Origin of the sequence: Pseudoduganella dura (assembly GCF_009727155.1) — a bacterium.
GTDB lineage: Bacteria > Pseudomonadota > Gammaproteobacteria > Burkholderiales > Burkholderiaceae_D > Rugamonas > Rugamonas dura.
Window position 1 is genome coordinate 3,159,784 of sequence record NZ_WNWM01000002.1, and the last position, 113,168, is coordinate 3,272,951.

The following is a 113,168-nucleotide window of genomic DNA, read 5'->3' on the forward strand; positions in this document are numbered from 1 at the left end:
AGGACGGCATCAGCCAGGCCGACATCGACGAATACAACCAGCAGGCCGACTACGAGATCAAGCACATCCGCGATTTCATCATCCTGCACTACAACGTGACGAACCGCCGCGATACGCCGTACTGGCGCGACGCCGCCACGATGAAGCTGCCGCCATCGCTGCAGCACCGCATCGACCTGTTCCGCGACACCGGCCGCGTGTTCCGCGTGCCGAACGAACTGTTCGCCGAGAACTCGTGGATCCAGGTGATGCTGGGCCAGGGCATCCACCCGGCCTCGCACCACCAGACCGCCGACCTGATGGGCGACGAGGAACTCGCCCATTTCCTCGGCAACATCAGCGGCGCCATCGACCGCACCGTGGCCCAGCTGCCGTCGCACCAGCGCTACGTCGAACAATACTGCTCCGGCACCGGGTGGTAAAACAACAACACTTCAAACCGGGGACAGTCCCCGAATTTTTACAACACTTTCCTCTCGGGCTACAAATCTGTTCGGATTCCGCCATGAGTATTCGCGCCTGACCTGTTCCGGTAATTCCGGTATCAGGATGCGATGTAAAAACCACAAAATTGTTGTTAAAAATCGGGGACTGTCCCCGATTTCTGGAAATTAGTTGCATTGTGACAATGGGTGAGTTTTCGACGGGGGGCGATGCGCTATAACCGTCGCATTGCCACTGCGGAGTTCATCTTGCGATTTGCCCCTGCCCTCGGCGCCTTGCTGGCGCTGTCGACCTGCCTGGCCCATGGCCAGGATTACCGGATGAAGGAAGAGGATGCGCGCACCGGCACGCTGCTCAAGCGCGACAACGCGCGTCTCAGCCTGCCGCCGGAGAAAACCTATGCCGAGCTGTCCGAGACCGACAAGGCCCGCCTGCGCGGCATGTACGAAAACATGGCGCCGGACGACGAGCCGCCGTTCCCCGCCCGCGGCTACCGCAGCCTGATGCGCGCGATGTCGACCGTGCAGGAGAAGCTGCAGGTGGCGGGCACGGTCGACATGGGGGTGATCGTCGGCCCGGACGGCCGGGCCAGCGAGATCAAGGTGTACGGATCGTCCGACCCGCAGCTGACAACGGTCATCGCCAACGTGCTGGTACTTGAAAAGTACAAGCCGGCCCTCTGTCATGGCACGCCCTGTACCCAGGAATTCCCGTTCCGCATGAATTTCACGCTGAGGCACTGAACCTGGCCGCGGCCGGCCGCGATACACTCACCGTACCTCAATTCATGGAGAACAAGCATGGCAACCGCCGACGAAGCAGCCCTCACCATCCGCCGCGTATTCGACGCGCCGCGCGACCTGGTGTTCGCGACGATGACCGACCCCGATCACTTGAAGCACTGGTGGGGGCCGAAGGAATGCACGATCACGGTGGCGCGCGCGGAAGTGCGCCCCGGCGGCGTGTTCCACTACTGCATGCACCCGCGCGGCGGCATGGCCGGCATGGAAATGTGGGGCCGCTTCGATTTCAAGGAGATCGAGCCGCCGCACCGCGTGGTGTTCGTCAACGGCTTCGCGGACGAGCAGGGCAACCGCATCGCGCTGATACCGGGATGGCCGCTGGAAGTACTGAACACGGTCACGCTGGAGGAAGACGGCGGCAAGACGGTCTTCGCGCTGCATTCGGTGCCCGTCGACGCCAGCGCCGCGGAAAGCGCCACGTTCCTGGCGGCCCATGCGTCGATGCAGGGCGGTTTCGGCGGCATGTACGACGTCTACGAGCAATACCTGAAGACGCTCGACAGCGGCGGCGCGTAGCCCTCAGTCGCCGAGGCGCGCCGCGTTTTCCCGCGCCATGCGCTGGCGGTGGCCATCCTCGACGCCGGTGCCTTCCGGCATCGCCCTGTGCAGCGAGCCGTGCGTGAGCATTGCCGGCGGCGCGGTCTTGAACTGGTAGTAGTGCATCACGTTGCCCGCCAGGCGTTCCGCCAGGCCGGGCGACAGCCGCGCACCCGCATACGCGGCCTTGGCCTTCCACCCCACGGCCAGCTCTTCCCGGGGGTGCACGGATACCCAAACGATCGCATCCACCACCTTGCCCGGTTCGTCCATCAGTGGCATGCGCGGCGTGCCGCCACTGTAGTTGGCGGCGTGCGTGAAGAACGGCGTATCGGCCGCCCACGGCAGCACGGTGGCCACCTTGATGCTGGCGGCACCGGTCAGCCGCAATTCCTCGTTCAGTGCGCGCCCCAGCGCCAACGTGGCCGCCTTGGTCACCGAATACGAGGCGTGGAACGCCTGCGGAATCATGCTCTCGACGGAACCCATGTTGACCAGCGTGCCCGCGCCCTGCTTGCGGAACTGCCGCAGCGCCACGTGGCTGCCGTACATCAGGCCTTTCAGGTTGACGTCCACCACGCGGGCGTGATCCTCGACGGGAACCGTGTCGAATACGCCGATGGCGCCGACCGCCGCGTTGTTGATCCACACGTCGACGCGGCCAAACCGCGCCACGGCCGCATCGAGCAGGCGCTGAACGTCTTCCTGGCGGCTGACGTCCGTCGTCACCACCAGGGCATTGCCGCCTTTCGCCGTCGCCTCGGCCGCCACGGCGTCCAGCGCATCGGTGCGGCGCGCGGCGAGCACCACGTTGGCGCGCATCGCCGCCAGTTCCAGCGCGACACCCTTGCCGAAACCGCTGGAGGCGCCGGTGATCACGTAGGTCTTGCCCGCCACGGCGGCGCGTTCGTCGGCGGACAGCGCGGCGGCGCGGCCGGCCGGCTGCGCCACCGGCGGCGGCAGGATCGAAAACTTCATGTGTTCTCCCATTGAGGTCGCTCATGATAGGGAGACAGGCCGCGGTGGCCCCGCACGATACTGACCGGCACTAACGCAGTCGGCAAAGACTGCTCAGCGGTTCGTCAGCGTTACCCCCGCCGCCACCAGCACGCCGCCCGCCACCATCGATGCCAGCACCTGCTCGCCCAGCAGCAGCGAAGCAAGCGCGATGCCGAACACGGGAACGAGGTTGTTGAACACGGCGGTGCGCGAGGCGCCGATCGCCTTCACGCCTTCGTAGTACCAGACAAAGCCGAGCACCGTGCCGAACGCGCCCAGGTAGCACAGGCTGGCCCATACCTGCCAGCCGATGGCGCTCCACTGCAGCGCCGCCAGGTCGCGCCCGGCGCCGACCAGCAGGAACAGCAGGCCCCACAGCGCCGCATAGGTGGTGGCGGCCACCGGCGTCAGGCCCTTCAGGGCGGCGCGGCCCACCAGCGTGTAGGCGGCCCAGCTGCTGATCGCGCACAGCATCAGCAGTTCGCCCTTGCCCAGCGACTGGCCGATGTCGTGCAGTGCCGCCACCGGATCGCCGCGCGTGATGACGATCGCCGCGCCTGCGAACGCCAGGGCGATGCCGGCCCATTTCACGGCATGCAGCCGCTCGCGCAGCAACGCCGCCGCGGCCAGCGCGGTGACGACCGGATTGAGCGCGATGAACAGCGCCGCGCGACCGGCCGGCATCGAACCCAGCGCGCCGAAGAAGCACAGGTTGTACAGGAAGATGCCGGTCAGGCCGAGCGCCGCGGTGGCCGCCACCTGCCTGCCCGACAGGCGCGGCAGGCCGCCTTCCTTCCTCCACGCCACCAGCAGCAGCAATACCGCGGCCACGGCGAACCGCAATGCGGCGGCGGTCATCGCCGGCAGCGCATGCGCGACGATGCGGCCGGCGATGAACGTGCCGCCCCAGAACACGGTGACCAGTACCAGCTTGCCGTACACGAGGTTGTTGTTGACGGGATCGTTGTTCATGTTGTGCTTGCATCCAGGGTTGCGGAAGCCATACATTATTGCTTATCCAAACTCATAGGCAAATGAGCGAAAGCTCATGAGAGAAATCGTCATGACCTTCACCCAGCTGGAAATCTTCGTGATGGTGGCCGAGATGCGCGGCTTCACGTCCGCCGCGCTGCGCCTCGGCATCAGCCAGTCGGCCGTGTCGCATGCGATCCGTTCGCTCGAACAGGAGCTGGACGTGCAGCTGGTCGAGCGCCAGCAGGCCGCCGTCGAGGTGACGGACCTGGGCCGCCGCCTGCTGCTGCGCGCCCGCGAGATCCTCGGCCTGCAGGAAGCGATGCGGCAGGATGCGGCCGTCACGCGCGGCCTGAACCAGGGGCTGATCCGCATCGGCTCGTTCGGCCCCACGTCGTCGCTGAAGCTGCTGCCGGCGATCCTGAAGGCATTTCGTGCGCGCTATCCCGGCATCGAGGTGCAGATCGACGAGGGCCCCGATGCCGCCGTGATCCAGTGGGTGGCGGACCGCCGCGTCGATGTCGGCTTCGCCGTGCTGCCGGACGACCGCTTCGATACCGTGCCGCTGGTCGAGGACCAGCTGGTGGCGCTGCTGCAGCACGATCATCCGCTGGCGGCGAAACGATCGGTCACGCTGGACGAGCTGGCCGGGCTGCCGTTCATCATGCCGGAACAGGGCTGCTCGGCGCTGGTCGAGCCGCTGTTCGCCAACGCCGGCCTGGCGCCGCAGGTGCGCTACCGGATGTCGCAGATGATCACCGTGCTGGGCCTGGTCGACAACGGCGACGGCATCGCCGTGATGCCCGAGCTGGCGCTGCCGCATGCGATGGCCGAAACGCACCCGCGCATCGTTACCCGGCCGCTGCGGCCGATGGCGCGGCGGCGCGTGGGGCTGATCCTGCGCAACCTGTCGCGCGCGGCGCCCGCCGTGCAAGCCTTCGCCGACATTGCCCGCACCGCGGCGAAGGATGTCCGCTGACCGGGCGCCCGTGATATCGCATTAAAATGGCGGGACAACCGATGGAGGCCACCATGGACAAGGACGGCGTGGACAAGGACGGCGTGGAAGAGCGCGGCATCAAGGAGCGCGGCAAGGACGAGTGCAGCATGGACGAGTGTGACATCGTGACGACCCGCGTGCTGGACGCGCCCCGCGAACGGGTCTTCCGCGCCTTCAGCGATCCGGCGCAGCTGGCGCGGTGGTGGGGGCCGGATGGCTTCACCAGCACCTTCCAGGGTTTCAGTTTCGAACCGGGCGGCGCGTGGACGTTCGTGATGCACGGCCCCGATGGAACCGCTTACCCGAACGAATCGCATTTCGTGGAGATCGTGCCTTTGGAAAGGATCGTGTTCGACCACGTATCCGGCCACGCCTTCCGTGCCACGTTCGTATTTACGGACGCCGGCAACAGGGACGCAAAGGACAGGGACGCGGAGGACAGGACCCTCCTGCACTGGACAATGCACTTCGGTAATCCGGCCGAGTGCGCGAAGGTGGCCCGTTTCGTCGCCGGCGCCAACGAGCAGAACCTGGACCGGCTGGCCGCCCTGCTGGGGCAGGACGCATGAGAAGAAGCGCCCGGAGTCTCCCCGGGCGCTTCGCGATCAGTGCCCTTCCGAGGCGTTGAACATCGACTTCGCGTAGATCAGGCCCAGGCCGTAGGCGCCGCCGTGCTGGACGGAAGTCTTCACCGTCTGGTTGTAGGTCTCGCCGCGGGCCCAGTCGCGCTGCAGTTCCAGCAGGTATTGCAGCGACGTGATCGGGCGGGCGCCGGCCTGCACCATCCGCTGCACGGCGCGTTCATGCGCTTCCTCGGTGATGTCGCCGGAGGCATCGGTGATCACGTACACCTCGAAACCCTGGTCCAGCGCGGACAGTGCCGGGCCCACGATGCACACCGACGTCCACAGCCCGGCCAGCACGATGCGGCCCTTGCCGATTTCATTGACGCGGTCGGCGATGCGCTGGTCTTCCCACGTGTTCATCGACGTGCGGTCGATCGGTTTCTGGTCCGGGAACACGGACTGGATCTCGTCGTAGATCGGGCCCGAGAACGATTCGGCGGCCACCGTGGTCAGGATGGTCGGCACCTTGAATTCGGCCGCCGCTTTCGACACCAGCGCGGCGTTGTTGCGCAGCACCGTGGCATCGATGGATTTCGTCGCAAACGACATCTGCGACTGGTGGTCGATCATGATCAGCGTGTGGTCGTTACCGTTCAGCAGGGTTTTACCGGGTTGGGCTTTGGCGACTGGCATGATGTTTTCTCCTGAGTTTTTCAATGGGTTTGTCGATATTTTCGAACCTTTGACATCGCGCTGTTTTGTTTGCGCTGTGTCGATGGAATGAAGTATGAACAAAACCGGAAGAAAACAAAAACGGAAAGATTACCTGTCTATTATCGAAATTTTCGAACGGTGTTTGTCAGGCTACAGGGGCTTGGCCACCATCAGCCAGAACACGGCCAGGAACGCGAAGAACGCCGGGATGCCCAGCACGACCCACACCTTGAAGCAGCGCCAGAACAGCGGCGGCAACGGCGTGTTCGCCGCGGCGGCGGCGGCCGACAGGTCGCGCAGGCGCATCTGCAGCCACACCACGGGCAGCCAGCACAGTCCGGCGACGACGAACAGGATCACGGACCACACGATCCATCGGCTGTGCAGCGGATAGCCGGCAATGTGGACCAGGTAGAACCCCGTGAGCGGCTGGACGACCATCGTCGTGGCCGTGAAAGTCCAGTCGGCGACGACGACGATGCGCGACACCACCGCGATGGCGGCCACGTTGCGGCTGATGACGGCGAACAGCAGGTACCACGCCGAACCGATGCCGGTGCCGAACAGGAAGGTGGCGCTCAGGATATGCAGCCATTTCACCGCCAGGTATTCCATCACCGGTCCCCCTTTTCCACTTCGTACAGCAGCCAGATGGCGGCCAGCATCGGCAGGTTCTTGCTGAGCGGGCCATACGGGTGCCACAGGAATTCCGGCAGGCGCAGCGCGATCAGCACCGTGTAGAAACCGATCAGCCCGATCTGCGCCAGCCACAGCCAGCGCCGCCGGCGCGGCGACAGCGCCAGCGTGCCGATGCCGAATGCCAGGTCGAGCGCGCTGGCGCCATACAGCATCAGCGGCGCCAGCAATGCCGGAATGCCGGTGCGTTCGAGCAACTGATAGCTGTCCGCCACCGGCCAGACGAATGCGGATACGAACGCGGTCCAGATCCACACGATCGCCAGCGCGATGCGCAGCAGCGGCAGCAGCCAGTCCAGCTGGGCGGCGCGGCGCTCCGCCTGTGGATGGGTAATGAACTTGTCCACAGGGCGCGGCGGGCGGCCCAGCAGCCGCACCGTTGCCGCGGGATCGGCGGTGTTGCCGCGCGTGAGCATGCGCAGCGTGTCCGGCGTCAACGGGCTGCCCGGCACGAAGCCGCCCAGCCACGCGGCGGCGCGCGCTGCGGGGTACGGCAGCCGCAGCATGCGCAGCCGCCCAAGGCCCAACGCCCGCCGCAACGTGGCCAGGTAGCCCATGAACGGCAGCGGCGTCGGGCCAACCAGCGGAACCCGGGCGCTGCGTGGCCCGCCTTTCTCGTCCAGCAGCGCGACGATGGCGGCGCACACGTCTTCCACGTGCACCGGTTGCACCGGCTGCGGTGCGCTGCCGAAGCGCACCGCGAACGGCATCGTCGCCAGCATGCGGAACATGCGCGCGCTGGCGCCTTCGGGACCGTACACCAGCGATGGTTGCACGATACGGGAACGGATCGGCAGCGTGGCCAGGAAATCGTCCGCCGCCTTCTTGCTCAGGTGGTAGGGCGTGGTGGCTGCCTCGTCGGCCCCCAGCGCGGATACCTGGATCACCTGGCGCACGCCGGCCTGCGCGCAGGCGGCGAACAGCGCGCGGGGCGTCTCCGCATGCAGGCGGGCGAATGTCTGCCCGCCCGACTCGCGGATGATACCCACCGTGTTGATGACCGCCTCCACGCCGGACAGGCGCGCCACCCAGTCCGATTTTTCGCTATCGTGGGCGAAATCGGCCCGAATGAAGTCGCACCCCGGCTGCGCCCGGCGGCCCGCGCACAACACGCGATGGCCCCTGGCGCGCAGCAGCGGCAACAAACGGGAACCCAGGAAACCGGTCGCACCGGTGAGCAGGATCAGCATTGCATGCCCTTGTTGTCACGGAAGGGCCAGTATAGGAAAAATCTCAAACATTCGGAGAACATCATGGATAACTGGAAGCAGGTCATCATCAAGGGCATGTTGCCCGGCACGCTGGCAAGCCTGGCATCGACCGGTGCGCTGGCGCTGCGCTCGAAGGAGGAAACCGGCAGCCTTTACGCGGGCGCCAACGCCATCAGCCACGTGATCTGGGGCGACAGGGCATTCGTGCATGACGAACCCACGTGGAAATACACGCTCACCGGCTATGCGATCCACCATGCCAGCTCGCACTTCTGGGCCAGCCTGTTCGAGCAGGCGGCCGGCAAGGTGTTCGACAAGGACGGGGTGGTGCCGAAGCTTGCGGCGGCGGCGGGGGCATCGGCGGTGGCCTGCTTCGTCGACTACAAGCTCACGCCGCAGCGGCTGCAGCCGGGCTTCGACGTGCGCGTGTCGAAACGTTCGCTGGCGCTGGTGTATGGCGCGTTCGCCGTCGGCCTGGCGGCCGGCGCGCTGTTCAACCACCGGAATCGCCCGTAGACGGCCAAAGGCCTGTCACAGGCCCGCCTGGTGCGCCGGATCGCTATTGGACGGGTACATCCTCGTCCAGCCAGGCGCGGCCCGCCTCCAGCACCAGGGCCAGCTCATGACGCACCGCGGCGAAGTGCGGCGCGAGCCGTCCGGCGGGCAGTTCCGCGATCGCCCGTTCGGCCTCCATCGTGGCCCTGATCAGCCGCTTCGCGCCCAGCACGCCGATGGCGCCGCGCAGCGCATGGAAGATATGGGCGGCGGCCTCCAGGTTGCCGACCGCGAGCGCGTGGTCCGCTTCGTCCGCCGGCGCCATGCCGCCTTCCAGGGCGCCTTCCACCATCCTGCGCATCAGTGCCCGGCCTTTCGGGTCGCGGCCCATCACGCGGCCCAGGCTGTCCATGCTGAACACCGGTTCGCCATCCTGCGCCCCCGGCACGTCCTGCCGGTCCACGTCCTGCCGGTCCACGTCCCGCGGCACCGGAGGATTCATTTCCTGCAGTGAGCGCGGTTCCTGCACGGGCGGCCGGCGCTGCGCAGGCACGTACCGGTCGATGACCGTCATCATTTCGTCGACGACGACCGGCTTGGCGATGAAGTCGGTGATGCCGGCGGCCACGCAGCGGTCGCGTTCGGAGGCCAGCACGCCGGCCGTCATCGCGACCACCGGCAGGCCCAGGAGCAGCTCGTTGCGGATCGCGGCGGTGGCCGAGAAGCCGTCCAGCACCGGCATCTGCATGTCCATCAGCACGATGTCGTAGCGCTGCGCATCGGCACGCAGCATGTCGATGGCCTGCTGGCCATCGCCGGCCACGTCGAGCGTAGCGCCGGCATGTTCCAGCAGGCCGCGCGCCACCGCCTGGTTCAGCGCATTGTCTTCGACCAGCAGAAAATGCACGCCCTGCAGCCGGCCGGCATGGCTGTCCGCGGCGGGGGCCGCGTCGTCGGCGCCGGCCTTGGCCGCCAGCGCCTGGTGCAGCGCATCGAACAGCGTCGAACTGGTGATCGGCTTGACCAGCACGGCGTCCGCCTCGGCGCTCTTCGAGATCTCCTCCAGGCGCTCGCGGGCAAAGGCATTGAGCATCACCACGATCGGCTGCGCCCGGCCATCGGCCTCGCGGCGGATCGCCACGGCGGGCGCATGGCCGTCCGGGCCGGACATGTGCCAGTCCGCCAGTACCACATCGTATGGCCGGCCGTTGCGCATGCGGAAGGCGTACATCGCCAGCGCGGCGCTGCCCGAATCGACGACGTCCGCTTCCCAGCCCCAGGCCCGGATCAGCCGGCCGATCAGGTTGCGGCTGGTGGCGTTGTCGTCCGCCACCAGCACGGCGAAGTGGCCGACTGCCGGCTGGCGCGGCGTTTCCTGCCGCTGCACCACGCCGAACGGCAGCTCGAACCAGAACCGGCTGCCCTGCCCCGGTTCGCTGTCGACGTGGATCTCGCCGCCCATCAGCTCGATCAGCCGGCGCGAGATCGCCAGCCCCAGGCCGGTGCCGCCGAAGCGCCGCGTGATGCTTTCGTCCGCCTGGGTAAACGCCTGGAACAGGTGCGACAGCTGCTCCGGGTTCATGCCCATGCCCGTATCGCGCACTTCGAAGCACAGCACCGCGCCGCTGCCGCTTTCCTGCGCGCTGCCGCTGCCGCTGCCCAGCCGCACTTCCACCACCACTTCGCCCTGCGCGGTGAACTTGATCGCATTGCCGGCCAGGTTCACGAGTATCTGCTGCAGCCGCAGCGCATCGCCGCGCAGCAGCCGCGGCACGTCCGGCTCGACGACGATGGCCAGCTCCAGTTCCTTGTCGCCGGCGCTCATCGTCATCGTCGTGGCCAGCGTGGCCATCGAGTCGTCCAGGTTGAACTCGACGGGCGACAGTTCCATCCGCTGCGCTTCGATTTTCGAATAGTCCAGCACGTCGTTCAGGATGCCCAGCAGCGAATCGCCGGCGGTGCGGATCATGCGCAGGTACTTGCGCTGCTGGGTCGTGAGCGCGGTGTTCTGCAGCAGTTGCGCCATGCCCAGCACCGCGTTCATCGGCGTGCGGATCTCGTGGCTCATGTTGGCCACGAAGTCGCTCTTGGCGCGGTTGGCCGCCTCGGCACGGTCGCGCGCCCGCTCCAGCTCGACGGCGCGGGTTTCCACTTCGTCCATCAGCTCGCGGGCGCGGCCGTCCGCCGCGGAGCGCTCGCGCATCAGGTCGTTGAAGGCCCCGGTCAGTTCGCCGATCTCGTCGCGGGATGTCACCGGCACTGGCTTGAAATGCTGCGGATCGCCGCGCAGTTCGCGGATGCTGTCGCGCAGCCGCACCAGCGGCGACATCAGCCGCAGCGTGATCCACGTGATGACGGCGGCCGCCATCAGCGAGGCCAGCGTGCCCCACAGGGCGAGCCGCGACAGCAGGTCTTCGAAGGGTTCGAACGCCTCGCTGGCGGGCAGCGAGGCAATCAGGATCCACGGCACCGTCTTCAGCCGCCTGTAGCTCTGCAGTGCGCGCATGCCGCGGGCGTCGGTGCTGATCACGGTACCCTCGAATCCTTCGCGGATTGCCCGCAACGTCGACGGATAGCCTTGTGGATTACGCGGCTGCATGAGGCGCGCCGGGTCGGGGTGCACCACGTAGATCGACGGTTCGTAGCCCGTGACGATGTAGTAGTAGCCGGTACGGCCCACCCTGGCGGTGCGCAGGTGGCCCAGCAGGTTATCCCGGTAGAGCCGCAGCACGCCGATCAGCACGCAGGCCACCTCGCCATCCTCGCTGAGCACGGGCGCCACCATCTGCACGATCGGCTGTTTGTTCGCCCTGCCGATCAGCGGCTCGGTGACCAGCGCCGTCCGTTCCTTCAGCACCCGCTGGAAGTAGGCGCGGTCCGCCACGCTCACGCCGGGGCGGCCCGGCAGCGCCGGCACGTCCGCCACCACGATGCCGGCCGGGTTGACGACGAGGATGTCGTCGAACAGCCGGAGCACGGCGCGATAGTCGTAATGGGCGCGCAGGGCCGGCGCGTCGTTGCAGATCTCGTCCGGTTGCCAGCGTGCCGATTCGGCCACGATGTCGCGCAGCAGTATCACTTTTTCATCGAGTTCGTGGGCGGTGCGCGTGATCAGCGCATCCTGCTGGGCAAACAGCACGCGCGAAAAATCCGCCTGCATGCGCTGGGCCTGCAGTGCGGTGACCAGCGCGATCGTCACGATGGTCGTGACGGTCGTCGCCAGCGCGACTTTTGCCTTGATACCGAGCGGACGCACTGTTTCCCCCTTCGCCGCGATGTTATCGGGGAACTATGCGCCGCCCGGCCGGCAGCGCACTGTGCGGGAAGACACGCTGCATGAAAGTTTCCCCACGGTTTTCCTCGCGGGGCGGATCAAGTACACTGTGGCTCACCCTTGACCGGACGATGACAATGATGCAAGAGCTGCCTTCCCTGACGCTGCCCGGCGTGACGATCGAAAGCCTGAAGGCGCGCTGCTCGACCTGCAGCATGCACCAGCTGTGCCTGCCGATGGGCCTCGACGTGGGCGACATGGACAAGCTGGACAAGATCATCGGCCGCCGCCGCAAGGTGCAGAAAGGCGAGAACCTGTTCCGCATCGGCGACCCGTTCACGAACCTGTATGCGATCCGGCTCGGCCATTTCAAGACATACCAGATCAACGCCAATGGCGAGGAACAGGTGACGGGCTTCCAGATGGGCGGCGAACTGCTGGGCATGGACGCGATCAGCACCGACCGGCACTATTGCAGCGCGATGGCGCTGGAAGACAGCGAAGTGTGCGAGATCCCGTTCGCCAGCCTGGAGCGGCTGCTGGTGGACATGCCCACGCTGCTGCGCCACTTCCACCGGATGATGAGCCAGGAAATCACGCGCGAGCAGAGCGTGATGCTGCTGCTCGGGAACATGCAGGCCACGCAGCGCTTCGCCGCGTTCCTCGTCAACCTGGGTTCGCGCTACGCGGCGCGCGGCTATTCGGACACCGCGTTCCAGCTGCGCATGTCGCGCGAGGATATCGGCAACTACCTGGGGCTGACGATCGAGAGCATCAGCAGGCTGCTGAACAAGTTCAAGAAGCAGGAGCTGCTGCGCGTGTCGAACCGCGAGGTCGAAGTGCTCGACCTGCCGCGGCTGAAGGCGATCACGGCGGGGACGGAGACCTGCAGCTGATTTTCAGGTGTCTGACACCATTTCCACGGGAAATGGTGTCAGACACCTGTTTTCCATGCCCGTCGCGGCATTACCGATCAAGTCGCGCCGCCAGCACCACTTCCCGCTCCACCGGCCACCGCCACTGCCCTTCCAGCCGCCATGTGCGCCGGTCGTCTTCCACCAGCACCACCCAGCGGCTGCGTTCGAGCCGCGGCAACGGCACGGCGAAGCTGCCGCCCGCATCGGGGCGCAGCAGCAGGCGCAGGTCCTTGCCCGGTTGCGTGGCATGGGCCAGGTGCAGCAGCAGCGTGCCGCGCGGCGGCGCATTCGCCGAGAGCCGTCCTTGCAGCACGCCGTGCACGGCGTCGTAGCGCAGCGCCACCCGTGCATCCATGGCGGCGGCGGCCCGGTCGCGCCGCAGGTCCTGGTTGATCGCCTTGCCCCGCCTGTAGTAATCGCCCACCACCAGCGCATCCTGCTGCGAGAAGGCCAGCCAGCCGGTCCATGCGCCGGCGGCGAGCACTGCGGCCGGGCCGGCCATCAGCAGCCACGGCCAGCGCTCGCGGTACCACGGCGTGGAAGACATCGTCATCGGGTGCATCGTTGCTCCTTCAGCGCGGTACGATGAATACGGCGCGTTCGTCGACCGACAGGCGCGCGTCGTCCAGCGCCGTCAGCCTGAACCGGATCTCGTTGGATCCGGCATGGCCGGCGCCGTGGGGAGCGCGCAGCCGGACCGGCACGGCACGCGTTTCGGTAGCGGCCAGCGTTACGACATCCTCCGTGGCGAGGGCCAGGCCGGGCAGGCCCGCGGCCGCGATCCGGTAGCGGTGCGCCCGCTCGGAAGTGTTCATGATCTGCAGCCGGTACACGTTCTCGATCGCGCCGCCGTCGACTTCGCGGCCCATCGAGCCGCGGTCGCGGATCACGTCCATTTTCAACGGCATGCGCGTGGCCAGCGCATGGCCCAGCGCGAGCGTCGCCGCCAGCAGCGCGGCGCCATAGGCCAGCACGCGCGGGCGCAGCGCCCGTTGCAGGGGCCGCGCCGGCGCCAGGTTCGCCGCCATGGCGCGGTCGGTGCTGTAGCGGATCAGGCCGCGCGGCTGGCCGGTCCTGTCCATCACGTTGTCGCAGGCATCCACGCAGGCCGCGCAGCCGATGCACTCGTACTGCAAACCGTTGCGGATGTCGATGCCGGCCGGGCACACCTGCACGCACAGCGTGCAGTCGATGCAGGCGCCGTTCGCCGCCTTCTTGCCGCGCGGCTCGCCGCGTTGCGTGTCGTAGGTGATGATCAGCGTATCGCGGTCGAACATCGCGCTCTGGAAACGCGCATACGGGCACATGTACCTGCACACCTGCTCGCGCAGCCAGCCGGCGTTGCCGTAGGTGGCCAGGCTGTAGAACAGCACCCAGAACCATTCCCACGGCCCGAGGGACAGCGTGGCGATGCCGTTGCCCAGATCACGCACCGGCGTGAAGTAGCCGACGAACGTGAAACCCGTCCACAGCGCCACGGCGCCCCATGCAAGATGCTTCGCGGTGCGCTTGCCGAGCTTGCGCGGGGAGGCGCCCTGCCTGTCGAGCGCGATGCGGGCCGCGCGCGAACCTTCGATCCTGCGCTCGATCCACAGGAAGATCGACGTGTACACCGTCTGCGGGCAGGCGAAGCCGCACCACACGCGGCCGGCCACCGCCGTCACCAGGAACAGCCCCCAGGCGCAGATCACCAGCAGCGCGGCAAGGTAGATGAAATCCTGCGGCCACAGCACCAGGCCGAACAGGTAGAACTTGCGCGCGCCCAGGTCGAACAGCACGGCCTGGCGACCGTTCCACGCGAGCCACGGCGTGCCGTAGTAGGCCAGCTGCGTGAGCCACACGCACAGCCAGCGCAGGCGCGCGAAGCGGCCATCCGTTTCGCGCGGATGGATCGGCTGGCGCTTTTCGTACATGCGGATCACGTGCCCGGGTCCTGGAGCGTTCATGATGCTCACTTCGCCTCGTTGGACAGGCCCCACACGTAGGCGGCCAGCACATGCACCTTGCCTTCGCCGAGGAAGTCGCCGAACGCGGGCATGGTGCTGTCGCGGCCGTTGCGGATGGTTTCCATGATCGTGTCGGCGCTGCCGCCGTACAGCCAGGTCTTGTCCGCCAGGTTCGGCGCGCCGAGCGCCGGGTTGCCGGTGCCGCCGGCGCCGTGGCAGGCCAGGCAGGCGGCGAACTTGCGCTTGCCGAGCACGCTCTTGATCGGATCGGCGGCGGCGCTGCCGGAAAGGCTCAGCACATGATGCGCCACGTTCTCGACATCCTTGTCGGTACCCACCGCGGCGCCCATCGGCGGCATCACGCCGTGGCGGCCGTTCATGATCGTCTGCTTGATCGTGGCCGGGTCGCCGCCGTGCAGCCAGTCCCTGTCCGCCAGGTTCGGAAAACCCTTGTTGCCTCGCGCATCCGAGCCGTGGCATTGCGCGCAGTAGTTCAGGAACAGGCGCTCGCCCATCGCGCGCGCCTGCGGATCGGCGGCCACCGCCTTCAGGTCCTGCCGGCGGTATCGGTCGAACAGGGGGCCATACCGGCTGTCGGCGCCGGCCAGTTCTTCCTGGTAGGCAGCGGCGGACCGCCATCCGAGCCTGCCGGCATACGTGCCCAGGCCCGGGTACAGGAACAGGTAAGCCGCGGCGAACACGATCGTGATGTAGAACAGCCACATCCACCAGCGCGGCATCGGCGTGTTCAGTTCGGTCAGATCCTCGTCCCACACATGGCCTGTCGTTTCGATACCCTTGCCGGTTGGTCCGGGCGCCGCTTCGGCGGCGGTCACCCCGTGGCTCGATTGCGCCCACAGCAGCAGCGCGCAGCCGGCGATGCCCAGCACCGTCAGCAGCACGATGTAGTAATTCCAGAAACCGCTGGTGAAGTCAGACATCGTGCCGCTCCCCGTTCCCGTCGCCGTCGAAAGGCAGTTGCGCCGCCTGCGCGAAATCGTCCCGCTTGCGCGTGGACCAGGCCCACGCCCAGATGCCGGCGAACGTGGCGAACGAGATCACCGTCATCACGCTGCTGGCGCTGTCGAAAATGTGTTCGAGTGTCATGTCGGTTCCTCTCAATTCCTCGACCTGATCAGCGTGCCCAGGCCCTGCAGATAGGCGACCAGGGCGTCTTCTTCCGTCTTGTCCACGAGCCCGGCCGGCGCCGCGGCGATTTCGGCATCCGTGTAGCCGTCGCCGAGGCGCTGCAGCGCGCGCAGCTTCGGCGCGATGTCCTGCGGTACCAGCTTCGTCCGCGCCAGCCACGGGTAACCCGGCATGTTCGATTCGGGCACCACGTCGCGCGGGTTGCGCAGGTGAGTGCGGTGCCATTCGTCGCTGTAGCGGGCGCCCACGCGTGCCAGGTCCGGGCCGGTGCGCTTCGAGCCCCACTGGAACGGCCGGTCGAACACGAATTCGCCGGCCACCGAGTAGTGGCCGTAGCGCTCCGTCTCGGCGCGGAAAGGGCGCACCATCTGCGAGTGGCAGGCGTAGCAGCCTTCGCGCACGTAGATGTCGCGGCCCGCCAGGCGCAGCGGCGAATAGCGTGTGAGCCCGGCCACCGGCTCGGTCGTCGATTTCTGGAAGAACAGCGGCACGATCTCCACGGCGCCGCCGACGGACACCACCAGCGTCACCAGCGCGATCAGCAGCCAGGGGTTTTTTTCGATCCACTCGTGTGTGAATTTCATGTGCTCCTCCTCAGGCGGCCCGCAATTGCGGGATGGCAGCCACCGGCACGTCGCGGCCGCGCAGGGTCATCCAGGTGTTGAACGCCATGATCGCCATGCCGCCCAGGTACAGCGTGCCGCCGGCGAAGCGCACCACGTAGTACGGATAGGTGGCCTTCACGCTTTCGACGAAGGTGTAGGTCAGCGTGCCGTCCGGGTTCACGGCGCGCCACATCAGGCCCTGCATCACGCCGGCGATCCACATCGCCGCGATGTACAGCACCACGCCGATGGTGGCCACCCAGAAGTGCAGGTCGACCAGCTGCGTGCTGTACATCCTCGTGCGGCCCGCCAGGCGTGGCAGCAGGTAGTAGATCGAACCCATCGTGATGAAGCCCACCCAGCCCAGCGCGCCGCCGTGCACGTGGGCGATGCCCCAGTCCGTGTAGTGCGACAGCGCGTTGATCGTCTTGATCGACATCATCGGGCCCTCGAACGTCGCCATGCCATAGAACGACAGCGAGACGATCATGAACTTCAGGATCGGGTCGGTGCGCAGCTTGTGCCACGCGCCGGCCAGCGTCATGATCCCGTTGATCATGCCGCCCCATGAAGGCGCCAGCAGGATCAGCGAGAACACCATGCCAAGCGACTGGGTCCAGTCGGGCAGCGCGGTGTAGTGCAGGTGGTGCGGGCCGGCCCACATGTAGGTGAAGATCAGCGCCCAGAAGTGCACGATCGACAGGCGGTACGAGTACACCGGGCGACCGGCCTGCTTCGGGATGAAGTAGTACACCATGCCCAGGTAGCCGGCGGTGAGGATGAAACCCACCGCGTTATGGCCGTACCACCACTGGATCATCGCGTCCTGCACGCCGGTGTACATCGAATACGATTTCGTCGGCGATGCCGGCATCGCCATGCCGTTCACCACGTGCAGCAGCGTGACGGCCAGGATGTAGCCGCCGAAGAACCAGTTGGCCACGTAGATGTGCCTGACTTTCCGCTTGACGATGGTGCCGAAGAACACCACGGCGTAGGCGACCCACACCACCGCGATGAGGATCGCGATCGGCCATTCCAGTTCCGCGTATTCCTTGCCGCGGGTGAGACCCATCGGCAGCGTGACCACGGCCGAGACGATCACCGCCTGCCAGCCCCAGAACGTGAACGCGGCCAGCCGGTCGGAGAACAGCCGCACCTGGCAGGTACGCTGCACCACGTAGTACGACGTGGCGAACAGGCCCGAGATACCGAACGCGAAGATCACGCCGTTCGTGTGCAGCGGACGCAGGCGGCCATACGTCAGCCACGGCACATCGAAATTCAGCGCGGGCCAGGCCAGCTGCGCGGCGATGATCACACCCACCAGCATGCCGACGACGCCCCACACCACCGTCGCGATCGCGAACTGCTTCACGACCTTGTCGTTATAGTTTTGTTCCAATTGAACACCCCCGGGTAGTGGTCTTGATATGCCCGAGAGGTTACGCAGCGGAGGTCTTAAAAACTTTGACCTAAGTCAAAATTGACCAAACGCACTATCCAGCGTTGCAGGGTCTCCCCGACCGCCAAACGGCGCGGTGGAACAGTTGCCAAAAATCGGGGACTGGAAGGAGTAATGGCATGCATGCCATCACCGCTTGGCAGGCGCGGAGCATGCTCCGCGAAATCCCTGCCGCGCCCCCGGTGTTGCCCGGTGTCGTTTTGCGACCAGCTCAGCAGTCGTTGGGGCGAGGTGGTTCAGTCGTCGTCCTGCAGGATGCGCAGGGCGGGGCCTTCGAGGTCGTCGAACTGGCCGTCGTCGGCGGCCTTGAAGAACAGCCACAGCGCGCCGAACACGAGCGCGACGCTGAGCGGGACCAGCAGGTAAAGGGATTCCATCGCCGTGCCTAGTGCCGGCGCAGCCGCAGCGCGTTGAGGATCACCAGCGCGGAGCTGGCGGCCATGCCGGCGCCGGAGAGCATCGGGCCCAGCAGCCCGAAGGCGGCGGCGGGGATCGCGACCGCGTTGTACACGGTGGCCCAGGCGAGATTCTGCCGGATCACGCGCATCGTCGCGCCCGCGGCGATGGCGGCGTCGGCCACGAGGGCGAGCCGGCCGTGCAGCAGTACCGTGTCCGCGTGCACCTGCGCCAGCGCGGCGCCGGTGCCCATCGCGAACGACACGTCGGCGGCGGACAGAACCGCCGCGTCGTTGATGCCGTCGCCGACCATGGCGACGATGGCGCCCTTCTGCTGCAGCCGCTGCACGTATTCGAGCTTGCGTGCCGGCAGGCAGTCGCCGATCGCCTTGACGATGCCGAGTTGCGCGGCCACCGCGTCGGCCAGCACCTGCCGGTCGCCGGACAGCAGCAGCACCTGTTTGCCCAGCGCGCGGAAGTGGTCGACCGTTGCCTGCGCATCGGGGCGCAGCGCATCGGTGACGGTGAAGCACGCCAGCCACCGGCCTGCGGTGCCGAGATAAACGGCCGTGCCGTCGGGCAGCGCGGGCGGCGCGTCGGTGCCCGCCAGGCCGGCGACGAACGCGGCGTTGCCGAGGCGGTAGCACCGTCCCTGCACCGTGCCTTCGAGCCCCTGTCCGGCATGTTCCGACACGTCCGCCGCATGCCAGCCGTGCAGCTGCGGCTGTTCCTCGTTCAGCGCCGCGATCGCACGGCCCAGCGGATGCAGGCTGCCATGCTCGAGTGCCGCGGCGATGGCGATGCAGGCTTCGCGGTGGGCTTCGCCATGCACCTGCACCGACTGCACCGTGGGGCGCCCGGCGGTCAGCGTGCCGGTCTTGTCGAACACCACGTGCGTGGCGCGGTGCAGCGTCTCCAGCACGTGCGGCTGCATCACCAGCACGCCCCTGCCCAACAGCGCATCGGTGGCCGCGGCCAGTGCCGACGGCGTGGCCAGCGACAGCGCGCACGGGCACGACACGACCAGCACCGCGATCGCCACCGGCCATGCACGGGCCGGGTCGACGACATGCCACGCGGCGAACGCCAGCAAGGCGAACAGCAGCAGCGCCACCGTGAAACGCGAGGCAACGCGGTCGGCCCATTGCGCGATGCGGGGTTTTGCACTGCCTGCCGCCTCGACAAGTTTCAGCAGGCCGGACAGCGTGCTCTCCGCCACCGGTTTCGCCACGCGCAGCACGACGGCGGGGCCGGCGTTGACCGCGCCGCCCGGCACCGGTTCGCCCGGTCCGCGCGGCTGCGGTGCCGATTCGCCGGTCAGCAAGGCCAGGTCGATGCACGTGCGACCCTCGGCAATGACGCCATCGGCCGCGAACGCTTCGCCGGTGCGCACGAACACGTGGTCGCCCGGCACCAGCGTGGCGGCACTGACGACGGCGGTCTTGCCGCTGGCCGGCCAGTTGGGGAAGCGCGTGGCCGAAGCGGGCAAGGCATGGCGCATCCGCTCCAGCGCGCCGGCCGCCTTGCGCCGCGCATGCAGTTCCAGCCAGCGGCTTGCCAGCAGCAGGAACACGAACATCGTCACGGAATCGAAGTACACGTCGCCGCTGCCGCGTACCGTGGCCGCCACGCTGCCGCCGAATGCCGCGGCGATGCCGAGCGCCACCGGCACATCCATGCCGGGTGCGCGGGCGCGCAGGCTCGTCCATGCGCCCCTGAAGAACGGCTGGGCGGAATAGACCACGGCGGGAATCGTCAGCAGCAGGCTCGCCCAGCGCATCAGCGCGGCCATGTCCGCATCGAGCGTGCCGTCGCCGGCCAGGTAGGCGGGGGCGACATACATCATCACCTGCATCATCGACAGGCCGGCCACGAACAGCTGGCGGCCCAGCGTGCGGCCGGCCTTGCTCAACTGTTCCTCGTGACGCGCGGCGTCGTATGGCCAGGCGGTGTAGCCGATCGTGCGCATTGCCTGCAGGATGGCGGAGATCTGCACATCGCCGGAATGCCAGCGCACCGTCAGCCGCTCGGTCGCGACGTTCAGGCTGGCGATGGCAACGCCGGGCAACGCGAGCAGGCGCCGCTCGATCAGCCACACGCATGCCGCGCAGCGGATGTCCTCGACCAGCAGCACCGCTTCCTTCTCGCTACCGTCTCCGATGAAACGCGGGTCGGCGTCGTACAGCCGCAGTTCGGGCGGCACGAGGTCCGCATCGTCCGCCGTGGCGGCGAAACCGGTACGTCCGGTGTAGTAGCTTTCCTGGCCGATGTCGACGATCGTTTGCGCCACGGCCGCGCAGCCGGGGCAGCACAGGTCGCGCGGCGCGCCGCCGATCGTCACGTGCCATGCGAAGCCGTCGGGTACGGGCAGCCCGCAATGGAAACACTGCGGTTTCGGCACGGCGCTCATGGCGGCACCGCCAGGCACAGCGCATCGAGCCAGCCGTGCGACAGGCCGGATGCGTGGCGAACCAGGCCCAGCACGCCGAAGCACAGTACCAGCACGCCGCAACCGGCACGCACCGCCGGCCGCTGCATCGCCTGGCGCAGCCGTGCCCCGGCCACGCCGAGCGCCAGCAGCATCGGCAGCGTGCCCGCGCCGAAGGCCAGCATGGTCGCCGCGCCGCCGGCCGCGGAGCCGGACAGCAGCGCCGCCAGCAGCACGCTGTACACCATGCCGCACGGTACCCAGCCCCACAGCGCACCCAGTGCGAACGACTTCGCCGGCGAATCGGCCGGCAGCAGGTAGCGCATGGCCGGCAGCAGCCGGCGCCACAGCAGGTTGCCGGCCGCTTCCACGCGCGCGAGGCCATGCCAGGCATCCATCAGGTACAGGCCCAGTGCGACCAGCATCGTATTGGCCAGCAGGTACGCCACGCCTTGCCAGTGCGATGCGAGCGCCAGCGTGCCGGCACCGTCCGCCAGTCCGCCGGCCAGCGCGCCGGCCAGCATGTAGCTGCCGATGCGGCCGGCGTTATGGATTGCCAGATGTGGCAACTGCCGCGGCAACATGGCCGTCCACGCGCGCATCGCGCCGCCGGACGCGGTGCCCGCCGCCGGCGTCGGCGTGGCCTGAGCGATCGGAATCGTGCGCCGCGGCGCGGCCGCAGCCGGCACGCCGCTCAGCGCACCGGCGATACCGCCGCACATGCCGACGCAGTGCACGCTGCCGGCCAGGCCCACGGCGAACACGGGCAGCAGGTTCAAACCGTCCATGGCGGTCTTTCCGGATTCATCGTTCAGATGGTGCGCGAGTAGCGCAGCGGTTGCATGGCCGCCGGTGCGGCCGGGGCCTGCAGCCGTGCCTGGCGCAGATGACGGTCGAACACCATGCAGATGTTCCGGATCAGCAGGCGGCCCTTCGGCGTGACCGAGATCCAGTCATCCTCGAACGTCACGAGGCCGTCCGCCACGAAACCCTGCAGCTCCCGCAGCTCGGGCGCGAAATACTCGCGGAACGGCACCGCCATGCCCTGCGCGACGGAGGCCACCGACAATTCGAAATTGCACATCAGCCGCCCGATCACGAGGCGCCGCAGCAGGTCGTCGCTGTCGAGGCGGTGGCCGCGCGCGATCGGCAGCTTGCCGGCATCGAGCCGGGCGTAGTAGCCGTCCAGCGTCTTTTCGTTCTGGCTGTAGGTGCCGTTGACGGCGCTGATGGCCGAGACGCCGCAGGCCACCAGGTCCATCTCCGCATGGGTCGAATAGCCCTGGAAATTGCGGTGCAGGCGGCCATGGCGCTGGGCCACGGCGAGATCGTCTTCCGGCTTGGCGAAATGGTCCATGCCGATGTAGAGGTAGCCGGCGGCGGCCAGGCGGCTGATGCACAGGGCCAGCATGTCGAGCCTGGCGGCCGGCGCGGGCAGGTCGTCGTCGGCGATCCTGCGCTGCGGCTTGAACAGGTGCGGCATGTGCGCGTAGTTGTACAGCGCGATGCGGTCCGGGTTTGCCAGGATGACCTTCGACAGCGTGGCCTCCATGGTCTGCATCGACTGCTTCGGCAGGCCGTAGATCAGGTCCACGCCGATCGAGCGGAAGCCGGCATCGCGGGCGGCGTTCATCACCGCCATCGTCTCGCCGTAGGGCTGGATGCGGTTGACGGCCTTTTGCACGTCCGGATCGAAATCCTGCACGCCCAGGCTGGCGCGGTTGAAGCCCTGGCTGCGCAGCGACCGCATGCGTTGCGGATCGACCGTGCGCGGATCGATCTCGATCGAGTATTCGCCCTCGTGGTCCGGCGCGAACTCGAAGTGGCGGCGCAGGTGCGCCATCAGCTCCGCCATCTGCCGGTCGGAGAAATACGTGGGCGTGCCGCCGCCGAAGTGCAGCTGCTCCACGCGGTTCATGCCGGCGAACAGCTTGCCCTGCATGGCCGTTTCCTGCTTCAGGTAGCCGAGATAGGTGGCCGCCTTCGAACGGTCCTTCGTGACGATCTTGTTGCAGGCGCAGTAGTAGCACAGCCGGTCGCAGAACGGCACGTGCAGGTACAGCGACAGTGGCCGGCGGCCGCCGCGCAGCGTCAGTCCGGCCAGCGCTTCGAGGAAATCGCCGTAGCCGAAAGCGGGCGTGAAGCGGTCGGCGGTGGGATAGGAAGTGTAGCGCGGGCCGGACATCGACAGCTTGCCGATGATGTCCCCATCGAACTGCACGGACGGCATGGTGTTCATGATGTTTTCCCGTAAGGTCAGGCGGCCAGGCGCTGCACGTTGCGCGCGGGAGTGCGGCCGGGGCCCTTCCGCGTGTTGACCGCCTTGCCGAACTTGAACAGGCTCACGGCCTGCGTGAGGCCGTGCGCTTCGTCGGCGAGGCTGCCGGCGGCGGCGGCCGCTTCCTCGACCAGCGCGGCGTTCCGCTGCGTCACTTCATCCATGTGGGCGATGGCGCTGTTGACCTGGTCAACGCCCAGGCTCTGCTCGTGCGAGGCGGTCGAGATCTCCTGCATGATCGCGGTCACCTGCTGGACCGAAGCGACGACCTGGCCCATCGTGGCGCCGGCGCGGTGGGCGCGCTCCATGCCGGTGCCCACCTTGCGCACCGACACGTCGATCAGCTGCTTGATGTCCTTCGCCGCCAGCGACGAGCGCTGCGCCAGGTTGCGCACTTCGCCCGCCACCACGGCGAAGCCGCGGCCCTGTTCGCCGGCACGCGCCGCTTCCACGGCGGCGTTCAGCGCCAGGATATTGGTCTGGAAGGCGATGCCTTCGATCAGGCCGATGATGTCGACGATCTGCTTCGACGACGCGTTGATCTCGTCCATCGTGGCGATCACCTCGGCGACGATGACGCCGCCCTCTTCCGCCACCTGCGACGCGGCCACCGCCAGCGTGCTGGCCTGCCGCGAGTTGTCGGCATTGGCTTTCACGGTGGACGAGAATTCGTCGATCGACGACGCCGTTTCTTCCAGGCTGGCGGCCTGCGCTTCGGTGCGGCCGGACAGGTCCGCGTTGCCGGCGGCGATCTGGCGCGTGGCCACGGCCATCGTTTCGACATTGACGCGCACGTCGCGGATCGTGGCGATCAGGTTGCTGTTCATCTGCTGCAGCGCGCGCAGCAGCTGGCCGACCTCATCGGTGCTGCGCGTGTCGAACGAACCGGACAGGTCGCCGGCGGCGATCGAGCGGGCGCCGTCGAGCGCGCGGGCCAGCGGCTGCAGCATGCCGGTGCGCAGCGTATGCCACAGGAAGACGTTGATCAGCAGGCCCGCGAGCGTGGCGGCAACGATGCCGTAGCGCACGCCGCTGCCGGCTTCGTCGGCCAGCAGGCTGGCCATGCAGACGCCCAGCAGCAGCACGTTGACCACGCTGGTGGACAGCCAGATGCGCATGCCGAGCGATACATGCGACAGGCGCGCCAGCAGGTGCGGCAGGCCGTGGCGCACGACCTGGCCGTTGCGGATGTGCAGCTCGCGCGTGCCGGTCCGCAGCGCGGCATAGGCGGCGGATGCCTCGGCGATCTGTTCGCGGGTGGCGCGGGTGCGCACCGACATGTAGCCGATCGTGCGGCCCTGTTCGCGGATCGGCGTGATGTTGGCCTTGACCCAGTAATAATCGCCGTTCCGGCAGCGGTTCTTGACGATGCCGGTCCACGGCATGCCGGAGCGGATCGACGCCCACAGGTCGGCGAACGCCTCGGCCGGCATGTCCGGGTGGCGCACGATGTTTTGCGGCGCGCCGATCAGCTCCGCTTCGGCGAACCCACTGACCTGGATGAAATACGGGTTGACGTAGACGATGTTGCCATCGAGGTCGGTTTTCGACACGATCGCGTGGTTGTCGTCGAGTTCGACTTCGCGGTTCGTGACGGGCAAATTCTTGCGCATCTGGGGTAACTCCTGGGCCTGGAAATGATTTTTACATGGACCTTTTGCATGATCCTTTGTATTTCTTCGCAGCAATTTCGCCACGGTTTCCAGTTTAGGTACGGCAACACTTCAAAACCTTGATGTAGATCAAAAATCGGCCAGCCATGAAAAAACAGCCTCCTGTTTCCGGGCAATACCCGGAAGCAGGAGGCTGTTTCGATAAAGCGGTGTTGCGTTAGATGAAGCAGTGTTGCGTCAAAGGGTATCGCCCGAAGGTTCGGCCAGATCGGCACTGTCGCGCACGTTCTTTTGCACGGCGACCGCCGCGAACAGGCTCAGCGCGAACGACATCGCATAAAACCCCTTCTCGCTCGGTGCCAGCGTGGCGTTCCACAAGCCCACGCCCAGCAGCACCAGCGCGGCCAGCACCGATACCCAGCACAAGCCGAAATACAGCGACGTGACGCGGATGCCTTCCATCCGGTCGCGCACGGATTTTTGCAGCGACACGGCGGCGAACAGGCCATACAGCAGCAGCGTGAAGTAATACCCCTTCTCGTTGAGCTGCATCGACGCGTTCCACAGGCCGACGAGGTAAGTGATCACCCCGACCAGCAGCGCCAGCCAGGATGCGCCGACGAAGGCGGAAGTGGGACGTTGAGCGATTGCCATGAAAGCTCCTTGGTGATGGTGACAATGGACGGCGGCGCGACCGCACCGCCGCCCACGGATCAGACCAGAACTACGTGGTCTTGCGCTTGAGGCCGCGCAGCAGCTTGCTGACAAGCATCACGCCAGCCAGCACGATCGCGCCGGTGATGACGCCGACCACGATATCGGCCGCGTGCGTGGTGATCGCGCCCAGGATCGGGCCGGCCGATGCCGCCGCCTGCTCGATCGTGTGGTGCAGGAACGGCGCGCCGTGCGTGATGATGCTGCCGCCCACCATGAACATCGCCACGGTACCGAGCACCGACAGCAGTTTCATCAGCTTTGGCGCGGCGGCCAGCAGCAGGCGGCCGATGGCGCGGGGCACGGCCATGCCGCCGCCGGTGCGCTGCGTCAGGTACAGGCCGGCATCGTCCATCTTCACGATGGCCGCCACCAGGCCGTACACGCCGACCGTCATCGCCAGCGCGATGGCCACCAGCACCGCCACCTGCTGGCTGAACGGCACGCCGGCCACGGTACCCAGCGCGATGACGATGATCTCGGCGGACAGGATGAAGTCGGTGCGCACCGCGCCCTTGATCTTTTCCTTCTCCAGCGCCACCAGGTCGATTTCCGGGTTGGCGACCGCCGAGGCCAGCTCGGCATGGTGCGCCTCGTCTTCTTCCTTGCTGTGCAGGAACTTGTGAGCCAGTTTTTCGAAGCCCTCGAAGCACAGGTAGGCGCCGCCGATCATCAGCAGCGGGGTGACGGCCCATGGCGCGAACGCGCTGATCGCCAGCGCGGCGGGCACCAGGATGGCCTTGTTTTTCATCGAGCCGACAGCCACCGCCCACACCACGGGCAATTCGCGATCCGCTTTCACGCCCGCTACCTGCTGCGCGTTCAGCGCCAGGTCGTCGCCCAGCACGCCGGCGGTTTTCTTGGCGGCGACCTTGCTCATCGCGGCAACGTCGTCAAGGATGGTGGCAATATCGTCGATCAGTGCAAGCAGGCTGGTTCCGGCCATCGGGAATTCTCTCAATAGTAATAATGCGGCAATCTTACCTCACCGCTTCCCGCACGCCGGCGCGCTACAATCGGCTTATTTGCACAGGATGTTTTCATGAGCTTCGCCACCTGGCTGGGATTCGCCATTTCCGCGGTCATCATCGCACTGTCTCCCGGCTCCGGCGCCGTGTTGTCGATGTCGCACGGGCTGTCGTATGGCGTGAAAAAAGCCAGCGCCACGGTAATGGGGTTGCAGCTGGGCCTGCTGCTGGTGCTGTTCATCGCCGGGGCGGGCGTCGGTTCGCTGCTGCTGGCTTCCGAAGTGGCATTCAACATCGTCAAGACGGTGGGGGCGATGTACCTGATCTGGCTGGGGCTGGCGCAATGGCGCGCCCGGGTCACGCAAGGCACGGAGGTCGGGGTGGCGTCACGCGCCGCGCTGCCCTCGGTGAAGCGCCGCATCATGACGGGATTCTTCACCAACGCCACCAACCCGAAAGGCATCATCTTCATGGTGGCGGTGCTGCCGCAGTTCATTACCCAGGGCGAACCGGTGCTGCCCCAGCTGCTGATTCTGGCCGCGACGATGGTGACGATCGACATGACAGTCATGCATGGCTACGCCTTCCTGGCGTCGACGATGCAGGGCTACTTCCGCGACCCGCGGGCAATGCGCGTGCAGAACCGCATCTTCGGCGGCCTGCTGATGGCGGTGGGCGCGGCGCTGTTCTTCGTCAAACGTAACGCCTGACCCTTGATTCGAAAATATTTGTAACGGACGTCTTCCCCGGCCTTATTCGGACGTTATATGAGAGCTTGACTACAGAGGTAGCCGAAGCACATAACGATTCCGGAGATACCGATGTCCCGCAAATTCCTGCACTTTGTACTGCTGGCGGCCTTCGTGGCCGTTTCGTCGCTGGCGCTGGCCGCCGATCCGCCCACGCTGGTCGGCCGGATTTCCGCGGCCGAAGGCCAGGTCACGGTGCAGACCGATGACGGCGACGAGACCGGCTCCCTGCTGAACTGGCCAGTCAAGGGCGGCGACCGAATCACCACGGCCAGGGGGGCGCGCACGGAATTCCGTGTGGGCCCGGTGGCCGTGCGCCTCGACGGCGACAGCGCGCTCGACATCGAGGAACTGGATGAAGACGTGATGCGCCTGCGCCTGGAGCACGGCGCCGCCAGCGTGCGCGTGCGCGATCCGCAGGCGTTGTCCGGCTTCGAGCTGGCCACGCCGCACGGCCGGGTGCTGCTGACGGAACCCGGCACCGTGCGTGTCGATACCGGCCGCGAGCCCGATACCACCACGGTCGCCGTGCTGATGGGGATCGCCCGCCTGGAAGCGGCCGGCACGGCGCTGACGCTGCGCACCGGCAAGCGCGCCGAGATCCGCGGCGACGATGTCCGCACCGGGCAGGCACTGCAGGATTCGTTCGATTCGTGGGCGTTCGCGCGCGACCGCCGCGACGATGCCGCGATCGCCACCCGCTACATCCCGAATTACGTGACCGGCTACGAAGAGCTGGACCAGTACGGCAGCTGGACGGTCAACGACGAATACGGCCCGCTGTGGGCGCCCCGCTCGGTTTCCTCCGGCTGGTCGCCGTACAGCGATGGCCGCTGGGCCTGGGTGGCGCCGTGGGGCTGGACCTGGGTCGACAACGCGCCGTGGGGCTATGCGCCCTTCCATTACGGCCGCTGGGTGATGGTCGACCGCCGCTGGTGCTGGGCGCCGGGCCGCATCGTCGGCCGGCCGGTCTGGGCGCCGGCGCTGGTGGGCTGGGTGGGCGGCGCCGGCTGGTCCGTGGCGTTCAACGACCGGCGCCATCGCCCGGGCCTGGGCTGGTATCCGCTGACGCCGCGCGACCGCTACGTGCCGCATTACCAGGTATCGCCGGATCACGAACGGCGGCTGGGCTGGCAATACCGCGGCGGCAACGAACGGTGGAAGAGCGTGCAGGTGCGCCGCGAGGGCGTGACGATCGTGCCGCGCGACCAGTTCGAAGGGCGCCGCAGCGTGCGGGTGAACAACCTGCCGCGCGCGAGCGTGGCGGCCAATCCCGGCAGCCTGCCGTCCGCCGCGCCGGTGGTGCCGGGCTTCGCACGCGCGCCGGACCGCAACCGGGACGGCATCGCCGACCGCCTCCAGACCGACCGCAACCGCGACGGCATTGCCGATCGGGCGCAGATCAACCGGCCGCAGGCGGGTGGCTTGCCAATGAACCAGCCCCAGGTCAACCGGCTGCAAACCGACCGCGACAATGACGGCACCCCGGACCGCCTGCAGGGCGGCCGCGACCGCGAAAGCATTGCCGACCGTCCACAGACCGATCGCAACCGCGACGGCATGCCGGACCGCCTGCAGGGCGACCGCAGCCGGGACAGCATTGCCAATCCCGCTGCCAGCCGCGTCATCCAGACCGACCGCAACGCCGATGGCACGCCCGACCGCAACCGCGATGGCGTTGCCGACCGCTTCCAGGCTGATCGCAACATCGACAGTGTTGCGGAACGGATGCAGCGTGAACGCAACGAGGCGCCGTTGCGCGGCCCCGGCGTGATCGTCAACGAGCGCCCGCGGGTGGAGCGGCAGATCGAACGGCCCCGCGTGGAGCGGCAGATCGAGCGTCCGGCCAGCCAGCCGGTGTTCAATGCGCCCGCGCCCGCGCCGATGGCGGCGCAGCCCGCCCCGGCACCCCAGCCGGCGCCCCAGCCGGTCCTGCGGCCGCAGGTGCAGCCATCCCGTGAGATCGTCGGCAACGAGCGCATGGAACGGCAGCGCGAGATGATGCAGGAGCGTGCCGAAGCGCGCCAGGAGATGGAAATCCGCCGGCAGGCCATCGCCCAGCAACGCATGTCCGCCCCGCAGCAGGCGCCCGCTCCGGCGCCACAGCCGCGGCCGGAACCGGTGGCCCAGCCGCGTCCGGCACCGATGGCCCAGCCGGCACCGGCGGCCCAGCCGGCTGCGCAGCCGGCCGTCCAGCCGCGCGGCGGGCGGCCCGACCGGCCGGATCGCGACGGCGGTCGCGAGCGCTAACAGAGCAATATTCCACGGCTGGGCCCCGTTTTTGCGGCCCAGCCCGGAATTTTGTTCGTTCATCCGCGTTTTCATGCAGCCTGTCACAAACCTGTAGCGAGCCGTCCCTACACTGCCTACAGTGTCGAAATGCCGGGAAAGCACGCACGACAGGCCCCGATGGTCCGCAGCAACGCATCCCGTGACTGTACCGATGTCCCAACTATTCCGTGCGCGGTATTTCCTCAGCCCAGAATAGTTTTCGGCCAGCCTCCAGGGCTGGCCTTTTTTTTGCGCCGCCCCAGGGTTGGCGGCTTTCGCTAAAATAGCGGACTGGCGCGCGGTTTTATCCGAACCCCGGCCGTTTACTCATCCGCTCATTTTTATCCGTTCACCGATTGGAACAGCCATGGCCGCAACCCCTCCGAAAGAGTCCCTCATCGAATACCCGAGCGACTTCCCGATCAAGGTGATGGGTCCCACGCACGATGCCTTCACCGTGACGGTCATCGAAGTCATCACGAAACACGATCCGACTTTCCATGAAGGCAAGGTCGAAACGCGCCCTTCGTCCGGCGGCAAGTACACGGGCCTGACCGTGACGGTGCGCGCCACCAGCCGCGAACAGCTCGATGCGCTGTACACCGAGCTGTCCGCCCACCCGATGGTCAAGATCGTTTTGTAATTGCAACAACGCAACTGCCCGGTCTTTGAGCAAGAGCAAGGCACGCGGCGTATAATGGCAGGGCTTTGTCTTGTGCAAGCACCTTTCATGCAGCACCTGTCATGCAGCCAGCTCTGCATTCCTGCCATGTCCACGATCCGAACATGTTGACGCTTCCCCAGCCGGCGGTGATCCGCCACCTCGGTCAAGCCGACTACGAACCGACCTTCGCCGCGATGCGCGCCTTCACGGACGCGCGCACGCCCGACACGGCCGACGAGCTGTGGATCGTCGAGCACCCGCCCGTCTATACGCTGGGCCTGGGCGCCGACCGTGGCCACCTGCTGGGCGGCGCCGCGCGGATCCCCGTGGTGCAGACCGACCGCGGCGGCGAAGTGACGTTCCACGGCCCCGGCCAGGTCGTCATCTACCTGCTGATGGACCTGCGCCGCAACAAGCCGGGTGGCAAGCTGTATGCCCGGCAGTTCGTGCACAAGATCGAGGCGGCCATCATCGACGTGCTGGCCTCCTACGGCGTGGCCGGCGAACGCGTCGAAGGCGCGCCGGGCATCTACATTGCCGAAGGCCCGAAGCGCGGCGCGAAAATCGCCGCGCTCGGATTGAAAGTACGGGGCAACGGCTGCACCTACCATGGCGTTTCGCTGAACGTCGCGATGGACCTGGCCCCGTTCACCTGGATCAACCCCTGCGGCTATGCCGGCCTGGAAACCATCGACATGCGGTCGATGGGTGTCGAAGCGCCGCTGGCCGACGTGCAGCTGGCGCTGGCCAGCGAGCTGGTGCGCCAGCTCGAAGTGACGCAATCCATCGCGCCACCGGATCTCTCCGCCGCCGCCTGACTGAATCAACTAGAGAACCCTATGACCACCGAAACCACGACCGTCGCCCCCGCTTATAACCCGAGCGAAAAGCAGAAAGGCGCCAACAAGACGTCGCGCATCCCGATCAAGATCGTGCCGATCGAGCAGGTCGAGCGCCTGAAGAAGCCGGAGTGGATCCGCGTGAAGGCGGCCTCGGCTTCCAGCCGCTTCTACGAGATCAAGGACATCCTGCGTGAAAACAAGCTGGTGACGGTGTGCGAGGAAGCCTCCTGCCCGAACATCGGCGAATGCTTCGGCAAGGGCACGGCCACGTTCATGATCATGGGCGACAAGTGCACCCGCCGTTGCCCGTTCTGTGACGTGGGCCACGGCCGCCCGGACCCGCTGGACGTCGACGAGCCGGGCAACCTGGCCAACACGATCGCCAAGCTGCGCCTGTCGTACGTGGTGATCACGTCGGTGGACCGCGACGACCTGCGCGACGGCGGTGCCGGCCACTTCGTCGAGTGCATCACGAAGACCAAGGCGCTGTCGCCGAAGACCCAGATCGAAGTGCTGGTGCCGGACTTCCGCGGCCGCCTCGAAAAGGCGCTGAACATCTTCGCCGACGGCCTGCCGGACGTGATGAACCACAACCTGGAAACGGTGCCCCGCCTGTACAAGGAAGCCCGCCCCGGCGCCGACTACCTGCACTCGCTGAAGCTGCTGAAGGATTTCAAGGCGATGTACCCGAACGTGAAGACCAAGTCCGGCCTGATGGTCGGCCTGGGCGAAACCGACGAGGAAATCCTGCAGGTGATGCGCGACATGCGCGAGCACGACATCGACATGCTGACCATCGGCCAGTACCTGGCGCCATCGAACAGCCACCTGCCGGTGCGCCGCTACGTGCACCCGGACGTGTTCAAGATGTTCGAGGAAGAAGCGTACAAGATGGGCTTCGGCCACGCCGCCGTGGGCGCCATGGTGCGCAGCTCGTATCACGCGGATGTGCAGGCGCATAACCTGCTCGAAGCGGTGAACGGCTAGGCAATCAACCGGTAGCCTGCCGGCGGCGCTCGAACGCCGCCGTGAATGCCCGCGCGGCGGCCGCCGCGCGTGGCGCCCCGACATCGAAACTGCATCGCCGCAGCGCCGGTGCATTGGCCAGCCCCGCGTCGGCCAGCATATGCTCGGCCCGCAAGGCGCCCAGCATCCCGTCCAGCATCACCTCCTGCATGTCGAGCGCGGCGTTATCCGTGTGGCCGGCGTCGAGCACGCTGGGCGCGAAGGCCATCGTGCCGGCACCGAAACGGATCGCCTCGCGCATCGCCACGCGCGTGGCACGCCGCAGCAGGTCACCATCGAGCACCTCCGGCTTGCCCATCCCGATCACCAGTACCGCGCGGGGCACCAGTCCCGGTGGCGGCAGCGTGACCAGCAGCGTTTCCATCGGCTGGGCGCGGAATGCGCCCGCCGTCCGTAGCCGGCCCAGCTGGCCGCCGAGCGCCTCGTCCAGCCCCAGCAGCCCGCCCGTCATGCCGGCCTCGCCGAGTTCGTGCTCGAACATGCATGCGACGCTGAAATCCACGTCGGCTTGCGACGGCCCCCACGCGACGACATCGAAATCGACGCCATCCGCGCTGCCGATCGGCAGCCTGGCGGGAATCCTGGAATGGTCGGTATCGGTCATGGCGGTCTTCCTCTCCGGTGATGGCCCTGCCGCGCATGGCATGGCCGCGTCATGGTAATCCTGTTGCGCGTGCCACTGTATCGGCCAAAAGGCAGGTGTGGACGAACAATAAAGTCGAGCACAAAACTATAATGTTCGACACAAAAGGCCAAGGTGGACATGTTAAAAGAACTTCCGCTATCGGCCAAAAGCGGTCCTTCCACAATCGCGAGTCATAGTATGATTCGAGCAGACTTAGCGCAGGCCGACACGCATTTTGCGAAAAAAAACATATGAGAGCAATGAAATCGATGACCCAAGAAAAACCGACGCTAAAGGTCCTGGTCACTGGAGCGGCTGGTCGTATAGGGTCCGCTTTTGTGCGTATGCACTTTCAAAACTATGATCTGCGTCTGGCGGATAAAGATGTCTCGCGCCTTGAACAGCATTCGCGTGACATCGTGCAGCTGGATATAACCGACTTTAATGCGTGTATGCAAGCATGCGCAGGGATCGATACGGTAATCCATCTGGCGGCCGAAGTCTCACCAGATATCAGTGACTTCATGACGACTTTATTGCCGACCAATGTTGTTGGCACATATAACATCTTTCAGGCAGCGCTGGCCCAGGGATGCCGCCGAGTTGTATTTGCAAGCAGTGCTCAGACTATCGAGGGATATCCTCAAGATGTCCAGGTGACTGAAACGATGCCTGTGCGCCCAAAGAATTTGTATGGCGTGACGAAAGTGTTTGGCGAAGCGCTTGGTTCGTACATTTCTGACACCTCTGACCTTTCGATAATTGCTGTACGTATTGCAAACGTCGCGCACTTTTCACGTGGTGAGCAACACAGTGCGCGCGACGTTGCAGCGTATATCAGCGTACGCGATGTTGTGCAGCTACTCATGGTGAGCGTGCAATCAGACGTGACAGGATTCACGATCGTCAACGGAGTGTCAGACAATCGCTATAAACGCCTTTCGATCGAACGAAGCCGCAAGTTGCTTGGATATCACCCCAAGGACGATTCCTTTTCTATCCTTGCAGGAAAAAGCGATGACGCTGGTGATGCCATGGTGTGATGACGAACTGGAAATAGACCGAGATTTCGAGGTCTAACGAAGGCTGGAGACGCTAAGTATCCGTAGCAACTGCTTTGCGGCGGAAGCTGTCGTAACCGCTAGGGCAGCAATCGGCCAGAAGCGGAGTTCATCAATGATTCCCATCGCTACGGTTACTGCATTGCCTACCTCGACTAGTTGCCCTGTTTTCTCACATTTAATCGAACGCTCGATACACGGCGGTCTGTTTGTGGACCGGTGTATTGACTGCGGCTGGGGGGCCAGTGGTACTTGCTCGCCTACAACCGAAGACATGCCACACTCTTCGGTTACCCGTGTCAGCGTTCGATGGGGACGCCTAGAGATGGCGCCAAGCGCTTTAAAGGTTTTACGCGAAATTTCACCGGCAGCTAAGAACATGCCGCTCGCCGAACTTGCGAAAATGATAGCGAGTGGTCGTCCATTTGAATTAGGCGTAATCATCGAATAGAGACTGGCAGCTACGCTACAAGTGCTGGCAGATGTAGGGTACTTGGTAACCCAAGAATCTCTTCCTTAATTTGGATAGCAAGTCAAGGCAACGTCCGCTTCGGGGCGGGAGCTGGCTGTCGTGACAGTCTGGGACTTTTCCGGTTCGGTGACCCGCTATGCTGCGGCGAACGGCTGAGTTCGCCAGCAGCGGACGTCAGTTGCTCTGCCTTTAGTTGATATTTGCAATGCTGCGATTAGAAAACTAATCGTGCGAGAGCCAGCGACTCATAATCAGGGCTCGGATACCGTGCACGACGTCATCGCCAAGGTGCAGGGTCAGACGGCGGCTGTCGGACAACACGAACCGGCCTCCGGACCAGGTTTGGAATACCAACTCGGGCAGCCACTTGGCGGGGCCGGACAGATACCATCTGGACGCTGGAGCGGGCACTTCGGCCGAGGCTCGGCGTGCGAGCAACTGCTGACGCACTGGCAAGTCGGGTGGCAGGATGAAGTCCGAGGCAAGCCCCACACGGCGCAGTCCCTGCAGCACCCACCAGCCGGGATCCCATTCGCCGTCGTGCAGCCCCAACCGCGCTGAACCAGGGAAGGCGTGATGATTGTTGTGCCAGCATTCGCCCATCGTCAGCAGGGAGGTAAAACGCACATTCCGGCCCTGCACGGCAGCGCGACGGACCACATAGCTCATGTCTCCATGCTTGTGGGCGAAGTAGCCTATGAGCCAGTGGCCGAGGATGCCGGTAGTGACGCGTGCGCACCCGCCCCACCACACGAAAGCCCAGCCGCCCCATAGGTACAGTGCCAGCGCCGACGGCAACTGCTGCAGCATCCAGGTGCGTTCGAGGAAGCGGTAGAAGCCGTTGTTTGCCACGCGTGCTTCCAACCGCAGGTCGTGCTCCGTTGCCAGATGCACATCGCAATGCACCTGCCACCAGAAATCGCGCCAGAACGGTTCCCCATGCCGCAGATAGCTGTGGCAATCGGGCAGACGCTGGGCGTAATCGCGCAGGTCATGCTGGCGCAGCAGCCCCAGTGGCCCCGCTAGACCGACCTGTACTCCGGTGTAGACCAGTGCATATTCGAGCCACCGCGGGCACTGAAAGCTGTTGTGAATCAGCTTTCGGTGACTGCCAAGAGAATGACCGAATAGCAGCACGAAGCCGGTGGCCCCTGCGAACAGCAATACAGCCGGCCCGCTGAAGGTGGCGGCGCCCCCGATCACCGCACCCGCCGTCATCGCGGCAAACCAGAGTGACTTGCGCCAAGCATAACGAACTTCGCCGGCCAGGAATGCATCGGCGCTGGGAGCGTTAACCCGATGGTCCGTGATAACTTCCGGTGCGTCCTTCATACTGCCTCCTTATGCCTTGGGTTTGCGGCTTTGGACGCGCGATTCCTGCTTTAGTGGCCGTGCCACCGGACACAGTTCAAATGCGTAGCTTGTCAGCGTGTTGGCGAGATGCTCCGCGTTGAGCGCGTAGTAGACGTAGGCGCCGCGTCGCTCGCTCTTCACGAGATCTGCGTTTTCCAGCACGGACAGGTGCCGCGAAATGGCCGGTGCAGTCATTCCGAAGCGCATTGCAAGATCGCTGGTGGTGAGCTCGCCCTCATTCAGATACGCAAGTATTTGCCGGCGCGGACCGGATGCCAGGGCTTCGAAGACCTTATCTAGAGACATAATTTAGTTAATTAACGAATTTGTTAATACACTAATCCGATATCCGGCGAACGTCAAGCAGAGTGGGATGAAATCCTTCAATCACGACGAGCTTGAATCGTTCTGTCTGCAAAGACTGCTCCACGTCGGGTGCTTCTCGTGACAGTCTGTGATCATTGCCGCTCAGCGCAAAACGCAAACCCCACTAGTTCGTGAGCGACCACTTCGGGGCGAAAGCTGCCGACCGCATAGGTACAGGGGCCCCGCGCTGTGCCAAACTTGAATGCTGCAAAACCGAGGGATTAGGTAGCTTCGATTGCGCTTATGTCGAATTTTATTTGCATGTGCAGCGTGTAGAAATTGGTCGTCTCATAAAATGGCTTGTGTCGAGATTTATTACTCGTCTACAGCCGTGTACTGGTTCCTGCCCCCGATCCTTCGTCGGTTCGCGTGGCTCGTCCAGTGCCTTTTGGGATACGATCTGAGGCCGCCGTATCTCAAGCTGCGTTATCCCATCCGGACCAAGCCAATGACCATCCGCATCGAACCCTCCTGGAAACAGCACCTGCAAGCCGAGTTCGACAAGCCCTACTGGACCGAACTCACCGACTTCGTCCGCGCCGAATACGCCGCCGGGCCATGCTGCCCGCCCGGCAAGGACATCTTCCGCGCCTTCGACCTCACGCCGTTCGACAAGGTGAAGGTCGTGATCCTCGGCCAGGATCCGTACCACACGCCCGGCGCCGCGATGGGCTTCTGCTTTTCCGTCCCCGACGGTAACCGTCCGCAACCGAGCCTGCAGAACATCTTCAAGGAGCTGGAGAGTGATCTCGGCGTGCAACGCACGCGTACCGATCTTTCCGACTGGGCGGAGCAGGGCGTGTTCCTGCTGAACGCCGTGCTGACCGTGCGTGCCCGCGAGGCCGGCTCGCATGCCGGCAAGGGCTGGGAGACGTTCACCGACACGGCGATCCGCACGCTGTCGGAAGAGCGCGAGCACCTGGTGTTCATCCTGTGGGGCAGCTATGCGATCGCCAAGAAGGCGTTGATCGATACGAAGAAGCACCTCGTGCTGACGTCGCCGCACCCGTCGCCGTTTGCGGCGCACAAGGGATTCTTCGGCAGCAAGCCGTTTTCGAAGGCGAATGAATATCTGCAGGCATCCGGCCAGGAGCCCGTCGACTGGGCATAGCGAAGGCCGCTACCACCAGATCCGGTACGGCCAGTAACTCTCGTCCGTCTGCACCAGCCGGATCAGCTCGCGCGGGCTGTTGCCGGTCAGTTCGCGCGCTTCGCGCGACAGGTGCGCCTGGTCCGAATAGCCCGAGCGCAGCGCGACGTCGGACAGCGACATGTTGCCCGCCTGGTGTTCTTCGCGCGCCGCCAGCATCGATTCCTCCACGCGCGCCAGCCGGCGCAGGGTGCGCAGCGGATGCCCGGCCCAGGCGCGCACGCGCCGTTCCGCCATCCGTGCGCTGCGGCCGGCGCCGGTCGCGGCGGCGCGCACGGCCAGCGCCTGCACCCAGTCCCGCGCGGGCCGCCACGCATCGGGTGCCGTCCCGCCGCGCGCGGCATGCCAGCGTGGTTCCAGCCAGTCTTCGACGATGCGGATGCGGGCATCGTCGTGCGGCGCCGCCATCACGGCGGCGGATATCGCGCGCCATTCGTCGCCGAGCACGTCATGGGCGGCTGCCATCGTGTCGAGCTGCGCCGCCATGTCGAGGCCTGTCAGCGCATGCAGCGCATCGGCAAGGAACAACACGGTCAACGTGTGCACGGGTCCCGGATTACGGGTCGTGAAAGGCTGGGTGTGCGGGCCGGAGAAGATGGCGTCACCCTGCCGCGCGACGGCGCCGGAGCCCACCAGCTCGCCGCTGCCCACGATCATCCACGTGATCGAGCAGAGCGGAGTGGCGGGAAAGCGGTTCAGCCGCTGGCCGGCTGTCAGCGGCACATCGAGCGTGCTGCGCAACATGTAGCCGCGGATGCATGAGGCAAGCGGCACGCGGGGGGCAACGAGGCGTGCGAGCGTCGGGGGCAATACCGTGGTCATGGCCTGGTCTGTCATGGCCTGATTCTATCCCGGCATGGCGTGATCGCCGTGTCGCAAACGTTCAAGACGGCCGGCACCCGATACGGCACACTCGATATCATCGATGCAAGGAGCCAGCATGACCACCGCAGCCGTGAACACACCCCACCCACGCACCATTGCCGACCTGCCCGCCCCGCGCGGCCTGCCGCTGCTGGGCAATGCGCTGCAGCTGAAGCCCTCGACGATCCACCTGGCGATGGAACGCTGGAGCCGGCACCATGGACCGATGTTCCGCGCCCGGATCGGCCCGCGCGAGGTGGTCGTGCTGTCCGACAGCGAGGCGATCACGGCCGTGCTGCGCGACCGGCCCGACGGGTTCAGGCGCCCCGCCATCACGGCCGAGGTATCGGCGGAACTGGGCGGCAGCGTCGGCGTCTTCGTCGCCGAAGGCGATGCCTGGCGCCGGCAGCGCCGCATGGTGATGCAGGCTTTTTCGCCGACGGCGATCCGGGCATATTTCGACCGCATGGTGCAGGTCGGCGGGCGCCTGGAACAACGCTGGCGCCACGCCGGCGACGGCGAGATCGACCTGACGGGCGACCTGAAACGCTACGCGGTGGATGTGATCGCGGGTCTCGCGTTCGGCGCGGACGTCGATACGTTGCGGAGCGGCGGCAACGCGATCCAGGACCACGTGGAAACCGTGCTGTCCGGCGTTGCACGGCGCTCGCTGCTGCCTTTCCCCTACTGGCGCTGGTTGCGGCTGCCGGCGGACCGCCGGCTGGAGCGCAGCGTGCTGGCCGTGCGCCAGGCCACCAACGGCTTCATCGCCGACGCCCGCGCGGCGATGGCCGCCGATCCGGCGCTGCGCGAGCGGCCCGCCAACATGCTGCAGGCGATGCTGGCGGCCGCCGAACGGTCCGACAGCGGTGTCGACGACGGCGCCGTGGCCGGCAACGTCTCGACAATGCTGCTCGCGGGCGAGGACACCACGTCCAGCGCGCTGGCCTGGCTGGTCTGGCTGCTGTGGAAGAACCCGGATGCGCTGGCACGCGCGCAGCAGGAAGTGCGGCATCACGCCATGTCGCTGACACCGGAGAGCATCGGCGAGCTCGATTACCTCGAAGCCTGCGCCCTCGAAGCAATGCGCCTGAAGCCGCCGGCGCCGTTCCTGCCGCTGCAGGCGTTGCGCGACACCACGGTGCTGGGCGTGCGCCTGCCGAAGGATACGCTGCTCTGGTGCGTTCTCAGGCACGACAGCGTGGATGCCAGGGTGTTCCCCGACCCGGACCGTTTCGAGCCGGAGCGCTGGCTGCCCGGCGGGAAGGCGGACAGGCAGGCGGACAGGCAGGCCGCGCTGCCGTTCGGTGCCGGCCCGCGCACCTGCCCGGGGCGTTACCTGTCGCTGATGGAAGTAAAAGTGGCGATGGCCGTTCTGCTGGGGCGCTTCGAGATCGTCGACGTGCGCGCGGCCGATCGGGCCGGCCCGGCGGAAGTGATGGGGTTCGTCATGGGCCCCACGCCGATGACGATGCGCTTGCGGGCAAGGGAAACCGGTGTGTGATACCAGGGCCGTTCGGACAAGCGGATCTCGATCGCGTTCGAGTCATTGATATCGGACGCCGGTTTTCGCCGGCGTTTTGCGGACTTCGGTGCTAAAAACCGGTGTCCGACACCATAGAGCCGGTGTCCGACACCAGCACATTTGCGCTACAGGTAGCATCGGAAATTGTGTCAGGCACCCGACCAGAATCCCGCGTGCGCAATCTTCGCTTCATCCTCGCGCAGCGGTCCGATCACCTCGGTCGGCCGCTGCCCGGCGGCGAACACTTCGCGGCACGGCAGCGACAGGGTCGGATTCTCGGGGTCGCTGCCGGTCAGCGACAGCAGCGTCGCTTCGGACATCGCATACACCACCCGCCCCACGCCGCTCCAGTAGGTGCCGCCCGCGCACATGGCGCAGGGTTCGGCGTTGGTGTACATCGTGGCGCCCGCCAGCTTGTCGGGCGAGTGCTGCGACGAGGCGATGCGCAGCGCGTTCATCTCGGCATGCGCGGTGCGGTCGCTGCTCGATGCGTTCATCGCCTGCGCGATGACGTTGCCGTCCGCATCGGCGATGATCGCGGCGAACGGGTGATGGCCCTCGTCGCGCGAGCGCTGGGCCAGCGCGAGCACGCTTGTGAGGAACTGGTGATCGCGCGCTGTGGGTTCGGACATGGTGTGGTTCTCGAATAAGGTAAAAAAAGCGGGGCGGTTGCCCGCCCCGCATCGGGTAGTCATTGCGCAGGATCGCTGCGCCGATTACGTGCCGGTTATGTCGCCGGTTACTTCGGAATCGTGCCTTCCACGCCCTGCACGTAGAAGTTCATCGACATCAGTTCCTTCACCGGCATCGCCACGCCGGCGGCCGTCTTGACGGCGCCCGACTGGTCCTTGATCGGGCCCGTGAACGGCACCGACGTGCCGGCGGCGAAGGCCGCCTTCTTGGCTTCGAAGAGCTTGGCCGCATCGGCCGGCACCGCCGCGTTCAGGGGCGACATCTTGACCATGCCTTCCTTCAGGCCGCCGGTGACGTGGCCGGTTTTCCACGTGCCCGCCATCACGGCCTTGGCCACCTCGGTGTAGTAGCCGCCCCACTGGTTGGTGCTGGCCGTCAGGTGCGCCTTCGGTGCGAAGCGCTGCATGTCCGAATCCCAGCCGAACGCGTACTTGCCTTTTTCCTGGGCCGCCTGCAGCGTGGCCGGGGAATCGGTGTTCTGCGTCAGCACGTCCGCGCCCTGGGCGATCAGGGTTTCCGCCGCCTGGCGTTCCTTGGCCGGGTCATACCAGCTGTTCACCCAGATGATCTTGGTCTTGATCTTGGGGTTCACGCTCTGCGCGCCCAGCGTGAACGCATTGATGTTGCGGATCACTTCCGGCACCGGGAACGAACCGACGAAGCCGAGGGTATTCGACTTGGTCATCTTGCCGGCGACGATGCCCTGCAGGTACGCGCCTTCGTACAGGCGTGCCTCGTAGGCGCCCATGTTCTTGGTGGTCTTGAAGCCGGTGGCGTGCTGGAACACCACGTTCGGGAAAGCCTTCGCCACCTTTTCCGTCGCGTTCATGTAGCCGAACGAGGTGGTGAAGATCAGCTTGTTGCCATCCGCCGCAAGCTTGCGGATCACGCGTTCCGAGTCGGCGCCTTCCGGCACGTTCTCCACGTAGGTGGACTTCACCTTGCCGCCCAGCGCCTTCTCCATTTCGAGCCGGCCCTGTTCATGCGCGTAGGTCCAGCCGGCATCGCCAACGGGGCCGATATAGACGAAACCGACCTTCAGAGGTTCCTGCGCCTGCGCCGGTGCGATGGCGGCCGCCGACAGCACGGCGGTCAGGGTGGCAAAGGCGAGCAGCTTGCGACGATTCATGATGTTCCTCTTTCAGGTTGGTCAGAAGTGGTATTCGGCACGCACCATCGGGGTCCGTGCGGTGGCGCCTGGAACGGTCTTCGCAGGATTGCCGAACTTGTTCTTCCAGTACTGGTAAGCCACGCCGAGCTTGAAGGTGTTCTTGTTGGCGCCGACCAGCGGGCTCACGTCGTACATCAGCTTCATGTCGACGTTGATTTCCACCGCCGTGGGGCCGCCGAATTCGTTCTTGCCCTTGGTGCCGATGTAGTTCGCATAGCCTTCGAACGCCAGCGGGATATTCGGGAACGGAATACCCCACGATGCGAACAGCGCGGCGTGCGTGTCGTAGCGGTAGCGGTCGGTGGCGGTCTGCGTGAAGGTGCTGTAGGGCGCATTCGATTCATGCAACGCCACCAGGCTCAGGTTCAGGAAGCCGGGCACGTCGAACATCACCGTGGGGCCCAGGACCAGCATGCGCTTCTTCGAGTTGTAGCCGGCATCGGTCTTGCTGTTGATGTCGAAGCCCGCCGTCACGCCCAGGCCGCGGATCGGACCGTACTTGAACTCCCTGCCCATCACCTTGCCCAGGTCCAGCGTGTGGCGGTACAGCGCATAGGCCTCGTGGGCACCGGAGCGGGCGCCGGCCGCGGAAGGGTCGTTCTCGTCCGACATCAGGTAATCGACGCTGAAGAAATTGGTGCCGTACTTGTAGCCGCTGGAATGGCTGAAGTTCACCACGTGCTTGACGATGTCGTTACCGTTGTACGGTTCCGAGAACTTCGAGCCGTAGCGGTAGCTCAGCGACGTGTCGCTCCAGTCCGCGGCCTGGGCGGCGCAGGCGCAGGTGGCGGCGAGGGCGAAAGCAGCAGCAAAACGAATGGTCTTCATGCGAGGGTCCTTGTAAGTGTTGTATAACGGATTGCATCCAATGTGCCGGTCGATTGCATGCAACGTCGACAGTACCTGTTAGCAAGTACCGGGCCAGCCCGCTGTCTCCTATGACGGGTTGGCTGCCGCGTTGTCACGCCGCACCAAGACGGTTCGTGCAGCGGTGCCGATGTGCAGTGCCGGTGCATTATGCACACAATCACGGTGCGCTTTGTATACAATTTTCAGCATCCCGACAATGCCTCGGCGAGACTGAGCTTGCGCTCCGGAGCGCCCAGATTCAGCCGCGCCTCGATCTCTTCGAGGTGATGTTCGATCAGCGCGGTGGCTCCCGCGCTGTCGCGTTTTTCGATCAATGCCAGCAGGTCGTCGTGTTCGTGGTTGCCGCACATCGGCACGCCCGGGTTTTCATAGACGGCGATGATCAGCGACGAGCGCGACACCAGTTCCACCATGAAGCGCTGCAGCACCGCGTTGCCGGCCAGCTCCGCCAGCAGCAGGTGGAATTCGCCGCCCAGGCGGATCCACGCTGCGCGGTCGCCGCTGTGGCGCGCCTGTTCTTCCGCTTCCAGCGCGGTGCGGATGCGCTGCAGCGAGGCGGGCGTGACATGGCGGATCACGAGCGGTACGATCTCGCGCTCGATGGCACGGCGAGCCGCGAAGACATCGCGCGCTTCAGCGGGCGAGGGCGATGCCACCACGGCGCCGCGGTTGGGGCGCAGCACCACGATGTGATCGTGCGCGAGCCGCTGCAGCGCCTTGCGCACGGTGGTGCGGCTCACGTCATACAGTTCGCAGAATTCCGCTTCGCCCAGCCGCGTGCCCGGCGGCAGCCGGTGGCTCATCACGGCATTGACCACGGCACTGTAGATGCGCAGGTCCACGGCGGCGCCGCGCCTGGGCGCCATGTCCTGTTTTTTGATGTCCTGGGTTTTGACGTCCTGCTTTCCGACGTCCTGCTTTTCAGCTTCAGCCTTTTTGATGTCCTGCTTCGTCATGTCCGGTGCCGGATCGGCGGCGGGTGTGCGGCGGCCTCGTGGGCGTTCCGCTGGGGTTTGCTTGGTCATTCACAGTCTCCGCTTCGGTTCGGGATCGGGCGGGATCGGTCCGCACGCGATAGTGTTGTAAAGCAGGAATCGTGCTCGGTACTGAAGAGTGAAAGCACGTGCGGAATGCACGCAATTGGTGAGATAGTGGACATGTTGTGGTGCAGTTTGTATACAAATTGATGCGTCCTTTGTTGCGTTCGCCCGACAAAACGGTGGCATGCAACTTGCACAGGCTTTCCCGTTACCCAAGATGGAGCCGCAGATGAGCGAACCACAGGCAGCGCCGCCCGCGCGGCAAAAAACGGAGCCAAGGCTGCAACTGCTCGGCATCTCGAAGATTTATCCGTCCGTCGTCGCCAACGACAGCGTGGACCTCACCGTGATGCCCGGCGAAATCCACGCGGTGCTGGGCGAGAACGGCGCCGGCAAGAGCACGCTGATGAAGATGATCTACGGCGTGACGCACCCCGACGCGGGAGAGATCGTGTGGGAAGGGCGGCAGGTGACGATTCCATCGCCGGCCGCCGCGCGCCGCCTCGGCATCGGCATGGTGTTCCAGCACTTCGCGCTGTTCGAAACGCTCACGGTGGCCGAGAACATCGCGCTGGCGCTGGACGAGAAGATCACGCCGGCGAAGCTGTCGCCGCGTATCCGCGAGGTATCGGCGCGCTACGGGCTGCCGCTCGACCCCGACCGCCGCGTGCACAGCATGTCCGTCGGCGAGCGCCAGCGCGTGGAAATCGTGCGCTGCCTGCTGCAGTCGCCGCGCCTCCTGATCATGGACGAACCGACTTCCGTGCTGACGCCGGACGCGGTGCAGAAGCTGTTCGTCTCGCTGCGCCAGCTGGCCGCCGAAGGCGTCAGCATCCTGTATATCAGCCACAAGCTCGACGAGATCCAGTCGCTGTGCGACAAGGCCACGGTGCTGCGCGCCGGCCGCGTGTCCGGCACCGCCACGCCGAAGACGCAAACGGCGCACGAACTGGCCGAACTGATGATCGGCGGCGACCTGCCCACCTGCACGCTGGTGCCGCGCGCGCCGGGCGAAGTGCGGCTGGCGCTGGACAACCTGTCCCTCGCCAGCCCCGACCCGTTCGGTACCAACCTGCGGGACATCACGCTGGACGTGCATGCCGGCGAGATCGTCGGCCTGGCCGGCGTGTCCGGCAACGGCCAGCAGGAATTGATGAAGGCGATTTCCGGCGAGGTGCCGCTGCGCCATGCAAGCGGCATCCGCCTGTTCGGCATCGATGCGGGCCGGCTGAACGCGGCCGCGCGCCGCCGGCTCGGACTGGGCTTCGTGCCGGAAGAGCGGCTCGGGCGCGGCGCGGTGCCCGGCATGTCGCTGGCGGACAACGCGCTGCTCACGGGCTACCTGGCCGATGGTGCCGGCATGCTGACCGGTGGCCTGGCAGGCGGACTGCTGGGAGGCCTGATCCGGCGCGGTGCGATCCGCGCCTTCGCCGACAGTGTGATCGACCGCTTCAAGGTGAAGTGCGGCGGCGCCGGCTCGGCCGCTTCCAGCCTTTCGGGCGGCAACCTGCAGAAGTTCATCGTCGGCCGCGAGATCGCGCTGGCGCCGAAGGTGATGGTGCTGGCGCAGCCCACGTGGGGCGTCGACATCGGCGCGGCGATGCTGATCCGCCAGGCCATCATCGACCTGCGCGACCAGGGCGTTGCCGTGCTGGTCATCTCGGAAGAACTCGACGAGCTGTTCATGATGTGCGACCGCATCGCCGTGCTGGCCAAGGGCCGGCTGTCGCGCGCCGTGCCCGCGAAGGAAGCGACGGTCAACCAGGTCGGGGTGTGGATGAGCGGCGACTTTTCCACAGGCGCAGGATCGACCACCGCAATCGAAGAAGGAAGCAACCATGTCCCGGCTTGAAGCCCGCCCCGAACCCTCGCGCGCAATGATGCTGGCGTCGCCCCTGATCGCCGCGCTGGCGATGCTCGTCACCGGCTCGATCCTGTTCCTGTTCCTGGGCCAGGAACCGCTGCACGCGTTCTACGTGTATTTCATCAAGCCGGCCACCACGCTGTATGGCGTCGGCGAACTGCTGCTGAAAGCCACGCCGCTGATCCTGTGCGGCGTGGGCCTGGCGATCGGCTTTCGCGCCGATGTGCACAACATCGGCGCGGACGGCCAGCTGACGATGGGCGCGATCGCCGCCGGCTGCGTGGCGCTGTACTTCGACGGCGTGGAAGCGCAGTGGGTGCTGCCGCTGATGCTGCTTGCCGGCGCGCTGGGCGGCATGGCGTGGGCGGCGATTCCCGCGCTGCTGCGTACGCGCTTCAACACCAGCGAGATCCTGGTCAGCCTGATGCTGGTGTACGTGGCTTACCTGCTGCTGAGCTACCTGGTGCACGGCCCGCTGCGCGATCCGGACGGCTTCAATTTCCCGCAATCGAAGATGTTCGGCGATTCGGCCACGCTGCCGCTGCTGGTCGAGGGCTTGCGCGTGAATGCCGCCTTCATCCTGTCGCTGGTGGCCGTGGCCGGCGCATGGTTCTTCTGCCGCCACACGTTCGCCGGCTACCGCATGCAGGTCAGCGGCATGTCGCCGGCGGCCGCGCTGTACGCGGGCTTTTCGGCACCGAAGAACGTGTGGCTGGCGTTCCTCGTCAGCGGCGCGATGGCGGGCCTGGCCGGGGTAGGGGAGGTGGCCGGCCCGATCGGCCAGCTGCAGCCTTCGGTATCGCCCGGCTACGGCTTCGCCGCGATCATCGTCGCCTACGTGGGCCGCCTGCACCCGGTGGGCGTGCTGCTGGCGGCGCTGCTGATGTCGCTGCTGTACATCGGCGGCGAAGCGGCGCAGATCGAGCTGCAGCTGCCCTCCGCGATCACCGGCCTGTTCCAGGGCCTGCTGCTGTTCTACCTGCTGGCGGCCGACCTGTTCATCCACTACCGCTTCAAGCCGCGCGTGCGCGTGGCAACCCCGGCAAAATCGGAGATCGCCGCATGAATACCGAATACGTGATCGCATTCCTGGCCAGCACCGCCGGTGCCGCCACGCCGCTCGTGCTGGCGTCGTCCGGCGAGCTCGTGGCAGAACGCTCCGGCGTGCTGAACCTGGGGCTCGAGGGCATCATGCTGGTGGGCGCCGTGACCGGCTTCATGGCCACGGTGCATACCGGTTCGCTCACGCTGGGGCTGGCGGCCGCGCTGGCGGCCGGCATGGCGATGTCGCTGATCTTCGGCTTCCTCGTGCTCACGCTGCAGACGAACCAGGTGGCGACCGGCCTGGCGCTGACGTTGTTCGGCATCGGCCTGTCCGCCTTCCTCGGCCGCGACCTGGTGGGGCAGACCGTGGCGCCGCTGCCGGCGCTGTCGTTCCCGGTGCTGTCGGACTTGCCGTTCGTCGGGCCGCTGCTGTTCCGCTTCGATGCCGTCGTCTACCTGTCGGTGCTGCTGGTGATCGCGTTGGGCTGGATGCTGGCGCGCACCCGCATCGGCCTGCAGATCCGCGCCGTCGGCGAGGCGCCGCACAGCGCGCATGCGATCGGCATGCCGGTGATCAAGCTGCGCTACGCGGCCGTGCTGTTCGGCGGCGCGATGGCCGGCGTGGGCGGCGCCTACATGTCGCTGGCGCTCACGCCGATGTGGGTCGAAGGCATGACGGCCGGCCGCGGCTGGATCGCGCTGGCGCAGGTGGTGTTCGCCACGTGGAAGCCGCGCAACGTGGTCCTGGGTGCCTACCTGTTCGGCGGCGTCACGGTGCTGCAGTTCCACGGCCAGGGCATGGGGCTGGCGGTGCCGTCGCAGTTCCTGTCGATGCTGCCGTATGTCGCCACGATCGTCATCCTGGTGATCATCTGCCGCGATCCGAAAACGATCCTGCTGAACAAGCCGATGTCGCTGGGGCAGAATTTCAAGGCCGATTGAAGCTGTCCTATCCATGGCCGGCGCCGCCCGGCAGGGGCGCCGGCTTTAGAAGAGTCGCTCGGCTATCCCGTGTGTCCGCTGGTTTATGATGCAACATTAAACCGGGGACACACCATGGACGACATCCAGCAAAAACTCGAGCGTTTCAACAGCCGCGCCAACGGCACGCTGCCCGACCACCTGAACATCCGCTTCACGGCGGCCGCGGCGGGCGAACTTTCCGCCGAGATCGACATCCAGAAGCATCACCTGGCGCCGAACGGTTTTCTCCATGCCGGTACCGTGGTCACGCTGGCCGACACTGCGTGCGGCTATGGCTGTTTCGTGAGCCTGCCCGAAGGCGCCGAGAACTTCACCACGATCGAACTGAAATCGAACCACCTGGGTACCGCGCGCGAAGGCACGATCGCCGTCACGGCCAGGGCCGTCCACATGGGCAAGACCACGCAGGTGTGGGATGCCACCGTCATCAACAAGGCGAGCGGCAAGACCATCGCGCTGTTCCGCTGCACGCAGATGGTGCTGTACCCCAAATAAGATGCTGTACGCGGCACTGGCGATCATCGCGGCCGGGATCGTGTCGGCACTGTCGCCGCTCCTGCGCGAGTGGTATGAGCAGCGCGAGCGCAAGCGCAAGGAGGCGGAGAGGGACGGACGGCGCCAGGGTCTGTCTGACTGATCTCAGAGCAGCCATAAGATGATTGTTGCCACAAGCACGGTTGCAGAGAAGTTATGGCCGCGTTTTTCATAGCGTGTTGCGACGGCACGAAAGTCTTTTAGTCGGTTGATTGCGCGCTCGACGACATTGCGGCCCTTGTAAGACTCAGCATCAAATCGTGGGGGCGATCCTCCCCTACGGCCTTTGCTCAATCGGCTTTTCTTCGCGTCGAGCCGTTCTGGGCATACGCAGCGGATGCCCTGCTGTTGAATCTGTTGTCGATAGTAGCGCGCACCGTAAGCACGATCGACGCGTACGCAGGTTGGCCGTTTTCGCGGTCGTCCTCGACATGGACGGGGGACGCAGATGGCGTCAAGGACAGCACCAAGGTTTGCCGCATCGCTGCATTGCTCAGCGGTGAGCGCGGACAAGCGTTGTCAACTCATTCGCACGCTCAAGGTCAGTACAGCCAGCGAACCCGACACGCTGCACTTCGAAGAAGTGCTCGATCCGGCCAATACCAGCCGGGATGTTTATGCCTGACAAAGGCTACGTCAATCAAAAGCGTGAAGAGCGGCTGGCCAACGAGGGCTACGAATGCATATCCAGCGAAGGCGTCAAGGACGAGCCGCTGTCCGAAGCGCAGCAGCGCAGGAACCGGCGCATCGCCAGCCCCCGTGCCCGCGTCGAACATGTCTTTGCCGGCATGGCGCAACTGGCAGCAAGATGCGGCGTTCGATCAGCTTGGTACATGTCACGCTGCTTTTACACCGGAAGGCTGCCACGTACAACCTGTGTCGTCTCTTCTATCTGAAAGAAGCGACGATTTCGGCGTTTTAACGCCCAAGGTCCGTCTGAATCACCCAAAACGGTGAACTTCGGCTAAAAACTAGCCGCGAAGAGGCTCAATCGGTCACGCTCCGACCGTTTGCGCCGCTGTTTCCCCCATTCCTACGCCCAGATCCTCGATAATTCGAGGTGTCCCACCGTTTTTCGGGTCCTGCCAGTCTTCTCGTCAGCACGACAAACCTATCGCTAGCTTATACAGATTGGCGCCGCGTTTTTGGGCGGGACACTGGTTTGGCTTAATTATGGCAGAGCTGTTGGTGTTAGTTTCCTGCATCATGCTTCATTACGAAAGTGTTTCGAAATTTCATTAATAAGGTGTCGAAAAACTTTACATTTGACGTATGTACAAATTCAAAATCATTAAATTTTATCAATAAAATCAATGGCATAGCAAACATGGCATGCTTCTGGCTAGCTCTTTTCTGAAATTATTTAGCAAATACTGAAACAGAAACTTTAGCTAGTCGGCATTATGAATTGCCAGTGATTCATGGCTCTTGCGCCAATAGAAGCTTCTGAGCTAGATAAGCTATTTAATCGCGGTTTTTGAAGAAAAAGCAACAATAGCCTCGTTACTTTAGCGTCGAAAGTACTCAGCTTTACGTATAAAGAAGGAATTATCACGCCAATCTTCCATACCAAAAGGTGATAGCATGCAACAACTATTTGCTGAGTCAAATATCAGTATCGCGCGCACACTTAGAAATTTCGCAATTTTTTGCGTCGCGTCAATTCTGGCCGGCTGCGGTGGTGATGATACAGAGCGTGGAAACGGAATTAAATTAGCTGCCAAAGCAGTTGTTGTCTCCACAGATGTGAATATTGTAGCGATAACAAAAGTTGACGAGCGGCGTGTGAGCCGAACGGTATTTGACTACGACTTTAAAGTAACCGCTAAGAATAATCAGCCTAAGGATCTGTCGGGTGTTGTGCTCACACTCCAAAGTGTTGGATTCGGCGCAACAATAATTGATGGAAATGCGACTATAGGTGATATAGCTTCCGGTGCAACGGCTGTATCACGCGATATTATTACGATACGCCAGGATCGAACGCAAGAATTTGAAGTATCGGCGCTTGTTTGGCAAGTTTCAATTAGTCCTCCTGACCCTGAAGTCCCAGGGATACTGCTGCCCGGCATCGCAGAGACGAAGGCTATCGATGCAGTGCCAGAATATGAGGCTACTAGAACTGCAACTGATCTGGCGACTGCTCAGGCAACGCCGGACTCCCCTCTCTATTACAACAGTCAGTTGCAGGCTGTGATATCCAGCATTGCTACGGTAGCGGATGTAAATCGCGCTCTTGCTACAGTGGGTGCCCGAATTGTCTGGTCAATGGAACGTAATCGAGTAGTTACCCTTCAAATACCAAAGCAAGCGAATTTGTCTGCACTGCAAGCAGTTGCTAAACAGCTTGAAGAGACAAATGCATTTGAAAGTGTGTCGGTCTATTTTATCCCTGAGCCTTCTGCTTTACCTGCCAATGTCACAGTGAACGAGGCTGTTACGGGCGTAGGGCCGATATTAAATCAGATGGCCGCGCGAATGTATGCTGCCTGGAATACAGCATCGGGTGATACGTCTGAGGCGAACATTGGAGTGATTGTTGCAGACTATTTTGGCCGAGGTCCTGCTACTGAACTCGTGGGACCGGCGACCGGCTTTTTGAGTCTTGGAACTGAGTGTCAACTAGCTAGCGACCCTTGCTCTCACGGGTACCATGTCCTTGGCATCCTGGGCGGAAATTTCGGCGGTCTCCCGACACCGCACGGGCAGGTTACCGGTTCCTTGCCTCGCAACCTTCCTTTATCGATTATCGACTTGAGTGCAAGTCCCTACAATATAATGTTTTGGGACAATCTTCGAAAGCTAATAGCAATAGAGATAAGAAAAAATCCTGAGCGGAAATTTGTTGTGAATTTTAGCTTGGCTTATTGCAATAAAAGGGGAGGGTGTTCTAATTTGGATATGGCAACAAAAGATGCAAAGGCTTGGCGATATTGGGCGCGAGGTATATATATATCATCGACTAAGAGCTTCTTTGATTGGGATTCGAAGGTTTTTCAGGTATCGGCTGCAGGAAATAATTATGGATTTGACGCCAGTATCGCGAGTCCGATGAATGGTGCTGCTTTGCTTCCTGCATTCATTGATGAGGGAGATCACTCGTCAGTTCCCCCATTGGCCAATTCTTTGGTAGTGGAAGCTCGCGGAGCTGAAGCCGATACCGTGCCATATTCTTCGTGCCGCGTGCCGAAGGCTGAGTACTCAAATATCGGCGGCAATATCGCAGGGGTCGGCACCGACGTATTCTCCTATACCGGGCCAACTTCGACTGGTCGGAAAAATGGCACTTCTATGGCAACACCTCAGGTCGCAGGAATCGTTGCATGGATGATGGCAGTGCGCCCTGACTGGCCCTTATCCGATATCAAGTATCGGATTGCGCATGTTCGGGCCGCTACGGACACATGTACTGATGACGCACCGATGGTGGATGCCTACGCGGCATTGCTGTCGCTTGACAAGAGCCTGGACGATGCGCCGGTAAGAATGGCTCTTCTTAGGGCAACCGCTACGGGGTCGGTAAGCGCGGCAGAGAAATTTACTTTTTCTGATGCGAAAGAATTTTTAAAAACGTACTTCCCGGGGCATTATGGAATGCCCGCCCCGATTGGGAAACCTGACTTCTCGCGTTTTGACTTGAATGGCGATGGCTACTCGGGAGACATAAGCAGGAAAAAGCCATTCGACTTGCAGTTCAACGGTTCGAACATGGAGTTTGTGCCCGAAACGCTCTCGAACTATCCGAATCTCTCTCCTATTGAACTTCTGGAATCTGCGGTCACAGATTTCGAGATACTTTGCTACTATGTGAATAGTTCCCTTTTTGATCCAGCCGGACGGGCTGAATTTGATAGGGAACTTGATGAAATATCAAAAGACATTATCCCAAGTAGAGTAATTTCTTGCGGTAGCCGCAAAGTTATTCTAAAAATAAATAACACATTTGCAGGATGGGAGGGGTTGCCGGCTACGATAACGATGTCGAATTTTGTCCCACGCTTTCCGGCTAATTCACAAGGGAACTCGACTACTTGCACAAATCAGGGCGAGCCGGCCGGTGAGCGCGGCACTCCATTTTTCAGTCGTCTAGTTCCGAGTATTTTCCCAATTCATGCAGCAATCGACGTAATTGGCGTTCCAACTCATATTGGAAGATCTTCTAATAGGCGAAATTGTTCAAGTTTCTTTGCAACCTCAGGAAATCAAGTATGGATCAACGCGACTGCTAGAACAGTGTTTGGATTTGGTGGGGCTGTTGTCTCTGACTGGGAATATCAAGTACGTTACTCCAATGGTGACCCCAATAACTTTAATGCCGGAAAGCAATGCACCGTTGGTGTCGTGCCGGGCTCGGGAGTATTTTCTGCGTCCTTCGAGGCATCTTCCTGCTCCCATACTGTGACCGCTACAATAAAGGAATAGCCACTGTGGATTTATTCAAATAACCCTTATCAGGAGAAAATAATGCGTTTTTTTTCATATTTATTTTCAGTGGCAGCGCTCATTTCTTTTAATTGCAGTGCTAGTAATATCGAGTACACGGCGATAGAGAAAGGAAACGGGGTCTATGATTTTTCTTACACAGTAAATAATAATCTAAATATAACTCTGGATGAAATAACGATATTTTTCGACTATACGAAATATACGAATCTTATTATTATTGAAGCTCCAATGGGATGGGATGCAATTGTCGCGCAACCGGATTTGGCTATACCTGCGGATGGTTTTGTAGATATTCTGGCGATGGAGCATGCATTAAATCCTAATGAGGTGCTCTCAGGGCTGATCGTGCGCGCTCAGTTTCTTGGTGTTGGCAGCCCGGTCGGTCAGCACTACGAATTTATCGACCAAAAAACATTCCAGTCGATAGCATCTGGCCCGGCTTTATTAGTGCCTGAGCCATCAATGGCGACCTTAACTTTACTTGGATTGCTCTGGTTAGTAGGGCGGAAAACGTTCTTTTCCCAGATTAAAAACCTTAGGCGATGGTATTGACGCACAAATTTCAATTGCTGGGTCGCCTGAGTTTCCAACGATTGCCGCCCTGCGTGATTTCAGCCAGATTCCGGCCGCACTACGATCTGGATTTTCAAAGAACCGGTACACATCGCGCGTTTGTCCTAGCCGATAAGCGCGATCTTCTGCTTGACGAAGTAAGGCCGGATTCCAAGGCAAGGAGGCGAAGAGGGACATAGGTAGCTGAGACAAGCATGATCCCTACACCACCGGCTGCACGAGGGGTGATAAAGGCCTTGCATGCCCAATTATCCTCAAATTAATCAACGGCGCGCTGCTGATTGCGGACGTTGTCTGAGCCAACTAGGGTGTGTCTGACTGAGATCACAGCAGCCATAGCATAATTGTTGCTACAGTCACGGCAGCGAGGAAGTTATGGCCGCGCTTGTCGAAGCGCGTTGCCACGGCCCGGAAATCTTTGAGCCGGTTGATTGCACGCTCGACGATATTACGCCCTTTATAGGCCACGGAGTCGAACCGTGGAGGCGATCCTCCCTTGCGGCCTTTACGTAACCGGTTCTTCTCTGCATCTTTGCGTTCAGGGCAAACGCACCGGATACCTCGTTGTTGGATTTGCTGGCGATAAATGCGTGCACCTTAGGCGCGATCGACGCGCAGAAATGTGGGGCGCTGGCGTGGGCGACCTCGACCAGGACGAGGTACACAAATAGCATCGAGTACGGGGCCGATTTGCGTCGGGTCACTGCACTGGCCGGCTGTCACGACGATGGACAATGGCAGTCCATGTCCATCGACGCAGCGATGAATTTTGCTGGTAATGCCGCCTCGCGATCGGCCCAGCCACTCGTCAGTTACGATCCCCTTTTTTCTGCCGCAGGCAGTTTCTTTCGTGCTCCAGCAGAACTGCGATGGGCTTTTATATGGGTGGCATCCAACGCTGCGCCATCCCAATCGATACGGCCAGCCGCATCTGTTTGAGCTTGCAAGACTTTGAGCAGACGTTGCCAAGTACCGTTGCGCGACCAACGAACGAATCTGTCATAGCAGGTCTGCCAGGGGCCATAGCGTGTTGGAACGTCGCGCCAAGGCGTGCCAGTCCTCAGACTCCATAAGGTCCCGTTTATCACATGCCGATGCTCAACGTAAGCATGGCCATGATGTGGATGGGGCGGCAAGTATGCCTCCAGCTGCCGCCATTGCTGTTCGGTTAGGTCAGTTCGGCTCATTGCCTTCTAACCGCCTCACTTTGATTTGGTTCCTTAGTCAGACACACCCTAGCGCCGTTCGATTCTCCGCTCTGCATAGGGGTTTCGCAAGCAGCCTCTTGTTGCCGTCTATTTCCCCGGAAGCTCCGCGGCAAGGCGCGTCAACTCCTCCGTCCGCTGCGCATTCAGCGCGAATACACAAGCCAGCCTGCGGAGTTCGAGTGCGTTAAGTATCGCGCCGCCTCCCATCGAAGCGACGAAGGCGCAGTGCGCGGCGCGGTACCTGGCGAACTCGCTTCCCGATGCGCGCAGCTTCAAGCCGGCTTGCGCCACGAATTTCGGTTCCTCATCCCACTGCCGGATCGCCGCGCGGGTTGTTGCCTCGGCCTCGGCCAACGTTCTTGTGCTCTCCCGAACCTTTCGTTCGAGGCAGTCGCGCATGCCCGCCTGGGAATGCTCTCCGCATTGTTCGAGGACTTCCGCAGCATGGCGGGAATGAGCTTGCGAAGGCGCGTTGCCTGCATGTGCGAGCAACGGGACGCTGGCGAGCAGAAAGCAGATCGTCATTCCTTGCGATGCTGTCTCCAAATGTTTCCAATATATTTCCAGGTTTGATAGTCAAAGTTCCGGCCCCACATAGTCCAGATTTTCCGACCACCGCCCTAATGTTTTCACGTTATAGAATAAATAATTCGCATCGACACTTTTTTCCTCACAAATCGATGTTTGCAGGATGGATTGATCTTTTTTAACTATTACCCCCGATCCATTAAAGCCAAATGCGCTTCTTGTATGGAATACGGAATAGGTATAACGGCCTTTTTTGAAACCAATTACTGCCATGCCTGTCTTGGCGGAGTCCGCACTATAGACCTGGAAATCTGACGCCTCATTGGGCTCTGGATAAACCAGCTCAACTCTTGAAGAGTCCGTACCGTAGCGATAATTTATTTCTTTACTCCCGCCATGGTTTTCCTTGCTGAAGCAGAGGGAGACTGTTTTTTGTTTCACTTTGCAACTAAAAATTACCTCTTCATTTGCATGGCAGAGATTGGTTTCGGCAAAAGCATTAATGCTAACGAAAAAATAAAATATAAAATATGGGGCGCGTTTCATGCGAGGTGTCTTAACGAGTTTATCGAAGTTGTGCGTAATATAACGCTTTTTGATGATTGAAAACTATCGAAAAGTCACATTGGTAATTTTCTTGATTCTGAGTTATCTCGGCATCCAGGTGTCCGCATCACTCGATCTTCTTCACGAACCCCACATAGACACGCCGTGCGACGAAATGATCGAAACCCGCCTGCCGGAATGTGCTCGTGTCGGTCCGATAGGTGCGCCTGCTGCCGTCGAAGATATCGCTGGCGTTGACGGTCAGGCTCAGCGTCCCGGTCACCTGGCGCTTCCAGGCAAGGTTCACGCTGCTGGTCGCGCCATGGCGGCCCAGCGGCGTGATGCCGGAGGACTGGCCATGGGCATCGAGCGACACGTCGTCGGGGCCGGCGCTCCAGGCGGCCTTCAGGTTCACATGGCCCGCGAAACCGTCCTGCCGCACGAGGCCGGAGAGATCGGGCGTATCGAGCAGCACGCGATAAATGCCGCCGTCCATGCCCAGGCGCAGCTTCGCATCGGACGTCCAGTCGAGAGAGCCCGTGATGCCGGTCGAGCGGGCCTGTCCGCCATTGCGCTTCGAGGTGACCAGCACGTTGTCGGCAAAGCTGCGCGCATCGGCCACCGTGTCGCGGCTGGTGCGATGGAACGCCCCGAGGCTGCCGCTCAGGCGCGCCGCCTCCATGTCGGTGCCGATCTCCCATGAAGCCATGCGCTGCGGCCGGAGTCCGGGATTGCCGCGGCTCAGGTTCTGCGCGTCGACATAGGTGGCGAACGGATTGAGGTCGCGCGGGTCGGGCATCTGGAGACTGCGGCGATAGCTGAGGGTCAGGCCGGCCTTGTCGTTGAGGGCATGCCGCAGGTGCAGGCTCGGATTGAATGCCTGCCAATGGCTTTTCCGCGGGTCGCCCCGCGCCGGACCGACCCGCAGCGCCATGCGCTCGATCCGTCCACCGAGCAGCGCTTCCCATTGCCTGTGCCTGATCCGGTCGGTCAGGTAGGCGGCGGCCAGGTTTGTCTTCACGGCATAGGCGTTGGTCGTACCGGGATCGGGCGTGGCGGCACCCGTCGACGGATCGATGGATGCCTGGTAGTTGTCGAGGTCGTCGGTCTTGCCCTGGATATCCACGCCCATGCCCCACTGGCCATGTTCCGTCGATCGGCTCCAGTCGACGGTGGCCTGGTCGAGGCGCCGCGCCGACCTCGTGGCGCCGCGGCTGTAGCCGGTGGCGCGCGCGGGTTCCACGTACACGTCGCGATACGACTTGTCGACCAGCCCGGTCGTGGCGCTGTGCTGGACCATGGCCTTGAGCGCCGTGCCGCTGCCCTGGTGGCTGTAACCGAGGCTGGCGCTCCTGTCGGACTGCTCGTTGGGACCGTACGAGATACGGTGCCAGATCGTCTCGTCCACGGTCTCGCCGGCGCCGGCGGGGGTCACGTTCAGCGTGTCGAACAAGGGGCGCGACCGGCGGCTGTCATGCCGTGCCGACAGGCTGAGGCTGTCGGTGTCGCTCAGCGCGTAATCGATGCCCAGTGCCCCGCTTTCGACGACACGGCGCACGAACACCTCGGAGGTCTGCAGCGTTTGTCCGGCCTGGCCGCCGAGCGGATTGTTCCAGTCGACCGCAGAGCCACGGAATTTCCGCGTACCGTCGCGGCGCCAGGCCAGGCTGCCATGCACGCCGAGTTTTTTACCGGTCACGTCGCCCGACGCACCGGCATTCCACAGGCCCTGGTCGGTGGCGCTTCCCCGGATCTGCGCGTGCGCGCCAGGCTTGCGGTTCCGCTTCAACACGATATTGACGATCGCGCCGCCGTTGGCGTTGTGGGCGGCGGATGGATTGGTGATGACTTCGACGCCGGCGATGTCGGCGCCGCTCATCGTCTGCAGCGCCACCGCCCGCTCGTCGCCCGACATCATCGCCGTGGGCTTGCCGTCGACCAGCACCGTGACCTGGGCATTGCCCTTGACGGAGATCTGCCCGTCGGCCGTCACTTGAACCTCGGGTATCGATTGCAAGACGTCCTGGGCGGTGCCGTTTGCCGCCTTCGGCATGCCGGAAACGTCATGCACGGTCTTGTCGAGCTTCCTGATGACGGGGTCCTTGCCGGCGCTTACTGTCACCGTCGTGATGGCCGGGTCTTGAGCCTGGGCGCGGCTTGCCGCGGGCAGCGCGGCGAGTGCCAGCAGGATCACGGCGGGCAGCCTGGCGGCAGGCGGGATGATCGAATGAAAGCAGGGCAGGGCGGACGATGGCATGGCGGTTTTCATGGCTCGGCGTCGATGCGGCGCGGTGCCGGCAGTTCGAAGGAAATCCGAGTATAGGCATGCCACCGCGGGCGGGATTGCCGCTGTGACCAAGGGCGAGGAGCGTGGGACGAATGACAATGCCAGCCGCATTGCCGCCGCCAAGCGTGTCGAACCGCTGTGCCGGCGCCGGCGACGAACTGCGCAACACGAGGCGAGCGGAATTCCGCCCGCTTACATCTGCCGGAACGATACGATCGCCGGGGTCCAGGGCGCTGTACGATCCCGCGGCGATGATCGAGATCGAGGCCATCGCGGCCGTGCGGGGCGGTGCCTGAAGCCTGACGCAGGCCGGAAGCAAAAAAGACGCCGCAGCGTCTTTGTCCTACCCCTTCAGCGCCTTCGCCAGCAGCTCGTGCAAGGCCGCGAACTCCGGCTTGCCCACATAGCGCTTGATGATCCTGCCATCCTTGCCGATGACGAAGGTGGTCGGCGTCAGCGACACGTCGCCGTAGGCCTTGGCGGCTTCGCCGGTGATGTCCAGCGCGACCTTGAACGGCAACTGCCGCGTCTCGGTGAAGTTGACCACGTAGTTCGGCGGGTCGTACTTCATCGCCACGGCAATGAATTCCAGGCCCTGGCCCTTGAACTTGTTGTACGTGTCGACCATTTCCGGCATCTCGGCCACGCAGGTGGCGCACGACGTGGCCCAGAAATTCACCATCACCACCTTGCCCTGCAGGTCGGCCGGGGTGATGCGTTCGCCCTTGATGCCGGTGAACGTGACCTGCGGCGCGGCGGGCGCGCTGTTCAGCGAGGTCCAGGCAACCAGGCCCAGCCCCGCGATCACGGCTGCCGCGATCGCGGGCTTGATCCACGCTTTGGAGGAAGTGCTCATGGCCGTCGGGTCGAACCGGTCAGTTCGACGACTGTGCAGACGCCGGCGTGTTCTGGTACTGCTTGTACTCCTCTTCCGAGATGTACTCGAACACGCGCACCACCTTCGTCACGCCGTTCACGCCACGGGCGATCTCGGTCGCGCGGTTGGCTTCGAACTGCGTCACGCGGCCCATCAGGTACACCTCGCCGCGCTCGGTCACCACCTTGAACGAATTCGCGGAAATGTCCTTCGCGTCGACCAGGCTGGCTTTGACTTTCGTCGTCAGCAGCGTGTCGTTCGAGCGGGAGGTGTAGCTGGCCGGGCCGAGGATCGCCAGCTCGTTGGTGACCGATTGCACGCCGTCGATGGCCTTCACTTCGCGCTCGACGGCATTCTTCGTGGCCTGGTCCCGCACCTCGCCGGTGATCAGCACCTTGCGGTTGAACGAGTTCACGTTCACATGGCCGGTATCGTCGAGGATGTTGCGCAGCCGCGCATCGGCCTTGACGGCGATGGTCTTGTCCTCGGTCTGCGCGCCGAACGTGCGGCGGTCCGATGCCGCCATCGTGCCGGCGACGGCGCCGCCCACGACCAGGCCCACGCAGCCGGACAGGCTGCTCATCAATGCGCCGCCCAGCAGGGCGATCGCGACGGGGCGCTGCAGGCGAACCAACAGGGCTTTACTCATGCACATCTCCTCCGAACAGCGCGACGTCGATGCCGTCGCAAATGCAATGGATACACGTCAGGTGTACTTCCTGGATACGCGCCGTGCGCTCGGCCGGCACGCAAATGTGAACGTCGGCGTCGGTCAGCATCTTGCCGATGGCGCCGCCGCCCTTGCCGGTCAGCGCGACCACGCGCATTTCGCGCTCCAGCGCCGCCTCGATCGCGGCCATGACATTGGCCGAGTTGCCCGACGTGGAAATCGCCAGCAGGATATCGCCGGCCTGGCCGAACGCCTGCACCTGCTTGCTGAAGATTTCGCGGTAGCTGTAGTCGTTCGCCACCGCCGTCAGCAGCGACGTGTCGGTGGTCAGCGCCAGCGCGGGCAGCGGGAAGCGCTCGCGCTCGAAACGGCCCACCAGCTCGGCCGCGAAGTGCTGGCAGTCGGCAGCCGAGCCGCCGTTGCCGCAGGCGAGGATCTTGTTGCCGTTGGAAAGGGCCGCGAACATCAGGTCGATCGCCTGCGCCAGCGGTTGGGCGAGCACGGTGGCGGACTGGATCTTGGTTTCTGCACTTTCGTGAAAGTGCGCAAGGATGCGTTGATTGGTCATAGTCTTGAAATTATATAGTGCTGCGCACGGTCACGCCCGGCAACGCCTGTTAATAATGCTTACAAAAGAGGCTTGTCAAAAGTATATGCCCGATGCGCCGCCGGTATGCCCGGGCCCCGGCAAATCTTCGGGAAAACCACTCAGTATGCCTTCTTGCCCGGCACGGTCACGGTGATCCGCGTGCCGGCGCCCGGTTCGCTGCCGATTTCCAGCGTGGCGCCGATGCAGCCGGCGCGTTCGCGCATGCCCACCAGCCCCCAGTGGCCGGGCCGGTGGCCCGCCGCGGCGACGGCTTCTTCCAGGCCGCGGCCGTCGTCGCGAATCCGCACGATGAATGCGCCGGTACTGTACTCCAGTTCGAGTTCGATCCGGGTGGCATTTGCATAACTTGACGCATTGAACAGCGCTTCGCGCGCGATGGCGTAGATTTCTTCATGCACTTCCGGGCGCAACTGCCGCGGCACGCCATGGATCTTCATGTCGAACGCATGCGGCCGGTGCTCCGCGAGCCCGTTACCGAACTGCCCGAGCGTCAGTTCCAGCACTTCGGGGGTCGGCGACTCGCGCAGCACCATGATCTGGTCCCTTCCTTCGACCAGCAACTGTTCGGCGAGATTGAGCGTCTTGTCCAGGCGTATGCGTTCCTGCGTGCCTTCCTCCAGGTGCCGGCTGTGGGCATCGAAGGTCATCAGGAGGGCCTGGATGCTCTGCAACAGGGTATCGTGCAGGGCCCGCGCGATGCGCGTGCGTTCGGCCAGGCGCTCATGCAGGCGCTCATGCATCAGTTGCGTGACGTAGCGAATGCGCAAGGCATAGGCGGTGTACAGCAGCAGCAATCCGGCCGCCGCCAGCAGCACCTTGAACCAGGCGCTCTGCACGAACGTCGGCGCAATGGTCATCTCCAGCACCGCGCCCTTCGGGTTCCACAGGTTGTCCTCGTTCGATGCGATGACTTCGAAGCGGTAGCTGCCCGGTGCCAGGTTGGTGTAATACGCTTGCCGGCGGCCCGCCGGCTCCTGCCACGCGCGATCCATGCCGACCAGCCGGTAGCGCAGGCGCACCCGCTCCGGCAGCGACAGGGACAGGGCGGTGAAGTCGATCTGCAGGTTGCGCGTGCCTTGCGGCAGGTCGAGCGCATGGCCATCGAGGATGGCATGGCGCACCCCGTCGGCGGTTACGCCGGTTATTTCCACCGGCGGCGCCAGCGGGTTGCGCAGGATATTGGCGGGATCGATGGTGCCGACCGAATTCGTGGTGGCGTACCACAGCACGCCATCGCGCGCGCGCCGCAGCGAAGGCACCGGCCGCAACTGCGGCGCGTGGCCCTGCATGCCGTCCTGCGCATCGAAACGTTCGAAGGCCACGGCGGCATGTTCGTCGCGCAGCCAGCCGGCCAGGTCGGCGGCGGCGACACGGTACAGGCCATCGGCGCCATGCAGCCACAAGTCGCCATCGGGCAGCCGGACGATGCCCGAAACGCCGCGAAAACGCTCGTCATGCCTGCCGTGCAAGGCGGCAAAGCGGCCGTTGCGGTACAGGGCGACGCCATTTTCGCCGCCCGCCCACATGGCCTGGCCATCGGGATACAGGGTCAGCACCGTGCCCAGTTCCAGCCCCTGCCCGGGGCCGAGCCCGCAGACCTTGCCGCCGTCGACGACCGTGACTTGGCTGCGCAGGTGCGCCAGCCATAACTTCCCGTCGGCGTCGCGGGCCATCGACGTGGTCAGCAGGTCGGGAATGCCCTGCAGTCCCCCGGACCTGATCCATTGACCGGCGACGAGCTTGTACACCCCGCCGCCGGTGTTGAACGATGCCCACAGCGCGCCGTCGCGATCCTGCTGCATCGCGTGGACCCGCATGCCTTGCATGCCGCCCGGGAAACCGAGCGAAGCCAGCGTGCCATCGGGGTCGCGCCGCAGCACGCCTTCCATGCCGCCGAGCCACAGCACGCCGTCCGGCGCCGTGTAGCTGGCGGTCAGCTTGCCCGGCACCTCGCGGCGCATGTGCCCGCCGGGGCCATGGCTCAACAGGTCGCCGGCATAGTCGCCCACCCAGGTATCGCCGGCGGGGGACGCCACCAGGGCGGGATATTCCAGTTGCTTCGCCACGGCCAGCGTGCGCAGGCGGTTCGGCCGCAGCCGGTCGATCCCGCGCGACGTGCCGATCCACAGATTGCCTTCGCGGTCCTGGAAGATCGCGCCGAGCATGGGGCCGCTGATGCCGTTCAGGTTCGACAGGCGCTGGTCCGGCAGGCCGGGCCCGGCAGGGGCCGTCTTGCGCTCCAGGCTGTCGACATGCGTCACCCACATGGTGCCCTGCCGGTCGAAGTACATGCCGATACCGGCGATTTCGGGCCTGGCCGGTGCACCGGCGGGCGGCGGCGCGGTACGAACCCGGTGATAACCCCGTTCGAAATCGTTGCCCCATAACGTGCCGTCCGGCGCCTGGCTCAGCCAGACCAGCGCATGGCGCGGCCATGCCCGGCTGAAGCGGGACTCGCCCGGGCGGCGAAACCAGGCACCGGAATTGGTTCCCGCCCAGGTCGTGCCGTCGCGCGCGAACAGGATCTGGAACACGCCCCTGTCGGGCAGGCCGGCTTCGCGCCCCAGGTACCGGAAACGCTCGCCGCCCGGCGCCAGCACCGCCACGCCGTCGCGCATCGCCACCCAGATCGCACCGTCCGGCGCCGCTTCGATATGCATGACGCCGACCGGATGCAGGCCTTCGCCTTCCATGAAGGTGCGCGACCCGTCCTTCCTGAACACGGAGACGCCGCCGGTGCGGTAGCCGACCCAGAGCGCGCCGTCCGGCGCGGTGGCCAGCGCCATGATGTTGCTGGAATCGAGCGGGTGGCCGTGGATCCTGTCGATGCGCTCGAAGCGCACGCCGTCGAAACGGTACAACCCGGTCGGTGTGGCGATCCACAGCCAGCCATCGGCACCCTGGGCGAATTTCGTCACGCCGGTGGGCGCGCCATCCAGGTCGGTCCAGGCGGTATGGGTGTAGTCGGCGAGCAGCGGGGCCGGTGCCGTGGCATGTGCGAACGGGTATGCGGCCAGCAGGAAAAGAACAAGCAGGGTCTCGAGAATACCGCGGATCATCTACTGGGTATCGTTCGGCGGACAGCCACCGGGCGGATTGTCGGCGCCCCGGTCGTCGAGCGGCAGGCGGACCGTGAACCTGCTGCCCTCGCCCGGGCCTTCGCTTTCGGCGGCGATGGTCCCGCCATGCATGTGCACCAGGCCGCGGGCGATCGACAATCCGAGCCCGAGGCCACCCTGGGAGCGATCGATCGTCGTCGGCCCCTGCACCAGCGATTCGAATATCGTCGGCAGCACTTCCGGCGCTATCCCGACGCCGGTATCGGTCACTTCGATGACGGCTGCCGCGCCGGCGCCTTCGTCCGCGCAATGCATTCGCACCGCGATCGTTCCTCCCGCCGGCGTGTATTTTATGGCGTTGGCCAGGAGATTGTCGATGACCTGCGCGAGCCGGTTCGCGTCGCCGGTCAGCCAGGCGTCCACGACACGAACCGACCATTCGTGGTCCTTGCTGTTGGCCACCATCCTGGAGTCGCAGCAGAATTTCACGAGCTCGCCCACGTTCACCCGGGCAGCCTGCAGCGTCACCTTGCCGGACAGGACCCGGCGCACATCGAGCAGGTCTCCGACCATGTGGGTGAGGTGCGCCAGCTGGCGAACGACGATGTTCCACGCCTTTTCCCTGTTCGGTGCCGGCAGTTCCGGCAGGCGGATGACGGAGACGGCTGTGGTGATCGCCGCCAGGGGATTGCGCAGTTCATGGCTCAGCATCGCGATGAAGTTGTCCTTGGCATGGTCCTGGGCTTCCGCGCGCAGCCGCGCCGAGCGCTCCATGGCGAGCAGCTGTTCGCGCTCTTCCTCCAGTGCTGCGCGTGCGGCGCTTTCGCGCGCCAGCGCCAGGCCGGTGCGGTGCATCACGTGCAGCAACCCGTCCGCCTCCTGCAGCCCCGAGGGCGTCACCTGGACAACCGTTCCTTGTGCCAGTGCCTGCGCCGCGGAGGTCGCACCCAGGAGTGCCCGGTCGATACGGCGTGCGAAAAAGACCGCAATGCTGAAGGCGCCGCCCAGGATCGCCAGCAGGGCAGCAGCGGCATACCATGTCGCCAGCCGCACCGCCGATTCGATTTCTTCGACGGGAATGCCGATAGCCACGGTCCAGTTGGTAAGGCTGGACCGGACAAAGATGTCGTAGACCTCGATGCCTTCACGCGTGGCATGCCGTATCACGCCGTTCGGTTGCCGGCGCGAGGCTTCCCGCAACTCGGGGCGCACCAGTTTGCCGACGAACCGGTCGGCACTTCTGTTGCGTGCGATCGAGATGCCGTTCGCGTCGAAGATGCCGACGATCCAGCCGGGCTTCAATGCATGGCGCTGGAAAACCTTGTTGAAATAATTGGGATCGAATATCTGCGTGAGGACATATTTCCTGCCGGCGGATGCCGGCACCGGAACGTTGACGGACACCACGCCCCGCTTCGAACTCGCACCGATGAAATAGCCGCCGACCCGCGCTTCCCCGGCGTCGTAGATCTTCGCGGCCCACTTGCCGGTATTCCTGGCCAGCGGCGTGCCGTAGGGGACCAGGGTATTGATCAACCCATTGCCGTTATAGTCCGCGACCAGCGTCCAGCTCAACGGGGAAGCCCGGGTTGCGGCCAGCAGGCGATACAGGCCGTCGAAATCGTCCGTCCTGATTTCCTGCGAATGCGCCACGATCCGGAGCGCCGCTTCGGCCCTGGCGATTTCGCTGTCGATGAGCAGCGACGTGGAATTGGCCATTTCCTCGATGCTGCGAATGCGTGCTTCCCGCTCGAAGCGCAGCAGCATCGACAGGCCCAGCGTGGCGAGGCATGCCACGGGCACGATGATCGCCACCAGCATCAGCAGGAAATAAGTGCGTGTCTTCATGGGGTTCGGCGCTGTTTTTCGCGCACAGACTCGCAGGTGATTGCTCAACCGGTCATGTTATCACTTCGGCAGCATCGGATCAGCCTGCTGCCAGGCATTGCCGGAGGCGCTCAGTCCATCACGTTCTTCAGCCAGCCGATCGATTCGCCATCGATGGCGATCACGTCGAACCGGCATGGCGGCAGCGTTCGATAGCGCAGCAGGAAAACCTGGGCCGCGATCTTCATGCGGCGCTGCTTGGCGGGCGTGATGCTGGCGGCGGCGCCGCCGAAGGCGCGGCTGCGGCGCCGGCGCACCTCGACGAACACGAGATGGGTGCCGTCGCGCATGACCAGGTCGAGTTCGCCGCCCTTGCAGAGGAAGTTGCGCTCGATGAGCACCAGGCCGTGCGACAACAGGTGATCGAGGGCGGCATCCTCGCCCAGTTGCCCTTTTTGCTGCTGGTCGGTGCGGCGCATCGGCACCCCTCGGCCGTTATGGCGTGGTGGAGACCGGTACCGGTACGCCGTTGCGGTAGACGGCCGCCGGTTCCACGCGCTTCACGCGCGCCGGGCCGTTGCCGAAGTCGATCGACAGCTTGCCCGTGACGCCATCGAGCGCGATCGGCTGGCCCGGATGCAGCGCGATTTCACGCGCCACGCGGAAGGCATCGATGCCGAGCGCGTACAGGCGTTCCATGTCCGCGGTGAGGCGTTCCTCGTCGCGCGGCACCGGCTGCGGGTAGGCCGTCACGGTGGGGCTGTCGCGCTCGACCTGCCACGGCAGGTCCAGCAGCTTGACGCCATCGAGTTCGGTGCCCTGGTACAGCGACACGCGGCCCGGATTGAGCGACGATGTGCCGTACAGCGGAATCTCGCCCAGCGGCGGCGCGGCGAGCGCCACGCGCAGCTGGCGGGCCTGGCCGGCATCGAGCGCGGCGAACAGCAGGTCGACCGGTTGCTCGGCCAGGCGGGCACGCAGCGCCACCAGTTCCGGGTCGCTCAGGTAGCCGTTCAGCGCGGCCAGTTCGAGCGTCTTGGTGGCCATGCCCACCTGCGCGGCATGGCCGGCAAACGCGCTGGCGATGCGGCGCTGCCAGGCGGCGCTGCCGGACAGGATCATCACGTTGGCACCGGGATGCTCGCGCGCGGCCCACTCGGCCACCTGGCGCGCCTCCTCCTCGATCGACAGGCCGATCGACAGCATCTTCGGCGGCAGCGCGGTGCCTTCGCGGTCTTCCGGGTGATTCAGTGCGATGGTGGGCTTCGTCACCAGCGGGCTGGCCGCGAGGGCGGTGACGGCGGAGCGGGCCAGCGGGCCCACGATCATGTCCTGTTGCGCCAGCGTGGACTGGTAAGTCGGGAGGACGTCGCCCGCGGCGTCGCCCGTTTCGACGACCGTGACTTCGAAGCCGGCGCGGTCGCGTTCCCAGGCCGCCATGAAGCCGGCGCGCACGGCATCGGCGGCGCGGCCCAGCGTCTCGGAGCGCAGCGGCAGCAGCAGGCCGATGCGCACGGGCTGGCCGGTGGCCGCCGCGGTCGCCTGGCCTTCGTTCGCGGTGCCGGGCATCGCCACGGCGAACGTTTCGACCTGGGCATCCGCCTCGGGGGGCGGGGCGGGCCGGCGTTCCGGCGGCGCGGTAACGCGTTCGGGCGGGCTTGTCACGGTCTCGATTGGCGCGCACAATGCCCCCGGGCTGCCGCAAGGCGTGCTGCACGCGGAAACCGACAGCGCGGCCGCCACGCACAACAGCAGTGTTTTGATTTTTTCAGCCAGCATCCTACCCCCAATGACAGTTCAAGAATCCAGCCCGATCGCCGCCTTGCCGGTGCTCGGCGAGACCGCACTCCAGACATATCCTACGGCAACATTGTACGTAGTGGCCACTCCCATCGGCAATGTTACCGACATCGGCCTGCGCGCGTTGCACGTTCTGGGGCTGGTCGACGCGGTCGCCTGCGAGGACACCCGCAACACCTCGCACCTGATGCAGCGCTTCGGCATCAGCAAGCCCTTGCTGGCCGCGCACATGCATAACGAAAGGGAGGCGGGCGAGACGATCGTGCGGCGCCTGCAGGCCGGCGAGCGCATCGCGCTGGTGTCGGATGCGGGCACGCCGGCCGTGTCCGACCCCGGCGCGAAGATCGTCGACGCGGTACGGGCGGCGGGCCTGCGCGTGGTGCCCTTGCCCGGTGCCTCGGCCGTCGTGGCGGCGTTGTCGGCCAGCGGGCTGGTCAACGACCAGTTCTACTTTGTCGGCTTCCTGCCCGCGAAATCGAAGCAGCGCGAGACGGTGCTGGCCACCCTGCGCAACGTTACGGCCACGATGGTGTTCTACGAGGCGCCGCACCGCATCACCGAATTCACGCAGGCGCTCGTGGCGGCGTTCGAGCCCACGCGGCAGGTGGTGTTCGCGCGCGAACTCACCAAGCTGTTCGAGGAGATCCACCGCTGTCCGCTGTCCGAAGCCGCGGCCTGGCTGGCCGGGGACGCGCACCGGGAGAAGGGCGAGTTCGTCGTGCTGCTGGAAGGCGCTGCGGCGCAGTCCGACGCGCAGGAAGCCGATGCCGAGCGCATCCTGAAGATCCTGCTGGCCGAATGCTCCGTCAAGCAGGCCGCCAGCCTCGCCGCGCAGATCACGGGGATGAAGAAGAACGCGCTGTATGACCGCGCGCTGGTGCTGAAGGGCGAGGGCTGATCGCGCCACCGGAACGTCATCGGCGCAGCAGTTCCTCGATACCGGCGGCTGGCACTGGCCGGCTGACGTAGTAACCCTGCATCTGGTCGCAGCCATGCTCGCGCAGGAACTGCAGCTGGCGGGCGTCTTCCACGCCTTCGGCCACCACTTTCAGGTTCATGCTGTGGGCGAGGGCGATGACCGAATGCACGATGGCGGCATCGTCGGCATCGTGCGTGATGTCGCTGACGAACGAGCGGTCGATCTTCAGGCTGTCGATCGGAAAGCGCTTCAGGTACGCCAGGCTGGAATAGCCGGTGCCGAAATCGTCGATCGCCAGTTGCACGCCCATCTCGTTGAGCTGGCGGAAGATCGCCACCGCGGCCTGCGGGTTTTCCATCACCGCCGTTTCCGTGATCTCGAGCGCCAGGCAGGCCGGGTCGCAGCCCGTTTCGCGCACCAGCCGGGCCACCAGCTCCACCAGGTCCCGGTGCTGGAACTGGCGGGCGGACAGATTCACGCTCACCGTCAGCGGCGGCAGCCCCGCGTCGCGCCAGGCTTTCTGCTGCGCGCACGCGGTGGCCAGCACCCAGTCGCCGATCGGCACGATCAGGCCGGTCTGCTCGGCGATCGGGATGAAGTCGCCGGGCGGCACCATCGGCCCGAGCTGCGGCTGCCAGCGCAGCAGCGCCTCCACGCCGACCACGGCACCGGTCGCGATATCCACCTGGGGCTGGTAATGCAGCCGGAATTCGTCGCGCTCCAGCGCGCGCCGCAATGCGCCTTCCATGCGCAGGCTGTCCAGCGCCTGCATGCTCATGCTATGCACATAGAACGCGTACTGGTTGCCCCCATCGGCCTTGGCGCGGTACATCGCCGTGTCGGCGTTCTTCAGCAGCGTGGGCGTATCGGTGCCGTCGCGCGGATACAGGCCGATGCCGATGCTCCCTGTGGGGAAGATCTCCTGCCCGCGCAGCAGCATCGGCCGGCACAGCGTGTCGAGGATTTTCTGCGCGACGGTGCAGGCGTCGCTCTCGTGCGCCAGGCCCCCCAGCACGACCACGAACTCGTCGCCGCCCTGCCGCGCCGCGGTATCGGTCTCGCGCAGGTTCCTCCCGATGCGCCGTCCGATTTCCACGATCACCTCGTCGCCGGCATCGTGGCCCAGGCTGTCGTTGATGTTCTTGAAACGGTCGAGGTCGACGAACATGACCGCCACCAGCGTGTGCGTACGATGCGCGTGCGCGATCGCGTGCGACAGGCGGTCTTCGAGCAGCAGCCGGTTCGGCAGGCCCGTCAGCGCATCGTGGCTGGCCATGCGCAGCAGCGTTTCCTCGGCCCCCTTGCGGCGCGAGATATCTTCCACCACGGTGATGTAGCGCCGCTCGCCCGCCGCATCGAGCAGCGACGAGACGGTCACGTTGATCCACACCGCGTGGCCGTTCTTGTGCAGGTAGCGCTTTTCGCGCGAATACTCGGCCAGCTCGCCGGAGCGCAAGCGCTGCTGCAGCGCTTCATCCTGCGCGCGATCGTCCGGATGCGTCAGTTCCACCGTCGTCAGCCGCTGCAGCTCGGCTTCCGTATAGCCGGTGATATCGGAATATTTCCGGTTCACGCGCAGCGGCCGCCCGGTGGCACCCACGTGGGCAATGCCCACGGCCGCCTGGTTGAACGTCAGCCGGTACAGTTCCTCGCGCTCGCGCAGCAGCGCCACATCGAACTCGTCTATCGCCGCGGGGCAGGTGCCTCCGCACGCCGGTGCCAGGTAGCCGAACTTCAGGTTGGCGGCAATCGCATCGGCCGCCTCGAACAGGTCACATATCATGCCGGCATTAAAACAAGTCCGGCCAGAACATTTATTGATCTAGATCAATTATTTAGAAATGAACATCACGGCGTGTCATCGCCACAGTATTCGGCGTAGCCGGGCATCCGCGACAGCCGTTCCATGTAGGCGGCCACGGCCGGCAGATCGGCGTGCGCGATCGGCGTCGCGCGCCAGCGATGCACGGAAACACCGATGACGACGTCGGCCACGGAAAAGGCGTCGCCGGCCACATAGGCGCCCGTCTGGGCAAGATGCCGGTCCAGCAACGCCATTTTCGCGTTCCAGTCGCGCACCCCGGCCGCGACGGCTTCCGGGCCGAACTGAGTGCTGCCGCGCAGCAGGGTCATGAACGCGGGCCGCCACGCGGCATTCAGTTCAGTGGCTTGCCAGTCCATCCATTGCTCGATGCGGGCCCGCTGCAGTCGGCCGGAAGGCAGCAGGGCGCTGTCGTGCGCGAGGTAGCGGCAGATCGTGTTCGATTCCCACAGCACCGTGTCGCCGTCGCGCAGCACCGGCACCTGCGCATTGGGATTGAGCGCCAGGAATTCCGGCACATCCGGATCGCGCTCGCCCTTGCCCCACGGCTCGAGTTCGAACGGCAATTCGAGCAGGCGGCAGGTCCACAGCACCTTGCGCACATTGATCGAAGGGAGTTTCCCGAGAATCGTCAGCATGTCGTCACCATTTGCAGCCACTGTCCTTTTTATCCGCGAGCATGATCAACGGCGCAAGCAAGCCTGCGCCGGCGTAAGCGGTACGGCAGTCGCCCCGGGTGGCGTTGGCCACGTTGCGTCCGAACCGCTGTTCCTTGGTTTCCTTCCATTCCTTGCCCTTGTTCAGCTTTGCCGCCGCCCAGTTCATCGGCGGCGGTTCCAGGTTGTTGGCCATCTTGCGGGCGGCGCCGCGCGCCGCGTCCGGATCGAAGTCCGGCACGCCTTCGGCCGGGGCCGGCTCGGCGGGCTGGGCCGGAACCATGGTCATCGCTGGCGGCGAGGCGGTATCCAGCTCGGCACGTTCGGGCTCGGGGCGCCCGGCCGCCACGCGTGCGGATGCGGAAGGCGTGATGGACGCGGGGCGGGCGGCCTGCTTGACCGGCTTCGCCGGCCCGGCTGGCGGTTCGACGATGGCGACCGGCTCCGGCATTGGCTTCGGTGGCGGCAGGATGCGCACTGTCAGCGGCTGGGCCCAGCGTGGCTCGTGCGATGGCATGGGCGGCACCGAAGGCGTACGCAGCATAGCCAGCAGCAACACGTGCAGCACGAAGGAAATCGCCACGCCGGCCACGAGCCTGCGGCGTGGCCTGGTCGGGTAAGTCAGGGTCTGTTGCATGGCTCCACGTCCTGGAACAGGGATGCCAGTTTCTCACATTGCACATTTGATAATCCACCGAGGCAAGAATATTTTATCGGGATCTTGACGCCCAACTGTCATCCGCGTATGATCTTGCTTCTTCGGAGTGTAGCGCAGCCCGGTAGCGCATCTGGTTTGGGACCAGAGGGTCCAAGGTTCGAATCCTTGTACTCCGACCAAGATTCATCAAAAACCCCTGCAAGTTTCGGCTTGCGGGGGTTTTTGTTTGTGCGCGCGGTTTGTCGCCGATTTGTAGCCGATTTATAATCGGCTTCGACCGGGTTCATTTGCACTTGGCATCTGGCACGAAATAATGTATAGTTCTGCTTCTTCGGAGTGTAGCGCAGCCCGGTAGCGCACCTGGTTTGGGACCAGGGGGTCCAAGGTTCGAATCCTTGTACTCCGACCAAGATTCATCAAGAACCCCCGCAAGTTCACGCTTGCGGGGGTTTTTGTTTGCGCGAACCGTTTACTGTTTACTGCCGGGTTCGTGTCACATCGGTGCCTGGCACCAAGGTGACATCGGTGCCTGGCACCAAAGTGACACGAGCCCGGCAATGATCAGGCGCTGCGCTTGGCCAGCAATGCATTCCCGGCACGGCTGGCGCTCTTGCGCCCGAGGAACTGGGAGATGTATTGCCCGGCGTCGGCCACTGCATCGAGATCGATACCCGTTTCGATGCCCAGGCCGTTCATCATGTACAGCACATCCTCGGTCGCCACGTTGCCGGTTGCGCCCTTGGCATACGGACAGCCGCCCAGCCCGGCGACGGACGAGTGGAAGATCGAAATGCCCAGTTCCAGCGACGCGTAGATGTTCGCCAGCGCCTGGCCATAGGTATCGTGGAAGTGGCCGGACAGCGCTTCGACGCGGAACGCGCCGATCGCCGTCGTCATCACCGCCTGGGCATGGCGCGGCGTGGCCACGCCGATCGTGTCGGCGATGTCGATCTCGTCGCAGCCCAGGTCGCGCATCCGCGCCACCACGTCCGCCACGGCGGCCAGCGGCACCTCGCCCTGGTACGGGCAGCCGAACGCGGTGCTGATGCTGCCGCGCAGCCGCACGCCATGTTCCTTCGCGGCGCGGGCCACCGGCTCGAAGCGCGCGATCGATTCGGCGATCGAACAGTTGATGTTACGCTGCGAGAAGGCTTCCGACGCGGAGCCGAAGATCACCACTTCATCGGCCCTGGCTGCCAGCGCGGCTTCGAAGCCCTGCAGGTTCGGCGTCAGCACGGAGTAGACGACGCCGGGCTTGCGCGCGATGCCGGCCATCACATCGCGGCTCGTCGCCATCTGCGGCACCCATTTCGGCGACACGAACGCCGCCGCTTCCACGTTGGCGAAGCCGGCGGCGGACAGGCGGTCGACCAGCGCGATCTTCACGTCGGCCGGCACGTTTTCCTTTTCGTTCTGCAGGCCGTCGCGCGGGCCCACTTCGACGATCTTCACTTTCTTCGGCAGGTTCATGTCGGTATCCAGTCAATATCCCGGTTCAATATCCAAGCTCGCGATCGACGACGTCCGCGACCGGCTCTCCGCGCTCCAGCTGCCCGATCTTGCCGGCGATCTGGCGCACGCTTTCGTCGCGCAGCGTCAGCGCCGAAATGTGCGGCGTGATCGTGATGCGCGGCTCTTCCCAGAACGGATGCTGCGCCGGCAGCGGCTCGTTGCGGAACACGTCCAGCGTGGCGCCGGCGATATGGCCGGACTGGATATAGGCCAGCAGGTCCGGCTCCGCCAGGTGGGCGCCGCGGGCCACGTTGATCACATACGCTCCCCGCGGCAGCTTGCCCAGGTTGGCGCGGTTCAGGATGTTGGCGGTGGCCTCCGTCAGCGGCAGCATGCAGACGACCACGTGCGTGCTGCGCAGGAACGCGTCGAGCCCGTCGTCGCCGGCAAAGCAGCGCACGCCGTCGATCGCGTCATCGGTGCGTTTCCAGGCCTGCAGCGGAAAGCCGAACGGGCGCAGGCAGTCCAGCACGCGCCGTCCCAGCGCGCCGGCGCCCATCACTCCCACGGTGAACGTATCGCGCTCGTGCGCGGCCAGCGGCCGCCATTCGCCCACGGCGGCCTGGTCGTCGTACTGGTCGAAGCGGCGGAAATGGCGCAGCACCGCGTGGACGACGTATTCGCCCATCTGCACACCCATGCCGGCATCGCCCAGGCGCACGACCGGCACGTGGCGGGGCAGGGCGCCATTCTTCAGCAGCGCATCGGCGCCGGCGCCCATCAGGAAGATCGCCTTCACTTCGGCCAGTTCGCGCAGCATCGCCTCGGGAGGCGCCCAGACCACGGCGTAATCGCAGGGCGGCAGCTTGTCGCCGCCGCTCCACGTCACGCATTGCGCCCCCGGCAGGTTGCGCGCGAAGTCGTCGGCCCACGGGGCGACGTTGCCATCGCTGCGGTACAAAAGGATGCGCATTCAGTTCTCCTCAGGCGGCGGCGCGAAAGGCCAGCAGCGGCGCGCCGTCCGTCACCTGGTCGCCCACCGCATACAAGATCTCATCCACCGTGCCGTCGTGCGGCGCGGTGATCGTGTGTTCCATCTTCATCGCTTCCATGATGACGAGCGGCTCGCCTTTCTTCACGTCCTGCCCCTGCGCCGCCAGCACGGCGACCACCTTGCCCGGCATCGGCGCGGTGAGGCGCCCGCCTTCGGCTTCGCTCTCGCCGGCATGCGCCATCGGGTCCTGGTAATGCAGCACATGGTGGCCGCCGCCGGTAAAGACGTGGAACGTGTCGCCATCGCGGCGCACGGTGCCGTGCACCGACGCATCGCCGAGCCGCACCGACAGGTCGGCGCCATCGCGCGCCAGCAGCGCCACGTCGACGGCCAGGCCGCGAATGCCCAGCTCCCAGCCGTGCGGCAGGTACGTGAACACGGGCGCGTAGTCCTTGCCCGCTTCGTCGCGGAATGCCAGCGTGCGGGCATAGCGCGCGTTCAGGCGCCAGCCCAGCGCATTGCTCCATGGGTCGCCCGGATTCGTGCCGCGCGCCTGCGCCGTCTCGTGTCCGATCAGCGCCACGGCGGCCAGTGCCAGCGCCGCCACCGGCACCGAGCGCGCCGGCGGGAACAACACCCCGGCGTTACGCTCGATCAGGCCCGTATCCAGGTCGGCGTTGGCGAACGCATCGCTTTCCACCAGGCGCTTGAGGAACGCCACGTTGCCGGCCAGCCCCACGATCTGGTACTGCGTGAGCGCCTGCGCCATGCGCGCCAGGGCCTGCTTGCGGTCGGCGCCCCAGACGATCAGCTTGGCGATCATCGGGTCGTAGAACGGCGAGATCGCATCGCCTTCGCGCACGCCCGAATCGACGCGCACCGCGGCAGGGAGGCCGGGGGTGCCGCCCACTTCGAACTGCACCGCATCCGGCGTGTCGAGGTGGCGCAGCGTGCCGATCGACGGGAGGAATCCCTTGTCGGGGTTTTCCGCGTAGATCCGGGCTTCCAGCGCATGGCCGTGGATTTTCAGGTCGTCCTGCCGTTTCGGCAGCGGCTCGCCGGCCGCCACGCGCAACTGCCATTCGACCAGGTCGGTGCCGGTGATCATTTCGGTGACCGGGTGCTCGACCTGCAGCCGGGTGTTCATCTCCATGAAGTAGAAGCTGCCGTCCTGGTTTGCGATGAACTCCACGGTGCCGGCGCCCACGTAGCCGACCGCCTTCGCGGCGGCCACGGCCGCGTCGCCCATCGCCGCGCGGCGTTCGGCGGTCATGCCCGGCGCCGGCGCTTCTTCCAGCACCTTCTGGTGCCGGCGCTGCACCGAGCAGTCGCGTTCGAACAGGTAGATGCAGTTGCCGTGCGTGTCGGCGAATACCTGGATCTCGATGTGGCGGGGGCGCTGCAGGTATTTTTCGGCCAGCACCTTGTCGTCGCCGAACGAGCTGATCGCCTCGCGCTTGCACGAGGCCAGCGCCTCCTTCAGGCTTGCGGCATTCTCGACCACGCGCATGCCCTTGCCGCCGCCGCCGGCGGAAGCCTTCAGCAGCACCGGATAGCCGATGCGGTCCGCTTCGCGCTGCAGCAGCCCGGCATCCTGGTCGTCGCCGTGGTAGCCGGGCACCAGCGGCACGCCGGCTTTTTCCATCAGCGATTTCGCCGCCGACTTCGAGCCCATCGCCCGCATCGCCGCGGCCGGCGGGCCGATGAACACCAGGCCCGCCTCATGGCAGCGTTCCGCGAACTCGGCGTTCTCGGAGAGGAAACCATAACCGGGATGGATCGCTTCGGCGCCGGTGGCCAGCGCGATGGCGATGATCTTCTCGCCGCACAGGTAGCTTTCCTTGGCGGGGGCGGGGCCCAGCAGCACGGCCTCGTCGCAGACGGCCACGTGCTTTGCGTTGGCGTCCGCTTCGGAATACACGGCCACGGTGCGGATGCCCATCCTGCGGGCGGTGGCGGCCACGCGGCAGGCGATCTCGCCGCGGTTGGCGATCAGAATTTTCTTGAACATGGGGTGTCTCCGTAATCGTTGAGCGGTGCCGCGCCCTCTGCCGGGGCGCTGGCGTTCTTACTCAGCAGCCGCAGGCTTCCTTCTGCACCGATTCCAGCGTGGCGGCGCGCGTGCGCAGGCCCAGCTTGTCCAGCAGCGCGCGGTCGTCGTTCGCTTCCGGGTTGTCGGTGGTCAGCAGCTTGTCGCCGTAGAAGATCGAGTTGGCGCCGGCCATGAAGCACATGGCCTGCACCGCTTCGCCCAGTTCGCGGCGGCCGGCGGACAGGCGCACGCGCGCCTTCGGCATCGTGATCCGGGCCACGGCGATGGTGCGCACGAATTCCAGCGGGTCGAGGCGATCCAGGCCGTGCAGCGGCGTGCCTTCCACCTGCACCAGGTGGTTGATCGGCACCGATTCCGGATACGGGTTCAGGTTCGCCAGCTGCGCGATCAGGCCGGCGCGCTGGTCGCGCGTTTCACCCATGCCAACGATGCCGCCGCAGCACACCTTCAGGCCGGCGCTGCGCACGTGGCCCAGCGTATCGAGGCGGTCCTGGTACTGGCGGGTGGAAATCACGTTGTCGTAGAACTCCGGTGCCGTATCCAGGTTGTGGTTGTAGTAATCGAGGCCGGCGGCCTTCAGGCGTTCGGCCTGGTCCGCTTCCAGCATGCCCAGCGTGGCGCAGGTTTCCAGGCCCAGCGCCTTGACTTCGCGGACCATGGTCTCGACCTTGTCCATGTCGCGGTCCTTCGGGCTGCGCCACGCGGCGCCCATGCAGAAGCGGGTGGCGCCGTTTTCCTTGGCCTGCTTCGCCGCTTCCAGCACGGTTTCGGTATCGAGGATCTTCTTCGCTTCAACGCCGGTATCGTAGCGCGCGGCCTGCGGGCAATAGCCGCAGTCCTCTTCGCAGCCGCCGGTCTTGATCGACAGCAGCGTGGCCAGTTCCACGTCGCCGTCCGGGAAGTTGGCGCGGTGCGCCTCCTGGGCACGGAACATCAGCTCGTTGAACGGCAGTTCGAACAGGGCCAGCACATCCTCGCGCGGCCAGGTGGCCGCTTCGGGCAGCGTGATCGGCGCGGTCGGGCGGTGCAGGGCGACGGTTTTCGGTTCATGCAGGGACATCGTGTTTTCCTTAGTGTTCATTCGTGTTGCGCGTTGCGTGTCACGGGTGTTGCGTGTCGGGTGTTGCTTGTTACGGGTCACGGCGGGCCGGCCAGTTGGGCAGCACCGTGAAATCGAGATGTTCGGCCGCGGCGGCGGCAGTCGGTTCGGCCAGGCGCGGCACGCGGCCCAGCAGCGGTGCCGGAATGCGGTCGGCAAGCGCCTCGATATTCTCGTCGGCGAACGTCATCTCCGGCTCCAGCGCGTTGGCCACCCAGCCCACCAGCTGCAGCCCGCGCGCGGCGATCGCCTCCACGGTCAGCAGCGCATGGTTGATGCAGCCCAGGCGCATGCCCACCACCAGCACCACCGGCAGGGCGAGCTGCTGCGCCAGGTCGGCGGTATCGTAGTCGTCGGTGAGCGGCACGCGGAAGCCGCCCACGCCTTCGACCACCGATGCATCGCTGGCGGCGGCGATTTCCACGTAGGCCGCCAGGATCGGCACCGGGTCGATCACGATGCCTTCCAGCTCGGCGGCGATATGCGGCGCGGCCGGTTCCTTCAGCAGGAACGGCGTGGTGATCGACTGCAGCAGGTGCACGTTGCCGGCCGCGGCCAGCTGGTCGCAATCGTCGTTGTGCAGCTCGCCGTCGCGCAGCACGGCGCCGGCCGCCACGGGTTTCATGCCGCAGGCCTTCACGCCCTGGCGCACCAGCGCATGCAGCAGCGCGGACGAGACCAGCGTCTTGCCGATTTCGGTATCCGTGCCGGTCACGAAGCAGGAGAAGCGGGGCGGCAAGCCTTTCGCGGCCAGCGCCGCCTGGGTTGCGGGCGCCGGCTCATCGTCGACATGCGCCACAACGCTGGCGGCACCTTCCTTTACGGGAGCGATCACCGGGTCTTCAAGTGCCATCGCGGCTCCTTTCCATGTGGGCATTCACTTCATTGATTGCGTCGACCAGCAGTGCCACGTCGGCCTCTGCATGACCGGCGGACAGCGTCACGCGCAGCCGCGCCGAATTGGCCGGCACCGTGGGCGGGCGGATGCCGCCGACCCAGATGCCGCGCTCGTACAGTGCCGCCGCGGCGGCCATCGTCGCGTCGTTGGCACCGATGACGACCGGCTGGATCGCGGTCTGCGACGGCAGCGCGCTCCAGCCCGTCAACCGCAGGCCATCGTGCCATTGTGCCACCAAACGGGCCAGGTGCGACCGGCGGTCCTGGCCCTCGCTGCCGGCGATGATGTCCAGGCTCGTCAGCAGCGCGTGGGCCAGCGCCGGCGGCGCGGCCGTGGTGAAGATATAGGGCCGGGCGCGCTGGACCAGCGTTTCGATCACGGTGGCGTGCGCGGCGACGAATGCGCCGGCCACGCCGGCGGCCTTGCCCAGCGTGCCCACGTAGACGAGGTAAGGCGAGCGCAGGCCGAAGTGTTCGAGGGCGCCCCGGCCGTTCTCGCCCAGCGTGCCGAAGCCGTGCGCATCGTCGACGATGAGCCAGGCGCCATGCTTCTCGCACAGCGCCAGCAGCTCCGGCAGGGGCGCCAGGTTGCCGTCCATCGAAAACACCGAATCGGTGACGACGATCTTGTTGCCGGCGCGGCTCGTGCCCAGCAGTTCGTCGAGCGCTTCCACGTTCGCATGCGGGTACACCTTGACGGTGGTGCGGGCCAGCCGGGCGCCATCGATCAGCGAGGCGTGGTTCAGCGCCTCGCTGAAGATTTCCGTGTCGCTGTCGCCCGCCGCCAGCGCCGTCAGCACGGCCAGGTTGGCCATGTAGCCGGTGCTGAAGTACAGCGCCCGCGCCTCGACGAGGTGCGGGCCGGCGAAGTCCGCCAGCCGTTCTTCCAGCACTGCATGGGCGCGGCCGTGGCCGCTGATCAGGTGCGAGGCGCCGCTGCCGGCGCCATAGAGTTGCGTGCCTTCGCGCAGCGCGGCCGTGATGGCGGGATGCGCGGCCAGGCCCAGGTAATCGTTGCTGCAGAAGGCCAGCAGCTCGCGCCCGTCGACCGTCGCGCGCGGGCCGCACGGCGTGTCGACGGTGCGGCGCGTGCGGATCAGGTGCTTGTCGCGCAGCCCTTGCAGGTTCGCGTCCAGTTTATCCAGCAGTTCCATCAGCCCTCCGCCAGCGTTTGTTCGAACACGGCCTGGGTGCGCGCGACGAGGCCGTGGATTTCCTCGTCGTCCAGGATATACGGCGGCATCAGGTAGACGGTCGAGCCGATCGGCCGCAGCAGCAGTTCCCGCCGCGTGGCGTTGGCGAAGAAGCGGCGCGAGAACGTCCTGTCGACCCCGGTCGCGTCGAATGCCCAGATCATGCCGCGGTTGCGCAGGTTGGCCACCCGCTCATGGCCGGCCAGCGGCGCCAGCGCGCTGCCCAGCTTTGCCGCGCGGGCGCGGTTCGCCTCCAGCACGTTGTCTTCCTCGAAGATGTCGAGCGTGGCCAGCGCGGCGCGGCAGGCCAGCGGATTGCCCGTGTACGAATGCGAGTGCAGGAAGCCGCGCGTGATGTCGGCGCTGTAGAACGCCTGGTAGATCGCTTCTTTCGTGAGCACGAGCGAGAGCGGCAGGTAGCCGCCGCTGATGCCTTTCGACAGCGTGACGAAATCCGGCCAGATGCCGGCCTGCTCGCAGGCGAAAAAGGTGCCGGTGCGGCCGCAGCCCACGGCGATCTCGTCGAGGATCAGGTGCACCTGGTGGCGGTCGCAAAGCTCGCGCACCAGTTGCAGGTACAGCGGATCGTGCATGGCCATGCCGGCCGCGCATTGCACCAGCGGTTCGATGATGATCGCCGCGATCCGGCCGGCTTTCTCTTCGAACAGCCGCTGCACGTCGGCGGCGGCGCGGCGCGCCACGTCCTGCGCCGTTTCGCCATCGGCGGCCTGGCGCGCGTCCGGCGACATTACGGTCTGCGTCGCGCGCAGCAGCGGGCCGTAGGCATCCTTGAACAGCGCCACGTCGGTGACGGCCAGCGCGCCGATCGTTTCGCCGTGGTAGCTGCCCTGCAGGCAGACGAACTCCTGCTTTTCGCTGCGCCCCGCGTTGCGCCAGGCATGGAAACTCATCTTCAGCGCGATCTCGACCGCCGAGGCGCCGTCCGACGCATAGAACGCATGGCCCAGCGCGCCGCCCGTCAGCGCGGACAGCCGCTCGGACAACCGGATCACCGGCTCGTGCGTGAAGCCGGCCAGCATCGCGTGCTCCAGCCTGTCGAGCTGGTCGCGCAGCGCCGCGTTGATGCGCGGGTTGGCGTGGCCGAACAGGTTGACCCACCACGAGCTGATCGCGTCGAGGTAGCGGCGGCCGTCATGGTCGTACAGCCAGGCGCCGCGGCCGTGGCTGACGGGGATCAGCGGCACAGTCTCGTGGTGCTGCATCTGTGTGCACGGGTGCCACACGCTCTTCAGGCTGCGCGCCACCCAGTCGCTGTTGTCGTCACTGGTACGGTTCGTCAAAACTCGGTTACTCCAAAATCAGTTGAGCCAGGCAGGCTTGCGCTTCTCGAGGAACGCCGCCACCCCTTCGCGCCCTTCGCCGGACGCGCGGATCTGCGCGATGCGGTGCGCGGTATCGGCGATCAGCGTATCGGTCACCGGCTGGCCGGCGATTTCGCTCACCAGCGCCTTGGCCTGCCGTACGGCGTTCGGGCTGTTGGCGGCAAGCGCATTGGCGATCGCATCGACCTGGCCGTCCAGCGTGGCGGCGGTGGCGATATCGTGCACCAGGCCGATGCGCAGCGCTTCCCTGGCATTGAAACGTTCGGCGGTGAGGAAGTAACGCCGCGCGGCGTTCTCTCCCATCGCCTTGATGACATACGGCGAGATGGTGGCCGGGATCAGGCCCAGCTTCACTTCGCTCAGGCAGAAGTGCGCGTCGTCGGCGGCGATCGCGATATCGCACGCGGCCGCCAGGCCCACGCCGCCGCCGAAGCAGTCGCCGTGCACCTTCGCCACCACGGGCTTCGGGCAGGCATAAATAATGCGCAGCATGTTCGCCAGCTGCATCGCGTCGGCGCGGTTTTCCTCTTCCGAGTAGCCGGCCATTTTCTTCATCCAGTTCAGGTCCGCGCCGGCGCAATAGGCCGTGCCGTTCGCGGCCAGCACGATGACGCGGATGCCGTCGACCTGGCCCAGCGCCGTGAAGGCGGCCGTCAGCTCGGCGATCGCCTGTTCGTTGAACGCGTTGCGCACTTCCGGGCGGTTCAGCGTGACCGTGGCGATGCTGCCGGCGGTGTCGATGGTGAGGGTGTCGTAGTTCATGTGTTGTTCCTGGGTTGCCGGTTACATGCGGAAGACACCGAACTTCGTGTCCGGGATCGGCGCGTTCAGCGCCGCCGAGAGGCCCAGCCCGAGCACCATGCGGGTATCGGCCGGGTCGATGATGCCATCGTCCCACAGCCGTGCGCTGGCATAGTACGGGTGGCCCTGGTGTTCGTATTGTTCCTTGATCGGCTGCTTGAAGGCGGCTTCCTCGTCCTGCGACCATTGTCCGCCCTTTGCCTCGATGCCATCGCGTTTCACGGTGGCCAGCACGGAGGCGGCCTGCTCGCCGCCCATTACCGAGATGCGCGCGTTGGGCCACATCCACAGGAAGCGCGGCGAATAGGCGCGGCCGCACATGCCGTAGTTGCCGGCGCCGAAGCTGCCGCCGATGATCACGGTGAACTTCGGCACCGCGGCGGTGGCCACCGCGGTGACCATCTTGGCGCCGTTGCGGGCGATGCCCTCGTTTTCGTACTTGCGGCCCACCATGAAGCCGGTGATGTTCTGGAGGAAGACCAGCGGAATCTTGCGCTGGCAGCACAGTTCGATGAAGTGCGTGCCCTTCAGCGCCGATTCCGAGAACAGGATGCCGTTGTTGGCGATGATCCCCACCTGCATGCCGTGGATGTGGGCAAAGCCGCACACCAGCGTGGTGCCGTAGCGGGCCTTGAATTCGTCGAATTCGCTGCCGTCGACGATGCGGGCGATCACCTCGCGGATATCGAAGGGCTTGCGCGTGTCGACCGGAATGACGCCGTACAGCTCTTCCGGCGCATATTTCGGCTCGACGGTCTCGCGCACGGGGAACTGCGGCTTTTGCCGGTTCAGGTGCGAAACGATGTTGCGGGCCAGCGACAGCGCATGGGTATCGTTCTGCGCCAGGTGGTCCGCCACGCCGGACAGGCGGGTGTGCACGTCGCCGCCGCCCAGGTCCTCGGCCGTCACCACTTCGCCGGTGGCCGCCTTCACCAGCGGCGGGCCGCCCAGGAAGATCGTGCCCTGTTCCTTGACGATGATCGATTCGTCGCTCATCGCCGGCACGTAGGCGCCGCCGGCGGTGCATGAGCCCATCACCACGGCGATCTGCGGGATGCCCTGCGCGGACAGGTTGGCCTGGTTGTAGAAGATGCGGCCGAAGTGGTCGCGGTCGGGGAAGACTTCATCCTGGTTCGGCAGGTTGGCGCCGCCCGAATCGACGAGGTAGATGCACGGCAGCCTGTTCTGCTCGGCGATCTCCTGCGCGCGCAAATGCTTCTTCACCGTGACCGGGTAGTAGGTGCCGCCCTTCACGGTGGCATCGTTGCAGACGACGACGCATTCCTGGCCCGATACGCGGCCGATGCCGGTGATGATGCCGGCCGATGGCGCGGCGTCATCGTACATTTCGTAGGCCGCCAGCTGGGAAAATTCGAGGAACGGCGTGCCGGGATCGAGCAGCATGCGCACGCGCTCGCGCGGCAGCAGTTTGCCGCGCGCCGTGTGCTTCGCGCTGGCCGCCTCGCCGCCGCCCTCGGCCACCCTGGCGACACGGGCGCGCAAGTCGTCCACCAGCGCCCCCATGGCGGCGGCGTTGGCGCGGAAGTCTTCGCTGCGCGGATTGAGTTTGCTGTCGATGTGCGGCATGCGGTGTCCCCTTTATTCTTTGGTCGGAAAGTCTCCGTCGACGTAGAACCAGCGCGGCGTGCCGCCCAGGGCCGGATCCGGCTCGCGCAGGAAGCGGCTGATCTCGTGCAGCCGCTGCCCCTTGCCGTGCTGGCGGAAGCGCGCCACGAATTCCACGTAGTCCTGGCCCGGGTGGTCTTCTTTACGTTGACGTAAACGTAAAGTCGATTTTACCTCAAGTCCCAGCCACTGCAACGGCTCATCCGGATCAATGATACGTTCGGCCGGGCGGGTACTCGGGTGCCACGTGGCCCGCAGGTAAAGTTCGTTCTTCAGCGTGTAGGCGGTATAGCGGGAGCGCATCAGCAGCTCGGCCGTAGCGGGCAATGCGCTGCCGTCGGCGAAGCCGTCGAGATACGGGCCGCAGCAGGCCGCCAGCGACGGCCCGCCGCCGCAAGGGCACCCGGCCGGGATCTTCGTCTTGGACATGGCAAGTCGGACAATGAAAAGGCGACATTATCCGCCATATCGCCGCGGCGGCGCTCGCACGACGAAAAGTTGCCAAAACCGGGGTCTGACCCCAAATCCAAGGAACATTTCCTGAAACCGGGGTCTGACCCCGGTTCCAGGAAATATTTGCTGAAATTCAATTCCGCCAGGCGAGGAAGTCGAGGGCGAACGGGGTTTGCCGGCCGGTCATCAGGTCGGCCAGGAGGGCGGCGGTGCCGCAGGCGAACGTGAAGCCGAGCGGGCCGTGGCCCACGTTCAGCCACAGGTTGCCGTGCCGCGTAGGGCCCAGCAGCGGGGCGCTGTTGGGGGTGGCGGGGCGCAGACCGGCCCACGGTTCGAGGCGGCTGTAGTCGGCGGCGTCCGGCATCGTTTCGCGCACCAGGCGCGCCAGGCCGGCCACGCGGCGTTCGTCCAGCGCCGTGTCTTCGCCCACCATGTCGACCATCGCCGCCACGCGCAACCGGCTGCCGATCCGGGCGTACAGCGTCTTGCGCTCGAAGTCCGTCACGCTGATGTCCGGCGCGGTGTGCCCGGGGCCGATCGGCGCGCTCAGGCTGTAGCCTTTCAGCGGATACAGCGGCAGCCCGACGCCGGCGGTGGCCGCCAGCGTGCGGCTCTGGATGCCGGCCGCCAGCACGAAGTGCTCGCCGCCGACCCGGCCCCGGTCCGTTTCGACCGCCGCGACCTTGCCGTTTTCCGTAATCAGGCGCGTGGCATTGGCGTGGATGATGCCGTCGAAACGGGGGTGGGCATGCAACCGCCGCTCCAGCGCCACGCAGAACGCATGACAGTCCGCCACCGCTTCGCCGGCATTGAAGATGCCGCCGGCAAGCCGCGGCGCCAGCGCGTCCAGCGCGGGCTCGATGTCCGCGGTTTCGGCACCGGTCAGCACGCGGCGGCGGTCGTCGGGATCGGCCTTGGCGACGGCAGCGTCGAACGCGGTCCGGGAACGGTAGACCACCAGCTTGCCGGCATCGCGCCAGCCGAATTCCGCCAGCGGCACCGTGGTTTCCAGCCGCGCCATCATGCGCCGGCTGTGCTCTCCCAGTTCCAGCAGCTTGACGGTGGTGCGCCGGTTGCTGGCCGCATTGCAGTTGGCAAGGAACCGCGCAAGCCAGCGCCACTGCCGCAGGTCCGCTTCCGGCCTGAAGCGCAGCGGGCCTGCCTGCTGGAACATCCAGCGCAAGGCCTTCAGCGGCACGCCGGCATCGGCCAGCGGCGCCACGTAGCGGTAGCTGAGCTGCCCGCCGTTGCGGTAGCTGGCGCCGCCGCCCGCGCCCGGCGCGCGTTCGAGCAGCGCGACGCGAAAGCCCGCCTCCAGCAGCCACCAGGCCGAGGTGAGGCCGACGACCCCGCCGCCGATGACGACCACCTGGTATTGCTTCGCCTGCATGCTGCCGTTGCCTCCGATCCGGTGCGAGCAGCGAGCTTACGCGCCGCGCCGCCCGTGCCGCCAATGAAAGCTGATGCGGCGGCCATAACCCAGGGTGATGCCGCGACAATTTACCGACAATTTCGTGACCAAATGGCCTCATTGCGGGCTCGGCCGGTTTCTATAATGGCCATCCCGCCTTGCCAGGAGAACCCGATGCGCCGCCCGCAGTTGCCCGCCCTGCTGATCGTTTCATTGTCGATGCTGGCCGCCTGCGGCGGCGGCGGTGGCGCTGCGCCGGCCCCGGGCGGCAACCAGCCGCCACCCGTGCCGCCGCCGGCCGTGCCGGTCAGCGCCGCCTACCCGACCATGGCGGCCGTGAAGACGCGCGTGGCCGCCGACACCTGGGCAACGCTGATCGAAGTGCCGCGCCGGATGGCGGACGTGGTGGTGCCCGACCGCCAGCTGCGCATCGGCACTGCCGCGGGAACCGTCGCCTGGCAGCCGCCGGCTGGCTGGAGCCTGGTCGATTTCGCCCTGCATCCGTCGCGCGAAATCACCGCCGTGCTGTCCGATGGTGCCACCTTGCGGCTGCTACGGCTCGACCGCCAGGGCACGGTGCTGGCGCAGACGGGGTTCGACGACCCGCAGGTGGCGCTCGATCCCTATTTCGGCCCCGCGAATTCGATCCGCGACCGACGCGCACTGGCACCATGGAAAACGCGCGACGCGGTGCGCATCGCACCCGTGGGCGAGGAGGTGGCGCTGGCGTTGCGCTCCGGCGCCAACGCGGTCGTTGCCTACCGGCTCGATGGCGCGTGGCGCCAGCGCTGGCGTACGCTGGTCGAACCGGGTGTCCACCTGGAAGCGAGCCATCTGCTTGGCGGCACCCACGATCCGTTCGAGGGCCTGGAAAATCACTGGCAGTTGTGGATGGATGCGGATGCGCAGGGCAGGGTGGTCGTCGGCGTGTCGATGTCCATGCATCGCACCGAACTGGCCGAGGGCCACGCGCGGCAGTTCGGCGAAACGCTGCCGGCCGGCTTCACCGACGGCGTGCTGGCGACGTCGCTGGCGGCGGACGGCCGGCGCCTCGCGATGACACCGGTCGCCACTGCCGGCAAGTCGGAACTGCATGCGCTGCGCTGGGCGAACGACACGGTGCTGCTGGCCGGGCGCGTGCGCACCTCGCAGGCGGCGGACGGCACCGGCTGGGACGGCTGGCTGGCCCGCGTGCGGCCGGGCGAGGCGCGAGCGCTTTCCTACCGCCTGGTCGATGTCGACCGTGGCGACGTGATCTTCGATGTCGCGCAGCTGGGCGACGGCCGCGTGCTGGTGGCCGGCAGCACCGGCTACACGCAAAACGCCGGCGGCGAGAGCGTATCGGAAGCCACCGCGCCGCTGCTGGCACGCGTGGAGGAACAAGGCACCGGCATCCGCCGCGTCACGCTGGCGGCCGGTCCGCGCGGAAACCAGGTGCGCTCGCTTGCGGCATGGAACGCGAACTGGCTGCTGGCCGGCTTCGACAATGCGCCGGGCACCCATTCGGCCGACGGCGATCCGGCATTGCTCACCGCGGACGGCTGGCTGCGCGAGACCGCGCTGCCGGCGGAATGAATGCCATGCGGGCGGCATGCCGCCCGCATGGCATTTACTTTTTCATCGTGCGCACCAGCGCGATGTTGGCCTTCTGCTCCTGCGTGAACGTGGCCAGCAGCTCGGCCGCCTCCTTCCTGTCCAGCGAATCTTCCATCATCACGTAGAAGCCGGCGTGCAACATGGCGAACGACGCCAGCGCGTAGTCCCGGCTGGTCAGCCCCTGCTTCGCCAGTGCGGCCCTGGCGGTCTTGTCCGCCTCGATCGTGCGGACCAGGCCCTCGACGGTGGGGTTGTCGCCGGCCGTGCCGTCGTCATCGTTTCCCTGCCTGTGGCCCACCGCGACCAGGTCGGGCTCGGCGGCTTTCATCCTGTTCATGACCCCTTGCGTGAGCAGGTAATGGTCGGGACTGGCGGCGGCCATGGCCGGCACGGCACAGCAGATGCCCGCGGCAAGCAGCGCGGCGGCGAAGGTATGGGTGAGTTTCATCGTGCCCCCGGGGTCAGGCCGGCCCCGCACGTTTTCATGCGGGGCGAAGAGGCGTCCATTCTCCATCGCCGTTAAACTGTGAGGTATAGGAGAATTGTCATGATTTTGCAGCAAGCCCAGGAACCCGCCAACCAGAAGCCCGACGCATCGAAGCCGGACGCACAGTCCGCCGCGGCGAAGCCGGATTCTTCGCCGCTGTACATGCAGATCGCGCGCAAGCTGACGGACGACGTGCGCGCGGGCCGCTACCAGGTGGACCAGGCGCTGCCGTCCGAGCGCACGCTGTCGGAGCAGCTCAATGTGTCGCGCGTCACGGCGCGCAAGGCCATCGACCAGCTGGTGGAACAGGGCCTCGTGGTGCGCAAGCGGGGCTCCGGCAACTATATCGCGCCGCGCATCGAGCAGCCGCTGTCGAACCTGTCGAGCTTTTCCGAGCAGCTGCAGCAGCGTGGCTACAAGCCCGGTTCGCGCTGGCTGCGGCGCGGCATCGTCATCGCCAGCGCGGATGAGCAGATGAGCCTCGGCCTGTCGCCGAACACGAAGGTGGCGCGGCTGGAGCGGCTGCGCTATGCGGACGACGTGGCGATGGCCTATGAAGTGAGCGTGCTGCCGGCCACCGTGGTGCCCGATCCGGATGCGATCGGCGACTCGCTGTACCAGTTCCTCGAAGGGGTCGGCAAGCCGCCGGTGCGCGCGCTGCAGCATATCCGGGCAATGAATGCGTCCGCCGAACTGGCGCGGCAGCTCGACGTGGCCGAAGGCATGGCCGTGCTGTTCATCACCCGCATCGCCTACCTCGGCAGTGGCGAGGCGGTCGAGCTGACACACTCGTATTGCCGCAGCGATCACTACGACTTCGTGGCGGAAATGCGGCGCGGCTGAAATATCGGGCGCCTGTCACCGAAGCGTCATCGAAGCGCCGGCGGTTTGGCATTACACTGGTTGCATGCTGAAAACCGAAACCCCGAGCAGCGAGCATGCGCAGCTGGACCAGTACCCGGTAGCCGAACTGGTGACCGCGTTCATCGACGACCAGCTGGGTGCCGTGCAGGCGGTGCGCGCCGCCGCGCTGCCGATCGCCGCCGCGGTCGAAGCGGCCGTGTCCCGCATCGAAGCGGGCGGCCGGCTGATCTACGTGGGCGCCGGCACTTCCGGGCGGCTCGGCGTACTGGACAGCGTGGAACTCTATCCCACCTTTTCGTGGCCGCACGACCGTGCGCTGGCGCTGCTGGCCGGCGGCAGGAGCGCGATGTTCGCCGCCGTCGAAGGGGCCGAAGACGACCGCGCGCAGGGTGCGCGCGACCTGCAGGCGACCGGCCCCACCGCCAGCGACGTGGTGCTGCTGCTGGCCGCTTCCGGCGCCACGCCCTATGTGCTGGGTGCATTGCACGCCGCGCGCGAGGCCGGCGCGCTCACGATCGGCATCGCCAACAACACCGGTTCGCCGGTGGCCGGCGAAGCGCATGTGGGCATCACGCTCGATACCGGCGCGGAAGTCATCTCCGGCAGCACGCGGCTGAAAGCCGGCACGTCGCAGAAGATCGTGCTGAACACGATTTCCAGCGCGATCATGGTCCGGCTGCACAAGGTGTACCGGAACTTGATGGTAGACTTGAAACCCACCAATGCCAAGCTGTTCGCGCGCACGGTGCGCCTGACGGTGCATGCCACCGGCGCCGATGAAGCCGCCGCGCGCGCCGCGCTGGAGGCGTGCGGGTTCCACGTCAAGGTGGCGATCGTCGCACTGCTGAAAAAGGTGCCGGTGCCGCAGGCCGAGAGCCTGCTGGCACGAGCCGGAGGCAGCGTGCGCGGGGCCCTGAATGCCTGATGTGCCGGCTGCATCCGCCAGATAAGTTCGATCAGGATGCAATGAAAGCAAGGATGTAATGAAAGCAGTGCAGCGCAACCCCTGGTGGTGGGTGCCCACCCTCTACTTCGGCCAGGGCATTCCCTATTTCGCCGTCATGTCCCTGTCGCTGGTGATGTACAAGAACACCGGCTTCTCCAATACCGACATCGCGTTCTACACGTCGTGGCTGTACCTGCCGTGGGTGATCAAGCCGCTGTGGGCGCCGGTGGTCGAGATGTTCGGCACCAAGCGCCAGTGGACCGTGGTGCTGCAGGGCGTGGTGGGCGTGGCGCTGGCGCTGGTGGCGTTCACCACGCACCTGCCGGCGTTCTTCCAGGTGAGCCTTGCCGTGCTGTGGCTGATGGCGTTCGCGTCCGCCACGCACGATATCGCGGCGGACGGTTTCTACATGCTGGCGTTGCAGCAGAAGGAACAGGCGGCCTACGTGGGCGTGCGCAGCACGTTCTACCGGCTGGCCAACATCACGGGGCAGGGCGCGCTGGTGGCGCTGGCCGGCATCCTGATCAACCGCACCGGCGATCCGCACACGGCATGGTCGATCGTGTTCGGCCTGCTGGGCGCGGTGTTCGCGCTGCTGTGCGCCTGGCACTTCTTCATGCTGCCCCGTCCCGCCGCCGACACGCGGGCGCGCCTGAAGGGCAACCCCTTTGCCGAATTCATCCTCACATTCGCCGCGTTCTTCCGGAAAAAGGGCATCCTGACGATCCTCGGTTTCCTGTTGCTGTTCCGCCTCGGCGAATCGCAACTGCTGAAGATGGCCGTGCCGTTCCTGCTCGATCCGGTCGCCGAGGGCGGCCTGGGGCTGGACAACACGCAGGTCGGCTTCGTCTACGGCACCGTCGGCATCATCGCGCTGACGGTCGGCGGGCTGCTGGGCGGCGTGGCGATCGCCCGCTTCGGCCTGAAACGCTGCCTGTGGCCGATGGCATTCATCCTGCACGTGCCGGGGCTCGTGTTCGTCTACCTGTCGCAGACGCAGCCCGACAATATCGCACTGATCACGGTGGCGATGGCGGTCGAGCAGTTCGGCTACGGCTTCGGCTTCGCCTCCTACCTGATGTACATGATCATGGTGTGCGAGGGCGAGCACAAGACCGCGCATTATGCGATCTGCACCGGCTTCATGGCGCTGGGCATGATGGTGCCGCAGATGGCCAGCGGCTACCTGCAGCAGATCATGGGCTACCAGCATTTCTTCATCTGGGCCTGCCTGGCGACGATTCCCGCCTTCGCGATGACCGCGCTGGTGAAGATCGATCCGCAGTTCGGGCGGAACTGACCCGGAATAAACGGGCAGACCTGGTGCCGGGCAGCCTTCCACGGGAAGGGATGCCGGGCACTGGTTTTTGCAGGCAATCCAGGCGGCCCTGGCGCGCCGCCGCCTAGCAGGACAGGGGCCGGACAGCGGCTGGTATTACAATATTGCCGCTATTTTGACAGGAGTGGTCTTGGCTTTCGATCGTAACAAGCGGCTTTTGCTTTCCGCCGGCGCGGCAGGCGCCCTGGCGGCGTTGATGAGTGCGTGCACCACATCGCCGACGCGCCCCGACGTGGCCGCGGGCCCTTCCCCCGCCGGCGGCCCGGTTCCGCATCCCGAACCACCGCGCTACACGGGCGAGCAGCCGCCTGCCGCGCCGCGCGAGTTCCGCGCCGCGTGGGTGTCCACCGTGGCCAACATCGACTGGCCCAGCCGCAGCAACGCGCCGCCCGCGAAGCAGCAGGCGGAAGCGATCGCGATCCTGGACCGTGCCAGGGCGCTGAACCTGAATGCGATCGTGCTGCAGGTGCGGCCCAGCGCCGATGCCATCTATCCTTCGAAGCTGGAGCCCTGGTCGGAGTTCCTCACCGGCCGCTCGGGCAAGGAGCCGGTGCCGGCGTGGGACCCGCTGCAGTTCTGGATCGCCCAGGCCCATGCGCGCGGCCTCGAACTGCATGCCTGGTTCAATCCCTACCGCGCCCGCCACGGGGCGGCGCGCACGCCGCTGGCGAAAGACCATATCGCCAATACCACGCCGCAGGCCGTCAAGACCTACGGCAAGCTGCTGTGGATGGACCCGGGCGAGGAGGCGGCATCGCAGCACACGCTGAGCGTGATCCTCGACGTGGTGCGCCGCTACGACATCGACGGCGTGCACATGGACGATTATTTCTATCCGTACCCGATCGAGGCTCCGGCCGCCTCCGGCGGCGAAGCGGCGGCGCTGGATACGCCGTCGTGGCAAAAGCCGGAAGTGGAGTTCCCCGACCAGCCGTCGTGGCAGCGCTACGTGCGCGGCGGCGGCACGCTCGACCGCGCTTCGTGGCGGCGCCAGAACGTGGACCGGCTGATCGAGCAGATCTACCTCGGCATCCGCCGCGAAAAGGCGTGGGTGAAGTTCGGCATCAGCCCGTTCGGCATCGGCCGTCCGGATCGCCGGCCGCGCGGCATCGCTGGCTTCTCGCAGTACGACAAGCTGTACGCGGATGCCGAACTGTGGCTGCAGAAGGGCTGGCTCGACTACCTGGCGCCGCAGCTGTACTGGCCGATCGCGCAGGCGCCGCAGGCGTATCCGGTGCTGCTCGATTACTGGCTGGCGCAGAACACGCGCGGCCGCCATGTGTGGCCGGGCCTGTTCACCAGCCGCGTCGCCGATGGCTCGGCGAAGCCGTTCGGGCCGAACGAGATCGTGCAGCAGATCGATGTCACGCGCAGCCGGCCCGCCGCGCAGGGGCACGTGCACTTCTCGATCGCGCCGCTGATGCAGAACCGCGGCGGCCTGTACGACCGGCTGAAGGCGATGAGCTACCCGAGCGCGGCGCTGGTGCCGGCGTCGCCGTGGCTGGGCGACCGCGCACCCGAGGCGCCGACGGTGACCGTGAAACGCGGCGAGAACGGCCTGGCCGTGGCGTTCGGCACGGCGAAGAACGCCGTCACCTTCGCGATCTGGGCCCGCTACGGCGACGAGTGGCGCTTCACCGTCGCGCCGGCCGGCGGCGGCGAGGTGGTGCTGCGCGACCTGGCCGGCGTGCCGGCGCGCTCGGTGGTGGTCACCGCCGTCGACCGGGTCGGCAACGAGAGCCTGCGCGTCAGCGCAAAAGTGTGATGGAAGCCTTTGATACCGGCCTGGGCATCGACGCCGGCGGCACGCAGACGCGCTGGGCGCTGGCCGATGTGGCCGGCACCATCGTGGCCGAGGGCCAGGTGGCCGGTTCCTCCGCGCTGCAGATGGCCAGCCCGGAAGGGCGCGCCCGGCTGCGCGCCACGTTCGAGGCACTGGCCGGCGACGTGCTGGCCCATGGCCGCCCGCGGCGCATCACCGCCGGGCTGACCGGATTCGGCGGCGATACGCGGCTGCTGGCCGAATGGCTGGCCGAGCTGCTCGGCGTGGCGCCGCAGGAAATCAGCCTGTGCAACGATACCGAGATCGCCTACCTGGACGCGTTCGAACCGGGCGGCGGTTACCTCGTCTATGCCGGCACCGGCTCGATCGCCGCGTTCATCGATACCGATGGGACATTCCACCGCGCCGGCGGCCGCGGCGTGGTGCTCGACGACGGCGGCGGCGGCTTCTGGATCGCCCGCGAGGCGATGCGCCGCATCTGGCGCCGCGAGGACGAACAGCCCGGCGCCTGGCAGGCATCGCCGCTGGCGCACGCGGTGTTCGACCATGTGGGCGGCAGCGACTGGTCGTTCTCGCGGCAGTTCATCTACACGCGCGAGCGCGGCGAGATCGGGCAGCTGGCGCTGGCCGTGGCCCGCAGCGCGGACGCGGACGCGGAAGCGCGCGATATCCTGCGGCAGGCCGGGCGCGAGCTGGCCCGGCTGGCGCAGGCGCTGGTGGCGCGCCTCGGAGCGCGGCCCATCGTGCTGTCGGGCCGCGCGGCCGAACTGCATCCGCTGGTCGCGCAGGCGATGCGCGACGCGTTGCAGGAAGGGTCCAATGAGACGCTGGTACTCGAACAAAGAACGGCGCGGCCGCACGCGGCGGCCGCGCGCCTGGCCATCCGGCCAAACCTGATACCCTGACACGATGACAAAGATCCTGCTCGCCACCCTGTTCGCCGCCGCGCTGGCCGGCTGCGCCACCACGCCGCCGGCGCCGCCCTACCAGCTCGATCACTCGCTGACATCGAAGGGGCAGAGCAGCCGCGTGCGCTTCATCGTGCTGCACTACACGGTCGCCGACCTGGAACGCTCGAAAATGCTGTTGACGGAGAAGGAAGTCAGCGCGCACTACCTGCTGACCGATACGCCGCAGCCGAAGTTCTACGCGCTCGTCGATGAAAAGAACGCCGCCTGGCATGCCGGCGTGTCGAGCTGGAAGACGTTCACGAACCTGAACAACAGCTCGATCGGCATCGAGATCGTCAACCCCGGCTTCACGCTGACGCCGGACGGCCGCCGCCAGTACTATCCTTTCCCGCAGGCGCAGATCGACCAGCTGATCCCGCTGCTGAAGGACCTGGTCAAGCGGCACAGCGTGGCGCCGGAAAACATCCTCGCCCACTCGGACATCGCGCCGCAGCGCAAGCAGGACCCGGGGCCGCTGTTCCCGTGGAAGCAGCTGGCGGATGCGGGCCTGGTGCAGTGGCCGGACGCGAACGCCGTCGCCCAGGCCAGGGCGCGCTTCGACGCCGCGCTGCCGGATATCGCGTGGTTCCAGCAAAAGCTGGCGCAGCACGGCTACGCGGTGCCGAACACCGGCGTGCTGGACGAAGCCACGCACAACGTGCTGGTGGCGTTCCAGACCAAGTACCGGCAGGCGAACTGGGATGGCTGGCCGGATGCGGAAAGCGCGGCGATCCTGGAGGTGCTGACGGCACCGAAGCCGGTGCCGCCGGCGAATCCGGCGCCGGCCGTGTCCCCGGTAAAACCCTGAAGCGTTGCGCCGGCGCGGCGTTTCTCCTATCCTGACCGTTCCGTAGAAGGAGAACCGATGCGCCTGCGCCATATCGAAGTCTTCCACGCGATCATGCAGGTCGGCACCATCAGCGGCGCCGCCCAGGTATTGCACATTTCGCAGCCGGCGGTCACGAAGGTGCTGCAGCACTGCGAGCTGCAGCTCGGCATGCCGCTGTTCGAGCGCGTGCGCGGCAAGCTGATTCCGAAGCCGGAGGCGCACCGGCTGTTCGCCGAAACGGAAAAGCTGCACCGCGACCTGCAGGGCATCCGCCGGCTGGCCGCCGGCCTGAAGGGGCGGGCGGTCGAGACCATCCGGCTGGTATCGACACCGACGCTGGCGGTCTCGGTGCTGCCGCAGGCGATGAGCGCATGGCGGCGCGATTTCCCCACCACGCGCTGCGAGCTGGCCACGCACCACACGGGCGAGATCGTCAACATGCTGCGGCTTGGCGAGGCGGACTTCGGCCTGTCGCTGCAGGACCCGCGGCACCCCGGCATCATCGCCGAACCGATCGCGCATGGCGTGATGACGGCGATCGCGCCGCCGGGCACATGGCGCGACGACGAACTGGCCATGCCGCTGTCGCCGTGCGGCCTGCAGGGAGAACTGATCGGCTATGCCGACAACGATCCGCTCGGCGAACTGGTGGTGGCCGCGTGCGAGGCCCAGGGGGTTCACCCGACGTTCCACACCGTGGTGCAGACCTACCAGATCGCCCGCTCGCTGGTCGAAGCCGGCGGCGGCATGGCGGTGGTGGACCCGTTCACGGCGGCGTCCTCCACGCGCATCCAGCGCCGGCCCCTCGACCCGGATCTCGGCGTTGCGCTGTACCTGCTGGCGGCCGGCCACGCGCCGCTGTCGCACGGTGCGCGCCGGCTCGCCGACTGCATCGCGCAGGCGGCCCGCGCCTGCACCGGCGCGCATGGGGCTGCGCCATGATCCGCACCGTCACCAGCGAGCAGGTACCAGGCCACCCGGATTACCGGCACCTGTCCACCATCGCCGGCATCGACATCGACCTGCGCTATGCGACACGCGACAACTTCGTGGGCCGCGACCTGTATTCGCCGCTCGATTGCGCGTGGCTGCACCGCGAGGCGGCCGGCGCCATCGAACGCGCCGTCGCCCTGCTGGCGGCACGGCGGCCGGGTTGCAGGCTGCTGGTCCTCGATGCGCTGCGGCCGCACCGCGTGCAGGAGCAGTTGTGGGAAGCGCTGGCCGGTACCGAACTGCGCATGTACCTGGCCGACCCGGCGCGCGGCTCGATCCATTCGTATGGCATGGCGGTGGATGTGACGATCACCGGCGAGGACGGCTGCGAGCTCGACATGGGCACCGGCTTCGACGACATGAGCGACCTGTCGCATCCGGCGCTGGAGCGGGAGATGCTGGCCGGCGGCCGCCTGAGCCCGCAGCAGGCCGGCAACCGCCAGCTGTTGCGCGACGCGATGTCCGGCGCGGGTTTCGCCGGCATCAACAGCGAGTGGTGGCATTTCGACTGCGGTGACCGGGATGCGGTGCGGGCGGGCTATATCCGGGTACTTTGAACAAAACCGATAGTGACTGGTGTCAGACACTTTTTTCTGGATGGATTCACCCGGAAAAGGTGTCTGACACCGGTTTTAGTGCACTAACTGAACCGTATTACTGGCAGCTACTGGCCTTCAACCTACATCGCCGGGGCGCTGCTGCTGTTGGCGGTCCAGTCGATCAGCGCGTCGACGATGCCCCGTCCCACGCCGTTGGCCATGTTGCTGTGATTGATGATGGCCACCACGATGCACTGCTCGCCGTTCGCATCCGGCACGTAGCCTGCCACCGCCACGCCGTCGCGCAGCGTGCCGGTCTTGATGCGGGCGCGGGAGGCGGCCTGGCTGCCCTTGAGCCGGCGCTTCATCGTGCCGTCGACGCCCACGATCGGCAGGCTGGCCTGGAATTCCGGCGCCCACGGCGATTCCCCGGCGGCGTTCAGCACGGCGGCCAGCTGCACCGGCCGCAGCCGCTCGGTGCGCGACAGGCCGGAACCGTTTTCCAGCACCATGCCGCTGTCGTCGATGCCGTGCCGCTTGAACCAGCCGCGGATCACCGCCTCGGCGCGCGCCTGCGTGGTGGCCGGCATGCCGGATGCCTCGCCGCCGCCGTGGTTCGCCATCAGCATCGCCAGCCGCTGGCCGGCCGGCAGCGGGCGGCTGCCCAGCGTTTCGTCCGGCAGCAGGCTGCCCAGCGACAGGTACAGCATGCGCGCCAGCGCGTTGTCCGATACCTTCATCGTGTCGCGCACCAGCTCCGGCAGCGCGCGGGAAACGTGCTGCGCCAGCAGGCGCGTGCCATCGGCGTCGGCGCCGGCGTTGGCGCCATCCTGCCGCGCAGCCGGCGCGGCGCTGTCGTCCGCGGCGCCGATCGCACCCTGCGCCGCTGCCGCGGCGGCCATCGACGACGTGTGCTCGGCCAGGTCCACGGCACGCGTCGTGCCGGCGATGGTGCCGCCCAGCTGCTTCCACGTGGCGCGGACCAGGCGGTCCGCGTAATCGTCGCGATCGAGCACGTTGATGCTGTAGGTCTGGCGGCAGTTGCGCGGGAAAGTGCCGTGCAGGACCACGGCCAGCCGCCCGCTTTCCTTCACGATCGTGGGCGGCTTCCAGCCCGCATCCCAGTTCGCGCAGTCGGCGTCGACCAGCGTCTGCGCGGAACGCACCGTCACGCGGTCCAGCTCCGGCAGGGCGGCCGTCCTGACCCCGGCCTGGTTCGGGCCGCGGTTTCCCGTCGAATCCATGTCCACGCGCAGCATGTTCATGTTGAGCAGCAGCGCATCGGGCACGACGTTGTACCGGGCCTCCGGCGACTCGTCGAAGCGCGGCTTGCCGATATCCTCGCGAGGCGGCTGGAACAGCTGGCGGTCCAGCACCAGGTCGCCGGCGATGCGCTGCACGCCGCGCGCGCGCAGGTCTTCCAGCAGGTGCCGCAGCGTGTCCTCGTTCAGGTCCATGTCGGCGCCGCCACGCACCAGCAGGTCGCCCTTCAGCACGCCGTTCACGATGTCGCCCTTGCTGCGCAGCTCGGTGCGGCCGCGGAACGCCGGCCCCAGTTGCTCCAGCGCGACGACGGCGGTGATCACCTTCATCGTGGATGCCGGCAGCATCGGCTGGTCGGCTTCGTGCGAGACGAGGATCGTGTCGCCGCGCAGCACGATCGCGCCGATCGCTTCCTCGGGAATGCCGGCCGCATACGCCAGGCGGGCCACGGGTTCCGGCAGTTCGGCGCGCGCGCCGCCGGCGATGAACAGTGTGATGAGGGCCAGGTGGCGCAGTCGCATCGTCAATCCTTTAACCGAAGAATACATAGGCCACGCAGATCGCCGTGATCACGCCGGCCAGGTCGGCGATCAGGCCGCACGAGATCGCATAGCGGGTCTTGCGGATGCCCACCGAACCGAAGTACAGCGCCACGATGTAGAACGTGGTGTCGGCCGAGCCCTGGAAGATGCAGGCCAGGCGGCCGACGAACGAATCCGGGCCGTAGGTGGTCATCGCATCGATCATCATCGCCTTCGAGCCGCTGCCCGACAGCGGCTTCATCAGCGCGGTCGGCAATGCCGGCACGAAGTCGGTATTGAAGCCCAGCGCCGAGAAGAACCATTCGAAGCCGCTGACGATGAAGCCGAACACCCCGGCGTTGCGGAACACGCTGATGGCCACCAGCATGCCCACCAGGTAGGGGATCACGGTGATCGACGTCTGGATGCCGCCCTTGGCGCCTTCGATGAAGGCGTCGTACACGTTGACCTTCTTGCGCAGCGCGCCGACGAGGAACACGGTGATCACGCCGATCAGTATGAGGTTGCTGACGACCTTCGACACGGTTTCGATCTCCGCCTTCGACAGGAAATTGGTGAAGTACCAGATCATCGCCAGGATCGCCATCGTGATGCCGCCGATCCACGTGAGCAGCACGCGGTCGAACAGGTTGATCTTCTGGCGGATCGAAACCGCGATGATGCCGGCCACCGTTGCCACATAGGTGGCGATCAGGCAGGGAATGAAGATGTCGGACGGGTCTTTGGCGCCCAGGATCGCGCGCTGCGCCATGATCGCCAGCGGGATCAGCGTCAGGCCGGACGTGTGCAGCACCAGGAACATGATCTGGGCGTTGCTGGCGGTATCCTTGTTCGGGTTCAGCGACTGCAGGCTTTCCATCGCCTTCAGGCCGAACGGCGTGGCGGCGTTGTCCAGGCCCAACAGGTTGGCCGAGAAATTCATCACCATGTGGCCGGTGGCCGGGTGGTCCCTCGGCACTTCCGGGAAGATGCGCGAGAAGAACGGCGCGATCACCTTGGCGAACCAGCCGATGGCGCCGGCCTTCTCGCCGATGTTCATGATGCCGAGCCACAGCGTCATCACGCCTGCCAGCGGCAGCGCGATGTCCATCACGGCGCTGCGTGCCGAATCGAAGGTGCCGTCGATGATCTTCTTGAAGATCTCCGTATCGCCGAGGAAGATCCACTGGGCCAGCGCGGCCGCGAAGCCGACCAGGAAGAAACCGGACCAGATATAGTTAAGGGACATAAGCGGGCTTGGTGAGTGAAACGGAATTTTGCAGGCAAAGTATAGAGTGCGTGATGAAAGAATGCCGGTCGGGCACGCGAAAAGGTTGTATCAGTGCTCATTTGCCTGGTACTGGCCGGCCGGCTGTTTTATGCTCCCCACATGAACCGACTCTGCAAATTCGCCGCCGCCATGGTGCTGCTGGCAGCCTCCTTTTCAGCCACCGCGGCCGAGCCGAAAGTACTGCGCGCGCTGCTGTCCACCGGCGAAACGGGCCTCGATCCGGCAGTCGCTTCCGACCTGGCCAGCCTGTCGCTGCTGGAAAACCTGTTCGATCCGATGCTGCGCTACGACTACCTGGCGCGGCCCGTGAAGCTGCGCCCCAACACGCTGACCGGGATGCCGGTGGTGGATGCGGCCGGCACCACGTGGACCTTCCGCCTGAAGCCGGGCATGCATTTCATCGACGATCCGGCGTTCGGCGGCAAGCCGCGCGAAGTGACCGCGTTCGACTATGTCTACACCATCAAGCGATTGTACGACCCGGCGCTGAAGTCGCCGTGGCTGTTCCTGTTCGAGGGCAAGCTGCTGGGCGACGACGCGCTGCGGGAAAAATTCGACTACGCGCTCGACATCGCCGGCCTGCGGGCTGTCGACCGCTACACGCTGCAATTGCGGCTGCGCGCACCCGATCCGGGCCTGCCGTTCTACATGGCGCTGCCGGCCACCGGCGCGGTCGCCCGTGAGGCGGCGCAGCGCTACGGCAGCCAGCTGGGCAACCACCCGGTGGGGAGCGGGCCGTTCCGGATGGGCGAATGGAAGCGCAGCGACCGGATCACGCTGCTGGCCAATCCCGGTTACCACGGTCGCTGGGAAGGCAGGAAGCTGCCGCTGGTCGACCGTGTCGAAGTCAAGATCATGGAAGAGTACCAGTCGCGCGTGCTCGGCTACCTGAACGGCGAATTCGACTACATCGAGCAGGTGCCGGAATCGATGCGCGACCTGGTGCTCGACCCGGCGTCGCCGCAGCCGGTCCTGAAGCCGGAACTGGCGCGCCGCGGCATGGTGCTCGACCCGTTTCCCGTGCTGCAGACGTATTACATGTGGATGAACATGGAAGATCCGGTCATCGGCGGCTACACGCCGGCGAAGGTGGCGCTGCGCCGCGCCATCGCACTGGCCTACGACAGCGCGCAGGACGTGGCGCTGCTGAAGAAGGGCCTGGCCATTCCGGCGCAGTCGCCGCTGCCGCCGAACGTGCTGGGATACGACGCGGCCTACCGCAGTCCGATCGTGCACAGCCTGCCGCTGGCGCGTGCCCTGCTGGACCGGTATGGCTATAAAAAGGGCGGCGACGGTTATCGCACGCAACCGGACGGCAAGCCGTTGCGGCTGACGATGCACAGCGAACCGTCGATGGTGGGCCGGCTGCGCGACGAGTTGTGGCGCAAGACGTTCGAAGCGCTGAACCTGCGCGTGGTCTTCACCACCGACAAGAAAACCGAGATCATCAAGGCTTCGCGGCTGGGCAAGGTGATGATGTTCGAGACGAACTGGGTGGCCGATTTCCCCGACGGCGACAATTTCTACCAGCTGCTGTATGGCGGCAATGCCGGCCGGGCGAACTATGCCCGCTTCAACCTGCCGGCCTACAACGTGCGCTACGAAGCGGCCCAAAAAATGTCCGACAGTCCGGCGCGCACCAGGCTGTACAACGAGATGGCCGATCTGGTGCATGCGTACAACCCGTGGGTGCTGCTGACGCACCCGATCTCGGCCGATATCCGGCAACCGTGGTTAAAAAACTACAAGCGGCACCCGGTGGAATTCACCAACTGGCGATATCTGGACCTGGCGCCGCACTAGCGTCGGTTGCGCAGCGATGACGCCGCTAAAATGACCTTGCAGGAATGACATTTGCATAAGCATTCCATAAGGTTATGGCTGGGTGCGCAATATTCATTGGCTGGCGTGTTTTTCAATACGCTAACTTGAATCCGCGGAACAGGAGGCTGCCATGACAGCGCCAGCCGCGACGTTGCAAGCAGGCCGCCAGCAAACCGGCAGTTGCCAGAAGCGCGAGAACCGGCAAGCACCACTTGAACTCATCGGGAGAAGTCTGTGAAGGTTAAAAAGCTGGCGCACATGATTGCGCTGATGGGCGTTGCAGGGTCGGCTCTCGCACAGGAAGCGGCGCAGCCGATGCAGCGCGTGGAAATCACCGGCTCGAGCATCAAGCGCGTGGCCAAGGAAGGCGCGCTGCCGGTGCAGACGATTTCGTTCGACACGATCCAGAAGGCGGGCATCACCAGCGCCGAGCAGTTGCTGCGCCTGGTATCGGCCAACGGCACGGGCGCCGACAACATGACGTCCGGGAACAACGTGTTCGGCGCCGATGCCGACCGCACTTCCGGCGGCGCCTCGTTCGCCTCGCTGCGCGGCCTGGGCCCGAATGCCACGCTGGTGCTGCTCAACGGCCGCCGCCTCGGCAACAACGGCGGCAGCGGCAAGGCCGTGGACCTGAACTCGATTCCGCTGGCCGCGATCTCGCGCGTGGAAATCCTGAAGGACGGCGCCTCGGCGATCTACGGCACCGATGCGATCGGCGGCGTGGTCAACTTCATCCTGAAAACCGATTACCGCGGGCTGGAAGCTTCCACCACGTTCAACGGCACCGAGGCCGGCGGCGGCATGGAGCGCCGCTACTCGCTGCTGGGCGGGCTGGGCGACCTCGACTCCGACGGCTGGAACGTGATGGCCAGCGTGACGCGCGAAGTGAACGACCAGCTGGCCTCGAGCCAGCGCGATTTCGCCAACGGCTACCAGCCGGGCCGCGGCCTGTCGCCGGATACGACCGGCACGCCGTACGCCAATATCCTCACGGGTGCGGGGACCGCGCTGGGCACGGGCTTCCGCATGCCGGGCGACAGCACCACCTACCTGCAGGCCAGCCTGCTGAGCCTGCAGGGCAACTGCGATTCGGTGCCCGGCATGTCGCAATACGCCAGCGAGCTGTGGACCAATGTCACGCCGGTCACGCGCACGAGATTCTCGTGCGCCTACGACTACGGCGGCGACTATGTGATGAGCTTCCCGGTGGAGCGCACCACCGGCGTGTCGCGCGGCACGTTCAGGATCGACGACAACCACCGCATCTTCGTCGAGGTGCTCGGTTCGCGCACCGAGACGACGGCCCAACTGACCCCGCTGCAGATCTCCACCACACTGGCCACGGGCAGCGCCTATCCCGTGGGCGGCCCGTATTACCAGAACCTGTCGTCGTATATCCCCAGCTTCGACGCGACGAAGCCAATCATCTACAAGTGGCGCGCCACGCCGTTCGGCAACCGCACGCAGGATGTGGCGCTGGACAACTACCGCGCGCTGGTCGCCGCCGAGGGCACGCTCGCCGGCAAGTACGACTACAAGATCGGCCTGTCGAAATCGGGCAGCAAGGCCAAGGTGGACCTGGTCGACGGCTACGGCTACACGGACAGGATCTACGCGGCGCTGGGCACCGGCATCATCAACCCGTGGACCGGCGCCGGCCAGTCGCAGACGCAGCAGGCGGCGGACCTGATCGAATCGACCAAGTTCTATGGCCGGCTGCAGCACGGCCGCACCACGATGACCCAACTGGACGGCTCGATTTCCGGCGAAGTGTTCGACCTGCCGGCCGGCGCCGTGTCGATGGCGGTGGGTGTCGACCTGCGCAAGGAAACCTTCGGCTTCGCGCAGGACGTGGACGCGGCGAGGATCCTGCTGGCACCGGGCAATGCCAACCTGCCGCAGGCCACGCGCTACGTGCGCGCCGTCTATGCCGAGGCGCTGGTGCCCGTGCTGAAGGACCTGGAAGTGCAACTGGCGGTCCGCCGCGACAACTACAGCCTGATCGGCGCCACCACGAACCCGAAAGTGGCCTTCCGCTACCAGCCGAAGGAATGGCTGTTGTTCCGTGGCTCGGCCAGCAAGGGCTTCCTGGCGCCGAGCTTCGCGCAACTGTACGCGGGCCGCCTGTCGCAGGAACTGCCGAACGGCGTGATCGACCAGGAAGGCTGCGCCGCGCATCCGGGCAACCCGGATTTCTGCGCGATTCCGCGCCTGGACTACAACACCGGCGGCAACCCGAACCTGCGGCCGGAAACGTCGAAGCAGGGCACGCTGGGCATCGTGGTGGAACCGTTCCGCAATTTCTCGGCATCGCTGGACTGGTGGGCGATCAACATCAAGGACCGCATCCTGAACCGCACGCCGCAGATCGTGCTGCAGAACTGGCAGTACCTGCAGCAGTACATCGTGCGCGACGGAGCCACCGGCACGATCGACCACGTGGAAGCGGGCTGGATCAACGCGGCCGGCCTGAAGACACGCGGCGTGGACGTGGGCTTGCGGTATGACGGGGCCTACAGCGGCTACAAGTATGCGGCTGTGCTGGACGGCACCTACATGGACAGCTTCAAGTTCGCCGAGTTCGAAGGCCAGCCCTACAAGGAGCAGGTCAGCCAGTTCAACACGCGCGATGTGTACCTGCGCTGGAAGCACAGCGCCAGCGTGACGGTCTCGAAAGGCAACTGGAGCGCGCTGCTGCTGCAACGCTATGCCTCGGGCTACAACGACCAGGTGCCGAACGGCGGCAAGAGCGGCTTCCCGGCCGGCTTCGATCCGCGCGTGCACCACTACATGAAGTACGACGTGTCGGCCACCTACACCGGCTTCAGGAACACCACGCTCACCGTGGGCATCCAGAACCTGCTGGATGAAGACCCGCCGTTCACCGCGCACAACGTGGATGAAGTGGTGGGCGCCGGCTGGGATCCGCGGGTGGCCGATCCGCGCGGCCGCGCGCTGTCGTTCAACCTGAAATACAAGTTCTTCTGACGGCGTGACCGACCGGCGCGGCTTCGGCCGCATTGTCATCGCCGCATTGGCCGCCGCTGCCTTGCCGGTAGCGGCGGCCGCGCGCCTGTCTTCCGCGAGAAAGCCCATGCAACTCATCAAACCGCCGCGGCTGCTGCCCGGCGACACCATCGGCCTCGTCACGCCAGCCGGGCAGGTGTCAAAGGCGGCGATCGACAAGGCCATCGCCAACACCGAAGCGCTCGGTTTCCAGGTGAAGCTGGGCCGCCACCTGGAAGAGGTGCACGGCAACTATGCGGGGCCCTGGCAGCACCGGCTCGACGATTTGCACGGCATGTTCGGCGACCCGGACGTCAAGGCGATCTGGACGATCCGCGGCGGTTCCGGCGCCATGCAGCTGCTGCCGCACCTGGACTACGCGCTGATGCGGCGCCACCCGAAGATCCTGGTCGGTTATTCCGACATCACGGCGCTGCACGTCGCCATTCATCGCCACGCCGGCCTGGTCACCTTCCACGGCCCGGTGGGCATGTCGACCCTGTCCGATTATTCGACCGGGCACCTGCTGGACGTGCTGATGCGCCCGGAAGACGAATACACGATCCCGATGGCGCTGGACAACAGCCGCAAGGCATTTGACGAGCCGGGCCACGAACATTACGCGCTGCGCACCGTCGTGCCCGGTGTTGCCACCGGGCGGCTGACGGGCGGCAACCTGGCGCTGGTCAGCGCACTGGCCGGCACGCCCTATGCGGCGGACATCCGCGATGCGTTGCTGTTCCTCGAGGAAGTCAACGAAGAGCCCTACCGCGTGGACCGGATGCTGATGCAGCTGAACCTGAACCAGCCGTTCCGCGCCGCCGCCGGCATCATGCTGGGCATCTTCGAAGGCTGCGGCCCGGCCGGCGACGGCCCGTCGCTGACGCTCGATGAAACCACCGACCAGCACCTGCGGCCACTGGCGATCCCGGCCGTGACTGGCTGGTCCTTCGGGCATATCCGGCACCAGTTCACATTGCCGATGGGAATCCGGGCGCGGATGGATACCCGGCGGCAGACCTTGACGTTGCTGGAGCCGGCGGTGCGGTAGCGGAGCAGGAGCAGGAGCAGGAGCAGAAGCGGCCGGCCCAGCAGAACGTCGTTTTCCGGCGCGGGTCGATAGAATCGCCATCATGCCAATCCTCAACCGACAAGCCGTCGCCGTCGTGGTCGGCCACCCCCTGCGTTTCGTGCTGCAATGCGTGCGTGGCTTCCGCGCCAACCAGGGCCTGCTGCTGGCGGGCGCCGTCGCCTATTACTCGCTGCTGTCGATCGTGCCGCTGCTGATGCTGGTGGTGGTGGCGCTGTCGCATGTGATCGATCCCGCCGAGCTGCTCGACACGATCGCCCACTACCTGGAATGGCTGGTGCCGGGCCAGTCACGGGCCATCGTGACCGAGGTGGCGCACTTCCTCGAGCACCGCGACCTGGTCGGCTGGTTCCTCGTGCTGACGATGCTGTTCTTCAGCTCGCTTGCCTTCAGCGTGCTGGAAAGCGCGATGTGCGTGATCTTCATCCACCGCGCGGCGATCCGGAAGCGCCACTACCTGGCCTCGGCCATCCTTCCTTACTGCTACATCCTGTGCCTGGGCGTGGGGGCGCTGATCGTCACGCTGGTGGCCGGCAGCCTGCAGGTGATCGGCGCCGAGAGTGTGCGGCTGTTCGGGGTGGACTGGTCGCTGCAGGGCCTGTCCGGCGCGCTGCTGTACATGCTGGGGCTGTCGGGCGAGGTGCTGCTGCTGTCGTCGATCTACATGGTCATGCCGGTTGGCCGGCTCAGCTGGCAGCATGCGCTGATCGGCGGCATCACCGCCACGATATTGTGGGAAATCGCCCGGCACGTGCTGGTGTGGTATTTCTCCACCCTGTCGCAGGTGAACGTGGTGTACGGCTCGATGACGACGGCCATCGTGGTGATGTTCAGCCTGGAGATCGGCGCCACGCTGCTGCTGTTCGGCGCGCAGGTGATCGCCGAATACGAGAAGGTGGTGCATGGCACGCCGGACGTGGTGACGCAGCTGACGGCGCCCAGGCAGGAGGCACGCTGAAGCAGACGGCGCTTGGGAAGGCTCTCAAGCAGGAGGCAGGCTGATCGTGAAGCGGGCGCCGCCGAGCGGGGAGGTGTCGATCTTCAGCGAGCCGCCATGCAGCGAGATGGCCTTGCCGGCGATGGAAAGCCCCAGCCCGAAGCCGCCCGTGTTGCGGTCGCGCGAACGGTCGAGCCGGTAGAACGGCTCGAACACCTTTTCCCGTTCCTCTTCCGGAATGCCGGGGCCGTCGTCGTCGACATTGATCGTGACCTCGCCCAGCTTGCTCGATGCCGACAGCGCCACCTTGCCGTTCGCATACTTCTGCGCGTTGCGCAGCAGGTTGCCGGTGGCGCGCATCAGCAGCCGGCAGTCGCCGTAATAGGTGCCCATGCCGTCCGGCACCGATACATCCAGCGATACCGTGGCCGGCGGCAGCGAGTTGGCGCAGCTGCGCAGTGCCTCGGTCAGGTCGAACGTTTCATAGCGCAGCGGCTGGTCGCTGTCCAGCCGGGCCATGCCCAGCAGCTCGTTGACGAGCGATTTCAGCTCCGTCAGGTCGTCCTGCATGTTGCCGATGCGCTTTTGCAGCAGCACATCCCCGGCCGTGTCGTGCAACAGCTCGAATGCGAATTCCAGCCGCGCGATCGGCGTGCGGATCTCGTGCGATACCGAATGCAGCAGGCCGCGCTGCGATTCGAGCAGCGTTTCGATACGGCCGGCCATGTGGTTGATGCGTTCGGCCAGCGGGTAGATGCTGTCGCCCGGCTTCATTTCGGCCCGCGCCTTCAGCTGGCCGGCACCGAAGCGGTCGGCCACCTGCATCAGCTCCTGCAGGCCGCGCCAGTGCGCGCGCGACCAGATGCCGATCGGCACCAGCAGCGCCAGCGCCACGATCAGGTAGCGCACCGCTTCCATCTGCAGCGCCACCTTGATGTCGATCGGCAGGTTTTGCGCGTGGATGGCTTCTTCATCGCTGCCGATGTACTTGTCGCCGCTCAGGTCGACCCGGCGCAGCAGCGACCGGTTGGTCAGGTCGATGACGACTTCGCCGCGGTCGAATGCCGCGCGTTCGGTGGCGGACAGGTGCTCGCGGGCGACGGCGATCGGGATCAGGTCGAAGCGCACTTCGGATACTTCGCGCACCTTGTTGAGGCGATCGAGCCAGCCATCGGCCGGTGCCTGGTCGACGTACTGCTCGAGAAGAAAGATCTGGGCCGCCGCCTGGTTGCGGGCAATGCTGGCCAGCGGATCGCCGAACATCCGGTCGATGGTGAAGTACACGATGAACGCCGCTACGCTGATCGACAGCATCACAAGGATGAAGAAGCGTAAGAACAGGCGGTTCATGTTGCAATTGTATAAGCATCAATGCCTTGAAAACCCCGGCCGACAAATTTATGACAAAAAGCCGACATGTGCGTGCGGACTGCCGGCAGGCCGGCCGATACGATGGCAATACTTGTTTCCAGGAGCTGGCGATGCGCCCCTATTCCTCCGCTGTCGGGTCGGTGCGCCGCTGCGTCGATCACTTGAATAATGTCGTCGCGTATTGTTATTTGACGCGGTTCAACGATCTCCTGCAAGCCATATAAAATGGGAGGCATTCGCCTTTTCAGAATGCAAACATGGTCAAGCTTTTCGTCCTTGCCCTGGCGGGCGCATGCGGCATGGTGCATGCGCAAACTCCTGCCACCAACCCCATGCCCGACGGCAGCCGCGACATGTACGTGGGCCTGGGCGCACAGTATGCGCCCCGCTACGAAGGCGCGCGCGATCGCCGCACCACTGCCTTGCCGATGCTGCAAGTACAGTGGAGCAACGGCGTGTTCGTCTCGGGGATGAGCATGGGCATGCACCTGTCGGAGTCGCCGTCCGTCGAATACGGTCCGCTGGCGGCGCTGGCGCCCGGGCGCGATGTATCGGGTACGAAAATGTTTCGTCTCGGAACCGTCGGTGACAATGCCGGCAACCCCGGCGGACCATCGACATGGCTGCCGCCGCCGGTCGGCGAATTCCCCGCGGGTTCCGGCGAGGGCGCGGGCGAAGGCGAGGCGGCCAATGCGGGCAGTGCGGAAGAGCCGCGCGAACCGGCCGGCGGCGCCATCAACCGGCTGGACGGCATGCGCAATATCGAACGCCGCGTGCTCTACGGTGGCTTTGCCAATGTCTACCTGACGCCGCATTTGCGCGTGACCACGAATGCGCTGTACGGTGCCGGTAACGACCGCAACGGCCTGCGCCTGCATGTGGCGCTGCAGCATCTGCAGCAGGACATCGCGCCGCATCACACGCTGGCGCTGTCCGCCGGCGTCACGCTCGTCAACCGCGCCTACAACATGGCGTATTTCGGCGTGACGCCGGAAGAAGCCGATTTTCACCAGATTAATCCGGAATACCACCCCGGTGGCGGCATCGAGGATGTACGCCTGGGCGCGCGCTGGAACTGGGCACTGTCGCCGGCATGGGTGGTCACCAATGGCCTGCAGGCCAGCCGCCTGCTGGGCGATGCGCGGAAAAGCCCGCTGGTGGAGCGGCCCACCAACGTTTCGGTATCGACGGCGCTGGTTTACCGGTTCTGATGATGCGTCCCCTGCGCCTCCCCGCCGCGCGTGTCCCGTTGCTGCTGGCCCTGTGCCTCGGTGCGGGCGGTTGCGCGGCACAGGCCCTGGCACGGGGGCAGGCGCAGGGCCAGGCGCAGGAGCAGATGCAGGAAGCGGGGTGGGTCAGCTACCGCGACGCATACCGGTCGATGGTGATCTTCGCCAAATACGGCAAGGCCAAGAATTTCCTGCAAAATCACTTCCAGGTGGCGCCGAAGGACGGCGGCGGACTGCTCGACGGCTTGCGGCTCACGCTGTCCGGCCGTACCACGCAGCTGAACCTGCCACTCGATGCCACCGGCCGCACCACGCTGCCGTTGCTGAAGGCAGCGTACGACGAGAATGCGATGCTGGTGCTGAACCGCAGGATCGCCGACTTCACGTTCAAGCCGCGCATCTCGATCGTGGCCAGGGTCGATGGCGTCTATGAAAGCGCCGACCTGCGCGCCGCCTGCGACCAGGCGCTGCAGTACACGCGGTACACCGACCCCGGCAATGGCAATCGTCATTGTGCCGGCGTACGCTTTGCGTTCCTGCCCAAAAGCGATGCGGCGGTACGCATCCGCGAGCCGCTGCGCGAGTCGGTATTGCCGGCCGGCGAGGGCGCGGCGTTCGATGGCGATGCGAACACGCATTTCCGGGTGATGACTTACCGGTTCGCCGAGTGGCCGGAGAGGGTGCTGGTGATCAGCCAGAATGCACCAGTGGCGATTGTGCCAGTTATTGAATAGTCGCTGGGAAACCGGTGTCGGAGACCTTTTTCCTTTGGAAAAAAGTCTCCGACCCCAGGCTTATGCTGTCGGATAAGAATACAGCGCCGGTGCGCCAATAGAACTGTCTTATTGCGCCCACGCGGAGGGCGAGAACAGGTAACCCTCGCCCCACACGGTCTTGATCTTTTCCGAATCGGCATCGTCGAACTTGCGCCGCAGTTTCGAGATGCTGTTGTCGATGCTGCGGTCCAGGCCGTCGAATTCGATGCCGCGCATTTTTTTCAGCAGCGCGTCGCGCGACAGCACGGTGCCGGCGGATTCGGCCAGCACCAGCAGCAGCTTGTATTCGGTATTGCTCAGCACGCAGGGCTCGCCGCGCCACGTGACCGTGCGGTCGCTGGTGGCGATCGACAGCGCGCCGAATGTCAGCGAATCGCCGGCGCCCTTGCCCTGGGCACGGCGCAGCAGCGCGCGCAGGCGGGCCAGCAGTACCCGGGGTTGCACCGGCTTGTTGATGAAGTCGTCCGCGCCCTGTTCCAGCAGCGACACTTCGTCATAGGAATCTTCCCGCGCCGTCATGATCAGGATCGGCACCCTGGTAATGTCGCGCAACTGGCGGCATACCAGCATGCCGTCCAGGCCGGGCAGCATCAGGTCGAGCACCACGATATCGGGCGGACTGGCCTTGAAACGGCCCAGCGCCTCGTCGCCGCGGGTCACCACGTCCACCTTGAACTCATAACCCGCAAGATACTCCGTGACCAGGTCGGCCAGGCGGGCGTCGTCTTCCACCAGCATTACTCGATACATAGCAAATCTCCTCGTTGTCTATTGTATAAGAGCAATAGCAAAAAAAGATCGTCTGGCCCGCTGCCGGTACAAAACCATACAGTTTTGCGACAACTGCAACTATAACTATAACTATAACTATAACTATAACGGCACTACAGCGACCGGGCGATCAGCAGTTTCTGGATGTCGGAAGTGCCCTCGTAGATCTGGCAGACGCGCACGTCGCGGTAGATCCGTTCCACCGGGAAGTCGGACACGTACCCGTAACCGCCGTGCACCTGGATCGCATCGGAGCAGACCCGCTCCGCCATCTCTGACGCGAACAGCTTGGCCATCGCCGCTTCCTTCAGGCAGGGCAGTCCGGCATCCTTCATCGACGCCGCGTGCAGGATCAGCTGGCGCGCGGCTTCGATCTGCGTTGCCATCTCGGAGAGTTTGAATTGTACCGACTGGTGCTGGAAGATTGGTTGTCCGAATGTCTCACGATCCTTCGCATAAGCGAGCGCGGCTTCGAACGCGGCACGCGCCATGCCGACCGCCTGCGATGCAATGCCGATGCGTCCGCCTTCCAGGCCGGACAACGCGATCTTGTAGCCCATGCCTTCCTCGCCGATCAGGTTCTCGGCCGGGATGCGGCAGTTCTCGAACACGATTTGCGCGGTGTCCGACGAATGCTGGCCCATCTTCTGCTCGAGGCCGGCAACGATATAGCCGGGCGCCGCGGTCGGTACCCAGAATGCGCTGATGCCTTTCTTGCCGGCGGCCTTGTCGGTGACGGCCAGCACGATGGCCACATCGGCATACTTGCCGGACGTGATGAATTGCTTGACGCCGTTGATCACGTAATCGTCGCCATCGCGCGTTGCCGTGGTGCGCAGCGCGGCGGCATCGCTGCCGGTGTGCGGCTCGGTCAGGCAAAACGCGCCCAGCATCGCACCGCCCGCGAGCGGGCGCAGCCATTGCTCTTTCTGCGCCGCGTCCGCATACATCATCGCGATACTGCAGACGGGGCAGTTGTTGACGGAGATGATCGTCGACGTGCCGCCGTCGCCCGCCGCGATTTCCTCCAGCACGAGCGCCAGCGATACGTAATCGAGCCCGGCACCGCCCAGCTCCTCCGGCACCGCCACGCCGAACGCTCCCAGCGCCGCCAGCTCCTTCAGCTCCGCCTGCGGGAAGTGGTGTTCCCTGTCCCAGCGCGCCGCCTGGGGCGCCAGGCGCTCGCGCGCATAATCGCGCAGCGCGTCGCGGATCATGCGGTGTTCTTCGTTCAGTACCATGTGTCTCCCGTCATTTTTTTTGTTCAGCCTGGTAAAGCTCACCAGCCTATGGATTGCCCGTCATAGGTGACGAATACCGGCTTCCCGGCAGCGGGCAGTGCCGCCAGCGTGGCGCGGATGCCGCTGGCGCTGTCGGCCGGATCGAGGTCGGCATCGCCGCCGCCCATGTCGGTGCGCACCCAGCCGGGGTGCAGCGCCACGCAGGTGGCGCCCTGGCTGCCGAACGTCAGCGCGGTGTCGATCAGCACCGAGTTCAGCGCCGCCTTGCTGGCGCGGTACAGCGAACCGCTGGCGCCGTGCCGCTCGCTGAGCGAGCCCATTTTCGACGACATCACGGCCAGCGTGCCGCCGGCCGCGGCCACCATCGGGGCAATGATCGGCAGCAACCGCATCGCGGCCAGCACGTTGGTGTGCATCACGCTGTCGAAATCGGTCTGCAGCGGGAAACCGTCCTCGCGCGGACCGTACACGCCGGCGTTGAGGATCGCCACGTCCAGGCGTTCGTCGTCGAGCTTCCAGCCCAGGCCGGCCACCGCCTCGACGTTATTGACATCGAGCACGTGCGTTTCCGCACCCAGCGCCGCCAGTTCCGCGCAGTCTTCCGCCTTGCGGGCGGTGGCGATCACGCGCCAGCCATCCTTCAGGTACTGGCGCGCCAGCTCGTGGCCGATGCCGCGCGATGCGCCGATGATCAGGGCAGCGGCCATTACAGGAGCTCCACGCCGATGGCTGTCGCTTCGCCGCCGCCGATGCACAGCGCCGCGACGCCGCGCTTGCCGCCGCGGTCCTTCAGCGCCCCCAGCAGGGTGACGATGATGCGCGCGCCGGAAGCGCCGATCGGGTGGCCCAGCGCGCAGGCGCCGCCGTGCACGTTGACCTTCGCGTGCGGGATATCGAGCTCGTGCATCGCCGCCATCGGCACCGCCGCGAACGCTTCGTTGATCTCGAACAGGTCCACGTCGGACACCTTCCAGCCGTTTTTATCCAGCAGCTTCCGGATCGCGCCCACCGGCGCCGTGGTGAACTCGTTCGGCGCCAGCGCATTGGTGGTGTGTCCCACCACCCTGGCGATGACGGTCGCGCCCAGTTTTTCGGCCGTGGAGGCGCGCATCATCACCAGCGCGGCGGCGCCATCGTTGATCGACGACGACGAGGCCGCCGTGATCGTGCCATCCTTTTTGAATGCCGGCTTGAGGGCCGGGATCTTTTCCACCTTTGCCTTGGCGGGGCCCTCGTCCCTGTCGATGACGGTGTCGCCGCCGCGGCCCGATACCGTCACCGGCGCGATTTCCCACGCAAACTTGCCGCCGGCCGCGGCGGCCTGGGCGCGCCGCACGGATTCGATCGCGAACGCATCCTGCTGCTCGCGCGTGAAGCTGTATTTCGTCGCGCATTCCTCGGCGAACGTGCCCATCGAACGGCCGCCGCCGGTTTTCTCATCCTTGCTGTACGCGTCTTCCAGGCCATCGAGCATCATGTGGTCGAACAGCATGCCGTGGCCGATGCGGTAGCCGCCGCGGCCTTTCGGCACCAGGTAGGGCGCATTGGTCATCGACTCCATGCCGCCGGCCAGCACCACGTCGGCGCTGCCCGCCACCAGCTGGTCGTGCGCGAAGATCGCCGCCTGCATCGCCGAGCCGCACATCTTCGACAGCGTGACGGCACCGGTGGCGGTGGGCAGGCCCGCCTTCAGCAGCGCCTGGCGCGCCGGCGCCTGGCCCTGGCCCGCCATCAGGCAATTGCCGAAATACACGTGCTCGACGAGTTCCGGCGCAATGCCGGCCCGTTCGACCGCCGCCCGGATCGCGACGGCGCCGAGGTCGTTGGCGGACAGGCTGGAAAAATCGCCCTGGAAGGCGCCCATCGGGGTGCGGGCCGCGCCCACGATCACAACAGGATCATTCATGTTTCATCTCCAGTGAAGGCGGCACCGTCGTCGGCGCCGCGCAATAACAAAATCGGATGGCTTGCGGGTAGGGGAACACGTCGTCGACCACACCGTCGAGGATGCGCTTCTTGCACGCCTGCCACCATTGGGCCGTCAGCAGCTCGGCATGGTGGCGCAGGAAATGCCGGCGGATGTTCGGATTACCCAGCAGGAACTGGCCAAACTGTTCGGGAAAAACATCGTGCTTCGCGACCGGGTACCATGGCTCGGCCGCCATTTCATCTTCCTCGTTGCGGGCCGCCGGGATCGCGCGGAAATTGCAGTCGGTGATGGTCTCGATCTCGTCGTAGTCGTAGAACACCACGCGGCGGTGCCGGGTCACGCCGAAATTCTTGTACAGCAGGTCGCCGGGGAAGATGTTGGCGGCCACCAGGTCGCGGATCGCGTTGCCGTATTCGGCGATGCCGTGCTCCACGTCCGCGTCGTTGCCGTTTTGTCCGGCCTGCGCCAGCCACAGGTTCAGCGGCGTCATCCGGCGTTCGATGTACAGGTGCCGGATGATCAGCTGGTCGCCTTCTTCTTCGACCAGCGACGCGGCATGATGTTTCAGCTCGGCCACCAGCGCCTCGGAAAAGCGCGCGCGGGGAAAGGCCACGTTCGAATATTCCAGCGTGTCGGCCATGCGGCCCACGCGGTCGTGGTGCTTGACCAGCAGGTATTTTTCCTTGACCTGCGCGCGGGTCGTCTCCTTCGGCGGCGGATAGAAATCCTTGATCACCTTGAATACGTAGGGGAACGAGGGCAGCGCGAACACCAGCATCACGAGGCCGCGGATGCCGGGCGCGGTCTCGAACAGGTCCGACGAGTGTTTCAGGTGCTGCAGGAAGTCGCGGTAGAACGCCGTCTTGCCCTGCTTTTGCAGGCCGAGCACCGTGTAGAGTTCGCTGCGTGGCTTGCGGGGCAGCAGCGTGCGCAGGAATTGCACGTAGGCGGACGGCACCTCCATGTCCACCATGAAGTACGCACGGGTGAACGAGAACAGGGCCTCGACCTGTTCGCGCCCCGTCAGCACGGTATCGATCAGCAGCCGGCCATGCGGGCCGGCATGGTCGTGCAGGATCGGCATCACGAACGGCAGCTCGCTGTCGCCATTGACGGCCTTGCCGACCAGATAGGCCGCCTTGTTGCGAAAGAACGGGCTGGACAATACCTGGAACTGCGCGTTCGGCGCCATGTCGTCGAAGAACGATCCCAGGCGCTCTTCCACCTGCGCTATATCGCGTGCCAGGTGCGCGAACGGCGTGGCGAACCCGAAATCGGCCACGATCCGCTGCAGCGTGACGCGCATGCCGTCCGCCTGCGGGTAGTGGACGCGGTAGGTGGGCGCCGGCTCGTCCGTGTCGATGTATTCGGTGGAGACCACGGGTCGCACGAAAATGAATTCGTTGTTGAAGTAACGGCGGTGCAGCATGTTGCAGCAGACGGAATTGAAGAACGTCTCGGCCAGTTCGGGGCGCTTGTGGAGCGTCAGCAGGCCGATGTAATGCAGCTTCGCTTCGCGCCACACCTCGTCGGTGAGATCCTCGGGCACGTAATCGTCTTCCAGCAACTGCACGCACTCCTGCACGCGGCGATCGTAGAATCCGATCCGCTCGCGCGCCGCCTGCTGCGCCGCCACCCACTCGCCGCGCTCGAAATAGCCGCGCGCATCCCGGCTCGCCTGGCGGAACAGGTGGTAATGCTTGTCGAAGCCATCGAGGATCGTGCGTGCGATGTCGAACGCGATCTGGGAGGACAGCAGTTTGGGAAAGGCTGGCTGGATCATCGGTATCACCCCGGGCTGATGCCCGGGCAAAGGCTCGGCCGAAAACGTCAGGCTACATCGTTTCCGCGAACAATTCGCGGCCGATCAGCATCCGGCGGATTTCGCTGGTGCCCGCGCCGATTTCGTAGAGCTTCGCATCGCGCCACAGCCGGCCAACCGGGTATTCGTTGATGTAGCCGTTGCCGCCCAGCGCCTGGATCGCCTCGCCGGCCATCCACGTGGCCTTCTCGGCGCTGTACAGGATCGCGCCGGCGGCATCCTTGCGCAACGCGCGTACCTGTTCCGGCAGCGTGGCACGGTCGCACGCCTGTCCCACGGCGTACACGTAAGCCTTGCAGGCCATCATCGTCGAGTACATGTCCGCCAGCTTGCCCTGCATCAGCTGGAATTCGCCGATGGCCTGGCCGAACTGCTTGCGGTCGTGCACGTACGGAACCACCACATCCATGCACGCCTGCATGATGCCCAGCGGCCCGCCGGACAGCACGGTGCGCTCGAAGTCCAGGCCGGACATCAGCACGTTCACGCCCTTGCCTTCGCCGCCGAGCACGTTTTCGGCCGGCACTTCGCAATCCTCGAAGACGAGTTCGCCCGTGTGCGAGCCGCGCATGCCCAGCTTGTCCAGCTTCTGCGCAATTGA

General features: G+C 65.4%; 102 protein-coding genes, 2 tRNA genes and 2 pseudogenes (2 of these 106 only partly in view). 42 read left to right on the forward strand and 64 right to left on the reverse strand.

Going from position 1 to position 113,168, the window contains the following annotated elements:
• The 3 genes from GJV26_RS13825 to GJV26_RS13835 all read left to right on the forward strand — a co-directional run.
• Positions 1–422, forward strand: partial view of a tryptophan halogenase family protein gene (locus tag GJV26_RS13825; protein ID WP_155709309.1) — the 3' portion only. 1,081 nt of this gene lie to the left of the window's left edge; the window shows 422 of its 1,503 coding nt (coding positions 1,082–1,503); its start codon lies beyond the left edge, outside the window; it ends in the stop codon at positions 420–422.
• 270 nt (positions 423–692) lie between these two features.
• Complete coding sequence (locus tag GJV26_RS13830) at positions 693–1,187, forward strand: energy transducer TonB (RefSeq protein WP_155709310.1); 495 nt, start codon at positions 693–695, stop codon at positions 1,185–1,187.
• A gap of 57 nt (positions 1,188–1,244) precedes the next feature.
• Positions 1,245–1,763, forward strand: coding sequence for an SRPBCC family protein (locus GJV26_RS13835; RefSeq protein ID WP_155709311.1), 519 nt, complete (start codon positions 1,245–1,247; stop codon positions 1,761–1,763).
• A gap of 3 nt (positions 1,764–1,766) precedes the next feature.
• On the opposite strand, the gene GJV26_RS13840 is transcribed toward GJV26_RS13835, so the two are convergent.
• Entirely contained in the window at positions 1,767–2,762 is a 996-nt protein-coding gene (locus GJV26_RS13840) for an SDR family NAD(P)-dependent oxidoreductase (RefSeq protein ID WP_229419293.1), read from the reverse strand.
• Between the two features lie 93 nt (positions 2,763–2,855).
• Entirely contained in the window at positions 2,856–3,755 is a 900-nt protein-coding gene (locus tag GJV26_RS13845; RefSeq protein WP_155709313.1) for a DMT family transporter, read from the reverse strand.
• Between the two features lie 91 nt (positions 3,756–3,846).
• Between GJV26_RS13845 and GJV26_RS13850 the strand changes: the two genes are divergently transcribed.
• Positions 3,847–4,734 carry a LysR family transcriptional regulator gene (locus GJV26_RS13850; RefSeq protein ID WP_155709314.1) on the forward strand — a complete coding sequence of 296 codons (888 nt, stop codon included), beginning with the start codon at positions 3,847–3,849 and terminating at the stop codon, positions 4,732–4,734.
• 41 nt (positions 4,735–4,775) lie between these two features.
• The gene (locus tag GJV26_RS13855) at positions 4,776–5,324 is read left to right on the forward strand and encodes an SRPBCC family protein (RefSeq protein ID WP_229419294.1); all 549 of its coding nucleotides are present in this window, start codon (positions 4,776–4,778) and stop codon (positions 5,322–5,324) included.
• Between the two features lie 36 nt (positions 5,325–5,360).
• On the opposite strand, the gene GJV26_RS13860 is transcribed toward GJV26_RS13855, so the two are convergent.
• From GJV26_RS13860 to GJV26_RS13870, 3 genes are all read right to left on the reverse strand, one after another.
• Entirely contained in the window at positions 5,361–6,014 is a 654-nt protein-coding gene (locus tag GJV26_RS13860; protein ID WP_155709315.1) for a hydrolase, read from the reverse strand.
• Between the two features lie 171 nt (positions 6,015–6,185).
• Entirely contained in the window at positions 6,186–6,650 is a 465-nt protein-coding gene (locus tag GJV26_RS13865; RefSeq protein ID WP_155709316.1) for a DUF2269 family protein, read from the reverse strand.
• Positions 6,650–7,921: an SDR family oxidoreductase gene (locus GJV26_RS13870; RefSeq protein WP_155709317.1), complete on the reverse strand. Its 1,272-nt coding sequence runs from the start codon at positions 7,919–7,921 to the stop codon at positions 6,650–6,652. The genes GJV26_RS13865 and GJV26_RS13870 overlap by 1 nt, the downstream gene beginning before the upstream one ends.
• 63 nt (positions 7,922–7,984) lie before the next feature.
• Between GJV26_RS13870 and GJV26_RS13875 the strand changes: the two genes are divergently transcribed.
• Positions 7,985–8,458 (forward strand): hypothetical protein, encoded by a 474-nt coding sequence (locus GJV26_RS13875; RefSeq protein WP_155709318.1) that lies wholly within the window; start codon positions 7,985–7,987, stop codon positions 8,456–8,458.
• A 43-nt stretch (positions 8,459–8,501) separates the two neighbouring features.
• Here the strand turns inward: GJV26_RS13875 and GJV26_RS13880 are convergent, their stop codons facing one another.
• A complete protein-coding gene (locus GJV26_RS13880; protein ID WP_189441600.1) occupies positions 8,502–11,693 on the reverse strand; it encodes a response regulator in 3,192 nt (1,063 codons plus the stop codon).
• A gap of 155 nt (positions 11,694–11,848) precedes the next feature.
• On the opposite strand from GJV26_RS13880, the gene fnr reads away from it, so the two are divergent.
• The gene (gene fnr / locus GJV26_RS13885; protein ID WP_155712478.1) at positions 11,849–12,607 is read left to right on the forward strand and encodes a fumarate/nitrate reduction transcriptional regulator Fnr; all 759 of its coding nucleotides are present in this window, start codon (positions 11,849–11,851) and stop codon (positions 12,605–12,607) included.
• Between the two features lie 70 nt (positions 12,608–12,677).
• Here fnr and GJV26_RS13890 read toward each other — a convergent pair whose 3' ends face one another.
• From GJV26_RS13890 to GJV26_RS13950, 13 genes are all read right to left on the reverse strand, one after another.
• Positions 12,678–13,190, reverse strand: a complete 513-nt coding sequence (locus GJV26_RS13890; protein WP_229419295.1) for a FixH family protein — start codon at positions 13,188–13,190, stop codon at positions 12,678–12,680.
• Positions 13,191–13,200: 10 nt separating this feature from the next.
• Positions 13,201–14,574 (reverse strand): cytochrome c oxidase accessory protein CcoG, encoded by a 1,374-nt coding sequence (gene ccoG, locus GJV26_RS13895; RefSeq protein ID WP_155709319.1) that lies wholly within the window; start codon positions 14,572–14,574, stop codon positions 13,201–13,203.
• 5 nt (positions 14,575–14,579) lie between these two features.
• Positions 14,580–15,515: a cytochrome-c oxidase, cbb3-type subunit III gene (ccoP, locus tag GJV26_RS13900; protein WP_155709320.1), complete on the reverse strand. Its 936-nt coding sequence runs from the start codon at positions 15,513–15,515 to the stop codon at positions 14,580–14,582.
• Entirely contained in the window at positions 15,508–15,681 is a 174-nt protein-coding gene (locus tag GJV26_RS13905; protein WP_155709321.1) for a cbb3-type cytochrome oxidase subunit 3, read from the reverse strand. Before GJV26_RS13905 ends, ccoP begins: the two co-directional genes overlap by 8 nt.
• Before the next feature lie 11 nt (positions 15,682–15,692).
• Complete coding sequence (ccoO, locus tag GJV26_RS13910; RefSeq protein WP_155709322.1) at positions 15,693–16,307, reverse strand: cytochrome-c oxidase, cbb3-type subunit II; 615 nt, start codon at positions 16,305–16,307, stop codon at positions 15,693–15,695.
• Between the two features lie 10 nt (positions 16,308–16,317).
• Complete coding sequence (gene ccoN, locus GJV26_RS13915; RefSeq protein WP_173346205.1) at positions 16,318–17,733, reverse strand: cytochrome-c oxidase, cbb3-type subunit I; 1,416 nt, start codon at positions 17,731–17,733, stop codon at positions 16,318–16,320.
• Positions 17,734–18,029: 296 nt separating this feature from the next.
• On the reverse strand, positions 18,030–18,170 hold the full coding sequence (gene ccoS / locus GJV26_RS13920) for a cbb3-type cytochrome oxidase assembly protein CcoS (RefSeq protein WP_155709324.1): 141 nt from the start codon (positions 18,168–18,170) through the stop codon (positions 18,030–18,032).
• Between the two features lie 8 nt (positions 18,171–18,178).
• On the reverse strand, positions 18,179–20,599 hold the full coding sequence (locus GJV26_RS13925) for a heavy metal translocating P-type ATPase (protein WP_155709325.1): 2,421 nt from the start codon (positions 20,597–20,599) through the stop codon (positions 18,179–18,181).
• A complete protein-coding gene (locus GJV26_RS13930; protein ID WP_155709326.1) occupies positions 20,596–21,405 on the reverse strand; it encodes a sulfite exporter TauE/SafE family protein in 810 nt (269 codons plus the stop codon). Before GJV26_RS13930 ends, GJV26_RS13925 begins: the two co-directional genes overlap by 4 nt.
• Before the next feature lie 23 nt (positions 21,406–21,428).
• Positions 21,429–22,856, reverse strand: a complete 1,428-nt coding sequence (hemN, locus tag GJV26_RS13935) for an oxygen-independent coproporphyrinogen III oxidase (protein ID WP_155709327.1) — start codon at positions 22,854–22,856, stop codon at positions 21,429–21,431.
• Positions 22,857–22,873: 17 nt separating this feature from the next.
• Positions 22,874–24,508 (reverse strand): methyl-accepting chemotaxis protein, encoded by a 1,635-nt coding sequence (locus tag GJV26_RS13940; RefSeq protein ID WP_155709328.1) that lies wholly within the window; start codon positions 24,506–24,508, stop codon positions 22,874–22,876.
• Between the two features lie 237 nt (positions 24,509–24,745).
• Positions 24,746–25,162: an inner membrane protein YiaA gene (gene yiaA / locus GJV26_RS13945; protein WP_155709329.1), complete on the reverse strand. Its 417-nt coding sequence runs from the start codon at positions 25,160–25,162 to the stop codon at positions 24,746–24,748.
• Between the two features lie 70 nt (positions 25,163–25,232).
• On the reverse strand, positions 25,233–26,168 hold the full coding sequence (locus GJV26_RS13950; protein WP_155709330.1) for a DUF808 domain-containing protein: 936 nt from the start codon (positions 26,166–26,168) through the stop codon (positions 25,233–25,235).
• Between the two features lie 96 nt (positions 26,169–26,264).
• On the opposite strand from GJV26_RS13950, the gene GJV26_RS13955 reads away from it, so the two are divergent.
• The 5 genes from GJV26_RS13955 (at position 26,265) to lipA (ending at position 31,703) form a co-directional block, all read left to right on the forward strand.
• Positions 26,265–26,900 carry a LysE family transporter gene (locus GJV26_RS13955; RefSeq protein ID WP_155709331.1) on the forward strand — a complete coding sequence of 212 codons (636 nt, stop codon included), beginning with the start codon at positions 26,265–26,267 and terminating at the stop codon, positions 26,898–26,900.
• 111 nt (positions 26,901–27,011) lie between these two features.
• Positions 27,012–29,189, forward strand: coding sequence for a DUF6600 domain-containing protein (locus tag GJV26_RS13960; protein WP_155709332.1), 2,178 nt, complete (start codon positions 27,012–27,014; stop codon positions 29,187–29,189).
• A 388-nt stretch (positions 29,190–29,577) separates the two neighbouring features.
• Positions 29,578–29,853, forward strand: coding sequence for an HP0495 family protein (locus tag GJV26_RS13965; protein ID WP_155709333.1), 276 nt, complete (start codon positions 29,578–29,580; stop codon positions 29,851–29,853).
• Positions 29,854–29,996: 143 nt separating this feature from the next.
• Positions 29,997–30,692, forward strand: coding sequence for a lipoyl(octanoyl) transferase LipB (gene lipB / locus GJV26_RS13970; protein ID WP_155709334.1), 696 nt, complete (start codon positions 29,997–29,999; stop codon positions 30,690–30,692).
• A gap of 21 nt (positions 30,693–30,713) precedes the next feature.
• The gene (gene lipA / locus GJV26_RS13975; RefSeq protein WP_155709335.1) at positions 30,714–31,703 is read left to right on the forward strand and encodes a lipoyl synthase; all 990 of its coding nucleotides are present in this window, start codon (positions 30,714–30,716) and stop codon (positions 31,701–31,703) included.
• A 4-nt stretch (positions 31,704–31,707) separates the two neighbouring features.
• Here the strand turns inward: lipA and GJV26_RS13980 are convergent, their stop codons facing one another.
• Positions 31,708–32,346 (reverse strand): M17 family peptidase N-terminal domain-containing protein, encoded by a 639-nt coding sequence (locus tag GJV26_RS13980; RefSeq protein WP_173346206.1) that lies wholly within the window; start codon positions 32,344–32,346, stop codon positions 31,708–31,710.
• A gap of 281 nt (positions 32,347–32,627) precedes the next feature.
• Here GJV26_RS13980 and GJV26_RS13985 point away from each other — a divergent pair, with 281 nt between their 5' ends.
• Positions 32,628–33,410, forward strand: coding sequence for an NAD-dependent epimerase/dehydratase family protein (locus tag GJV26_RS13985; RefSeq protein WP_155709337.1), 783 nt, complete (start codon positions 32,628–32,630; stop codon positions 33,408–33,410).
• A gap of 712 nt (positions 33,411–34,122) precedes the next feature.
• Here GJV26_RS13985 and GJV26_RS13990 read toward each other — a convergent pair.
• Together GJV26_RS13990 and GJV26_RS13995 are read right to left on the reverse strand one after the other, a co-directional pair.
• Positions 34,123–35,232 (reverse strand): acyl-CoA desaturase, encoded by a 1,110-nt coding sequence (locus tag GJV26_RS13990; protein ID WP_155709338.1) that lies wholly within the window; start codon positions 35,230–35,232, stop codon positions 34,123–34,125.
• Between the two features lie 9 nt (positions 35,233–35,241).
• Positions 35,242–35,559 carry a metalloregulator ArsR/SmtB family transcription factor gene (locus GJV26_RS13995; protein ID WP_155709339.1) on the reverse strand — a complete coding sequence of 106 codons (318 nt, stop codon included), beginning with the start codon at positions 35,557–35,559 and terminating at the stop codon, positions 35,242–35,244.
• A gap of 508 nt (positions 35,560–36,067) precedes the next feature.
• On the opposite strand from GJV26_RS13995, the gene GJV26_RS14000 reads away from it, so the two are divergent.
• Positions 36,068–36,730, forward strand: coding sequence for a uracil-DNA glycosylase (locus GJV26_RS14000; RefSeq protein ID WP_155709340.1), 663 nt, complete (start codon positions 36,068–36,070; stop codon positions 36,728–36,730).
• Positions 36,731–36,739: 9 nt separating this feature from the next.
• Here GJV26_RS14000 and GJV26_RS14005 read toward each other — a convergent pair whose 3' ends face one another.
• Positions 36,740–37,606 carry an AraC family transcriptional regulator gene (locus GJV26_RS14005; RefSeq protein ID WP_229419296.1) on the reverse strand — a complete coding sequence of 289 codons (867 nt, stop codon included), beginning with the start codon at positions 37,604–37,606 and terminating at the stop codon, positions 36,740–36,742.
• Positions 37,607–37,709: 103 nt separating this feature from the next.
• Here GJV26_RS14005 and GJV26_RS14010 point away from each other — a divergent pair, with 103 nt between their 5' ends.
• Complete coding sequence (locus GJV26_RS14010) at positions 37,710–39,137, forward strand: cytochrome P450 (protein ID WP_155709341.1); 1,428 nt, start codon at positions 37,710–37,712, stop codon at positions 39,135–39,137.
• Between the two features lie 170 nt (positions 39,138–39,307).
• On the opposite strand, the gene GJV26_RS14015 is transcribed toward GJV26_RS14010, so the two are convergent.
• From GJV26_RS14015 to GJV26_RS14030, 4 genes are all read right to left on the reverse strand, one after another.
• The gene (locus GJV26_RS14015; RefSeq protein ID WP_155709342.1) at positions 39,308–39,790 is read right to left on the reverse strand and encodes a nucleoside deaminase; all 483 of its coding nucleotides are present in this window, start codon (positions 39,788–39,790) and stop codon (positions 39,308–39,310) included.
• A 107-nt stretch (positions 39,791–39,897) separates the two neighbouring features.
• Complete coding sequence (locus tag GJV26_RS14020) at positions 39,898–40,980, reverse strand: BMP family ABC transporter substrate-binding protein (RefSeq protein WP_155709343.1); 1,083 nt, start codon at positions 40,978–40,980, stop codon at positions 39,898–39,900.
• A gap of 21 nt (positions 40,981–41,001) precedes the next feature.
• Positions 41,002–41,850 carry an outer envelope protein gene (locus tag GJV26_RS14025; RefSeq protein WP_155709344.1) on the reverse strand — a complete coding sequence of 283 codons (849 nt, stop codon included), beginning with the start codon at positions 41,848–41,850 and terminating at the stop codon, positions 41,002–41,004.
• Between the two features lie 224 nt (positions 41,851–42,074).
• On the reverse strand, positions 42,075–42,917 hold the full coding sequence (locus tag GJV26_RS14030) for a GntR family transcriptional regulator (protein ID WP_229419297.1): 843 nt from the start codon (positions 42,915–42,917) through the stop codon (positions 42,075–42,077).
• 244 nt (positions 42,918–43,161) lie between these two features.
• Between GJV26_RS14030 and GJV26_RS14035 the strand changes: the two genes are divergently transcribed.
• From GJV26_RS14035 to GJV26_RS14055, 5 genes are all read left to right on the forward strand, one after another.
• Complete coding sequence (locus tag GJV26_RS14035; protein ID WP_155709345.1) at positions 43,162–44,784, forward strand: ABC transporter ATP-binding protein; 1,623 nt, start codon at positions 43,162–43,164, stop codon at positions 44,782–44,784.
• Positions 44,771–45,862: an ABC transporter permease gene (locus GJV26_RS14040; RefSeq protein ID WP_155709346.1), complete on the forward strand. Its 1,092-nt coding sequence runs from the start codon at positions 44,771–44,773 to the stop codon at positions 45,860–45,862. Before GJV26_RS14035 ends, GJV26_RS14040 begins: the two co-directional genes overlap by 14 nt.
• On the forward strand, positions 45,859–46,782 hold the full coding sequence (locus tag GJV26_RS14045) for an ABC transporter permease (RefSeq protein WP_155709347.1): 924 nt from the start codon (positions 45,859–45,861) through the stop codon (positions 46,780–46,782). Before GJV26_RS14040 ends, GJV26_RS14045 begins: the two co-directional genes overlap by 4 nt.
• Positions 46,783–46,896: 114 nt before the next feature.
• Entirely contained in the window at positions 46,897–47,319 is a 423-nt protein-coding gene (locus GJV26_RS14050) for a PaaI family thioesterase (RefSeq protein ID WP_155709348.1), read from the forward strand.
• Between the two features lies 1 nt (position 47,320).
• Complete coding sequence (locus GJV26_RS14055; RefSeq protein WP_155709349.1) at positions 47,321–47,461, forward strand: hypothetical protein; 141 nt, start codon at positions 47,321–47,323, stop codon at positions 47,459–47,461.
• A 2-nt stretch (positions 47,462–47,463) separates the two neighbouring features.
• On the opposite strand, the pseudogene GJV26_RS14060 reads toward GJV26_RS14055, so the two are convergent.
• A pseudogene (locus GJV26_RS14060) lies at positions 47,464–47,862 on the reverse strand (transposase); the annotation flags it as partial.
• A gap of 113 nt (positions 47,863–47,975) precedes the next feature.
• Between GJV26_RS14060 and GJV26_RS14065 the strand changes: the two are divergent.
• The 3 genes from GJV26_RS14065 (at position 47,976) to GJV26_RS14075 (ending at position 52,356) form a co-directional block, all read left to right on the forward strand.
• Entirely contained in the window at positions 47,976–48,254 is a 279-nt protein-coding gene (locus GJV26_RS14065; RefSeq protein ID WP_155709351.1) for a hypothetical protein, read from the forward strand.
• A 688-nt stretch (positions 48,255–48,942) separates the two neighbouring features.
• Complete coding sequence (locus tag GJV26_RS14070; RefSeq protein ID WP_155709352.1) at positions 48,943–51,780, forward strand: S8 family serine peptidase; 2,838 nt, start codon at positions 48,943–48,945, stop codon at positions 51,778–51,780.
• Between the two features lie 42 nt (positions 51,781–51,822).
• Positions 51,823–52,356 carry a hypothetical protein gene (locus GJV26_RS14075; protein WP_155709353.1) on the forward strand — a complete coding sequence of 178 codons (534 nt, stop codon included), beginning with the start codon at positions 51,823–51,825 and terminating at the stop codon, positions 52,354–52,356.
• A gap of 345 nt (positions 52,357–52,701) precedes the next feature.
• Here the strand turns inward: GJV26_RS14075 and GJV26_RS14080 are convergent.
• The 4 genes and pseudogenes from GJV26_RS14080 to GJV26_RS14095 form a co-directional block, all read right to left on the reverse strand.
• Positions 52,702–53,564: pseudogene (locus GJV26_RS14080) on the reverse strand (IS5 family transposase).
• A 108-nt stretch (positions 53,565–53,672) separates the two neighbouring features.
• A complete protein-coding gene (locus GJV26_RS14085) occupies positions 53,673–54,110 on the reverse strand; it encodes a lysozyme inhibitor LprI family protein (RefSeq protein WP_155709354.1) in 438 nt (145 codons plus the stop codon).
• A 51-nt stretch (positions 54,111–54,161) separates the two neighbouring features.
• The gene (locus tag GJV26_RS14090; protein ID WP_155709355.1) at positions 54,162–54,659 is read right to left on the reverse strand and encodes a hypothetical protein; all 498 of its coding nucleotides are present in this window, start codon (positions 54,657–54,659) and stop codon (positions 54,162–54,164) included.
• A 127-nt stretch (positions 54,660–54,786) separates the two neighbouring features.
• Entirely contained in the window at positions 54,787–56,916 is a 2,130-nt protein-coding gene (locus tag GJV26_RS14095; RefSeq protein WP_173346207.1) for a TonB-dependent receptor, read from the reverse strand.
• Between the two features lie 122 nt (positions 56,917–57,038).
• Between GJV26_RS14095 and GJV26_RS14100 the strand changes: the two genes are divergently transcribed.
• Positions 57,039–57,242: a hypothetical protein gene (locus GJV26_RS14100; protein WP_155709357.1), complete on the forward strand. Its 204-nt coding sequence runs from the start codon at positions 57,039–57,041 to the stop codon at positions 57,240–57,242.
• 47 nt (positions 57,243–57,289) lie between these two features.
• Here GJV26_RS14100 and GJV26_RS14105 read toward each other — a convergent pair whose 3' ends face one another.
• The 7 genes from GJV26_RS14105 to GJV26_RS14135 form a co-directional block, all read right to left on the reverse strand.
• Positions 57,290–57,802 carry a peroxiredoxin family protein gene (locus GJV26_RS14105; RefSeq protein WP_155709358.1) on the reverse strand — a complete coding sequence of 171 codons (513 nt, stop codon included), beginning with the start codon at positions 57,800–57,802 and terminating at the stop codon, positions 57,290–57,292.
• A gap of 19 nt (positions 57,803–57,821) precedes the next feature.
• Positions 57,822–58,478: a BON domain-containing protein gene (locus GJV26_RS14110; RefSeq protein ID WP_155709359.1), complete on the reverse strand. Its 657-nt coding sequence runs from the start codon at positions 58,476–58,478 to the stop codon at positions 57,822–57,824.
• A complete protein-coding gene (locus tag GJV26_RS14115; protein WP_155709360.1) occupies positions 58,465–59,061 on the reverse strand; it encodes a phosphoheptose isomerase in 597 nt (198 codons plus the stop codon). Before GJV26_RS14115 ends, GJV26_RS14110 begins: the two co-directional genes overlap by 14 nt.
• A 140-nt stretch (positions 59,062–59,201) precedes the next feature.
• Entirely contained in the window at positions 59,202–62,162 is a 2,961-nt protein-coding gene (locus GJV26_RS14120) for a ligand-binding sensor domain-containing protein (protein WP_155709361.1), read from the reverse strand.
• Positions 62,163–64,010, reverse strand: coding sequence for a sensor histidine kinase (locus GJV26_RS14125; protein ID WP_155709362.1), 1,848 nt, complete (start codon positions 64,008–64,010; stop codon positions 62,163–62,165). It abuts the gene before it with no gap.
• Positions 64,011–64,120: 110 nt separating this feature from the next.
• Complete coding sequence (locus tag GJV26_RS14130) at positions 64,121–64,468, reverse strand: YraN family protein (RefSeq protein ID WP_155709363.1); 348 nt, start codon at positions 64,466–64,468, stop codon at positions 64,121–64,123.
• 16 nt (positions 64,469–64,484) lie between these two features.
• Complete coding sequence (locus GJV26_RS14135; RefSeq protein WP_155709364.1) at positions 64,485–65,768, reverse strand: penicillin-binding protein activator; 1,284 nt, start codon at positions 65,766–65,768, stop codon at positions 64,485–64,487.
• Positions 65,769–65,778: 10 nt separating this feature from the next.
• Here GJV26_RS14135 and rsmI point away from each other — a divergent pair, with 10 nt between their 5' ends.
• Positions 65,779–66,687, forward strand: coding sequence for a 16S rRNA (cytidine(1402)-2'-O)-methyltransferase (gene rsmI, locus GJV26_RS14140; protein ID WP_155709365.1), 909 nt, complete (start codon positions 65,779–65,781; stop codon positions 66,685–66,687).
• 16 nt (positions 66,688–66,703) lie between these two features.
• On the opposite strand, the gene GJV26_RS14145 is transcribed toward rsmI, so the two are convergent.
• The 3 genes from GJV26_RS14145 to GJV26_RS14155 form a co-directional block, all read right to left on the reverse strand.
• Positions 66,704–68,491, reverse strand: a complete 1,788-nt coding sequence (locus tag GJV26_RS14145; RefSeq protein WP_155709366.1) for a putative bifunctional diguanylate cyclase/phosphodiesterase — start codon at positions 68,489–68,491, stop codon at positions 66,704–66,706.
• A gap of 65 nt (positions 68,492–68,556) precedes the next feature.
• The gene (locus tag GJV26_RS14150) at positions 68,557–69,168 is read right to left on the reverse strand and encodes a glutathione S-transferase family protein (RefSeq protein ID WP_155709367.1); all 612 of its coding nucleotides are present in this window, start codon (positions 69,166–69,168) and stop codon (positions 68,557–68,559) included.
• A 4-nt stretch (positions 69,169–69,172) separates the two neighbouring features.
• The gene (locus tag GJV26_RS14155) at positions 69,173–69,823 is read right to left on the reverse strand and encodes a hypothetical protein (protein WP_155709368.1); all 651 of its coding nucleotides are present in this window, start codon (positions 69,821–69,823) and stop codon (positions 69,173–69,175) included.
• A gap of 123 nt (positions 69,824–69,946) precedes the next feature.
• On the opposite strand from GJV26_RS14155, the gene GJV26_RS14160 reads away from it, so the two are divergent.
• Positions 69,947–70,023, forward strand: a tRNA-Pro gene (locus GJV26_RS14160).
• 153 nt (positions 70,024–70,176) lie between these two features.
• Positions 70,177–70,253: transfer RNA gene (locus GJV26_RS14165), tRNA-Pro, on the forward strand.
• A 152-nt stretch (positions 70,254–70,405) separates the two neighbouring features.
• Here the strand turns inward: GJV26_RS14165 and GJV26_RS14170 are convergent.
• The 11 genes from GJV26_RS14170 to GJV26_RS14220 all read right to left on the reverse strand — a co-directional run bounded on the left by GJV26_RS14170 (position 70,406) and on the right by GJV26_RS14220 (position 83,145).
• Complete coding sequence (locus GJV26_RS14170; RefSeq protein ID WP_155709369.1) at positions 70,406–71,314, reverse strand: hydroxymethylglutaryl-CoA lyase; 909 nt, start codon at positions 71,312–71,314, stop codon at positions 70,406–70,408.
• A gap of 25 nt (positions 71,315–71,339) precedes the next feature.
• Positions 71,340–72,269 (reverse strand): 2-hydroxyacid dehydrogenase, encoded by a 930-nt coding sequence (locus GJV26_RS14175; RefSeq protein ID WP_155709370.1) that lies wholly within the window; start codon positions 72,267–72,269, stop codon positions 71,340–71,342.
• Between the two features lie 10 nt (positions 72,270–72,279).
• Positions 72,280–74,301, reverse strand: coding sequence for an acetyl/propionyl/methylcrotonyl-CoA carboxylase subunit alpha (locus GJV26_RS14180; RefSeq protein ID WP_155709371.1), 2,022 nt, complete (start codon positions 74,299–74,301; stop codon positions 72,280–72,282).
• A 61-nt stretch (positions 74,302–74,362) separates the two neighbouring features.
• Positions 74,363–75,403, reverse strand: coding sequence for a biotin synthase BioB (bioB, locus tag GJV26_RS14185; protein ID WP_155709372.1), 1,041 nt, complete (start codon positions 75,401–75,403; stop codon positions 74,363–74,365).
• Positions 75,404–75,473: 70 nt separating this feature from the next.
• Entirely contained in the window at positions 75,474–76,295 is an 822-nt protein-coding gene (gene bioD, locus GJV26_RS14190; protein ID WP_155709373.1) for a dethiobiotin synthase, read from the reverse strand.
• On the reverse strand, positions 76,285–77,493 hold the full coding sequence (bioF, locus tag GJV26_RS14195; RefSeq protein ID WP_155709374.1) for an 8-amino-7-oxononanoate synthase: 1,209 nt from the start codon (positions 77,491–77,493) through the stop codon (positions 76,285–76,287). The genes bioD and bioF overlap by 11 nt, the downstream gene beginning before the upstream one ends.
• The gene (locus GJV26_RS14200; RefSeq protein WP_155709375.1) at positions 77,493–78,833 is read right to left on the reverse strand and encodes an adenosylmethionine--8-amino-7-oxononanoate transaminase; all 1,341 of its coding nucleotides are present in this window, start codon (positions 78,831–78,833) and stop codon (positions 77,493–77,495) included. Before GJV26_RS14200 ends, bioF begins: the two co-directional genes overlap by 1 nt.
• Positions 78,834–78,851: 18 nt before the next feature.
• Entirely contained in the window at positions 78,852–79,637 is a 786-nt protein-coding gene (locus GJV26_RS14205) for an enoyl-CoA hydratase/isomerase family protein (protein WP_155709376.1), read from the reverse strand.
• 21 nt (positions 79,638–79,658) lie between these two features.
• Positions 79,659–81,263 (reverse strand): carboxyl transferase domain-containing protein, encoded by a 1,605-nt coding sequence (locus GJV26_RS14210; RefSeq protein WP_155709377.1) that lies wholly within the window; start codon positions 81,261–81,263, stop codon positions 79,659–79,661.
• Between the two features lie 12 nt (positions 81,264–81,275).
• A complete protein-coding gene (locus GJV26_RS14215; RefSeq protein ID WP_155709378.1) occupies positions 81,276–81,731 on the reverse strand; it encodes a YchJ family protein in 456 nt (151 codons plus the stop codon).
• A gap of 157 nt (positions 81,732–81,888) precedes the next feature.
• Positions 81,889–83,145 carry a D-amino acid dehydrogenase gene (locus GJV26_RS14220; protein ID WP_155709379.1) on the reverse strand — a complete coding sequence of 419 codons (1,257 nt, stop codon included), beginning with the start codon at positions 83,143–83,145 and terminating at the stop codon, positions 81,889–81,891.
• Positions 83,146–83,340: 195 nt separating this feature from the next.
• Here GJV26_RS14220 and GJV26_RS14225 point away from each other — a divergent pair, with 195 nt between their 5' ends.
• Positions 83,341–84,741 carry a hypothetical protein gene (locus GJV26_RS14225; RefSeq protein WP_155709380.1) on the forward strand — a complete coding sequence of 467 codons (1,401 nt, stop codon included), beginning with the start codon at positions 83,341–83,343 and terminating at the stop codon, positions 84,739–84,741.
• A gap of 34 nt (positions 84,742–84,775) precedes the next feature.
• On the opposite strand, the gene GJV26_RS14230 is transcribed toward GJV26_RS14225, so the two are convergent.
• Complete coding sequence (locus tag GJV26_RS14230) at positions 84,776–85,210, reverse strand: hypothetical protein (protein ID WP_155709381.1); 435 nt, start codon at positions 85,208–85,210, stop codon at positions 84,776–84,778.
• A gap of 201 nt (positions 85,211–85,411) precedes the next feature.
• On the opposite strand from GJV26_RS14230, the gene GJV26_RS14235 reads away from it, so the two are divergent.
• The 8 genes from GJV26_RS14235 to GJV26_RS14270 all read left to right on the forward strand — a co-directional run bounded on the left by GJV26_RS14235 (position 85,412) and on the right by GJV26_RS14270 (position 93,510).
• Complete coding sequence (locus GJV26_RS14235; RefSeq protein ID WP_216643213.1) at positions 85,412–86,092, forward strand: GntR family transcriptional regulator; 681 nt, start codon at positions 85,412–85,414, stop codon at positions 86,090–86,092.
• 64 nt (positions 86,093–86,156) lie between these two features.
• Complete coding sequence (locus GJV26_RS14240; RefSeq protein ID WP_155709383.1) at positions 86,157–87,038, forward strand: N-acetylmuramic acid 6-phosphate etherase; 882 nt, start codon at positions 86,157–86,159, stop codon at positions 87,036–87,038.
• Between the two features lie 58 nt (positions 87,039–87,096).
• A complete protein-coding gene (locus GJV26_RS14245) occupies positions 87,097–88,359 on the forward strand; it encodes an MFS transporter (RefSeq protein WP_155709384.1) in 1,263 nt (420 codons plus the stop codon).
• A 163-nt stretch (positions 88,360–88,522) separates the two neighbouring features.
• Positions 88,523–90,163, forward strand: coding sequence for a glycoside hydrolase family 10-like protein (locus tag GJV26_RS14250; RefSeq protein ID WP_229427886.1), 1,641 nt, complete (start codon positions 88,523–88,525; stop codon positions 90,161–90,163).
• On the forward strand, positions 90,163–91,086 hold the full coding sequence (locus tag GJV26_RS14255; RefSeq protein ID WP_155709385.1) for an N-acetylglucosamine kinase: 924 nt from the start codon (positions 90,163–90,165) through the stop codon (positions 91,084–91,086). The genes GJV26_RS14250 and GJV26_RS14255 overlap by 1 nt, the downstream gene beginning before the upstream one ends.
• A 4-nt stretch (positions 91,087–91,090) precedes the next feature.
• The gene (locus GJV26_RS14260; RefSeq protein WP_155709386.1) at positions 91,091–91,939 is read left to right on the forward strand and encodes an N-acetylmuramoyl-L-alanine amidase; all 849 of its coding nucleotides are present in this window, start codon (positions 91,091–91,093) and stop codon (positions 91,937–91,939) included.
• A gap of 57 nt (positions 91,940–91,996) precedes the next feature.
• The gene (locus tag GJV26_RS14265; protein ID WP_155709387.1) at positions 91,997–92,902 is read left to right on the forward strand and encodes a LysR family transcriptional regulator; all 906 of its coding nucleotides are present in this window, start codon (positions 91,997–91,999) and stop codon (positions 92,900–92,902) included.
• A complete protein-coding gene (locus GJV26_RS14270; RefSeq protein WP_155709388.1) occupies positions 92,899–93,510 on the forward strand; it encodes a M15 family metallopeptidase in 612 nt (203 codons plus the stop codon). Before GJV26_RS14265 ends, GJV26_RS14270 begins: the two co-directional genes overlap by 4 nt.
• Before the next feature lie 122 nt (positions 93,511–93,632).
• Here GJV26_RS14270 and dacB read toward each other — a convergent pair whose 3' ends face one another.
• Together dacB and GJV26_RS14280 are read right to left on the reverse strand one after the other, a co-directional pair.
• Positions 93,633–95,276 (reverse strand): D-alanyl-D-alanine carboxypeptidase/D-alanyl-D-alanine endopeptidase, encoded by a 1,644-nt coding sequence (gene dacB, locus GJV26_RS14275; RefSeq protein ID WP_155709389.1) that lies wholly within the window; start codon positions 95,274–95,276, stop codon positions 93,633–93,635.
• Between the two features lie 10 nt (positions 95,277–95,286).
• Positions 95,287–96,525 (reverse strand): spore maturation protein, encoded by a 1,239-nt coding sequence (locus tag GJV26_RS14280; RefSeq protein ID WP_155709390.1) that lies wholly within the window; start codon positions 96,523–96,525, stop codon positions 95,287–95,289.
• Between the two features lie 141 nt (positions 96,526–96,666).
• Here GJV26_RS14280 and GJV26_RS14285 point away from each other — a divergent pair, with 141 nt between their 5' ends.
• From GJV26_RS14285 to GJV26_RS14300, 4 genes are all read left to right on the forward strand, one after another.
• Positions 96,667–98,370 (forward strand): ABC transporter substrate-binding protein, encoded by a 1,704-nt coding sequence (locus GJV26_RS14285; protein WP_155709391.1) that lies wholly within the window; start codon positions 96,667–96,669, stop codon positions 98,368–98,370.
• 255 nt (positions 98,371–98,625) lie between these two features.
• Entirely contained in the window at positions 98,626–101,382 is a 2,757-nt protein-coding gene (locus GJV26_RS14290) for a TonB-dependent receptor (protein ID WP_229427887.1), read from the forward strand.
• Positions 101,383–101,488: 106 nt separating this feature from the next.
• On the forward strand, positions 101,489–102,451 hold the full coding sequence (locus GJV26_RS14295; protein ID WP_229419299.1) for a S66 peptidase family protein: 963 nt from the start codon (positions 101,489–101,491) through the stop codon (positions 102,449–102,451).
• A gap of 82 nt (positions 102,452–102,533) precedes the next feature.
• Positions 102,534–103,448 (forward strand): YihY/virulence factor BrkB family protein, encoded by a 915-nt coding sequence (locus GJV26_RS14300; protein ID WP_155709392.1) that lies wholly within the window; start codon positions 102,534–102,536, stop codon positions 103,446–103,448.
• Positions 103,449–103,472: 24 nt separating this feature from the next.
• Here the strand turns inward: GJV26_RS14300 and GJV26_RS14305 are convergent, their stop codons facing one another.
• Positions 103,473–104,777: an ATP-binding protein gene (locus tag GJV26_RS14305; RefSeq protein ID WP_155709393.1), complete on the reverse strand. Its 1,305-nt coding sequence runs from the start codon at positions 104,775–104,777 to the stop codon at positions 103,473–103,475.
• On the reverse strand, positions 104,774–105,034 hold the full coding sequence (locus tag GJV26_RS14310; protein WP_155709394.1) for a hypothetical protein: 261 nt from the start codon (positions 105,032–105,034) through the stop codon (positions 104,774–104,776). Before GJV26_RS14310 ends, GJV26_RS14305 begins: the two co-directional genes overlap by 4 nt.
• Before the next feature lie 21 nt (positions 105,035–105,055).
• Here GJV26_RS14310 and GJV26_RS14315 point away from each other — a divergent pair, with 21 nt between their 5' ends.
• Positions 105,056–106,009, forward strand: coding sequence for a MipA/OmpV family protein (locus GJV26_RS14315; RefSeq protein ID WP_155709395.1), 954 nt, complete (start codon positions 105,056–105,058; stop codon positions 106,007–106,009).
• On the forward strand, positions 106,009–106,761 hold the full coding sequence (locus GJV26_RS14320) for a hypothetical protein (RefSeq protein ID WP_229419300.1): 753 nt from the start codon (positions 106,009–106,011) through the stop codon (positions 106,759–106,761). The genes GJV26_RS14315 and GJV26_RS14320 overlap by 1 nt, the downstream gene beginning before the upstream one ends.
• 108 nt (positions 106,762–106,869) lie before the next feature.
• Here the strand turns inward: GJV26_RS14320 and GJV26_RS14325 are convergent, their stop codons facing one another.
• The 6 genes from GJV26_RS14325 to GJV26_RS14350 all read right to left on the reverse strand — a co-directional run.
• Complete coding sequence (locus GJV26_RS14325; protein ID WP_155709396.1) at positions 106,870–107,553, reverse strand: response regulator; 684 nt, start codon at positions 107,551–107,553, stop codon at positions 106,870–106,872.
• Positions 107,554–107,687: 134 nt separating this feature from the next.
• The gene (locus tag GJV26_RS14330) at positions 107,688–108,815 is read right to left on the reverse strand and encodes an acyl-CoA dehydrogenase family protein (protein WP_155709397.1); all 1,128 of its coding nucleotides are present in this window, start codon (positions 108,813–108,815) and stop codon (positions 107,688–107,690) included.
• 38 nt (positions 108,816–108,853) lie between these two features.
• Positions 108,854–109,522, reverse strand: a complete 669-nt coding sequence (locus GJV26_RS14335) for an SDR family oxidoreductase (RefSeq protein ID WP_155709398.1) — start codon at positions 109,520–109,522, stop codon at positions 108,854–108,856.
• Positions 109,522–110,721: an acetyl-CoA C-acetyltransferase gene (locus tag GJV26_RS14340; RefSeq protein WP_155709399.1), complete on the reverse strand. Its 1,200-nt coding sequence runs from the start codon at positions 110,719–110,721 to the stop codon at positions 109,522–109,524. The genes GJV26_RS14335 and GJV26_RS14340 overlap by 1 nt, the downstream gene beginning before the upstream one ends.
• Entirely contained in the window at positions 110,714–112,528 is a 1,815-nt protein-coding gene (gene aceK / locus GJV26_RS14345) for a bifunctional isocitrate dehydrogenase kinase/phosphatase (RefSeq protein ID WP_155709400.1), read from the reverse strand. The genes GJV26_RS14340 and aceK overlap by 8 nt, the downstream gene beginning before the upstream one ends.
• A 52-nt stretch (positions 112,529–112,580) precedes the next feature.
• Positions 112,581–113,168, reverse strand: the end of a protein-coding gene (locus GJV26_RS14350; protein WP_155709401.1) for an isovaleryl-CoA dehydrogenase. The gene runs 597 nt beyond the window's last position; only the last 588 of its 1,185 coding nucleotides appear in the window; its start codon lies off the right edge, out of view — the gene reads right to left on this strand; the stop codon is at positions 112,581–112,583.

Bases quoted from the DNA above. Each gene is read 5' to 3' on its own strand.
- GJV26_RS14130 (WP_155709363.1), bottom strand. From the start codon at position 64,468: ATGCGCCGCACCGACCAGCAGCAAAAAGGGCAACTGGGCGAGGATGCC.
- GJV26_RS14330 (WP_155709397.1), bottom strand. From the start codon at position 108,815: ATGGTACTGAACGAAGAACACCGCATGATCCGCGACGCGCTGCGCGAT.
- GJV26_RS13995 (WP_155709339.1), bottom strand. From the start codon at position 35,559: ATGTCTCTAGATAAGGTCTTCGAAGCCCTGGCATCCGGTCCGCGCCGG.
- bioD (WP_155709373.1), bottom strand. From the start codon at position 76,295: ATGGCACTTGAAGACCCGGTGATCGCTCCCGTAAAGGAAGGTGCCGCC.
- GJV26_RS13875 (WP_155709318.1), top strand. From the start codon at position 7,985: ATGGATAACTGGAAGCAGGTCATCATCAAGGGCATGTTGCCCGGCACG.
- aceK (WP_155709400.1), bottom strand. From the start codon at position 112,528: ATGATCCAGCCAGCCTTTCCCAAACTGCTGTCCTCCCAGATCGCGTTC.
- GJV26_RS13865 (WP_155709316.1), bottom strand. From the start codon at position 6,650: ATGGAATACCTGGCGGTGAAATGGCTGCATATCCTGAGCGCCACCTTC.
- GJV26_RS14050 (WP_155709348.1), top strand. From the start codon at position 46,897: ATGGACGACATCCAGCAAAAACTCGAGCGTTTCAACAGCCGCGCCAAC.
- GJV26_RS13960 (WP_155709332.1), top strand. From the start codon at position 27,012: ATGTCCCGCAAATTCCTGCACTTTGTACTGCTGGCGGCCTTCGTGGCC.
- GJV26_RS14125 (WP_155709362.1), bottom strand. From the start codon at position 64,010: ATGAAGACACGCACTTATTTCCTGCTGATGCTGGTGGCGATCATCGTG.
- GJV26_RS14045 (WP_155709347.1), top strand. From the start codon at position 45,859: ATGAATACCGAATACGTGATCGCATTCCTGGCCAGCACCGCCGGTGCC.
- GJV26_RS14155 (WP_155709368.1), bottom strand. From the start codon at position 69,823: ATGCAACAGACCCTGACTTACCCGACCAGGCCACGCCGCAGGCTCGTG.
- GJV26_RS13905 (WP_155709321.1), bottom strand. From the start codon at position 15,681: ATGACACTCGAACACATTTTCGACAGCGCCAGCAGCGTGATGACGGTG.
- GJV26_RS13925 (WP_155709325.1), bottom strand. From the start codon at position 20,599: ATGAGCGCCGTGCCGAAACCGCAGTGTTTCCATTGCGGGCTGCCCGTA.
- GJV26_RS13990 (WP_155709338.1), bottom strand. From the start codon at position 35,232: ATGAAGGACGCACCGGAAGTTATCACGGACCATCGGGTTAACGCTCCC.
- GJV26_RS14135 (WP_155709364.1), bottom strand. From the start codon at position 65,768: ATGCTGGCTGAAAAAATCAAAACACTGCTGTTGTGCGTGGCGGCCGCG.
- GJV26_RS14285 (WP_155709391.1), top strand. From the start codon at position 96,667: ATGAACCGACTCTGCAAATTCGCCGCCGCCATGGTGCTGCTGGCAGCC.
- GJV26_RS14310 (WP_155709394.1), bottom strand. From the start codon at position 105,034: ATGCCTCCCATTTTATATGGCTTGCAGGAGATCGTTGAACCGCGTCAA.
- GJV26_RS14005 (WP_229419296.1), bottom strand. From the start codon at position 37,606: ATGACAGACCAGGCCATGACCACGGTATTGCCCCCGACGCTCGCACGC.
- dacB (WP_155709389.1), bottom strand. From the start codon at position 95,276: ATGCGACTGCGCCACCTGGCCCTCATCACACTGTTCATCGCCGGCGGC.
- GJV26_RS14170 (WP_155709369.1), bottom strand. From the start codon at position 71,314: ATGAACCTGCCGAAGAAAGTGAAGATCGTCGAAGTGGGCCCGCGCGAC.
- lipB (WP_155709334.1), top strand. From the start codon at position 29,997: ATGTTGACGCTTCCCCAGCCGGCGGTGATCCGCCACCTCGGTCAAGCC.
- GJV26_RS13835 (WP_155709311.1), top strand. From the start codon at position 1,245: ATGGCAACCGCCGACGAAGCAGCCCTCACCATCCGCCGCGTATTCGAC.
- GJV26_RS14220 (WP_155709379.1), bottom strand. From the start codon at position 83,145: ATGCAGGCGAAGCAATACCAGGTGGTCGTCATCGGCGGCGGGGTCGTC.
- GJV26_RS14320 (WP_229419300.1), top strand. From the start codon at position 106,009: ATGATGCGTCCCCTGCGCCTCCCCGCCGCGCGTGTCCCGTTGCTGCTG.
- GJV26_RS13965 (WP_155709333.1), top strand. From the start codon at position 29,578: ATGGCCGCAACCCCTCCGAAAGAGTCCCTCATCGAATACCCGAGCGAC.
- GJV26_RS14305 (WP_155709393.1), bottom strand. From the start codon at position 104,777: ATGAACCGCCTGTTCTTACGCTTCTTCATCCTTGTGATGCTGTCGATC.
- GJV26_RS14175 (WP_155709370.1), bottom strand. From the start codon at position 72,269: ATGCGCATCCTTTTGTACCGCAGCGATGGCAACGTCGCCCCGTGGGCC.
- GJV26_RS14015 (WP_155709342.1), bottom strand. From the start codon at position 39,790: ATGTCCGAACCCACAGCGCGCGATCACCAGTTCCTCACAAGCGTGCTC.
- GJV26_RS14210 (WP_155709377.1), bottom strand. From the start codon at position 81,263: ATGCCGCACATCGACAGCAAACTCAATCCGCGCAGCGAAGACTTCCGC.
- bioF (WP_155709374.1), bottom strand. From the start codon at position 77,493: ATGGAACTGCTGGATAAACTGGACGCGAACCTGCAAGGGCTGCGCGAC.
- lipA (WP_155709335.1), top strand. From the start codon at position 30,714: ATGACCACCGAAACCACGACCGTCGCCCCCGCTTATAACCCGAGCGAA.
- GJV26_RS14255 (WP_155709385.1), top strand. From the start codon at position 90,163: ATGGAAGCCTTTGATACCGGCCTGGGCATCGACGCCGGCGGCACGCAG.
- GJV26_RS14025 (WP_155709344.1), bottom strand. From the start codon at position 41,850: ATGAAGACCATTCGTTTTGCTGCTGCTTTCGCCCTCGCCGCCACCTGC.
- GJV26_RS14295 (WP_229419299.1), top strand. From the start codon at position 101,489: ATGCAACTCATCAAACCGCCGCGGCTGCTGCCCGGCGACACCATCGGC.
- GJV26_RS13950 (WP_155709330.1), bottom strand. From the start codon at position 26,168: ATGGCCGGAACCAGCCTGCTTGCACTGATCGACGATATTGCCACCATC.
- GJV26_RS13930 (WP_155709326.1), bottom strand. From the start codon at position 21,405: ATGGACGGTTTGAACCTGCTGCCCGTGTTCGCCGTGGGCCTGGCCGGC.
- GJV26_RS14075 (WP_155709353.1), top strand. From the start codon at position 51,823: ATGCGTTTTTTTTCATATTTATTTTCAGTGGCAGCGCTCATTTCTTTT.
- GJV26_RS14265 (WP_155709387.1), top strand. From the start codon at position 91,997: ATGCGCCTGCGCCATATCGAAGTCTTCCACGCGATCATGCAGGTCGGC.
- GJV26_RS14065 (WP_155709351.1), top strand. From the start codon at position 47,976: ATGCCTGACAAAGGCTACGTCAATCAAAAGCGTGAAGAGCGGCTGGCC.
- GJV26_RS14070 (WP_155709352.1), top strand. From the start codon at position 48,943: ATGCAACAACTATTTGCTGAGTCAAATATCAGTATCGCGCGCACACTT.
- GJV26_RS13860 (WP_155709315.1), bottom strand. From the start codon at position 6,014: ATGCCAGTCGCCAAAGCCCAACCCGGTAAAACCCTGCTGAACGGTAAC.
- GJV26_RS13890 (WP_229419295.1), bottom strand. From the start codon at position 13,190: ATGCACCCGATGACGATGTCTTCCACGCCGTGGTACCGCGAGCGCTGG.
- ccoS (WP_155709324.1), bottom strand. From the start codon at position 18,170: ATGGAATCCCTTTACCTGCTGGTCCCGCTCAGCGTCGCGCTCGTGTTC.
- bioB (WP_155709372.1), bottom strand. From the start codon at position 75,403: ATGTCCCTGCATGAACCGAAAACCGTCGCCCTGCACCGCCCGACCGCG.
- GJV26_RS14085 (WP_155709354.1), bottom strand. From the start codon at position 54,110: ATGACGATCTGCTTTCTGCTCGCCAGCGTCCCGTTGCTCGCACATGCA.
- GJV26_RS14315 (WP_155709395.1), top strand. From the start codon at position 105,056: ATGGTCAAGCTTTTCGTCCTTGCCCTGGCGGGCGCATGCGGCATGGTG.
- GJV26_RS13850 (WP_155709314.1), top strand. From the start codon at position 3,847: ATGACCTTCACCCAGCTGGAAATCTTCGTGATGGTGGCCGAGATGCGC.
- GJV26_RS14095 (WP_173346207.1), bottom strand. From the start codon at position 56,916: ATGCCATCGTCCGCCCTGCCCTGCTTTCATTCGATCATCCCGCCTGCC.
- GJV26_RS14035 (WP_155709345.1), top strand. From the start codon at position 43,162: ATGAGCGAACCACAGGCAGCGCCGCCCGCGCGGCAAAAAACGGAGCCA.
- ccoP (WP_155709320.1), bottom strand. From the start codon at position 15,515: ATGTCTGACTTCACCAGCGGTTTCTGGAATTACTACATCGTGCTGCTG.
- yiaA (WP_155709329.1), bottom strand. From the start codon at position 25,162: ATGGCAATCGCTCAACGTCCCACTTCCGCCTTCGTCGGCGCATCCTGG.
- GJV26_RS14280 (WP_155709390.1), bottom strand. From the start codon at position 96,525: ATGTCCCTTAACTATATCTGGTCCGGTTTCTTCCTGGTCGGCTTCGCG.
- ccoO (WP_155709322.1), bottom strand. From the start codon at position 16,307: ATGAAATTCACACACGAGTGGATCGAAAAAAACCCCTGGCTGCTGATC.
- GJV26_RS14245 (WP_155709384.1), top strand. From the start codon at position 87,097: ATGAAAGCAGTGCAGCGCAACCCCTGGTGGTGGGTGCCCACCCTCTAC.
- GJV26_RS13985 (WP_155709337.1), top strand. From the start codon at position 32,628: ATGAAATCGATGACCCAAGAAAAACCGACGCTAAAGGTCCTGGTCACT.
- GJV26_RS14300 (WP_155709392.1), top strand. From the start codon at position 102,534: ATGCCAATCCTCAACCGACAAGCCGTCGCCGTCGTGGTCGGCCACCCC.
- GJV26_RS13980 (WP_173346206.1), bottom strand. From the start codon at position 32,346: ATGACCGATACCGACCATTCCAGGATTCCCGCCAGGCTGCCGATCGGC.
- GJV26_RS14215 (WP_155709378.1), bottom strand. From the start codon at position 81,731: ATGTCCAAGACGAAGATCCCGGCCGGGTGCCCTTGCGGCGGCGGGCCG.
- GJV26_RS14055 (WP_155709349.1), top strand. From the start codon at position 47,321: ATGCTGTACGCGGCACTGGCGATCATCGCGGCCGGGATCGTGTCGGCA.
- GJV26_RS13845 (WP_155709313.1), bottom strand. From the start codon at position 3,755: ATGAACAACGATCCCGTCAACAACAACCTCGTGTACGGCAAGCTGGTA.
- GJV26_RS14000 (WP_155709340.1), top strand. From the start codon at position 36,068: ATGACCATCCGCATCGAACCCTCCTGGAAACAGCACCTGCAAGCCGAG.
- ccoG (WP_155709319.1), bottom strand. From the start codon at position 14,574: ATGAACGCTCCAGGACCCGGGCACGTGATCCGCATGTACGAAAAGCGC.
- GJV26_RS14205 (WP_155709376.1), bottom strand. From the start codon at position 79,637: ATGAACTACGACACCCTCACCATCGACACCGCCGGCAGCATCGCCACG.
- GJV26_RS14230 (WP_155709381.1), bottom strand. From the start codon at position 85,210: ATGAAACTCACCCATACCTTCGCCGCCGCGCTGCTTGCCGCGGGCATC.
- hemN (WP_155709327.1), bottom strand. From the start codon at position 22,856: ATGAACACCATGCCGTCCGTGCAGTTCGATGGGGACATCATCGGCAAG.
- GJV26_RS13940 (WP_155709328.1), bottom strand. From the start codon at position 24,508: ATGCGCAAGAATTTGCCCGTCACGAACCGCGAAGTCGAACTCGACGAC.
- GJV26_RS14010 (WP_155709341.1), top strand. From the start codon at position 37,710: ATGACCACCGCAGCCGTGAACACACCCCACCCACGCACCATTGCCGAC.
- GJV26_RS14120 (WP_155709361.1), bottom strand. From the start codon at position 62,162: ATGATCCGCGGTATTCTCGAGACCCTGCTTGTTCTTTTCCTGCTGGCC.
- GJV26_RS14340 (WP_155709399.1), bottom strand. From the start codon at position 110,721: ATGAATGATCCTGTTGTGATCGTGGGCGCGGCCCGCACCCCGATGGGC.
- GJV26_RS14260 (WP_155709386.1), top strand. From the start codon at position 91,091: ATGACAAAGATCCTGCTCGCCACCCTGTTCGCCGCCGCGCTGGCCGGC.
- GJV26_RS13870 (WP_155709317.1), bottom strand. From the start codon at position 7,921: ATGCTGATCCTGCTCACCGGTGCGACCGGTTTCCTGGGTTCCCGTTTG.
- GJV26_RS14090 (WP_155709355.1), bottom strand. From the start codon at position 54,659: ATGAAACGCGCCCCATATTTTATATTTTATTTTTTCGTTAGCATTAAT.
- GJV26_RS13840 (WP_229419293.1), bottom strand. From the start codon at position 2,762: ATGAAGTTTTCGATCCTGCCGCCGCCGGTGGCGCAGCCGGCCGGCCGC.
- GJV26_RS14180 (WP_155709371.1), bottom strand. From the start codon at position 74,301: ATGTTCAAGAAAATTCTGATCGCCAACCGCGGCGAGATCGCCTGCCGC.
- GJV26_RS14030 (WP_229419297.1), bottom strand. From the start codon at position 42,917: ATGACCAAGCAAACCCCAGCGGAACGCCCACGAGGCCGCCGCACACCC.
- fnr (WP_155712478.1), top strand. From the start codon at position 11,849: ATGATGCAAGAGCTGCCTTCCCTGACGCTGCCCGGCGTGACGATCGAA.
- GJV26_RS14270 (WP_155709388.1), top strand. From the start codon at position 92,899: ATGATCCGCACCGTCACCAGCGAGCAGGTACCAGGCCACCCGGATTAC.
- GJV26_RS14235 (WP_216643213.1), top strand. From the start codon at position 85,412: ATGCAGATCGCGCGCAAGCTGACGGACGACGTGCGCGCGGGCCGCTAC.
- GJV26_RS13955 (WP_155709331.1), top strand. From the start codon at position 26,265: ATGAGCTTCGCCACCTGGCTGGGATTCGCCATTTCCGCGGTCATCATC.
- GJV26_RS14335 (WP_155709398.1), bottom strand. From the start codon at position 109,522: ATGGCCGCTGCCCTGATCATCGGCGCATCGCGCGGCATCGGCCACGAG.
- GJV26_RS14100 (WP_155709357.1), top strand. From the start codon at position 57,039: ATGACAATGCCAGCCGCATTGCCGCCGCCAAGCGTGTCGAACCGCTGT.
- GJV26_RS13855 (WP_229419294.1), top strand. From the start codon at position 4,776: ATGGAGGCCACCATGGACAAGGACGGCGTGGACAAGGACGGCGTGGAA.
- GJV26_RS14325 (WP_155709396.1), bottom strand. From the start codon at position 107,553: ATGTATCGAGTAATGCTGGTGGAAGACGACGCCCGCCTGGCCGACCTG.
- rsmI (WP_155709365.1), top strand. From the start codon at position 65,779: ATGACAGTTCAAGAATCCAGCCCGATCGCCGCCTTGCCGGTGCTCGGC.
- GJV26_RS14145 (WP_155709366.1), bottom strand. From the start codon at position 68,491: ATGATATGTGACCTGTTCGAGGCGGCCGATGCGATTGCCGCCAACCTG.
- GJV26_RS14110 (WP_155709359.1), bottom strand. From the start codon at position 58,478: ATGTGCATGAGTAAAGCCCTGTTGGTTCGCCTGCAGCGCCCCGTCGCG.
- GJV26_RS14240 (WP_155709383.1), top strand. From the start codon at position 86,157: ATGCTGAAAACCGAAACCCCGAGCAGCGAGCATGCGCAGCTGGACCAG.
- GJV26_RS14115 (WP_155709360.1), bottom strand. From the start codon at position 59,061: ATGACCAATCAACGCATCCTTGCGCACTTTCACGAAAGTGCAGAAACC.
- GJV26_RS14150 (WP_155709367.1), bottom strand. From the start codon at position 69,168: ATGCTGACGATTCTCGGGAAACTCCCTTCGATCAATGTGCGCAAGGTG.
- GJV26_RS14225 (WP_155709380.1), top strand. From the start codon at position 83,341: ATGCGCCGCCCGCAGTTGCCCGCCCTGCTGATCGTTTCATTGTCGATG.
- GJV26_RS14105 (WP_155709358.1), bottom strand. From the start codon at position 57,802: ATGAGCACTTCCTCCAAAGCGTGGATCAAGCCCGCGATCGCGGCAGCC.
- GJV26_RS14020 (WP_155709343.1), bottom strand. From the start codon at position 40,980: ATGAATCGTCGCAAGCTGCTCGCCTTTGCCACCCTGACCGCCGTGCTG.
- GJV26_RS14040 (WP_155709346.1), top strand. From the start codon at position 44,771: ATGTCCCGGCTTGAAGCCCGCCCCGAACCCTCGCGCGCAATGATGCTG.